At 63.7% G+C, this 110098-nt stretch carries 118 protein-coding genes, 3 pseudogenes and 1 riboswitch (2 of these 122 running past the window's edge); of the genes and pseudogenes, 50 read left to right on the top strand and 71 right to left on the bottom strand.

Translation table 11 applies throughout. The features are described 5' to 3' along the window. From BMW89_RS17465 to BMW89_RS17445, 5 genes are all read right to left on the bottom strand, one after another. On the bottom strand, positions 1–442 hold the beginning of the coding sequence (locus BMW89_RS17465) for a serine/threonine protein kinase (RefSeq protein WP_092028229.1). The gene continues 992 nt to the left of window position 1, outside the view; the window shows 442 of its 1434 coding nt (coding positions 1–442); its start codon is at positions 440–442; the stop codon falls past the left edge of the window. A gap of 6 nt (positions 443–448) precedes the next feature. Next, positions 449–1189, bottom strand: coding sequence for a metallophosphoesterase family protein (locus BMW89_RS17460; protein WP_092028228.1), 741 nt, complete (start codon positions 1187–1189; stop codon positions 449–451). 117 nt (positions 1190–1306) lie between these two features. After that, positions 1307–1915: a hypothetical protein gene (locus tag BMW89_RS17455; RefSeq protein ID WP_092028227.1), complete on the bottom strand. Its 609-nt coding sequence runs from the start codon at positions 1913–1915 to the stop codon at positions 1307–1309. Continuing rightward, positions 1908–2594: a DUF2135 domain-containing protein gene (locus BMW89_RS17450; RefSeq protein ID WP_092028226.1), complete on the bottom strand. Its 687-nt coding sequence runs from the start codon at positions 2592–2594 to the stop codon at positions 1908–1910. The genes BMW89_RS17455 and BMW89_RS17450 overlap by 8 nt, the downstream gene beginning before the upstream one ends. After that, on the bottom strand, positions 2591–3361 hold the full coding sequence (locus tag BMW89_RS17445) for a MotA/TolQ/ExbB proton channel family protein (RefSeq protein WP_092028225.1): 771 nt from the start codon (positions 3359–3361) through the stop codon (positions 2591–2593). Before BMW89_RS17445 ends, BMW89_RS17450 begins: the two co-directional genes overlap by 4 nt. A gap of 212 nt (positions 3362–3573) precedes the next feature. On the opposite strand from BMW89_RS17445, the gene BMW89_RS17440 reads away from it, so the two are divergent. Beyond that, a complete protein-coding gene (locus tag BMW89_RS17440) occupies positions 3574–4944 on the top strand; it encodes a sensor histidine kinase (RefSeq protein ID WP_092028224.1) in 1371 nt (456 codons plus the stop codon). A gap of 7 nt (positions 4945–4951) precedes the next feature. Then, positions 4952–5602 carry a response regulator gene (locus tag BMW89_RS17435; RefSeq protein ID WP_092028223.1) on the top strand — a complete coding sequence of 217 codons (651 nt, stop codon included), beginning with the start codon at positions 4952–4954 and terminating at the stop codon, positions 5600–5602. A 146-nt stretch (positions 5603–5748) separates the two neighbouring features. Here BMW89_RS17435 and BMW89_RS17430 read toward each other — a convergent pair whose 3' ends face one another. After that, positions 5749–6336 (bottom strand): TetR/AcrR family transcriptional regulator, encoded by a 588-nt coding sequence (locus BMW89_RS17430; RefSeq protein WP_177196118.1) that lies wholly within the window; start codon positions 6334–6336, stop codon positions 5749–5751. Positions 6337–6810: 474 nt separating this feature from the next. On the opposite strand from BMW89_RS17430, the gene BMW89_RS17425 reads away from it, so the two are divergent. After that, entirely contained in the window at positions 6811–7983 is a 1173-nt protein-coding gene (locus BMW89_RS17425; RefSeq protein ID WP_092028221.1) for a M20 aminoacylase family protein, read from the top strand. 114 nt (positions 7984–8097) lie between these two features. On the opposite strand, the gene BMW89_RS17420 is transcribed toward BMW89_RS17425, so the two are convergent. The 5 genes from BMW89_RS17420 to BMW89_RS17400 all read right to left on the bottom strand — a co-directional run bounded on the left by BMW89_RS17420 (position 8098) and on the right by BMW89_RS17400 (position 14738). Continuing rightward, on the bottom strand, positions 8098–9423 hold the full coding sequence (locus BMW89_RS17420; RefSeq protein ID WP_092028220.1) for an LVIVD repeat-containing protein: 1326 nt from the start codon (positions 9421–9423) through the stop codon (positions 8098–8100). A 71-nt stretch (positions 9424–9494) separates the two neighbouring features. After that, positions 9495–11300 carry a caspase family protein gene (locus tag BMW89_RS17415; protein ID WP_092028219.1) on the bottom strand — a complete coding sequence of 602 codons (1806 nt, stop codon included), beginning with the start codon at positions 11298–11300 and terminating at the stop codon, positions 9495–9497. 207 nt (positions 11301–11507) lie between these two features. Next, the gene (locus BMW89_RS17410; RefSeq protein ID WP_092028218.1) at positions 11508–13415 is read right to left on the bottom strand and encodes an acyl-CoA synthetase; all 1908 of its coding nucleotides are present in this window, start codon (positions 13413–13415) and stop codon (positions 11508–11510) included. A gap of 155 nt (positions 13416–13570) precedes the next feature. Then, complete coding sequence (locus BMW89_RS17405; RefSeq protein ID WP_092028217.1) at positions 13571–14392, bottom strand: hypothetical protein; 822 nt, start codon at positions 14390–14392, stop codon at positions 13571–13573. Between the two features lies 1 nt (position 14393). Then, positions 14394–14738 carry a hypothetical protein gene (locus BMW89_RS17400; protein ID WP_244547615.1) on the bottom strand — a complete coding sequence of 115 codons (345 nt, stop codon included), beginning with the start codon at positions 14736–14738 and terminating at the stop codon, positions 14394–14396. A 204-nt stretch (positions 14739–14942) separates the two neighbouring features. Between BMW89_RS17400 and BMW89_RS17395 the strand changes: the two genes are divergently transcribed. Both BMW89_RS17395 and BMW89_RS17390 read left to right on the top strand, forming a co-directional pair. Continuing rightward, positions 14943–16025: a SecDF P1 head subdomain-containing protein gene (locus tag BMW89_RS17395; RefSeq protein ID WP_092028503.1), complete on the top strand. Its 1083-nt coding sequence runs from the start codon at positions 14943–14945 to the stop codon at positions 16023–16025. Positions 16026–16302: 277 nt separating this feature from the next. After that, positions 16303–17109, top strand: coding sequence for a Crp/Fnr family transcriptional regulator (locus tag BMW89_RS17390; RefSeq protein ID WP_092028216.1), 807 nt, complete (start codon positions 16303–16305; stop codon positions 17107–17109). A 51-nt stretch (positions 17110–17160) separates the two neighbouring features. On the opposite strand, the gene BMW89_RS17385 is transcribed toward BMW89_RS17390, so the two are convergent. Continuing rightward, on the bottom strand, positions 17161–17904 hold the full coding sequence (locus BMW89_RS17385) for an SDR family NAD(P)-dependent oxidoreductase (RefSeq protein WP_092028215.1): 744 nt from the start codon (positions 17902–17904) through the stop codon (positions 17161–17163). A gap of 42 nt (positions 17905–17946) precedes the next feature. Beyond that, the gene (locus BMW89_RS17380; RefSeq protein ID WP_092028214.1) at positions 17947–18693 is read right to left on the bottom strand and encodes an SDR family oxidoreductase; all 747 of its coding nucleotides are present in this window, start codon (positions 18691–18693) and stop codon (positions 17947–17949) included. A 153-nt stretch (positions 18694–18846) separates the two neighbouring features. Between BMW89_RS17380 and BMW89_RS17375 the strand changes: the two genes are divergently transcribed. Continuing rightward, complete coding sequence (locus BMW89_RS17375; RefSeq protein ID WP_092028213.1) at positions 18847–19752, top strand: LysR family transcriptional regulator; 906 nt, start codon at positions 18847–18849, stop codon at positions 19750–19752. An 11-nt stretch (positions 19753–19763) separates the two neighbouring features. Here BMW89_RS17375 and BMW89_RS17370 read toward each other — a convergent pair whose 3' ends face one another. Continuing rightward, positions 19764–20405 (bottom strand): glutathione S-transferase family protein, encoded by a 642-nt coding sequence (locus BMW89_RS17370; RefSeq protein ID WP_092028212.1) that lies wholly within the window; start codon positions 20403–20405, stop codon positions 19764–19766. A 231-nt stretch (positions 20406–20636) separates the two neighbouring features. Beyond that, positions 20637–21188 carry a cytochrome b gene (locus BMW89_RS17365; protein ID WP_092028211.1) on the bottom strand — a complete coding sequence of 184 codons (552 nt, stop codon included), beginning with the start codon at positions 21186–21188 and terminating at the stop codon, positions 20637–20639. Between the two features lie 173 nt (positions 21189–21361). Between BMW89_RS17365 and murI the strand changes: the two genes are divergently transcribed. From murI to BMW89_RS17330, 7 genes are all read left to right on the top strand, one after another. Then, on the top strand, positions 21362–22159 hold the full coding sequence (murI, locus tag BMW89_RS17360) for a glutamate racemase (RefSeq protein ID WP_092028210.1): 798 nt from the start codon (positions 21362–21364) through the stop codon (positions 22157–22159). Positions 22160–22220: 61 nt separating this feature from the next. After that, positions 22221–22994, top strand: coding sequence for an HpcH/HpaI aldolase family protein (locus tag BMW89_RS17355; protein WP_092028209.1), 774 nt, complete (start codon positions 22221–22223; stop codon positions 22992–22994). Positions 22995–23063: 69 nt separating this feature from the next. Next, positions 23064–23447, top strand: coding sequence for a cupin domain-containing protein (locus tag BMW89_RS17350; RefSeq protein ID WP_092028208.1), 384 nt, complete (start codon positions 23064–23066; stop codon positions 23445–23447). A gap of 106 nt (positions 23448–23553) precedes the next feature. Then, a complete protein-coding gene (locus BMW89_RS17345) occupies positions 23554–24321 on the top strand; it encodes an acyltransferase (protein WP_092028207.1) in 768 nt (255 codons plus the stop codon). 197 nt (positions 24322–24518) lie between these two features. After that, the gene (gene rpsD, locus BMW89_RS17340; protein ID WP_092028206.1) at positions 24519–25136 is read left to right on the top strand and encodes a 30S ribosomal protein S4; all 618 of its coding nucleotides are present in this window, start codon (positions 24519–24521) and stop codon (positions 25134–25136) included. Positions 25137–25213: 77 nt separating this feature from the next. Then, positions 25214–25420, top strand: coding sequence for a hypothetical protein (locus tag BMW89_RS17335; RefSeq protein WP_244547614.1), 207 nt, complete (start codon positions 25214–25216; stop codon positions 25418–25420). A 62-nt stretch (positions 25421–25482) separates the two neighbouring features. Further along, a complete protein-coding gene (locus tag BMW89_RS17330; protein WP_177196117.1) occupies positions 25483–26550 on the top strand; it encodes a threonine aldolase family protein in 1068 nt (355 codons plus the stop codon). Here BMW89_RS17330 and BMW89_RS17325 read toward each other — a convergent pair whose 3' ends face one another. The 4 genes from BMW89_RS17325 to grxD are packed head-to-tail and all read right to left on the bottom strand — an operon-like array spanning position 26551 to position 30029. Further along, entirely contained in the window at positions 26551–27813 is a 1263-nt protein-coding gene (locus BMW89_RS17325; RefSeq protein WP_177196116.1) for a serine hydrolase domain-containing protein, read from the bottom strand. Position 27814: 1 nt separating this feature from the next. Further along, a complete protein-coding gene (locus BMW89_RS17320) occupies positions 27815–29101 on the bottom strand; it encodes a serine hydrolase domain-containing protein (RefSeq protein WP_177196115.1) in 1287 nt (428 codons plus the stop codon). A gap of 46 nt (positions 29102–29147) precedes the next feature. Next, positions 29148–29699 carry an O-acetyl-ADP-ribose deacetylase gene (locus BMW89_RS17315; protein WP_092028203.1) on the bottom strand — a complete coding sequence of 184 codons (552 nt, stop codon included), beginning with the start codon at positions 29697–29699 and terminating at the stop codon, positions 29148–29150. Between the two features lie 3 nt (positions 29700–29702). After that, the gene (gene grxD / locus BMW89_RS17310) at positions 29703–30029 is read right to left on the bottom strand and encodes a Grx4 family monothiol glutaredoxin (RefSeq protein WP_092028202.1); all 327 of its coding nucleotides are present in this window, start codon (positions 30027–30029) and stop codon (positions 29703–29705) included. A 252-nt stretch (positions 30030–30281) separates the two neighbouring features. Between grxD and egtB the strand changes: the two genes are divergently transcribed. Together egtB and egtD are read left to right on the top strand one after the other, a co-directional pair. Next, the gene (gene egtB / locus BMW89_RS17305; protein ID WP_177196114.1) at positions 30282–31580 is read left to right on the top strand and encodes an ergothioneine biosynthesis protein EgtB; all 1299 of its coding nucleotides are present in this window, start codon (positions 30282–30284) and stop codon (positions 31578–31580) included. Between the two features lie 50 nt (positions 31581–31630). Continuing rightward, on the top strand, positions 31631–32602 hold the full coding sequence (egtD, locus tag BMW89_RS17300; protein ID WP_177196113.1) for an L-histidine N(alpha)-methyltransferase: 972 nt from the start codon (positions 31631–31633) through the stop codon (positions 32600–32602). A gap of 16 nt (positions 32603–32618) precedes the next feature. On the opposite strand, the gene BMW89_RS17295 is transcribed toward egtD, so the two are convergent. Genes BMW89_RS17295 through BMW89_RS17285 form a run of 3 tightly spaced genes read right to left on the bottom strand, consistent with a single transcriptional unit; the run spans position 32619 to position 34442 of the window. Continuing rightward, a complete protein-coding gene (locus tag BMW89_RS17295) occupies positions 32619–32990 on the bottom strand; it encodes a hypothetical protein (protein WP_092028200.1) in 372 nt (123 codons plus the stop codon). Positions 32991–32997: 7 nt separating this feature from the next. After that, on the bottom strand, positions 32998–34179 hold the full coding sequence (locus BMW89_RS17290; RefSeq protein ID WP_177196112.1) for a low temperature requirement protein A: 1182 nt from the start codon (positions 34177–34179) through the stop codon (positions 32998–33000). A gap of 26 nt (positions 34180–34205) precedes the next feature. Next, on the bottom strand, positions 34206–34442 hold the full coding sequence (locus BMW89_RS17285) for a BolA/IbaG family iron-sulfur metabolism protein (protein ID WP_092028198.1): 237 nt from the start codon (positions 34440–34442) through the stop codon (positions 34206–34208). Between the two features lie 228 nt (positions 34443–34670). Between BMW89_RS17285 and BMW89_RS17280 the strand changes: the two genes are divergently transcribed. After that, on the top strand, positions 34671–35030 hold the full coding sequence (locus tag BMW89_RS17280) for a DUF427 domain-containing protein (protein WP_092028197.1): 360 nt from the start codon (positions 34671–34673) through the stop codon (positions 35028–35030). 171 nt (positions 35031–35201) lie between these two features. On the opposite strand, the gene BMW89_RS17275 is transcribed toward BMW89_RS17280, so the two are convergent. Then, the gene (locus BMW89_RS17275) at positions 35202–35375 is read right to left on the bottom strand and encodes a DUF1328 domain-containing protein (protein ID WP_092028196.1); all 174 of its coding nucleotides are present in this window, start codon (positions 35373–35375) and stop codon (positions 35202–35204) included. A 177-nt stretch (positions 35376–35552) separates the two neighbouring features. On the opposite strand from BMW89_RS17275, the gene BMW89_RS17270 reads away from it, so the two are divergent. After that, complete coding sequence (locus BMW89_RS17270) at positions 35553–36740, top strand: acyltransferase family protein (protein ID WP_092028195.1); 1188 nt, start codon at positions 35553–35555, stop codon at positions 36738–36740. 120 nt (positions 36741–36860) lie between these two features. On the opposite strand, the gene purL is transcribed toward BMW89_RS17270, so the two are convergent. Further along, entirely contained in the window at positions 36861–39071 is a 2211-nt protein-coding gene (purL, locus tag BMW89_RS17265) for a phosphoribosylformylglycinamidine synthase subunit PurL (protein WP_092028194.1), read from the bottom strand. Positions 39072–39254: 183 nt separating this feature from the next. Between purL and BMW89_RS17260 the strand changes: the two genes are divergently transcribed. Next, entirely contained in the window at positions 39255–39734 is a 480-nt protein-coding gene (locus BMW89_RS17260) for a PaaI family thioesterase (protein WP_177196111.1), read from the top strand. Positions 39735–39808: 74 nt separating this feature from the next. Next, positions 39809–40774 carry a DMT family transporter gene (locus tag BMW89_RS17255; RefSeq protein ID WP_092028193.1) on the top strand — a complete coding sequence of 322 codons (966 nt, stop codon included), beginning with the start codon at positions 39809–39811 and terminating at the stop codon, positions 40772–40774. A 58-nt stretch (positions 40775–40832) separates the two neighbouring features. Here the strand turns inward: BMW89_RS17255 and BMW89_RS17250 are convergent, their stop codons facing one another. Both BMW89_RS17250 and BMW89_RS17245 read right to left on the bottom strand, forming a co-directional pair. Further along, a complete protein-coding gene (locus BMW89_RS17250; RefSeq protein ID WP_092028192.1) occupies positions 40833–42188 on the bottom strand; it encodes an NAD(P)H-dependent oxidoreductase in 1356 nt (451 codons plus the stop codon). A 138-nt stretch (positions 42189–42326) separates the two neighbouring features. Beyond that, complete coding sequence (locus tag BMW89_RS17245) at positions 42327–43232, bottom strand: LysR substrate-binding domain-containing protein (RefSeq protein ID WP_092028191.1); 906 nt, start codon at positions 43230–43232, stop codon at positions 42327–42329. Between the two features lie 283 nt (positions 43233–43515). Here BMW89_RS17245 and BMW89_RS17240 point away from each other — a divergent pair, with 283 nt between their 5' ends. Both BMW89_RS17240 and BMW89_RS17235 read left to right on the top strand, forming a co-directional pair. Next, the gene (locus BMW89_RS17240) at positions 43516–44538 is read left to right on the top strand and encodes a TRAP transporter substrate-binding protein (protein WP_092028190.1); all 1023 of its coding nucleotides are present in this window, start codon (positions 43516–43518) and stop codon (positions 44536–44538) included. Next, on the top strand, positions 44535–46415 hold the full coding sequence (locus BMW89_RS17235; protein ID WP_092028189.1) for a TRAP transporter large permease: 1881 nt from the start codon (positions 44535–44537) through the stop codon (positions 46413–46415). The genes BMW89_RS17240 and BMW89_RS17235 overlap by 4 nt, the downstream gene beginning before the upstream one ends. Before the next feature lie 39 nt (positions 46416–46454). Here BMW89_RS17235 and BMW89_RS17230 read toward each other — a convergent pair whose 3' ends face one another. The 3 genes from BMW89_RS17230 to purQ form a co-directional block, all read right to left on the bottom strand. After that, a complete protein-coding gene (locus tag BMW89_RS17230; RefSeq protein WP_092028188.1) occupies positions 46455–47192 on the bottom strand; it encodes a tetratricopeptide repeat protein in 738 nt (245 codons plus the stop codon). Positions 47193–47377: 185 nt separating this feature from the next. Next, entirely contained in the window at positions 47378–48349 is a 972-nt protein-coding gene (locus BMW89_RS17225; RefSeq protein ID WP_092028187.1) for a tripartite tricarboxylate transporter substrate binding protein BugD, read from the bottom strand. After that, positions 48346–49047: a phosphoribosylformylglycinamidine synthase subunit PurQ gene (purQ, locus tag BMW89_RS17220; protein ID WP_092028186.1), complete on the bottom strand. Its 702-nt coding sequence runs from the start codon at positions 49045–49047 to the stop codon at positions 48346–48348. Before purQ ends, BMW89_RS17225 begins: the two co-directional genes overlap by 4 nt. A gap of 168 nt (positions 49048–49215) precedes the next feature. On the opposite strand from purQ, the gene BMW89_RS17215 reads away from it, so the two are divergent. Beyond that, positions 49216–50232, top strand: a complete 1017-nt coding sequence (locus tag BMW89_RS17215; RefSeq protein ID WP_092028498.1) for a magnesium and cobalt transport protein CorA — start codon at positions 49216–49218, stop codon at positions 50230–50232. Between the two features lie 7 nt (positions 50233–50239). On the opposite strand, the gene BMW89_RS17210 is transcribed toward BMW89_RS17215, so the two are convergent. The 3 genes from BMW89_RS17210 to purC are packed head-to-tail and all read right to left on the bottom strand — an operon-like array spanning position 50240 to position 51506. Continuing rightward, complete coding sequence (locus BMW89_RS17210; protein ID WP_092028185.1) at positions 50240–50473, bottom strand: hypothetical protein; 234 nt, start codon at positions 50471–50473, stop codon at positions 50240–50242. Positions 50474–50482: 9 nt separating this feature from the next. Beyond that, a complete protein-coding gene (purS, locus tag BMW89_RS17205) occupies positions 50483–50725 on the bottom strand; it encodes a phosphoribosylformylglycinamidine synthase subunit PurS (protein WP_092028184.1) in 243 nt (80 codons plus the stop codon). 13 nt (positions 50726–50738) lie between these two features. Next, a complete protein-coding gene (purC, locus tag BMW89_RS17200) occupies positions 50739–51506 on the bottom strand; it encodes a phosphoribosylaminoimidazolesuccinocarboxamide synthase (RefSeq protein WP_177196110.1) in 768 nt (255 codons plus the stop codon). 331 nt (positions 51507–51837) lie between these two features. On the opposite strand from purC, the gene BMW89_RS17195 reads away from it, so the two are divergent. Continuing rightward, positions 51838–52161 (top strand): DUF1476 domain-containing protein, encoded by a 324-nt coding sequence (locus BMW89_RS17195; protein ID WP_092028182.1) that lies wholly within the window; start codon positions 51838–51840, stop codon positions 52159–52161. Positions 52162–52246: 85 nt separating this feature from the next. Beyond that, positions 52247–53686: an adenylosuccinate lyase gene (gene purB / locus BMW89_RS17190; protein ID WP_244547613.1), complete on the top strand. Its 1440-nt coding sequence runs from the start codon at positions 52247–52249 to the stop codon at positions 53684–53686. A 105-nt stretch (positions 53687–53791) separates the two neighbouring features. On the opposite strand, the pseudogene BMW89_RS17180 reads toward purB, so the two are convergent. Next, positions 53792–53953 (bottom strand): annotated as a pseudogene (locus BMW89_RS17180) (cyanase); the annotation flags it as partial. Between the two features lie 118 nt (positions 53954–54071). Here BMW89_RS17180 and BMW89_RS17175 point away from each other — a divergent pair. Next, positions 54072–54419, top strand: a complete 348-nt coding sequence (locus tag BMW89_RS17175; protein ID WP_092028180.1) for a hypothetical protein — start codon at positions 54072–54074, stop codon at positions 54417–54419. 140 nt (positions 54420–54559) lie between these two features. On the opposite strand, the gene cynS is transcribed toward BMW89_RS17175, so the two are convergent. The 4 genes from cynS to BMW89_RS17155 form a co-directional block, all read right to left on the bottom strand. Next, positions 54560–55042: a cyanase gene (cynS, locus tag BMW89_RS17170; RefSeq protein WP_092028179.1), complete on the bottom strand. Its 483-nt coding sequence runs from the start codon at positions 55040–55042 to the stop codon at positions 54560–54562. A gap of 16 nt (positions 55043–55058) precedes the next feature. Next, complete coding sequence (locus BMW89_RS17165; protein ID WP_092028178.1) at positions 55059–55982, bottom strand: ABC transporter ATP-binding protein; 924 nt, start codon at positions 55980–55982, stop codon at positions 55059–55061. 5 nt (positions 55983–55987) lie between these two features. After that, on the bottom strand, positions 55988–56830 hold the full coding sequence (gene ntrB, locus BMW89_RS17160; protein ID WP_092028177.1) for a nitrate ABC transporter permease: 843 nt from the start codon (positions 56828–56830) through the stop codon (positions 55988–55990). Positions 56831–56987: 157 nt separating this feature from the next. Beyond that, positions 56988–58367 carry a CmpA/NrtA family ABC transporter substrate-binding protein gene (locus BMW89_RS17155; protein ID WP_092028176.1) on the bottom strand — a complete coding sequence of 460 codons (1380 nt, stop codon included), beginning with the start codon at positions 58365–58367 and terminating at the stop codon, positions 56988–56990. Between the two features lie 160 nt (positions 58368–58527). Here BMW89_RS17155 and BMW89_RS17150 point away from each other — a divergent pair, with 160 nt between their 5' ends. Next, the gene (locus BMW89_RS17150) at positions 58528–60456 is read left to right on the top strand and encodes a sigma 54-interacting transcriptional regulator (RefSeq protein ID WP_092028175.1); all 1929 of its coding nucleotides are present in this window, start codon (positions 58528–58530) and stop codon (positions 60454–60456) included. Between the two features lie 6 nt (positions 60457–60462). Here BMW89_RS17150 and BMW89_RS17145 read toward each other — a convergent pair whose 3' ends face one another. From BMW89_RS17145 to BMW89_RS17135, 3 genes are all read right to left on the bottom strand, one after another. Beyond that, positions 60463–61341, bottom strand: a complete 879-nt coding sequence (locus BMW89_RS17145) for a sulfurtransferase (protein WP_092028174.1) — start codon at positions 61339–61341, stop codon at positions 60463–60465. 71 nt (positions 61342–61412) lie between these two features. Continuing rightward, entirely contained in the window at positions 61413–62525 is a 1113-nt protein-coding gene (locus tag BMW89_RS17140; RefSeq protein WP_177196109.1) for an acyl-CoA dehydrogenase family protein, read from the bottom strand. A gap of 35 nt (positions 62526–62560) precedes the next feature. After that, positions 62561–63103 carry an OsmC family protein gene (locus tag BMW89_RS17135; protein ID WP_092028496.1) on the bottom strand — a complete coding sequence of 181 codons (543 nt, stop codon included), beginning with the start codon at positions 63101–63103 and terminating at the stop codon, positions 62561–62563. Between the two features lie 246 nt (positions 63104–63349). Here BMW89_RS17135 and BMW89_RS17130 point away from each other — a divergent pair, with 246 nt between their 5' ends. Further along, the gene (locus BMW89_RS17130) at positions 63350–64000 is read left to right on the top strand and encodes a TetR/AcrR family transcriptional regulator (RefSeq protein ID WP_092028172.1); all 651 of its coding nucleotides are present in this window, start codon (positions 63350–63352) and stop codon (positions 63998–64000) included. Between the two features lie 76 nt (positions 64001–64076). On the opposite strand, the gene BMW89_RS17125 is transcribed toward BMW89_RS17130, so the two are convergent. Then, positions 64077–65645 carry a bifunctional AfsR/SARP family transcriptional regulator/alpha/beta hydrolase gene (locus BMW89_RS17125; RefSeq protein ID WP_092028171.1) on the bottom strand — a complete coding sequence of 523 codons (1569 nt, stop codon included), beginning with the start codon at positions 65643–65645 and terminating at the stop codon, positions 64077–64079. A 148-nt stretch (positions 65646–65793) separates the two neighbouring features. Here BMW89_RS17125 and mddA point away from each other — a divergent pair, with 148 nt between their 5' ends. The 4 genes from mddA to BMW89_RS17105 are packed head-to-tail and all read left to right on the top strand — an operon-like array spanning position 65794 to position 69008. Next, positions 65794–66573 (top strand): methanethiol S-methyltransferase, encoded by a 780-nt coding sequence (mddA, locus tag BMW89_RS17120; RefSeq protein ID WP_092028170.1) that lies wholly within the window; start codon positions 65794–65796, stop codon positions 66571–66573. Continuing rightward, complete coding sequence (locus tag BMW89_RS17115) at positions 66570–67244, top strand: helix-turn-helix transcriptional regulator (protein WP_092028169.1); 675 nt, start codon at positions 66570–66572, stop codon at positions 67242–67244. The genes mddA and BMW89_RS17115 overlap by 4 nt, the downstream gene beginning before the upstream one ends. Next, positions 67241–68218 carry an NADPH:quinone oxidoreductase family protein gene (locus BMW89_RS17110; protein ID WP_092028168.1) on the top strand — a complete coding sequence of 326 codons (978 nt, stop codon included), beginning with the start codon at positions 67241–67243 and terminating at the stop codon, positions 68216–68218. Before BMW89_RS17115 ends, BMW89_RS17110 begins: the two co-directional genes overlap by 4 nt. A gap of 34 nt (positions 68219–68252) precedes the next feature. Continuing rightward, entirely contained in the window at positions 68253–69008 is a 756-nt protein-coding gene (locus tag BMW89_RS17105) for a PaaI family thioesterase (protein ID WP_092028495.1), read from the top strand. A gap of 128 nt (positions 69009–69136) precedes the next feature. Here BMW89_RS17105 and BMW89_RS17100 read toward each other — a convergent pair whose 3' ends face one another. The 3 genes from BMW89_RS17100 to BMW89_RS17090 form a co-directional block, all read right to left on the bottom strand. Further along, positions 69137–69427 carry a DUF7684 family protein gene (locus tag BMW89_RS17100; RefSeq protein ID WP_092028167.1) on the bottom strand — a complete coding sequence of 97 codons (291 nt, stop codon included), beginning with the start codon at positions 69425–69427 and terminating at the stop codon, positions 69137–69139. 164 nt (positions 69428–69591) lie between these two features. After that, a complete protein-coding gene (locus BMW89_RS17095; protein ID WP_244547612.1) occupies positions 69592–71274 on the bottom strand; it encodes a tetratricopeptide repeat protein in 1683 nt (560 codons plus the stop codon). Positions 71275–71364: 90 nt separating this feature from the next. Beyond that, entirely contained in the window at positions 71365–72564 is a 1200-nt protein-coding gene (locus BMW89_RS17090) for a TrmJ/YjtD family RNA methyltransferase (RefSeq protein ID WP_092028166.1), read from the bottom strand. A gap of 376 nt (positions 72565–72940) precedes the next feature. On the opposite strand from BMW89_RS17090, the gene BMW89_RS17085 reads away from it, so the two are divergent. Continuing rightward, positions 72941–74155, top strand: a complete 1215-nt coding sequence (locus tag BMW89_RS17085) for an NADP-dependent isocitrate dehydrogenase (protein ID WP_092028165.1) — start codon at positions 72941–72943, stop codon at positions 74153–74155. A 98-nt stretch (positions 74156–74253) separates the two neighbouring features. Next, positions 74254–74754, top strand: coding sequence for a DUF3455 domain-containing protein (locus BMW89_RS17080; RefSeq protein WP_092028164.1), 501 nt, complete (start codon positions 74254–74256; stop codon positions 74752–74754). Between the two features lie 4 nt (positions 74755–74758). Here BMW89_RS17080 and BMW89_RS17075 read toward each other — a convergent pair whose 3' ends face one another. Both BMW89_RS17075 and alaS read right to left on the bottom strand, forming a co-directional pair. After that, positions 74759–75985 (bottom strand): cyclic nucleotide-gated ion channel, encoded by a 1227-nt coding sequence (locus BMW89_RS17075; protein WP_092028163.1) that lies wholly within the window; start codon positions 75983–75985, stop codon positions 74759–74761. 4 nt (positions 75986–75989) lie between these two features. Then, positions 75990–78668 carry an alanine--tRNA ligase gene (gene alaS / locus BMW89_RS17070; protein WP_177196108.1) on the bottom strand — a complete coding sequence of 893 codons (2679 nt, stop codon included), beginning with the start codon at positions 78666–78668 and terminating at the stop codon, positions 75990–75992. A 222-nt stretch (positions 78669–78890) separates the two neighbouring features. Continuing rightward, a riboswitch (glycine riboswitch) is annotated at positions 78891–78979 on the top strand. A 143-nt stretch (positions 78980–79122) separates the two neighbouring features. Here alaS and gcvT point away from each other — a divergent pair. The 3 genes from gcvT (at position 79123) to gcvP (ending at position 83678) form a co-directional block, all read left to right on the top strand. Further along, a complete protein-coding gene (gcvT, locus tag BMW89_RS17065) occupies positions 79123–80271 on the top strand; it encodes a glycine cleavage system aminomethyltransferase GcvT (RefSeq protein ID WP_092028161.1) in 1149 nt (382 codons plus the stop codon). Positions 80272–80281: 10 nt separating this feature from the next. Next, positions 80282–80650, top strand: coding sequence for a glycine cleavage system protein GcvH (gcvH, locus tag BMW89_RS17060; protein ID WP_092028160.1), 369 nt, complete (start codon positions 80282–80284; stop codon positions 80648–80650). A gap of 163 nt (positions 80651–80813) precedes the next feature. Further along, positions 80814–83678, top strand: a complete 2865-nt coding sequence (gene gcvP / locus BMW89_RS17055) for an aminomethyl-transferring glycine dehydrogenase (RefSeq protein ID WP_177196153.1) — start codon at positions 80814–80816, stop codon at positions 83676–83678. Between the two features lie 137 nt (positions 83679–83815). On the opposite strand, the gene BMW89_RS17050 is transcribed toward gcvP, so the two are convergent. The 4 genes from BMW89_RS17050 to BMW89_RS17035 all read right to left on the bottom strand — a co-directional run bounded on the left by BMW89_RS17050 (position 83816) and on the right by BMW89_RS17035 (position 88243). Then, positions 83816–84811, bottom strand: a complete 996-nt coding sequence (locus BMW89_RS17050; RefSeq protein WP_092028158.1) for a hypothetical protein — start codon at positions 84809–84811, stop codon at positions 83816–83818. 10 nt (positions 84812–84821) lie between these two features. Beyond that, the gene (locus BMW89_RS17045) at positions 84822–85802 is read right to left on the bottom strand and encodes a hypothetical protein (RefSeq protein WP_092028157.1); all 981 of its coding nucleotides are present in this window, start codon (positions 85800–85802) and stop codon (positions 84822–84824) included. 106 nt (positions 85803–85908) lie between these two features. After that, a complete protein-coding gene (recA, locus tag BMW89_RS17040; RefSeq protein WP_092028156.1) occupies positions 85909–86997 on the bottom strand; it encodes a recombinase RecA in 1089 nt (362 codons plus the stop codon). A 421-nt stretch (positions 86998–87418) separates the two neighbouring features. Continuing rightward, positions 87419–88243 (bottom strand): hypothetical protein, encoded by an 825-nt coding sequence (locus tag BMW89_RS17035; RefSeq protein ID WP_092028155.1) that lies wholly within the window; start codon positions 88241–88243, stop codon positions 87419–87421. A gap of 484 nt (positions 88244–88727) precedes the next feature. On the opposite strand from BMW89_RS17035, the pseudogene BMW89_RS38705 reads away from it, so the two are divergent. Continuing rightward, positions 88728–89629: pseudogene (locus tag BMW89_RS38705) on the top strand (IS1 family transposase). 18 nt (positions 89630–89647) lie between these two features. On the opposite strand, the gene BMW89_RS37350 reads toward BMW89_RS38705, so the two are convergent. Together BMW89_RS37350 and BMW89_RS37345 are read right to left on the bottom strand one after the other, a co-directional pair. Continuing rightward, positions 89648–90343 (bottom strand): DUF2339 domain-containing protein, encoded by a 696-nt coding sequence (locus BMW89_RS37350; protein WP_143062777.1) that lies wholly within the window; start codon positions 90341–90343, stop codon positions 89648–89650. Between the two features lie 97 nt (positions 90344–90440). After that, the gene (locus tag BMW89_RS37345) at positions 90441–90725 is read right to left on the bottom strand and encodes a hypothetical protein (RefSeq protein ID WP_143062776.1); all 285 of its coding nucleotides are present in this window, start codon (positions 90723–90725) and stop codon (positions 90441–90443) included. A 396-nt stretch (positions 90726–91121) separates the two neighbouring features. Here BMW89_RS37345 and BMW89_RS37910 point away from each other — a divergent pair, with 396 nt between their 5' ends. Next, the gene (locus BMW89_RS37910; protein WP_177196107.1) at positions 91122–91298 is read left to right on the top strand and encodes a hypothetical protein; all 177 of its coding nucleotides are present in this window, start codon (positions 91122–91124) and stop codon (positions 91296–91298) included. Between the two features lie 398 nt (positions 91299–91696). Here BMW89_RS37910 and BMW89_RS17025 read toward each other — a convergent pair whose 3' ends face one another. Continuing rightward, positions 91697–91876 carry a hypothetical protein gene (locus BMW89_RS17025; RefSeq protein WP_092028154.1) on the bottom strand — a complete coding sequence of 60 codons (180 nt, stop codon included), beginning with the start codon at positions 91874–91876 and terminating at the stop codon, positions 91697–91699. 230 nt (positions 91877–92106) lie between these two features. Here BMW89_RS17025 and BMW89_RS17020 point away from each other — a divergent pair, with 230 nt between their 5' ends. Both BMW89_RS17020 and BMW89_RS17015 read left to right on the top strand, forming a co-directional pair. Next, on the top strand, positions 92107–92307 hold the full coding sequence (locus tag BMW89_RS17020; protein ID WP_092028493.1) for a hypothetical protein: 201 nt from the start codon (positions 92107–92109) through the stop codon (positions 92305–92307). 162 nt (positions 92308–92469) lie between these two features. Continuing rightward, complete coding sequence (locus BMW89_RS17015; protein ID WP_177196106.1) at positions 92470–92637, top strand: hypothetical protein; 168 nt, start codon at positions 92470–92472, stop codon at positions 92635–92637. Positions 92638–93191: 554 nt separating this feature from the next. On the opposite strand, the gene BMW89_RS17010 is transcribed toward BMW89_RS17015, so the two are convergent. Further along, positions 93192–93437: a DUF2798 domain-containing protein gene (locus BMW89_RS17010; protein ID WP_092028492.1), complete on the bottom strand. Its 246-nt coding sequence runs from the start codon at positions 93435–93437 to the stop codon at positions 93192–93194. Between the two features lie 96 nt (positions 93438–93533). After that, positions 93534–93785: a hypothetical protein gene (locus tag BMW89_RS17005; RefSeq protein ID WP_177196105.1), complete on the bottom strand. Its 252-nt coding sequence runs from the start codon at positions 93783–93785 to the stop codon at positions 93534–93536. A 452-nt stretch (positions 93786–94237) separates the two neighbouring features. Here BMW89_RS17005 and BMW89_RS17000 point away from each other — a divergent pair, with 452 nt between their 5' ends. Then, the gene (locus BMW89_RS17000) at positions 94238–94426 is read left to right on the top strand and encodes a hypothetical protein (RefSeq protein WP_092028491.1); all 189 of its coding nucleotides are present in this window, start codon (positions 94238–94240) and stop codon (positions 94424–94426) included. 50 nt (positions 94427–94476) lie between these two features. Here BMW89_RS17000 and BMW89_RS16995 read toward each other — a convergent pair whose 3' ends face one another. Together BMW89_RS16995 and BMW89_RS16990 are read right to left on the bottom strand one after the other, a co-directional pair. After that, positions 94477–94731, bottom strand: coding sequence for a hypothetical protein (locus BMW89_RS16995; RefSeq protein WP_092028152.1), 255 nt, complete (start codon positions 94729–94731; stop codon positions 94477–94479). Positions 94732–94835: 104 nt separating this feature from the next. Then, on the bottom strand, positions 94836–95132 hold the full coding sequence (locus tag BMW89_RS16990) for a hypothetical protein (RefSeq protein ID WP_092028490.1): 297 nt from the start codon (positions 95130–95132) through the stop codon (positions 94836–94838). Between the two features lie 379 nt (positions 95133–95511). On the opposite strand from BMW89_RS16990, the gene BMW89_RS16980 reads away from it, so the two are divergent. Next, positions 95512–95976 (top strand): PaaI family thioesterase, encoded by a 465-nt coding sequence (locus BMW89_RS16980; RefSeq protein ID WP_092028150.1) that lies wholly within the window; start codon positions 95512–95514, stop codon positions 95974–95976. Positions 95977–96095: 119 nt separating this feature from the next. On the opposite strand, the gene BMW89_RS16975 is transcribed toward BMW89_RS16980, so the two are convergent. Then, positions 96096–96389: an HdeA/HdeB family chaperone gene (locus BMW89_RS16975; protein WP_177196104.1), complete on the bottom strand. Its 294-nt coding sequence runs from the start codon at positions 96387–96389 to the stop codon at positions 96096–96098. 176 nt (positions 96390–96565) lie between these two features. Between BMW89_RS16975 and BMW89_RS16970 the strand changes: the two genes are divergently transcribed. Beyond that, on the top strand, positions 96566–96814 hold the full coding sequence (locus tag BMW89_RS16970; protein ID WP_244547609.1) for a PilZ domain-containing protein: 249 nt from the start codon (positions 96566–96568) through the stop codon (positions 96812–96814). Positions 96815–96860: 46 nt separating this feature from the next. Here the strand turns inward: BMW89_RS16970 and BMW89_RS38700 are convergent. Together BMW89_RS38700 and BMW89_RS16960 are read right to left on the bottom strand one after the other, a co-directional pair. Then, a pseudogene (locus BMW89_RS38700) lies at positions 96861–97425 on the bottom strand (outer membrane protein assembly factor BamB family protein); the annotation flags it as partial. A 65-nt stretch (positions 97426–97490) separates the two neighbouring features. Beyond that, positions 97491–97721 (bottom strand): hypothetical protein, encoded by a 231-nt coding sequence (locus tag BMW89_RS16960; protein WP_092028146.1) that lies wholly within the window; start codon positions 97719–97721, stop codon positions 97491–97493. 152 nt (positions 97722–97873) lie between these two features. Here BMW89_RS16960 and BMW89_RS16955 point away from each other — a divergent pair, with 152 nt between their 5' ends. Continuing rightward, on the top strand, positions 97874–98278 hold the full coding sequence (locus BMW89_RS16955; protein WP_092028145.1) for a hypothetical protein: 405 nt from the start codon (positions 97874–97876) through the stop codon (positions 98276–98278). Positions 98279–98430: 152 nt separating this feature from the next. Here BMW89_RS16955 and BMW89_RS16950 read toward each other — a convergent pair. Continuing rightward, positions 98431–99605, bottom strand: a protein-coding gene (locus tag BMW89_RS16950) for an IS3 family transposase (protein WP_092028144.1) whose coding sequence is annotated in 2 segments (ribosomal slippage) — positions 98431–99296 and positions 99296–99605 — 1176 coding nt in all. Because the reading frame shifts where the segments join, the coding sequence is not laid out codon by codon here. A gap of 57 nt (positions 99606–99662) precedes the next feature. Between BMW89_RS16950 and BMW89_RS16945 the strand changes: the two genes are divergently transcribed. The 3 genes from BMW89_RS16945 to BMW89_RS16935 all read left to right on the top strand — a co-directional run bounded on the left by BMW89_RS16945 (position 99663) and on the right by BMW89_RS16935 (position 101118). Next, entirely contained in the window at positions 99663–100193 is a 531-nt protein-coding gene (locus tag BMW89_RS16945) for a bifunctional transcriptional activator/DNA repair enzyme AdaA (protein ID WP_092028143.1), read from the top strand. Positions 100194–100211: 18 nt separating this feature from the next. Further along, complete coding sequence (locus tag BMW89_RS16940; RefSeq protein ID WP_092028142.1) at positions 100212–100682, top strand: PaaI family thioesterase; 471 nt, start codon at positions 100212–100214, stop codon at positions 100680–100682. A 112-nt stretch (positions 100683–100794) separates the two neighbouring features. Beyond that, positions 100795–101118: a hypothetical protein gene (locus BMW89_RS16935; RefSeq protein WP_092028141.1), complete on the top strand. Its 324-nt coding sequence runs from the start codon at positions 100795–100797 to the stop codon at positions 101116–101118. Positions 101119–101196: 78 nt separating this feature from the next. Here BMW89_RS16935 and BMW89_RS16930 read toward each other — a convergent pair whose 3' ends face one another. From BMW89_RS16930 to BMW89_RS16920, 3 genes are read right to left on the bottom strand one after another with little or no spacing between them, the layout of a single operon-like run. Beyond that, entirely contained in the window at positions 101197–101553 is a 357-nt protein-coding gene (locus tag BMW89_RS16930) for a carboxymuconolactone decarboxylase family protein (protein WP_092028140.1), read from the bottom strand. Between the two features lie 21 nt (positions 101554–101574). Further along, positions 101575–102042 carry a DUF6691 family protein gene (locus tag BMW89_RS16925; protein WP_092028139.1) on the bottom strand — a complete coding sequence of 156 codons (468 nt, stop codon included), beginning with the start codon at positions 102040–102042 and terminating at the stop codon, positions 101575–101577. Positions 102043–102047: 5 nt separating this feature from the next. After that, positions 102048–102476, bottom strand: coding sequence for a YeeE/YedE family protein (locus BMW89_RS16920; protein WP_092028138.1), 429 nt, complete (start codon positions 102474–102476; stop codon positions 102048–102050). A 97-nt stretch (positions 102477–102573) separates the two neighbouring features. Here BMW89_RS16920 and BMW89_RS16915 point away from each other — a divergent pair, with 97 nt between their 5' ends. From BMW89_RS16915 to BMW89_RS16905, 3 genes are all read left to right on the top strand, one after another. Further along, positions 102574–102894: an ArsR/SmtB family transcription factor gene (locus tag BMW89_RS16915; protein ID WP_092028489.1), complete on the top strand. Its 321-nt coding sequence runs from the start codon at positions 102574–102576 to the stop codon at positions 102892–102894. A gap of 32 nt (positions 102895–102926) precedes the next feature. Next, the gene (gene ccoG, locus BMW89_RS16910) at positions 102927–104366 is read left to right on the top strand and encodes a cytochrome c oxidase accessory protein CcoG (protein ID WP_092028137.1); all 1440 of its coding nucleotides are present in this window, start codon (positions 102927–102929) and stop codon (positions 104364–104366) included. Between the two features lie 163 nt (positions 104367–104529). Continuing rightward, a complete protein-coding gene (locus BMW89_RS16905) occupies positions 104530–105741 on the top strand; it encodes a GNAT family N-acetyltransferase (RefSeq protein WP_092028136.1) in 1212 nt (403 codons plus the stop codon). Here BMW89_RS16905 and BMW89_RS16900 read toward each other — a convergent pair. The 7 genes from BMW89_RS16900 to BMW89_RS16870 form a co-directional block, all read right to left on the bottom strand. Further along, positions 105704–105910: a type II toxin-antitoxin system HicA family toxin gene (locus BMW89_RS16900; protein WP_092028135.1), complete on the bottom strand. Its 207-nt coding sequence runs from the start codon at positions 105908–105910 to the stop codon at positions 105704–105706. The genes BMW89_RS16905 and BMW89_RS16900 overlap by 38 nt on opposite strands. After that, positions 105907–106110: a type II toxin-antitoxin system HicB family antitoxin gene (locus BMW89_RS16895; RefSeq protein WP_092028134.1), complete on the bottom strand. Its 204-nt coding sequence runs from the start codon at positions 106108–106110 to the stop codon at positions 105907–105909. The genes BMW89_RS16900 and BMW89_RS16895 overlap by 4 nt, the downstream gene beginning before the upstream one ends. 57 nt (positions 106111–106167) lie before the next feature. Beyond that, a complete protein-coding gene (locus BMW89_RS16890; RefSeq protein ID WP_092028133.1) occupies positions 106168–106833 on the bottom strand; it encodes a DsbA family oxidoreductase in 666 nt (221 codons plus the stop codon). An 88-nt stretch (positions 106834–106921) separates the two neighbouring features. After that, positions 106922–107371, bottom strand: a complete 450-nt coding sequence (locus tag BMW89_RS16885; protein ID WP_244547608.1) for a hypothetical protein — start codon at positions 107369–107371, stop codon at positions 106922–106924. A 190-nt stretch (positions 107372–107561) separates the two neighbouring features. Beyond that, entirely contained in the window at positions 107562–108383 is an 822-nt protein-coding gene (locus tag BMW89_RS16880) for a helix-turn-helix domain-containing protein (RefSeq protein ID WP_092028131.1), read from the bottom strand. 106 nt (positions 108384–108489) lie between these two features. Continuing rightward, on the bottom strand, positions 108490–109437 hold the full coding sequence (locus BMW89_RS16875) for an ABC transporter substrate-binding protein (protein WP_092028130.1): 948 nt from the start codon (positions 109435–109437) through the stop codon (positions 108490–108492). Between the two features lie 100 nt (positions 109438–109537). After that, positions 109538–110098: the 3' portion of an ABC transporter permease subunit gene (locus BMW89_RS16870; RefSeq protein ID WP_092028129.1), read on the bottom strand. 480 nt of this gene lie beyond the right edge of the window; only the last 561 of its 1041 coding nucleotides appear in the window; its start codon lies off the right edge, out of view; its stop codon occupies positions 109538–109540.

Here is a 110098-nt window from a genome sequence, read left to right as displayed (position 1 = left end):
TGTCGCGGAACATGATGCTGCTCGGCTTGATGTCGTGATGGATCACGTTCTGCCGGTGCAGGTCGGCAAGCGCGGTCGCGATCTTCGCGACCTGCTGCCGCGCCTCCTCGTAAGGTAGCGGCAGATCAGGCAACCGCTTGTAGAGCGTGGTGCCAGGAATGCGCTCGATCACGGCATAGGCCTGGTGCGCGAAATCGCCGGTGCCGAAGCAGGTTGGAACGTGCGGCCCGGCAAGCCGCGGCAAAATCATCATCTCCATCTCGAAGGAGACGATCGCGGCGGGGTCCTCGCCCTCCGACACCCGCGGAATTTTCATCAGCAGCGGCACGTCGATGCCGGGATGGGTGACCGTCCACAGCGTCGCCATGCCGCCGGCATGGACGCATTCGCCGATGGTGTAGCCGTCGATCTCCGCGCCTGATTTGACCAGGGGTTTCGGCATCGGCCTCTAACGCCCCTGCGACAGGCGGTCGGCCAGCCAGGGCGGCAGGCCGTTCTCGCGAATCCGGCTCGCGGCCGTCTCGATGTCATAGGGCGCACGGCAATAGGTGATCTCGCACGACACCGTATCGAACAGCACGAAGGCCGCGGACGGATCGCCGTCGCGGGGCTGGCCGACCGAGCCGAGCACCGCCAGCCATTGCCGTCCGCGCAGGAGCGGCACGGACACGTCGGTCTTGGGCACGAGGCCGGTCATTTTCGCCGTCACCGACATCGAATACAGCGCCGGGCGGTGGATGTGGCCGCAAAAGGTGACATGGGCGGGCGTCGAGATCAGGCTCTTGGCCGCATCCGCGGTCGTGCGGACGTAGTGCCAGCGCTGGGGGCTGGAGGCCTCCGAGTGGACGTAAAGGCGCTCCGTCTCATCCACGAGCATCGGCAGTTCGGCGAGGAACCGCCGCTGCGCCACGTCGAGCCGCCCGCGGGTCCATTCGATCGCGATCTGCGCCTCGTTGTTCATGGTCTCGGTGGTGGAGTTGACCGCCTCGTCATGATTGCCGCGCACGGCCACGGCCCCCTGGGCCACCAGCTCCATCGCGGTATCCACGACCCATTCCGGATCGGCGCCATAGCCGACGAAGTCACCGAGCAGGACGAACCGCTCCGCGCCCTTCGCCCGGGCAAGCTTCAGGCAGGCCTCGAACGCCTGCCGGTTGCCATGGATATCCGAGAAAACCGCGAGAAGCACGCACCCTCCACCCTCAGATTCTTATTGGAAGCCGATAAGGCCAAATTGAGGGACGTCAAGAACATGCGCCAGCGCGGGGCTGTTTTCCAGCGTGAGGCTTCCGGGATAGTGAAGAGCCTATTGCTCGTCCTTCGGCGGCATCCGGGGCGGTGGAATCGGGGTGAACAAGGCCGCGCCTTGCGCGCCGGCCGGCGGTGCCATGAATTCGCCGGTCGAGGAATCGCCGCCACTGGTCTCCATGATGGTCTTGGGCGTCACATATTCCCGGACCATGTCGATGAGGCTGCCATCGCCGCCGCCGAAATCGGCGGCCCGGCCGCCCTGCGGATGTCCCAGCGCGATCTCGTTCTCCGCTGCATGGGTCTTGTCGGCCAGTCTGTCATTGTAGGGCACGCGAAAGGCGCGCGGGATGCCGCTCGGGCGATTGTCCTCATCGAGCTGCTCGACCCAGAGATAGATCGAGCCGGGATCGCCCTCCAGCGAATGCGGCTCGACGATGCGGGCCTTCAGCAGCTTGAAGGAGGCCGGGAGCCGGTCGGCGGTGGCCCAGCCAAGCAGCCCGCGCATCTCCGTGAAGCTGACGACATAGAAGGCGCTGGTCACGACCACCGCCACCGCCTTCAGCGACCAGTGCAGCCGTGCGTAGACCAGCACGACCAAGAGCAGCGCGCCGATGACGGCGTAGGCGACCGACAGCGTGAGGATGACCGTTTGCAGACTAGTCACGGCGTACCCTCACAGCGTTCTTGCTCACACCGGTCTTCGGGTCGAGATCGCCGCCGTTGCGCCAGCTACTGCGGAACGTCTCCAGCAGCGATTTCGGCCGCTGGTCCACATTGACGACCTTGCCCTCGGCATCGAGCCGGAACCGCACCGCGGTCTTCTCGTCGCCGGTGTGGTCGAGCGTGAACTTGTTGTCGAAGACCACCTGCGCGGTCGGATTGAGTTTTTGCACCTTGACATTGGCCGTAACGGGCTCGCCGGTCGTGGCGACAAAATGCGAGACGTTGACGGTGTATTCGCCGGCGATGATGCCGCGCACCGAGACGATCTCCTCGCGAATGGGCGAGGCGATCTTCTTGCCGTTGACCATGATGAAGTCGTTGGCCCCACCGCGGTCGTCGCGGTCGAGCGTCAGGAAGCCGGCCTCGCGGTGGCGATACCAGGCGATGTTGCCGGCGGGATCCTGCACGAACAGGTCGAGATCGTCGGGGTGGCTGTCCGGCCAATCCAGCGTGATGATGAACTCCGCCTTGGAGTCGATCTTGCCGTCCTTGGCATCGGGGGAGACCGCGAGCAGTGCGAGGAAGAACAGGAACGCGATCACCTGGAGCGCCTTGAACAGCATCACGCCCAGCGGATCGAACGGCTCCTCGCGTGGATAGAGACCGAAATCATCCATCATGACGGGATTCCAGAACCTTTGCGCTCGAGAACCGGCGTCACATAGGTCTCGGTCAGAACCACCGCATCCGAGAACACCCGCTGGGTCGCCGCATCCAGCATGTAGTACTGGATGCGGACCAGGATCGAGCCGACGAGGCCGGCGAGCGTCGTGTACATCGCGACCGCCATGCCGTCGCTCATCAGCCCCATCGAGGAGCGCATCGCGACCTTGTCGGCGGCATCCAGCCCTGCGATCGGCGCCAGCATGATGATGAATCCGACGATGGTGCCGAGCAGGCCGAGCTTCATCAGCGTATCCGAGACAAAGGCGCCGAAACCGTTGGAGCCGCGCAGCCGGTCGGCCAGCGTCCGCAGCAAAAGCGTCTGGTCAACCGGCCGGTAGTCCTGCGCGGCGGCCTTGGTCACCAGGCTGTCGATATGATCGCGCACCAGCCCGCGCGGCAGGGCAGTCGTGCTGGCATCGAGTGCCTTGCCTCCGTCGGGCGCCGCGAGCGCCTCGCGGCAACGCCGCGCCGCCGCCCCCTCCCGCGCGATCGCCCGCGTGCGCAGGAAGCAGTGGCAGCAGGTCAGGATGTAGAGCCCCGCGATGACGCTGGAAATGTAGGTGCGGTCCGAGGCCAGCATCAGGCGGATCAGGCCGAACCGCCACAGCAGCACGACGGCGAAGATCGAAAGGCCGGTGAAGATCATCCAGAACAGCAGCGCGCTGCGCTCGGATGGGTCGGTCGCGGTCGGCGCGATCGGTCCAATCGTCATCGAACTCATGCTGCACTGCTCCTGGCCTGCAAGGACTGGCTTGCAACGATTAGCTTACAAGGATTCCTGCCAATTAGATCAAAGCCGCCGCGCCCGGTCCAAAGACCCATGCCCAATCCGGCTTGGGAAATTTGCCCGAGCTGCATTCCTGCCGTTCCCCGCAATTGGCAAGGCGCGGCGGCGTTGTTAGGCTGAGCTTACCAATCGTGGAGGGTGATCGCATGCGCCTCGTGCTTCAGCTTGTCGCCCGTCTGCTGCTCATCGTGGTGCTCTGCCTGGGCGCGGCGACCGTGTGGGCCACGTTCGATGCCTATCGCAGCGTCGACCGGGCGACTGCGGCGTCGGCCCAACGGGTCGCCCAGGCTCTTCAAGCGCTGTATTGGCACGAGTTCTTGTTGCGCAGCAGCAGAACGCGCGAGCAGCTTCTGCCGGTTCCGGAATGGCGCACGCTGGAGACGATGAAGCTGATCTCGCCCGGCGTCTGCGTCGAGTTCCAGCCGGCCATCGCATTCGAAAAGCCGCTCTGCGGCCAGAGCGAGGGGCTGGGCAAGGCGCCGCCGCGCTGGTTCGCCTCGATCGTGCCGATCTTCCTCGGCAGCCACGCCGAGGTGGTGCGGCCGGTCAGTCCGCGCGCCGCAACTGCCGGTACCGTCGTCGCGACGCCGGATGCCGCAGCGGCCATCTCGCTGGCCTGGGAGTACATCCTCAATGTGATCGACGTCGCGCTGCTGATGGCGGCGGCGATCGCGCTGTTGGCTTCGCTTGCGATCGCGCATGCGCTGGCGCCGGCGCGCACCATCGTCACCGCCTTGCAGCGCATGGCACGCGGCCAGTATCGCACAAAGCTGCCGCGCTTCCGCTCGATGGAGCTGGCGATGATCGGCAGCGCCGTCGGCGAGCTCGGCGGCCGGCTGGAGGAAGCAACCGAGCAGCGCGCGACGCTGACGCGGCGCCTGATCGAGATCCGCGACGACGAGCGCCGCGCGCTCGCCCGCGAGCTGCATGACGAGTTCGGGCAGAATCTCTCGGCCATCCTCGCCTTCGCCAACACCATCGAGACGGCGAGCGCAAAGGAGAGCAAGAAGAGCGGCATTGCGCAGGACGCGCGCATGATCTCGCAGGCCACACACCATCTGATGGCCTCGCTGCGCGATGCGCTGAAGCGGCTGCGCAATCCGCTGCCCGACGAACTCGGGCTGGAGGCCAGCCTCGTCAATCTCGTCGACAGCTGGCGCTCGCAGAGCGCGGTGCGGCCGACGATCCAGCTCGATCTCAGAGGCGATCTCACCGACATCAGCGGCCCGGCCGCCACCACCGCCTATCGTGTGGCGCAGGAATGCCTGACCAACGCGCTCCGCCACGGTGCGGCCCGCGAAATCTCGTTGCGCGTCGAGCGGCGCGCGGGCGAAGACGATGCGCTTCTGATCAGCGTCGAGGACGACGGCGGCGGCGATGCGGACCGCGTCGCGCGCTCGGCCGGCTTCGGCCTCACTGGCATCCGCGAGCGTATCGCGGCGGCCGGTGGATCGCTGTCGATCCTGCCTGCCAAGCGCGGCCTCAGCGTCGCCGCCACCATTCCCCTCGCCGCGTGAGGTCCAAATGAGCGATGTCGCAGCAAGAGGCATCTCGGTGCTTCTGGTCGACGATCATCCGATCGTCCGGCAAGGCTACCGGCGCGTGCTGGAAAGCCAGGGCGATCTGCATGTCCTCGCCGAAGCCGACAATGCCGCGGATGCCTACAGCGCCTTCAAGACGCACGACCCTGATGTCGTCGTGCTTGATATCTCGATGCCCGGCGCCAGCGGGCTGGAAGCGATCCGCAACATCCGCGCCCGCAATCCGCGGGCGCGGATTCTCGTCTTCACCATGCACAACGAAGCCGTGCTGGTAAAGGCAGCCTTCAGCGCCGGCGCCAGCGGCTTCGTCACCAAGAGCAGCGAGCCAACCGCTGTCGTCACTGCGATCCGCAGCGTCGCCCGCGGCGAACGCGCCATGAGCGACGACATCGCGCATATTCTGGCCGAGGACAGCCTGTCGGCGGGCTCGGCGCTGGATCAGCTGGGCGAGCGTGAGATCGAGATTTTGCGCCAATTCGCCGGCGGCGCCACCACCGAAGAGATCGCGTCGCATCTCAATCTCAGTGTGAAGACGGTGCAGAACTATCACTACCTCATCAAGACCAAGACCGGCGCACGCACGGATGCGCAGCTCGTGCGGCTTGCGGCGACATGCGGGCTGGCGCGGATCTAGATCGGGATGTTGTGAGAGATACGCGCCGTCTTCCTTCTCCCCTTGCGGGAGAAGGTGGCGCAAAGCGCCGGATGAGGGGTTCTATCCGCGTAGTGACTTGCGAGTTCGAGGAGAGAAACCCCAGCGTTGCTCGCGGCTCCAGGCCATCAACAGGCCTTCAACCCACGCAGCAGCAGCGCCAGCGTCGCATCGACGCGCGCGGGCAAATCGGCGTCCTTCCACTCCTCGGCATGCGCCGGATGGTGGAAGCGGACGGTCGCATCGAACAGCGCGCGCGCGGTGACCTTGGCGTCGTCCACAGCGAACGCGCCCTGCTTCACGCCGTCGGTCAGGATCCCCGCGATCTGGTCGATCATGGTGTCCTTGTGGCACCTGACGGCGGCGCAGGCCTCGCGCGCCAGAGTCAGATAGGTGTCGAACATCTCGGGGTCGTCGAGCACGCGCGAACGTTTGGCCGCGAACAGCGTGCGCAGCCAGCGGTCGAGCCTGTCAGCCGCGGGCCCCTGCTCCTTGGCGATCGCCAGCAGCGGCGCGTCGATGCGGTCCAGCCAGCGTTTGGCGACGGCCTCGCGCAGCGAAGCCTTGCTCGGGAAATGGCGATAGACGCTGCCGTGGCTCACATCGAGCGCACGGGCAACGTCAACCACGGTGGCCTTGGCAAGTCCGTAGCGCCGCAAGACGTCCTCGGTGACTTCGAGGATCCGCTCCGGCGTCAGGATAACGGCTTCATTCATGCCAGCACCTTGTTCCCGTTCAGGGTTCACCCGGCGATGGAGCTGCTTCCGAAGCGCCCCAACCGGTCGTTTCGGAAAGCTCTCGCCTTAATGAGGCAGTTTTGCAGCCTGCGCCGCGATCTGGCGCGCTACCAGTAAATTGAGCCAATGCCCAAAGGTCCCGGTGAGATTGATGATTTCGGTCGTCATTGTCGTAAGTCTCCATTCGGCCGCGGTCCCCACTCCGGTGGGGTGACCACGTGACGCCCAATCGGAGCGTCCGAGAACGGATATACACGTCCCGCTGACAGATTTCAATATCTGTCAGTCAATGATCCGTGATTGACAGTTAATTTTTGTGACCCCGGCCGCAGGCCCCCCCGGTCACCCTCGACTTCGCGCGCCGGCCTGATCGACAAGCTCTCCTGTGACACGGCGGTGGGTTACGCTACGCTGACCCACCCACCGAATTCATCATAAGAAACGGACCCTCCCATGCCCATCGTCAACCGTATCGCCGCCCTCTCCGACGAAATGGCGGCCTGGCGCCATGACTTCCACGAGAACCCGGAGCTGCTCTACGAGGTCCACCGCACCGCCGGCATCGTTGCAGACCGCTTGCGCGAATTCGGCTGCGACGAGGTGGTGACGGGCATCGGCCGCACCGGCGTGGTCGGCGTGATCCGCGGCCGCAAATCGGCCTCCGGCAAGACCGTTGGACTCCGCGCCGACATGGACGCGCTGCCGATCATGGAGACGTCGGGCGTCGCCTACGCCTCAAAAGTCCCCGGCAAGATGCACGCCTGCGGCCATGACGGCCACACGGCCATGCTGCTCGGCGCCGCCAAATATCTCGCCGAGACGCGCAACTTCGACGGCACTGCGGTCGTGATCTTCCAGCCCGCAGAGGAAGGCGGCGGCGGTGGCAAGGCCATGGTCGAGGACGGCCTGATGACGCGCTGGAACATCCAGGAGGTCTACGGCATGCACAACATGCCCGGCCTGCCCGAAGGCCATTTCGCAACCACGCCCGGCGCGATGCTCGCCTCCTCCGACAACATCCAGATCATCGTTCACGGCAAGGGCGGCCACGCCGGTGCGGGTCCGCACAAATCCGTCGACAGCGTGCTGATCGGCTCGCAGATCGTCAACGCGCTGCAATCGATCGTCGCGCGCAACGTCGATCCGCTGAAATCGGCGGTCATCTCGATCACGCAGTTCCACTCCGGCACCGCCTTCAACATCATCCCCGAGATCGCCGAGCTCGGCGGCACCGTACGCACGCTCGATCCTGAAGTGCGTGATCTGGTCGAGCGCCGCATCACTGAGGTCGCCGACAGCATCGCCCGCGCCTATGGCGGCTCGGCGGAGACGAAATACACACGGATGTATCCGGTGACGATGAACCATGCGCGCGAAGCCGGCCTTGCCGCCGACATCGCCCGCGACATCGTCGGCACCGAGCGCGTCAACGACAAGTTCATCCCCATGATGGGCGCCGAGGATTTTTCGTTCATGCTGGAAGCCCGCCCCGGCGCGATGATCCTGGTTGGCATGGGCGACGGCAACGAGTGCCACCACCCGGCCTATATCTTCAACGACAACATTCTGGGCCACGGCGCGTCGTTCTGGGCGCGGCTGGTCGAGACGCGGATGCCGGCGGGGTAGGATCGCGCACGCAGCTGCCGTAGCCCGGGTGAGCGTAGCGACACCCGGGACCGCTCTATGCCCGATCCCGACACTGTCCCGGATATCGCTGCGCTCATCCGGGCTACGGCACCGTCATCCCTGATATTGCAGCACGTGCATGCCGGCGTTCCAGTCGGACACAAACATCAGCCCGTCAGGCCGAACATAGGCGTCACAGGTTTTTGCCGCGAGCGCGACGTTCGGACGGGGATCGATCAGCTTCTTTGGTATCGGCGGCACCCAGTACGCGATCTCCTTCGGCGCAAAAGCGTCCTTGATGTCGAACACCCTGACGCCGGCATTGTTGTAGGTCGCGAAAATCGTGTCCTCGCTCTGGAACGCGCCCGGGCGGTTCTCGTGCAGATTATGCGGACCGAAGGTGCCGTTGGTGCAGAAGTCACGATCGCGCGGCGTCGGCAGGGTTGCGATCGGCACCGGATTTTGCGGCGCGCGCACATCGAGCACGAAGGTATGGAACAGGCCCTTGGCGCATTGGTCCGCGTTCGCTTCATCCGCGACGATTGCGAGCTGACGCTTCGGCAGCGGCAATGGCGTATGCGTGCCACCGGCGAAGGGTGGCGACCAGTTGATGTGGGACAGCAGTTTTGGATTGGTGGGATCGCTGATGTCGTGGATGGTGAAGCCGCCGTCACGCCAGGCGGCATAGCCGCGATCGCCCGCCGTGATCATGTGATGCAGCGCGAAGCGCTTGCCCTTCGGCGTCGCCGGCTCGCCGGCCGCGCGGTTCATGCCCGGCAGCCACCATTTCGCGACGATCTCCGGCTTGGTGATGGTCTTGAGATCGACCACGCAAAGGATGTGGTCGGTGAATCCGTCGAGATGGGCCGACACATAGGCATAGCGGCCACCCGGCCACCACAGACGGTTGATGCCGAAGCCGGGCATTTCGAGGAACGCGATCTCGCGCATCTCACCGGGTTTCGAGATGTCGTGGATCGAAAGGCCGGAGCGGAATTTCTTGGCCTTGGTAATGCTGTCGACCAGCGTGTTCTCGAAATAGCCGCGCATGTTGTCGTAGGACTGCATCGCGACGATGTTGGCGCCGTTCGCAAGCAGCAGCATATCTTCCGCCACCTGCAAATGGTGGGTGCGGGTGTATTGCCCCGCGGTGAAGAAATTGACCGGCTTCAGCGCACGCGGATCGGACGCATCCAGGATCGTCACGCCGTCGCTGAACATGTGCCCGACATAGATATGCTGCCGGTTGAACATCACCTGCACGCTGTCGGGCCGGCCGCCGATGTCGCTGTAGGAGATGTGCTTGATGCCCTTGCCGATGCCCTCGGGCGGAATGTCCGCCTCCGAAGCGGATGCCGGCCTCGACCATGCGGACAGCGCGGCGGCCCCGAGCGCGCCCGACAATTGCTGAAGGTGACGGCGGCGAGAGAGTTGACGCATCGATTTTCCCCCCATTTTTTGGGGGATGATGCTCGCTTGTGGCGAGGCGCGCAAGCCTCGCGTCGTCCGCGTCAGTTGCATATTTCGGCTGGCAACTTGAAGGCGGGATTCGAAGGATGATTGGTCGTGCCGAGTCGGCATCCCTTGGCAATCGGCCTGCAACCCGCGTTGTTGCAGATCATTTGCCCAGATGACTGCGCTTTGGGTGCCGTCGATTCCGCGTCTTTGCGATCCTGGTCCCGCCTCCTTGAATCCTCACGCGTCGCGACTGGCTTCTTCTCCTGAGCCTTCTCGCACTCGTTGTCGTCACCGACGCGATAGCCGGCGCGGCAGGCGATCTTCGCGCATTGATCGCCGTCGGCCTTGAAGCCGAAATTGCAGACGAGCGGGCAGACCCGTCCCGGTTTCGCCTTCAGCGCATCGAGCGCGTCGACGCTCGCGAGCTTCACGTCGAACTGGGTGCCTGCGTATTTGTTGAACAGCGTCAGCGAGCGCTGCGACGCGGCGCTCCAGTCGCCATCGGCAGCAGCGGACAGGCAGCCGACGCGCCGCAATTCGCCCTGCACAGATTTTGCCAGATCGGCCGCGGATAATGTGGACGTCGGCGCAGGCGAAAGGGCGGCGACTTTCTGGTTCTCGGCCTCAGGTATCTGCCGATCGGCGGCCGGCTTTGCGGCCTGCTCCGCCTTCTCCGCGGCTTGCTTGGCGGCAAGCTCAGCCTTGGCCTTCTCCGCCGCCTGCTTTTCGGCGAGCGCTTTCGCAGCCGCAGCCTCCGCCACCTTGCGCTGCTGCTCGGCCGCCTCAGTCCTCGCCTGCTCGATCTGCTTTTGCTTCTCGGCCGCAATCCGCGCTTCTTCGGCGGACTTGGCAGCCGCTGCAGCCTTGTCCTGCTCAGCCTTCTGGGCGCGCTCGGAGATGAGCCTTGCCTTCTCCTGCTCGGCCGCTTTGGCCTTTTGCTCGGCCGCCGCGCGCGTCTCTTCGGCGGCGATCTTGTTCAGCTGACCTTTGGCCAGGTTGGCGTAGAAGCCCTCCGAATATTGCGCCAGAAATGCCTCCCACCCGTCGCGCGTGGCAAGCTGCAGTGCCAGCTCATAGTCACGCCGGACGCTGTCCTGAGGATTGGCCTGGGGACCGGACACGACGGGCTTGGCAGGGACCAGCGCCACGTCGTCGCCGCCGAGCGAACCGTAGACGAAGGGCTCCTGCTTGTTGTTTGTGCTCTTGAGCACGTCGTCGCGCACGAAGCCGAAGGCCTTGCGCAGATCGAGTCCAGGCTTCGGCAGGTGCTCGACCAGAGCGACCGCGAACGGGCTGTTTTTGGAATCGCCGTCGGATGCGGTCGAGCCCGCCTTCGCCGCGAAGGCGATCATGGTGTTGGGGCTGGTCGGCTCGACCTTGGCGAGGCCTCGCCCGATCGCGCGCGAAGCCAGCGTGCGCTTCATCGTCTTCGAGAAGGGGTTGTCGCGGCAGGCGTCCAGAATGATCAGGCGCAGCTGCTTGGCCGGCTCGACCGCGAACAGCGCCCGCTCGACCGGGATGGTCTCGTCGAGAACGTCGCCGTCCGTCTCCAGCGTGGCGTCGGTCGGAATCAGATAATTGGTGCCGTCGAGCTCGATGCCGTGGCCGGCGTAATAGATCACCGCCATGTCCGCGTCGCGCGTTCTGCCGGCAAACTCGCGCAGCATGCGCCGCATCTCGCTGGCACTGAGATCCAGCCTGACGTCGACACTATCGAAGCCGGCCTTCTTGAACATCCCGCCGACCAGCGTGGCATCGTTGACGGGATTGCCGAGCTTGGGCGCGCTCTTGTAGGCGGAGTTGCCGATCACGAGCGCGACCCGCCGGTCCGCATGCGCCGGTCCGCAGGCAAAACCCATCGCAAATATCAACAAAGCAAATAGCCGAAGCGGAATCACGTGCGTCCCCCCGGATGCAATTCCATGAGACTATTCGGTAGCATACCCGATTGCCAACTTTTCCCTGTGTGACATCAGTCACACAGGCGTTTGAATGGGCTTCCTGATCGTGCGGCGAAGCGTCGCTCTCCTGACGATATGAGGCCGACACCCGCTGCTGCTTTGCCGTTACGCCTGCACCACCTCATGCCGCATCACGAACGGCGCGAGCAGCGTGTGCACCTCGCCGGCAACGACCTCGCGCTGGTCCGCCGGCAGGCCCGCAAGCGTCACCGTGGCGATCGAGCCGTGGCTGCCGTGGGCGCCGACCTTGACCTTGCAGTCGATGCCGCGATCGACGAGCGGTGCGAGCACTTTCATGAACACGCGCTGCGCGGCATCCCAACGCAATTGCGGCTTGAACACTTTGCCGACGCCGGTCACCGGCATTGGGTCGATCGGAATGACCTGCACCGGAACGGCAGCGCGCTCCGGCGTGCGCTCGCGCACCCATGACTCGAGCTCGCCCGGCTCGACGGTCGCGCCGGGCTTGAGTTGCACATAGCCCACCGGCAATTCGCCCGCATAGGCGTCGGGCTGGCCGACCACCGCAGCAAAGCCGACGGCCGGATGCTGGAACATGATCTCCTCGATCGGCGCCGGGTCGATGTTGTGGCCGCCGCGGATCACGAGGTCCTTGGCGCGGCCGGTGATCCAGAGATAGCCGTCGGCATCGAGCCGCCCGAGGTCGCCGGAATTGACCCAGACCTCGTCGACGAAGGCGCCCTTGTTGTGGGCGTCGTTGAGATAGCCGCCGAACACGCCGGGGCCCGCCATGATGACGACGCCGATCTCGTCCGGCTTGCAGTCGCGGATCAGGCGGCCGTCGGCATCGAGCTGCACGATGCGCACGCGCGCATAAGGCATGGGCAGACCGACCGAGCCGAGCCGGATCGGCCGTGACGGATAGGCCAGCGTGTGCACGCTCGAGGTCTCGGTCATGCCGTAGACCTCGACCACCGGCAGCTTGAGCTTCTCCTGGATCGCCGAGCCCACCGCGACCGGGATCGCTGAGCCGCCACCTGCCGCATATTTCAGGCTGGAGATATCGGCATTGCCCGTGGGCACGCCGAGCGTGGCGGCCAGCACGGTCGGCACACTCGACAGCGCTTCGGGCTTGAAGCGCTCGACCAGCGTCCAGATGTTCTTCACCGCATTCGGATTGCGCCAGCCGCTCGGCGACAGCACGACCAGCGAACCGCCGGCCGACAACGTCAGCAGCACCTGGGTCAGCGATCCCCCAACATGAAACAGCGGCATGCCGAACAGCATGTTGGCGCCGGGCTTCGACTTCAGCAGCAGATTGAGCGCCCAGGCCTGATAGACCTGATTGGTGTGAGTATGCCGCACCAGCTTTGGCGTGCCGGTGGTGCCGCCGGTGTGGAAATAGGCGGCGATGTCGCTCCCCGAAATCTTCCGCCCGCTGATGAGCCGGTCGGAGGGCTGCTGCTTGATCAGGTCGTTGAAGGCATAGATGCCGTTGGCGGGGTCGCCGCCGCCGAACACCTGCACAATTGCCTTGAGATGCTTCAGCTGCGGGCGGATCTGCTCGACCTTCTGCCAGATGTCGGTGCCGGGCATCGGCCCGAGCGCCACCAGGATCTTCGTGTTCGCGGCTTCCAGGATCTCGGCGATCTGGTGCGGCTCCAGCAGCGGATTGACGGGATTGGCGATGCCGGCGGTCTCGGCCCCGAACAGCGTCACGAAGGCATCGGGCACCAGCGGCAGCATGAAGCTGATGACGTCGCCCTTCTCGACGCCGAGGGCGTGAAACATGTTGGCAGCCTGCGTGACGCGCGCGATGAAATCGCGGTGCGTCACCACCAGCGGCGCGTCGGCGGGATCGGCATTTTGCAGGAACTGGATCGCGGCCCCGTCGGGATTGCGCGCAGCACCGAGCCTGATGGCATCATAGGTGCTCTCGGCCGCGACGCGGTCGGCGTAAGGGACCTGCTCGAAGGCCTGAACCTCCGCGTCCGTCGAAAGCTCCGGATAGTCGCTGCCGATGAACCGATCGAGCGCGTGGATGCCCGCCATGGAATTCCGTCCTCCCTCAGATGCATGTCCCCGCCCCCTGTCTTTTGACATTTTGGTTTGGCGGGGCCTCGACCGATCGCCGGTCGAACGGGAACACAATGATGGATGATTTGGCGTTCGTCCATGGCCTAACGGTTACGGTGGTAGCACTCGAATTATGGACGATCCGATGTCCAGCCAACCGCGTTGAAATCGACTGGCACAGGCATCACCTCGGGCTCCGCGGTTGCCTTTCGCAGGATTACATCCGCGCGATTTGAGTCCGACATCTCGATCGGCACGCCCTCCTTGTCGACGGCGAGTATTCCCGTCAATTCGGGCGGCGCACTCATCACGTAGCGATCCGCGGCTTCGATCAGACGAAGCACCTCGTCGCGAATGAAGGCCGCCGACCATTCGAACGGCAGGCCTTTCACCGCGGCGAACTCCTCGGCCGGAATCGACAGGGCATGACGGCGAATTTCATCGATGGTTCGGCCTGGAGAGAAATTCGGCGGCTTGCCGGCCGCTGCGAGCACGAGCGGTCCGAGCGGACAATAATCGCGACCGATGGCGACGAGGTCGGCAACGTCGCGTGCCTTCGAGCGGCCCGCGCCGGCCAGCACCTTGTTGATGGCCAGGTCTGCCTGATGCAGCCGCGCGCCCCATTGCTCGTCCTTCACGAGCGGAAAGAACCGAAGCCGCGTCTCCGCAAACCACTGGATGATCGTCGTTTCGGAAGCGCGCGAGATTGTCGCATCGACGCAGCCATAGATGATGTAGTCGCGATGCGTCTTGAAGCCGGCGGCATCGAGGACGGCGAGATCAGCCATTGCGCTCTCGGTCACCTCTTCGTCGGTGTCGTGGAAGATGTCGATGTCGTCGGATCGTCGCTCCCAGTCCTTGTTGAGCATCAGGCCGCCGGCAAGATAGCTGCTGTCCGAGCGATTTCCCGCGAGAAGTCTCAGAATGTCGCTCTGCAATTTGCTGAGGGCCATCTCAGTCCTCCGTCGTGCTGACGCGGTCAAGCATCTTCCTGCCCATCGCAAAAGCCCTCGCATCGCCACGCTCGATCATGGCGCGTGCGGCGACCGCAGTTCGAGACCGCAGATCTGGAAGCCGATCGAGATCGACATTGTCGAGAATGCGCGGTCCGTAGAGACGGAGTGCACTGTCGAGCAGCGATTGCAGTTCTTTGGTCAGCCGGTGCTCCGCGCGCATGCGCGAGGCGAGCGCCAAAACCTCATCGCGTGCAGCCGGCGGAATCAGGACTTCGACGCGCACGAGGTCGGCCGCGCCACCCTGGCTGCGATATTTCCTGACGCGCTTGTTCGCAGGGATCATCGATTATCTTGCTCCACGAACCACCAAATTACCACGTGTGTCCCGGTTACGCAAATTCGTATCCCGGTTACGATTTTAAGCCATTGATGCAGCTTATTTTTCCGAGACTATGTCGAACACAATGAACCTCGCCGCGCGATGCGCGGACCAAGGACTGGCAGCGGCCTCGCCGAACGGCACCGCGCCACGACACGCGAGGACACCATGACCAAGGCGCAGCGGGATCGAACCAGGCGGCTCACTGTCGCGCTTTCGATCGCCATCGCGATCGCGCTGCCCCGTGCGGCGCTCGCCACGGACAGTCAGATCGACAAGATGCGCGCCAAGATCGCGGCCTTCATCAGTGACAAGATGGAGAAGCTGGGCGGCTCGCGCATCGTCTACAAGGTGGACACCGACGGTTTGCGCGAGAGCGTCGTGACCGATTTGCGCGACGACGTCTACAAGACCTTGCGCGAAGGCAAGATCGCCTTTTCCGGCCTTGCCATCCGCGATGCCGGCGTCGAGTTGAAGATCCCGGACGCCAAGGGCCGCGAAGAGCTGAAGCGCAAGCTAGCGTCAAACGCGGAGGGATTGCCATCGCATGCGCTCGCCATGACCGATAGCGGCGACGGACTGGTCAGGCTCGCGCCGACCGATGCCGCATCCGCGGCACGGCTGCACGATCTCGTCGAAGATTCCATCGCCATGATCGAGCAGCGCCTGAAGGACGCCGATATCAAGCTTGCCAGCGCCCAGCCTGACGGCACGGACCGCATCCGCATTTTCATCCCGGGCATGATGGAGCCCGAGCGCGTCACCGCAATCTTCGCCACGAAGGTCAAAGTCAGCTTGCGGCTGGTCGACCTTTCGATGCCGGCCGAGCAGGCGCAATCCGGCGCGCCGCCTGCGGGCACCGAAGTCCTGCTCGGCTTCAAGGACAAGCGCCCCTATCTGGTCGCCAAGGACAGCGCGCTCGACGGCGACGACATCAGCTATGCCGGCCCGGGATTTGCGGCCGGCACGAAAGAGCCGATCGCCTCGTTCCGCTTCAACGGCCGCGGCACGCGGCGTTTCGCCCACGTCACGGAAGAGAACGTCGGAAAGCCCTTCGCCATCGTGCTCGACGACAAGGTGATCTCCGCCCCGGTGATCCGCGAGCCCATCACCGGCGGCTCGGGCCAGATCTCCGGCAATTTCACCCTGGAGGAAGCGAGCAGCGTCGCCATGCTGCTGCGTGCCGGCGCGCTGCCGGGGCACCTCACCCTCGTCGAGCAGCAGGTCGTGCAACCCGCCGCCAAGCCGTAAGCCGGAGACCATCGGCGCCCCGCCTCGCCGGGGCACCGAGGTTCGTCCAAGAGGTCCGTCTACGGCGCCGAAGCCCGCCCCCAAGGGCCCCGAATCACGCGCGCACCGCAGCCATACGCACAACCAACGGGCAATTGCCGAAACGCCCGATCAGGCTAAAATTTGCCTCTTGCGGCATGACGGCCAAAGGCTTCATTTCAAGCGGTCGTCATTCGATTTCGGCTATACGTGCCACCAATACCGACCAGGACTGAAGGCCTTACGCGGGGTTAGTACCATGCCGTCCGGCAGCGCAGATATTTCGTCGATCCTCGACCGCATTCTCGATGCGGCGACGGACAATCTCAGGATCGCGAAGATCCTGGTCCAGATGGGCCTCGATCCCAACAACGTCACCTATGACGCGATCTTCAACCGGATGTTGGAGATCGTCGTCCACAACATCACGCTGGCCAATATGTTCGCCGCGGTCGGCGCCGGCTTCTTCGTCGCCACGCTTCTGATGCGGACGATGGTGCCCCTGCGTGTTGCCAACATGATCGGCTGCGCCTTCTTTGCCGTTTTCGGCGCGCTCTCCGCCAACGTCTCGACTTTCCTGCTGTATCTGCTGCTGCTTCCGATCAACGCCCTGCGCCTGCGGCAAATGCTCAAACTGGTCAAAAAGGCGCGCCATGCGGCCGAAGGCGACATGTCCATCGAGTGGCTCAAGCCGTTCATGACCGAGCGCAAATATCGCAGCGGCGACACGCTCTTCAAGCTGGGCGACCCGGCCAAGGAGATGCTGCTCACGGTCACCGGCAAGTTCCTGGTCAAGGAAATCGGCGTCGAGATCGGACCAGGCGCCCTGATGGGAGAGCTCGGCTTCCTGACGCCGGACAACCGGCGCACCGGCACGATCGAATGCATCGAAGACGGACAGGTGCTGACCATCACCTATGACCGGCTGCTCGAAATCTACTTCCAGGACCCGCAGTTCGGCTACTATTTCCTGGTGCTGACCAGCCAGCGCCTGCTGCAAAACATCGATCGCTTGCAGAAACAGCTCAACGCGGCGCGCGCGCCGACCACGAACCGCATCGCGTGAACCGGGCAGCCGAATGCGCTTCGGCCACCCGGCTGCCGGGCCAGCCCGCGATCAGGCGTTGGTGCCGCCGTCGACCGTGAGATTTGCGCCCGTGATGTAGGACGCCTCGGGGCTGGCGACGAACGCGACCAGTGCAGCAACCTCCTCCACCTTGCCATAGCGATTGAGCGCCGTGGCGGCCTTCTGCGGTGTGGCCCAGTCTCCAGCCGCCGGATTCAGATCGGTGTCGATCGGTCCGGGCTGCACGTTGTTGACGGTGATCCCGCGCCCCCCAACCTCGCGCGACAGGCCTTGCGTGAACATCCGGATCGCGGCCTTCGTTGCCGAGTAAGGCACCAGTCCCGGCGTCATCATGCGCTCGCCGACGCATGAGCCGATCGAGATGATCCGGCCGCCGTCGTTCATCTGCTTCAGTGCGGCCTGCGTGGCAATGAAGACACCGCGGATGTTGAGGTTGATCACCTGGTCCAATTCCTCCAGCGTGGTCTCCTCGAACTTCTTGGGGATCGCCGTGCCCGCATTGTTCACGAGCACGTCGAGCTTGCCGAACGCATTGACGGTCTTGTCGACCGCAGCCTGCACGGCCTTTGGATCGGTAGCATCCGCCTGGATCGCAATCGCCTTGCCGCCTGCGGCTTCAATGGTCTTGACGACGGAGGTCGCAGCGTCCGCACCCCGGCTATAGGTGATTGCGACCCTGGCGCCATCGGCGGCAAGCCGTTTGGCGATGGCAGCGCCGATACCACGGGAGCCGCCGGTAACGAGTGCAGTTTTGCCTTCGAGTTTCTTTGACATGGTGACGTTCCAGTTTGGGAGTTGAGAGAAAGCGACGGCGGCTCAGAGCTTCGAGCCACCATCGACGTGAATGGTGTCGCCCGTGATCCAGCGCGCGTCGGGAGAGGCGAGGAAGGCAACCGCGTCCGCGATGTCGTCGGGCTCGGCGATCCGCTTCAGCGTCTGCATGCCGAGCGTGTAGTCGCGACCCGCATCGGTCTTGGCGAAGGACGACATTTCGGTCGCCACGACGCCGGGCGCCACCGCGTTGACCCGCACGCCGCGGGCACCGAGCGCCACGGCAAAATGCTTCACCAGCGTATCGATCGCGCCCTTGGTCGCGGCATAGGCCGGCAGCGTACCAACCACCGCACGCGCGGCGAGTGAGGAGACGAGCACAACGCTGCTGCCCTCGTGCAGGATCGGCAGCAATTGCTGCACCAGGAAGAACGGTGCGCGGACGTTGACGGCGAACAGCCGGTCGAAATCCGCGACCGTCGTCTCCTCGATCACAGCCGACTTGGCGACGCCGGCGTTGGCGACGAGAATATCAAGCCGGTCGCCGACGATGCCGCGCACGCGTGTCGCCAGTTGATGCGGCCCGTCCGGCGCGCCGAGATCGGCGCCGATAGCATCGGCACGCCCGCCGTTCTGGCGGATTTCGGCGACAACGGCCTCTGCCTCTCTCGCGGCCTGGCCGTAATGCACCAGCACCTGCGCGCCGCGCGCCGCGAGGGCTAGCGCCGAGGCACGGCCGATGCCGCGTGAGGCGCCGGTGACGAGAGCAGTCTTTCCCTTGAGGTCGGTCATAATCATTCTCCTTCGCCGGGCGCCCGCACCCCAACCCCTGCCAATCAGGTATGGTGTCGGTGCAGCTCCCTTTGTTGGAGTGATATTTGGTGCAGACTGGCGGCTTTGAAAAAGACTTTGTAAGCTGCGGGGCATACCCAGGAGGTATGCTTCATGGAGCTACGCCATCTCCGCTATTTCATCGCTGTTGCTGAGGAAGGCAGCCTGACCTTGGCTGCGGAGAAGCGGCTGCACACCGCGCAGCCTTCGCTCAGTCGCCAGATCCGCGACCTCGAATACGAGGTCGGCGTGCCTCTGCTGGTGCGCAGCGTGCACGGCGTCGAGCTGACGCCCGCGGGAAGGGTGTTTCTTGATCACGCGCGGCTCGCCCTGACGCAGGCTGATGCGGCGATCGAAGCGGCGCGGCGCGCAGCGCGCCCCGAGAAGTCGCGCTTTGCCCTCGGATTTCTGACCGGTCAGGAGATCGACTGGCTACCGGAAGCCATGCGGGTCCTGCGCGACGAACTGCCGACGATCGACGTGAATGTGACAAGCGACTTTTCGCCAGTGCTCGCGGAGGGTCTGATGCGCGGCAATCTCGACCTCGCTTTCATGCGGCGCGAACCCGGCACCGACGACCTCGCCTACAGGACCGTGGTCGAGGAAGCGCTGGTCGCCGTGCTGCCGAGCGACCATCGTCTGGCGAAGCTCGACCGCATCGACCTGGCGAAACTGGAAGGGACGCCCTTCATCAACGTGTCCAACACCGCGCCCGCGCTCCGCAAGGTCATCGACCACTACCTCGCCACAAGTGGCCGGCAGATCGCGGCCGCGCACGAGGCCGACAACCTCGCCATGGCAGTATCGATGGTCGCCTCCACGCGCGGATTCGCCCTGATACCGGGCTATATCAAGAACTTCCTGCCCTGGTCTGTCGTCAGCCGCCCGCTCAAGGGCAAGCCGCCAACGATCGACCTCGTCGTCGGTTATCACAAGACCAACAACTCGCCGATCCTGGCAAAATTCATCTCGAGACTTGACGACCTTATCGAGCGCGCGACCAAGCACATGCCGCTCTGATCGCTGTCTGCTCAGCTCAGCAGCAACGCCATGCCGGGATCGCCCTTCTCCATCGCGCGCCGATAGGCCGGTCGCGCACTGACCCGGCCGAGATATTTGACCACGTTCGGACAGCGCTGGAGATCATAGGGCTGGAAGTAGCGCATCGTGGTGAGCGAAAAGCCCATCATGATGTCGGCGGTGGTGAAGGCGTTGCCGGCCAGATATTCGGCGTCGCGAACGCGCGCGTCGACCAGATCGAAGGCGCGGTCGGTGCGCCCTCTGCTCGCGGCCAACATCGGATTGTCCTCGGCGAGCTTGAGCCGGTTGAGGATCATCAGCCGGCCCATACCGGCTTGCAGCGTGCCGTTGGCGAAGTGAAACCAGTACAGAAACTGCGCGAAATCAGGATCGTCGAGACGGAGCACGAGGCGCCCCTTGCCGTATCTGGCCATGATGTAATCGACGATGGCGCCGGACTCGGCGAGCACGAGATCACCGTCGGTGATCACAGGCGCGGCCCCGATCGGGTGCAGCGCCTTGTAGTCAGGCGGCGCCAGCATGGTGACGGAATCGCGCGTGTAGCGCTTCAGCTCGTAGGGAATCTCAAGCTCCTCGCAGAGCCAGACGATGCGCTCGGACTGCGACTTGCCGAGATGATGGATGGTGAGCATGGCGTCTCCTGCAAGCGTGAGTTGGGTCAGTCGCGATGTTGCATCATACCCCGTCAATGCGAGTGTCGCATCTCGCTCTCGCGCCCCGGACGCAGCGCAGCGTCTCTTCGACGGTGCGCTGCAAAGCCGGGGCGCATGTCTCAGAGCAATCCGTACGGCGTGGGTCCCGGCTCTGCGCAGCAGCGTTGCACGCTGCAGCGCGTCCGGGACACGAGAGCCGAGCGTGCCGCCCTACCCCGCCTCGTCCGTCACCATCCGCGCCACGACGCGGTCGCGGCGGATGAAGTGGTGCCAGAGGGCCGCGACGACGTGAACCGCGATCAAAGCGAGCAGCACATAGGCAAACAGGATGTGGCGGTCCTCATAGGCGTTCGCCGCCGCTTTGTCCGGAGAGGTGAATTGCGGGACGTGAAACAGGCCGAAGAAATCCGAATAGTCGGGCGTATGTGCGCCGGAATGCGCCCAGCCGAGCATGATCACCACGATCACGGCGAGATAGAGCGCGCCATGGCTGATGCGGGCGGCGAGCTTCTGCCAGCGCAGGCTGTCGGTCGGCAGCGCCGGCGTCGGGTTGATGACGCGCCAGACCAGGCGCAGCACGGTGAGCAGCAGGATCATGTAGCCGATATCGGCATGGATCGAGCGGTAGAAGAAACGGTCGGGCCGCGCCGGGATGTGGTTCATCCACCAGCCGAAGCCGATCATGCCGACGATCGCCAGCGCCAAGATCCAGTGCAGCCCCCGGGACACGCTGCCCCAGCCGTTACTGGTGTTTCTGATCATGTCAGCCCCCGGAATTTTGCGGAGTTGTCCCCATCCGCAGTGCAATATCCTTGCTGATAGCGGGAACATGCGGCAATCGTGAAATTGAATCGTTCCAAACAGGCCTCATACGACCCTTGCCGCAAAACCGCCCCAAAAACCGAATGGTAACCATGGCGGCTTAGGGTAGCGACGTGACCAATTCCCCGACGATCCTGGTGTTCGATTCCGGCCTTGGCGGGCTCACGGTGCTGCGTGAGGTCGTGGCCGCACGCCCCGACGCACATTACGTCTACGTCGCCGACGACGCCTTCTTCCCCTACGGCCACCACAGCGAGGACGAGATCATCGCCCGCGTGGTGCCCCTGATGGGGGAATTGATCGGCACCCATGATCCTGACCTCGTCGTCATCGCCTGCAATACGGCGTCTACCCTGGTCCTATCTCACTTGCGCGCCGCTTATTCCCTGCCCTTCGTCGGCACCGTGCCGGCGATCAAGCCGGCCTGCGCGCAGTCGAAGACCCGCCGCGTCTCGGTGCTCGGCACCAAGGGCACGGTGAAGCGCGAATACACCAAGGCGTTGATCCGCGATTACGCGCAGGGCTGCGAGGTAACGCTGGTCGGCTCGCCCGAACTCGCCTCGCTGGCTGAAACTGAACTCGGCGGCCACGAGATCAGCGACGGTGACATTCTCGCCGAGCTCGCCCCCTGCTTCGTCGGCGATGCCGCAGACGCTGGCGCACGCACCGACATCATCGTGCTCGCCTGCACGCATTATCCGCTGCTGCTCGACCGGATGAAAAAGCTCGCGCCATGGCCGGTCGCGTGGATCGATCCGGCCCCCGCCATCGCCCGCCGCGTCTCGGACCTGCTTGGCGCGCATAGCGGTGGCATCGCGCAATCCGGCGCCAAGATGATATTTACATCGAACCGCGTGCATGGCCTCAGCGCCACGCTGACGCCGTTCTTCGGCGGCCGCGCACTGGCTTGACCTTGCGCCACGACGGCACGCTGCTAGGCTTCGCCGTCGTCATCTGTCCGCAGGTCCTCTAATGTCGGTCCCCGCAACGCCGCTCAATCGCCTCCGCCAATTGTGGAGCGAGGGGCGCCCCGCCTTCGGCGCGATCGCGACGATCCCGAGCGTGCAGATGGTGCAGATCATGGCGCGCTCGCTCGACTGGATCATCGTCGATCTCGAGCATGGCCCGATCGGCTTGACCGAAGCGCATGCGATGATCGCCGCGACAACAGGCACGCCATGCACACCCTTGGTGCGGATCGCGGCGAACGAGCCATGGCTTGCGAAAGCGCCGATGGACATCGGCGCCTTCGGCATCAACTTCCCGATGATCACCAATCGCGCCGAGGCCGAAAAGGCGGTGCGCAGCGTGCGCTATCCGCCGCGTGGCGATCGTCTCTGGGGCCCCTTCCACGCGCCGTTCCGCTGGGGCCAGTCGATGCCGGACTACATGGCGTCAGCCGATGACGAGATGCTCTGCATGATCACCATCGAGCATGTCGATGCCGTCAACCGCATCGACGAGATCATGGCCACGCCCGGCATCGACGTCGCGGTGATCGGCCCCGGCGATCTCGCGACCTCCATCAACAAGCGCGGGCAGATGGACGATCCGGAATTGCTGGATCTGGTCGCCCGCGCCGAGGCCGGCATCCTCAAAAGCGGCGTGCCGATCGGCGGCGTCGCCCGCACTGCTGACCAGGCCAACCAGCTGGTCGACCGCGGCTACCGCGCCATCGCGCTCGGCTTCGACTGGTCGCTGTTCCAGCGCGGCATCATGGCGGCGTTCGACGGCGTCAGGCGCTGAACAGGCCGATTGCTGCCTTGCCGGGAGCTGCTGCGCTGCTAGGCTCAGTCGTTCCAGGGAGGAAAAACCATGCTCAAAAAGACTTTGCTCGCGCTTGCCTTCACCGGCCTTGCCGTTGCCGCCTTCGCCCAGCAGCCCGGCATCAAACGCACCCCACTCCAGAAGGTCGAATTTCCGGACGGCTACAACACCATCACCGCCATCGCGGAAGTCCCTGCGGGCGGCGCGGCGGGACGCCATACCCATCCGGGAATCGAGACCGGCTACGTGCTCGAAGGCGAGCTGAATCTTCTCATCGACGGCCAGCCGGAGAAAGCCCTGAAACCTGGTGATTCCTACCAGATCCCGGCAGGGGTCGTGCACGACGCCAAGGCTCACGGCGACAAGGCCATGAAAGTGCTTGGCGTTTACGTCGTCGACAAGACCAAACCGCTGGCCTCGCCGGCGCCCTGATAAGGCCGAACCGACCGGCCCCAAGCGGGTTGGTTCGTGCTACAGCAAGCGGCGAGCGGGGAACCCGCTCGCTGCACAGATTTTAATCCTCGGGAACCGAAGCGCGATGCGCGGGAAAGCCAAGACCATTTCGCTGCCGCGCCGCCTGATTATCGATCTCATGCGCGCGTCGATGGACGTGCCGTTCGTCTCACTCTCCCGTTCGCTCAATATCCGCCCCCTGCTGGAGGCCCGCGCGGGCGCGATGGCGCCCGCCGGCTGGGCCGCGATGTTCGTCAAGGCCTTCGCCCTGGTCGCCAGGGACGAGCCGGTCCTGCGCACCGTCTATGCCAAATGGCCCTGGCCGTCGCTCTACGAGCTGCCGAAGAGCGTAGCCTCGGTCGCCATCGCCCGGGTCGAGGACGGTGAGGAATGCGTGCTGCTGCAGCGAATCGCAGGCCCCGAGGCCATGGTGCTGGCCGCGATCGATGCCGAGATCCGGCACGCCAAGACGGCACCGATCGATGAAATCCCGATGTTCCGCAAGATCATGCGGGCGACCCGCCTGCCGCTGCCGCTGCGGCGCCTGTCCTGGGCGATCGGGCTGAATTTCGGCCGCCAGCGCGGCAATTGGTTCGGCAGTTTTGCGGTGAGTTCGGTAGCTGCCTATGGCGGTGGCGAGCTCCACCCGATCACCCCCGGCCCCTACATCGTCAGCTATGGGGTGGTCGAGCCGGACCAGACCATCCATGTCGTGATCCGCTGGGACCACCGGGTTACCGATGCTGCCCCCATCGCCCGGGTCCTGACCCGGCTGGAACAGATCCTGAATACTGAAATCGCTGCCGAATTACGGGCAGCGGGGTCAAAGCCGATCCGGGCGGTCGGGACCTGATTCCGGGGCCATTCGCATTGACAGCGAACCCCAAACTCCCCTAAAAGCCGCTTGCTCGCGGGCCGATTTCGGCCCGCGAAGCGTTTCGCGACCCGTGGTCCACTCCCTTAAGCTTTGGGATCGGACCTGTCAGTGCCGGGCTTGCCCGTCACACAGGAGGGCGCGTTTCCTCAAACCATGAACCTCTCGAGGACGCGATGACTAAGCGCAGTGAAGCCAAGTACAAACTCGACCGCCGTATGGGCCAGAACATCTGGGGCCGCCCGAAGAGCCCCGTCAACCGCCGCGAATACGGCCCCGGCCAGCACGGTCAGCGCCGCAAGGGCAAGCTCTCCGACTTCGGCGTGCAGCTGCGCGCCAAGCAGAAGCTGAAGGGCTACTACGCCAACATCAGCGAGCGCCAGTTCCACAGCATCTATGTCGAGGCCAGCCGCCTCAAGGGTGACACCGGCGAGAACCTGATCGGCCTGCTCGAGCGCCGTCTCGACGCGGTCGTGTACCGCGCCAAGTTCGTCTCGACGATCTTCGCCGCGCGCCAGTTCATCAACCACGGCCACGTCAAGGTGAACGGCCGCAAGGTCAACATCTCGAGCTATCTGGTCAAGATCGGCGACGTGATCGAGGTCAAGGAAGCCTCCAAGCAGCTCGCCCACGTCCTCGAAGCCAGCCAGCTCCCCGAGCGTGACACCCCCGATTATCTCGAAGTCGACCACGGCAAGATGACCGCGAAATACGTGCGCATCCCCCACCTCTCCGACGTGCCGTTCCCGGTGCAGATGGAGCCGCATCTGGTCGTCGAATTCTATTCGCGCTGATATCTCCGCGTTCCATTGCTCAAAGGCCCCAGTTTTCTGGGGCCTTTTTGTTTGGTAGCGTGTCATCGATGTCTCGCATGGACGACCAGTTCGCCAACACTCTGCCTTCGGCAGCGCCGACCGAAGCAGCGCTTCGAACGTGGGAGACCCCCTCCCGCGATGAGCAGCTCTGCCGATATCAGGGGCTGTTCGCCCAGCCAGATTGCAATATCTTCACGGCGGACACCCCAGACGAAATCCTCCTCGCCGCGCGACTGCGCGTCGCTCAACGTTCTCGTGGCTAGTACAGGTCATCAGGACACGCACGCAATACGTCGCATTGTTCGACCAGATGACGAGATCAGCCATGCTCTACACCCCTCCTCCGATCGATCCCAAGACGCCGCCGGTGCGCATCAATCTGCTCTCGGACACGCAGACCAAGCCAACGGCTGCGATGCGCGAGGCGATGGCGCGGGCGGAGGTCGGCGACGAGCAGGTCGGCGACGACCCGACCGTGAATACGCTGTGCGAGCGCGTGGCGGATTTGCTCGGCAAGGAAGCCGCCGTCTACATGCCCTCGGGCACGATGTGCAACGTCACCGCGACGCTGGTGCATTGCCGTCCCGGCGACGAGATCCTGGCGCATGAGAGCGCACACATCATCGCCCGCGAAGGCGGCGCGCATGCCGCGATCGGCGGTTTTCAGGTGACACAGCTCAAGGGCGCCGACGGCCAGTTCACGCCGGAGACCTTTCGCAAGGCACTACATCCGCGCACGCGCTACCAAGCGGCGCAGACGGTCGTCAGCGTCGAGCAGACCGCCAATATCGGCGGTGGCACGATCTGGAAGAAGGCCGCGCTCGACGAGATCGTCGCGATCGCCAAACAACATGGTCTCGTCACCCACATGGACGGCGCGCGCCTTCTGAACGCGACCGTCGCGAGCGGCATCTCCCCGCGCGACATGACCGCGGGCTGGGATTCGGCCTGGATCGATTTCTCCAAGGGCCTGGGCGCGCCAATCGGCGGCGTGCTTGCGGGCTCGCGCGCCTTCATCGATGCGGTGTGGCAGTGGAAGCAGCGTCTCGGCGGCTCGATGCGGCAGGCCGGGATCTGCGCGGCCGCCTGCATCTACGCGCTCGATCATCACGTCGATCGCCTCGCCGACGATCACGCCAATGCGCGCGCGCTCGCCCGCGGGCTGTCGCAGATCGCAGGTGTCGAGGTGCAGGAACCCGAGACCAACCTCGTGTTCTTCAAACCCGATGGCGCCGGAATTGCCGGCGACAAGATGGTCGCAGCGTTGCGCCAGCGCGGCGTCACGCTCGCGATGATGGACGGCCGCATCCGCGCCTGCACCCATCTCGACGTCAATGCGGGCCAAGTCGAGGAGATGATCGGCTACGTGCGCGAGATCGTGCGCGGGGCGTAGTCACCGCCCCATCGCCTGATAGATCAGCGTCTTCAGCGCCAGTTGTATCCGGCCGCGCTGCGACGGCGTCTGCACCATGAAGACCCCGAACAGATCGTCTTCGGGATCGATGAAGAAGAACGTGCCCCCGACGCCGTCCCAGCGATACTCGCCGAGCGGCCAGGAGGTCGCCGGCGGCACGGAGGTGCGCACGGCAAAACCGAGACCGAAGCCGCTGGTTGCGCCCGGATAATAGTTCTGGTCGCGTGCGATCTTGGTCTCGGGCCCGATATGGTCCGATGCCATCAGCGCGATGGTCTCGGGCTTGAGGTAACGCCGGCCGTCATAGCTGCCGCCGTTCAGCAGCATCTGCGCGAACCGGGCGTAATCGCCGACAGTACCGACCATGCCGCCGCCGCCCGACTCCCACTTCACCGGCCGCCTGATATCGCGAACCTGCGTCGTCGGATTGATGTTGCGGTCCCCCGGCATCGGCTCGGCAATGCGTGGGAATTTGGCGGGATCGGCGACGAAGAACGCGGTCTCGGTCATGCCGAGTGGATCGAGCAGCCGCTCCTTCTCGAACTGGAGCAGCGTCTTTCCCGAGATCACCTCGACGATGCGGCCGAGCACATCGGTGGCGTGGCCGTAATCCCACTTCGTGCCGGGCTGTTCGGCGAGCGGCAACGCAGTGATCTTCGCGACGAACTCGGCATTGGTCGAATCGCCGTTGTTGAAGAGACCCGCGTCGGCATAAAGCTTGTTCACCAACTCTCCGCCGTAATAGCCGTACGGCAGCCCTGCGGTATGGCGGAGCAGATCCTTGATTGTGATAGAATGCTCGAGCGCTTCGAGCGCAAGCGCGATCTTACCGTCCTCGGCCTTCTTTTCGACGCCGACCTTCATGCCGGCGAAGGCGGGAATGTATCTGGAGACGGGATCGTCGAGCGAGAGCTTGCCCTCCTCGACCAGCATCATCGCCATGACTGATGTGATCGGCTTCGACATTGAATAGAGCCGGAAGATGGTATCTGCGCTCATCGATATCTCGGTCGCGACGTCGCGGACACCGAAATTCTCGTAATAGACCGGCTTGCCGTGCTGCTGGAGCAACAGAATGGCCCCCGGAATCTTCCCGGTCGCGACCTCGTTCCGGATGTAGTCGGAAACCTTTGCCAGGCCTTCTTGCGAAATATTGTGGGCGCGCTGCTCGGAGCCCGCTTGCACACCGACGACGCCGAACAGAAGAACGAGCGCCGCGATCAGCACGCGGCGCCCGTTCATGTCACTTCTCCATGGCTTCATAGACCAACTGCTTCAATGTCCGCTGCACGCGCTGGCGCTCGGTCGGGGTCTGCTCCAGCAGGACAAAGAACATGTCCTGCTTGGGGTCGATCACGAAATAGCAGCCGGAGGCGCCGTCCCATTTCAATTCCCCGAGATCCCCTGGCGGCGGCGGTTTTGCGTTGCCGGGGTCAGTGCGGACCGCGAGGCCGAGGCCGAAGCCGAAGCCGTCGCCCGGGAAGTAGAAATAATCGCGATCGACGCCGGAGCCCGGACCAATCTGGTCGGTCGTCATCAGCTTGAACGTCTCGGGCTTTAGGATCGTCTTGCCGTCGAGGGTACCGCCGTTGAGCAGCATCTGCGTGAAGCGCTCATAGTCAGCCATGGTCGTAACCATGCCGCCGCTTGCGAACTGGATCTTCTTGACGACGGTCGGATCGTTGATCCGGCCGACCCGGAAATCGCTGTCGTTCGGCACCGGCTGCGCCAGCAGCTTCTGCTTCTCGGGAGCGGTGACGAAAAAGCCGGTGTCGACCATGCCGAGGGGATCGAGCAGTTTCTCCCGCTCGATGTCGATCAGCGGCTTGCCGGCCGCGATCTCCATGACGCGCGCCAAAATGTCGGTGGAATGGCCGTATTGCCACAATGCGCCAGGCTGATTGTGCAGCGGCAATTTTGCGATGCGCTCGGCGAACTCGGCGAGGTCGAAATCGCCGGCATAGATATTGGCATCGCGATAAGCCTTGCGGACCAGGCTATCGCCATAGAAGCCATAGGTGACGCCTGACGTGTGCGTCATCAAATCGTGCACCGTCATCGGGCGATCAGGCGGCACGAGCTCGAGCGACTTGGTGCCGTCATCGGCCTTCTTCTCGACGCCGACTTTCACATTGGCAAACGAAGGAATGTATTTCGAGACGGGATCGTCGAGCTTGATCTTGCCGTCCTCGATCAATTGCACCGCGACCACCGAGGTGATCGCCTTGCTCATCGAGAACAGGCGGAAGATCGTCTTGTCGGTGATCGGCGCCTTGCTGGCGACGTCCTGCACGCCGAAGGCTTCGCGGAAGACCGGCTTGCCACCCTGCTTGATCAGCACGGTTGCGCCGGCGATCTTGCCGGTGGCGACCTCGTTCTTGAAGAACTCGCTGATCTTGGCGAGCTTCTCCTGATTGAAATGCGCGCCGGCTGGAATCTCGTAGGTTCCCTCGGCGCGCACGAATGACATCGCGCCGAGCGATACAAGCGCTCCGCAGGCGAACGAGCGCAGTCCAGAACGTAAAATCATATCCCCTCCCCGGAACATGGGCGGGCGGAGTGTACTGACGCCGTTATCAGGCACAAGGGCTGCCGTAGCGCGCCAAAACGTCCGTGTGGAGAGCGGCGCTTGCCTCGGAGAAGCAACAAAATATGACATGGCCGACCGAAGGCGCAGCCGGCAGAGCGTCAATGGTCGTATGGATCGCAATCTTCGCGGCCCGGTCGGCGGGAAAGCGGAAAATGCCGGTCGAAATAGCCGGAAATGCCACCGATGTCAGTCCGTGCTTGCCGCACAGCTCCATCGAACGGCGATAGCAGGAGGCGAGCAGGTCGTCCTCGCCGATTGTGCCGCCGTTCCAGACCGGACCGACGGTATGGATGACATGCGCGGCCTTGAGCCGGTAACCTTTGGTGATCTTGGCATCGCCCGTCTTGCAACCGTGGAGCATACGGCATTCGGCCACCAGGTCTGGCCCGGCCGCCCGATGGATCGCACCATCCACGCCGCCCCCGCCAAGGAGCGACGTGTTGGCCGCGTTGACGATGGCGTCAACGCTCAGTGTCGTGATGTCAGCAACAATGACCTCCAGCTCCGCACCGCCAATGCGGCGCGACAGCGAGGTCATTTATCAGGCCGCGACTGCAACGCCCTTCTCGGACAACAGCTGCTGCAATTCGCCGGCCTGGAACATCTCGCGGATGATGTCGCAGCCGCCGACAAACTCGCCCTTGACATAGAGCTGGGGGATCGTCGGCCAGTTCGAAAAAGTCTTGATGCCGTCGCGCAGTTCGCCGGATTCGAGGACGTTGAGGCCCTTATAGCCGACGCCGATGTGGTCGAGGATCTGGACGACCTGGCCGGAGAAACCGCACTGCGGAAATTGCGGCGTGCCCTTCATGAACAGAACCACGTCGTTCGACTTGACTTCGTTGGCGATGAATTCCGCGATGCTCATATCCGTGTCCTTCTGGGGCGGAGCCCCCAACAATTGCTTCGGGCCGGCTCAGCCGATTTAACCCGATCCTTCCCTATATATGTAGCCCAAACCGTTGTGCATCCAAAGTAAAATGGCGGCGAACAGCCCAAGGATGGCTGGTCCGGCGAGCGGTCCTGAGGGCGCCGGGCCCATTACATGATGGCACGAATATCATCACCGGGGAGGACTTTCATACCGTAACGGAGCCCCTATCTAGGACGAACCCCGGTTTTGGAACCTGGCAACGCCAACAACGTTCTCTTGTCCTGTCTGGAGAAAAACGTGACGAAACAAGCCTCCGCTACGGCCAGTCCGCCGCTTTCGTCACCGTCTTTTGAACCGGGCAGCCTCGCCCGGCGGCTGGATGCCGCGTTTCTCGCCGTCCGCAACGAGACCGAGCGCCGGGCCGCCCCGCTCTCGCCGGAGGACCAGCAGATCCAGTCCATGCCGGACGCGAGCCCCACTAAATGGCACCGGGCCCACACCACCTGGTTCTGGGAGCAATTTTTGCTCGGCGAGCACGCCCCCGGCTACCGGCCCTTCCATCCCGATTTCGCATTCCTGTTCAATTCCTATTACGTCAGCGCCGGCCCCCGTCATGCCCGCAATCATCGTGGTGACATCACCCGTCCCAGCGCCAACGAGGTCGGGGCCTATCGCATCCATGTCGATGCGGCGGTCGTCAAATTCTTCCGCGAAACCAGCGAAGACAAGCTCCAGGCCCTGGCACCGCTGGTCGAGGTCGGGCTCAATCACGAGCAGCAGCATCAGGAATTGATGTTCACCGACATCCTGCACGCCTTCGCACAGAACCCGGTCTATCCGGCTTACAACCCGGACTGGCGCTTCCCGTCCGCGACGCGCACCGGTGACGACTGGCTGACGCTCAACGAAGGCATCCATACCGTCGGTCATGTCGACGACAGTTTTCATTTCGACAACGAGAAGCCGGCGCACCGTGCCCTCGTCGGCCCCGTCAAGGTCGCCCGCAATCTCGTCACCAACGCCGAGTGGCTCGCCTTCATGCGCGACGGCGGCTACGCGAAGGCAACGCTCTGGTTGATGGACGGCTTCGCCGCGGCCAGCAAGGAAGACTGGCAGGCGCCGGGCCATTGGCGCGAGGTCGATGGCGCATGGGAGGTAATGACGCTCGCCGGCCTCAAGCCGGTCGATCCCGCCGCGCCTGTCTGCCACATCAGCTATTACGAAGCCGACGCGTTCGCGCGCTGGGCCGGAAAGCATCTGCCGACCGAGATGGAATGGGAGGTCGCCGTGCGCGCCGGCCAGCTCAACGATGCCTTCGGCATCGTCTGGCAGTGGACCCGCAGCTCATACTCACCCTACCCCGGCTATCGCGCCATCGAAGGCGCGCTCGGCGAGTACAACGGCAAGTTCATGATCAACCAGCTGGTGCTGCGTGGCTCCTCGCTGGCAACTCCCGAAGACCACAGCCGTATTACTTATCGCAACTTTTTCTATCCGCACCATCGCTGGCAGTTCACCGGACTGCGGCTCGCCGATTACGTCTAGTTCTCATCCGACGATCAATGCGCGCCGGACAGCGCGTTCAGGAGAGTATCATGAATGTGCACGCCAGCGCTTTGGCCGAAGCCCATCTTCCCGACGAGCAGACCACCGCCTTCGCCCGCGAGGCCATCGAGGACCTCTCGCAGCAGCCCAAAAAACTGTCGCCGAAATATTTCTATGACGCGACCGGATCGGAGCTGTTCGAGGCGATCACGCGGCTGCCTGAATATTACCCGACACGCACGGAGCTTGCGATCCTGAAGGAACGCGGCCGCGAGATCGCAAAGATCATTCCGGAGCATGCGGCACTGGTCGAGTTCGGCGCGGGTGCAACCACAAAGGTCCGCCTGCTGCTCAACCAATGCAGATTCGCGGCCTATGTCCCCGTCGACATCTCCGGCGACTTCCTGAAGGCGCAGGCCAACGGCCTGAAGCGGGATTTTCCCTCGCTCGGCATCTATCCGGTGGCCGCCGACTTCACCACGCCGTTCGAGCTGCCCAAGGCGGTCGCATCGATGCCGAAGGTCGGCTTCTTCCCGGGTTCGACCATCGGCAATTTCGAGCCGCATGAAGCCCAGGCCTTCCTGAGGAGCGCTCGCGCAATTCTGGGCCGAGGCGCGCAGATGATCATCGGCGCCGACCTCGAAAAGGAAGAGCGCGTGCTCCACGACGCCTACAACGATGCCGCCGGCGTCACCGCGCGCTTCAACCTCAATGTTCTCGTGCGCATCAACCGCGAGCTCGGCGGCAATTTCGATCTGTCCGCCTTCACCCATGGCGCGATCTACAATCGCGAGCGACACCGGATCGAGATGCACCTGATCAGCAAGAAGAGCCAGACAGTGCGCCTGCTCGGCACCAATTTCTCGTTCCGGCCGGGCGAAAGCATTCATACCGAGAACAGCTACAAATACAGCCTCGACCGCTTCGCCGCACTGGCGCAAGGCGCTGGCTGGCGTGTCCGCGAGAGCTGGACGGATGCGGCGACGATGTTCTCGGTGCACGCGCTGGAGGTGGCGGAGTAAACGCTCTCCGCAGCCTTCATTCAGGCTTGCATGGCTCCAGCATCACCAGCCGTTCATCCCGGATGACGGCGCGGAAGGTATGGCTGTTCGGCTTCCCGCAAGACCAGGAAAAATACTCACCGTCGCGCTGGAGCGGATCGCCGAGCCAGAAAACAACCTTTGAGATCGGGTCTCCCGGCTTGAGGCGATCGAGCCACTGCGTCGGGTTCGCCCACTGTCCGCAATCGCCTTGCCAGTAGCAGGCGGGCGTTACGCAGCGCCCGATCGCAGGCTTGCCCCCGATAGCCCGGCAAGCCGACGGGCCTTGGCCAAGCACCGATCCCTGCGTGGCCTCCTCGATGATCAATATTGCCGCCACCGCGACGCCGAAAATGATGAGGCCCCGCATGCCTCGCCTATCCCTCGGTTTTGGTCCCCAACGACACCGATTCCCACACCGCCACCACGATCATGATCACGCTCGTGGCCACCGACAGCCATAACGGCGACAGATCCGAGGCGAAGTAGCTCAGCGCCAGAAGCAGGACGATGCCGATGCCGTGCGAGAGCTGGAGGAAGCCGCGGATCGCGTGCTTGAACAGGGTGGTGCCGACCAAAAACACCAGGGGACCACCGATCGTGCTGACGATGGTGCGGACGTCGGAATGGCCGGTCGGATGCTTCAGCACCAGTTCGTCCGAGACCGCGGTCAGGATGATGCCGGCGACGATCGGCATGTGCAGATAGGTGTAGGCAAGCCGCGCCAGCCGGCCGGATTCGGCGGACTTCGAGAGCTGCTCTGAGCCAGCCTCCGCGCCCTTGTGGAAATAAACCCACCACATCGCAATGGCGCCGACCAGGCACGAGAGGAAAGCCAAAATGTTGTCCGCGGTCCAGTCCAGCTCGGCGAAGGTTGCGCCGTTGACGACGACGGCTTCGCCGAGCGCGATGATGATGAAGCCGGCGCAGCGCTCGGCCATGTGGCCGCCCTCGACGGCCCAGGCCTCGACCGACGAGAAGCCGAGCTTCGGGACCCAGAAGCGGACCGCCGGCGAGACGTATTCGATCGTCAGCGCCACGATCCAGAACCACAGCCTCTCCTCTCCGTGCGCGAGGCCGCCGAGGATCCAGAAGATCGCGGAGCCGGACAGCCAGACCAGGATGCGGATCGCATTGTGCCGCACAGGCGTCCGGTGGCGCGGGGTTGCGAACAGCCAGAACGCGGTGCGTCCGACCTGCATGGTCGCATAGGCGATTGCAAACCAGAGGCCTCGGCCGTCGAAGGCGGTCGGGATCGTCGTGGACAGCACGAGGCCGCCCAGCATCATCAGGAAGATCAGGATGCGGACAGGCGTCAGCTCGGGATTGAGCCAGTTGGTGACCCAGGCGGTGTAGACCCACACCCACCACACCGCCAGAAACAGCAGCGTGACCTCGACAGCGCCGAGCGGCGTGAAATGGTGCAGCAGCGTGTGCGACACCTGCGTGACGGCGAAGACGAAGACCAGGTCGAAGAACAGCTCGGCATTGGTGACGCGGCTGGGCTGGTTCGGCAGGATGACGCGAAACATCGCGCCGCGCGCATTATCCGCAGCCATCATCGCCCCCTGTCGCGCTGGTCAGCTCAGGTGCCGGGTATGCCGGTTTGCAGCGCCAGCGCGTGCAGCACGCCGCCCATCTGGCCTTGCAGGGACTGATAGACGATCTGGTGCTGCTGGACGCGGGACTTGCCGCGGAAGGATTCCGAGATCACGGTCGCGGCATAGTGGTCGCCGTCACCGGCGAGGTCACGGATGGTCACCTCGGCATCGGGGATCGCTGCCTTGATCATCGCCTCGATATCGTGGGCGTCCATGGGCATTCGGGTCGTGCTCCTTCATCTCGGCTGCAAGATCTCGGCCGCAAGCCAGCCTCGTCGTCGAATCGCTTGCCGGGGTCCGGATCTGCTAAGCCAAACTTGCCGGCAGGGCCAAACTTAGCGTGAATGGCCTTCTACGTCACGCCTTCAGGCACTATATCCCTGATCCGATCCGGATAAAGGCACGACAAAGTGCCGCGCGCGGTAGATTGATCGAAAAGGCGTGAAGTCATGAAGCTCCCAGGGCCCGACCACCCCATCACCATCACCCAGAACCCGAGGCGCGTCCGGGTCACGGCCGGCGACGTCGTGATCGCCGAGACCAGCAAGGCGCTGATCTTGAAGGAGGCTAAATATCCGGCGGTGCAATATGTGCCGCGGGAGGACGCCAACATGGCCCTGCTGGAGCGCACCGAACGCGTCACCCATTGCCCTTATAAGGGCGATGCGAGCTATTACAGCGTCAAGGCCGACGGCAAGACGCTCGACAACGCGATCTGGACCTATGAGACCCCCTTCCCCGCGATGACGGAGATTTCCGGCCATCTCGCCTTCTATCCGGACAAGGTGAAGATCGAGGAAGTAGGCTAGCGCACGTAGCCGTACGCCGCCGTCATGGCCGGGCCTCGTCCCGGCCATCCACGTTCTTGGCTACCGGAAGAAAGATCGTGGATGCCCGGGCCTTCGCCGCGCCGAAGCGGCTTCGGCCGCGCAGGCGGGACAAGCCCGGGCGTGACGGCCGACTGTCTATGCGAAGCTCGGCTACGCCCTGAAGATCGTGAGCCCCAGCACCAGCAGCACCAGGAAGATCACGACGAAGACGTAGAACAGGAAACGGGCGATATCGGCGGAGGCGGCCGAGAGGCCGGTGAAGCCGAGCACGCCGGCCACGATCGAGATCAGTAAAAAGATCAGCGCCCATTTCAGGATCGTCATTGCCCAGCTCCAGACCGGCGGTCGTTGAATTATCCGTGCCTTCTTCAACTTCCCAACCGAGCGGCCGGTTCCAATTTCTACTGCACTGCCGTAAGGATGCGCCCGCGACTTCAAGGGCCTTGCTGAATCGAGGGCCCGGCGGCAACATTCCCAGGGGCAGGACACGACCGGGCGACCATGATCACGATCTCACATTCAGCGACTGTGGGCGCTGAGGCTCATGCGGCGCCGAAGAGCAAGGCGCGCAACCTGTCGCTGGACCGCGCCCGCACCTTCCTGACGCTGGTGGTGCTGCTGCATCACGCCGTCATTCCCTACACCTATTTCGGTCACACCGATCCCGCCTCCTGGATCGGCTTCGACGTCGTCGTGCTCGCCACCGACAGCTTCTTCATGGCGATGTTCTTCTTCCTGTCGGGACTGTTCACCTGGCCCGGCATCGCGCGCAAGGCGCCGTCAGTCTTCCTGCGCGATCGCCTGCTGCGGCTCGGGCTGCCGTTCGCGATCGCGGCGTTCACCGTTATTCCGCTCGCCTATTACGCGATCGCGCTGCGGGCCGATCCCGAGCTGACCTTCGCAGCGTTCTGGTGGAAGACCATCACCGTGGGCCCATGGCCGAGCGGCCCGATCTGGTTCGTGTGGGTGCTGCTGGCCTTCGACCTGACCGCGAGCCTGCTCTACCGGGTCTCTGCGCATCTGGTCGATCCCGGTAACCGCGTCTCGCTGCGCGGATTTGACCAGCCGTTCGTATTCTGGCTGACGCTCGCTGTCGTTTCGATCATCGCCTACGTACCGGCGCTGATTTATTTCGGCGGCAGCAGATGGTTCGAGTTCGGGCCGTTCTCGGTGCAGGCGAGCCGCGTCCTGCTTTACTTCGCCTATTTCTTCATCGGCGTCAGCGTCGGTGCTGCGAATTTCGATCGCGGTATCCTCAGCGCCGACGGCCAGCTGCCGAAAAGCCGCTGGCTATGGGTGATCGCCACGCTGATCCCTTACTGCCTGATGTGGGTGATGATCTACATCAAGCGCGATGTTTTGGGGAATCCAGACCCTCAGCCGCACTGGTATCAGGCGCTCTACGGCACGTTCTTCGTGCTGTTCTCTGCCGGAATCCTGCTCGCGATCCTCGCCTTCTTCCTGCATTCGAAGGCGCCGGGCCCGAACCTGCTCGACCGCATGCAGGGGGATGCCTACGGCATGTTCCTGGTGCACTATCCGATCGCGCTGTGGATCCAATATGCGCTGTACGACACCAGCCTGCCGGCGATCGTGAAAGCAGCGATTGGATTCGTGCTCACGGTGATGCTGAGCTGGAGCCTGACGGCGGCGCTGCGCAAAATTCCGGGCGCCTCGCACGTGTTGTGAGGCCAAGGTCTCTTAACGCGTCATTGCGAGGAGCCCTTGCGACGAAGCAATCCAGATTTCCTCCGCGGAAAGACTGGATTGCTTCGCTGCGCTCGCAATGACGGAGTGTTTGGCAGCAGCTCAGGCCGCCTTCCCGCCCATATACTCCGGCAACCAGCGCTCAAACGATGTCCTGAGCGTATCGATCGCAACCGGCGCTTCGCCCGCGATCGCGATCGCATCGCCACCCGTCGTACCGATCCGCACGCACGGCACCTCGCAGCCGCGCATTTTTGCGAGCACGCGGCCGGCCTCCGTTTCCGGCACGGTGACGAGATAGCGGGCCTGGTCCTCGCCGAACCAATAGGCCTGCGGGACGAGCGAGGTCGGTGCCGCCAGCAGCTTCGCACCGATGCCGCTCGCCATCGCCATCTCCGCGAGCGCGATCAGGAGGCCGCCATCCGAGAGATCATGCACGGCGGTCGCGGTGCCCGCATGAATCATGCCGCGCACGCAATCACCGTTGCGCTTCTCGGCGGCGAGATCGACCGGCGGCGGTGCGCCCTCTTCGCGACCGCAGATATCGCGCAGATAGACGGACTGGCCGAGCCAGCCATGGGTGTCGCCGATCAGCAGGATCGCCTCGCCCTCGGCCTTAAAGGCCAGCGACGCCGACTTGGTGAAATCGTCGAGCAGGCCGACACCGCCGATCGAGGGCGTCGGCAGGATCGCGCGGCCGTTGGTCTCGTTGTAGAGCGAGACGTTGCCGGAGACGACCGGGAAGTCGAGCGTGCGGCACGCTTCCGAGATTCCCTTCAAGCAGCCGACGAACTGGCCCATGATCTCGGGCCGCTCAGGATTGCCGAAATTGAGATTGTCGGTGATCGCCAGCGGCTTGCCGCCAACGGCCGTGATGTTGCGCCAGGCTTCCGCCACCGCCTGCATGCCACCCTGATAAGGATCGGCCTCGCAATAGCGCGGCGTGACGTCGACGGTCAGCGCCAGCCCCTTCGGCCCATCCTGCACGCGCACCACAGCAGCATCGCCGCCGGGGCGCTGCATGGTGTTGCCGAGGATGACGTGGTCATACTGCTCCCAGACCCAGCGCTTGCTGCACATGTCGGGCGTGCCGATCAGCTTCTCCAGCGCGGCACCGAGGCCCATCGGCGCCGGCACCTCGCGCGCGTGCACAACCGGCAGCGCGGCGGAGGGGACATGCGGACGGTCATAGAGCGGTGCCTCGTCGCCGAGCTCCTTGATCGGCAGATCGGCCATGACGTCGCCGCCATGCTTGACCACGAAACGCTTGGTCGGCGTGGTGTAGCCGACGACGGCAAAGTCGAGGCCCCATTTCTTGAAGATCGCTTCGGCTTCCTTTTCCTTCTCGGGCTTGAGCACCATGAGCATGCGCTCCTGGCTTTCCGAGAGCATCATCTCGTAGGCGCTCATGCCGGTCTCGCGGGTCGGCACCGCGTCGAGATCGAGGTCGACGCCGAGGTCGCCCTTGGCGCCCATCTCGACCGCCGAACAGGTCAGCCCCGCCGCGCCCATGTCCTGGATCGCGATGACGCAATCGGCTTCCATGATCTCGAGGCAGGCCTCGAGCAAAAGCTTCTCGGCGAAGGGATCGCCGACCTGCACGGTCGGGCGCTTCTCCTCGGACTTGTCGTCGAACTCGGCCGAGGCCATCGAGGCGCCGTGGATGCCGTCCCGGCCCGTCTTGGAGCCGAGATAGACGATCGGCATGTTCACGCCCGAGGCCGCCGCATAGAAGATCTTGTCGGTGTCGGCGAGGCCAACCGCCATTGCGTTGACGAGGATGTTGCCGTCATAGCGGGTGTGGAATCGCACCTGGCCGCCGACCGTCGGCACGCCGAAGGAATTGCCGTAGCCGCCGACACCGGCAACGACGCCGGAAACGAGATGCCGCGTCCTGGCATGCTCGGGCGCGCCAAAACTCAGCGCATTGAGGCAGGCGATGGGGCGCGCACCCATGGTGAAGACGTCGCGCAAGATGCCGCCGACGCCGGTGGTCGCGCCCTGGTAGGGCTCGATGTAGCTCGGGTGGTTGTGGCTCTCCATCTTGAAGACCACGGCCTGGCCGTCGCCGATGTCGATCACGCCGGCGTTCTCGCCCGGGCCCTGGATCACCCAGGGCGCTTTCGTCGGCAGCCCCTTCAGATGCAGACGCGAGGATTTGTACGAGCAGTGCTCGTTCCACATCGCCGAGAAGATGCCGAGCTCGGTGAAGGTCGGTTCCCGCCCGATCAGCTTCAGGATGCGCTCATACTCGTCGGGCTTGAGCCCGTGGGCGGCGATCAGCTCGGGGGTGATCTTGGGTTCGTTCTTCATGGATTCGGAGCTTTCGGCGGCGGTTGGCCGTTCTTAGGAACATCGAGGGCTCACGAAAAGCCCTTTATGGCGCATTTTCCCGCTGTCCCACGTTTTGCGGCAGGTCGGTGCGGGAACAGGAATTGCAACGCGCTGACAGATCGGATTTAAGGGCTAAAGACCCGTAATTGAAGGCCCATTTCCTTGCACGAATTGACCAAAACCGCCCCATCTCCCCGCCCCGAGCTGCATGTCGCAACCGAGGGGGAATTCGAGGGCTGGCAGACCTGGATCCGCGACAGCTTTGAGAACCATATCGGCCCCTTTTGGCACCGCCTGGAGGCCGATGGCAGCGTCCGCTGCGCTTTCCGGGTCGAGAAAAAGCACCTCAACGGCTCCCAGAACGTCCATGGCGGCTGCTTCATGGCCTTTGCCGATTATTGCCTGTTCGCGATCGGCCGCCATGCGCTGCAGGGCCGCGGCGTAACGGTCAATTTTGGCTGCGAATTCCTCGATGCCGGACACGAGGGCGAGCTGATCGAATGCACCGGCGAGGTCACCCGCGCCGGCGGTTCGCTGATCTTCCTGCGCGGGCAGATGGCCGCAGGCGAGCGCCTTCTGTTCACCTTCTCCGGAACGATCAAGCGGGCGAAGCGGAAGCCACTCCCTCAGCCAAACGCATAGCTCGCCGCCTTCCCTTTTGCCGCCCCCTCGCCCAGACTTGGCCAAGCGCGTTCGCGCCGGGGAGCAGAAACAAGGTGCCGCAGAGCACATCGCCGACGGGCCGCGCGGCGGCCTCCGTGTCAGCGCCGTTGCCATCCATGGCCGCCACCGGCGCGCGCAACTGGCGCGACTATGCGCTGCTGGTCGCGCTCGCCTGCTGCTGGAGCTCGACCTATCCGCTTGCGAAGCTCGCGCTCCCAACGATCCCGCCGATCACCTTCATTTCCACGCGCTCGCTGATCGCGGCCGCCTTCCTGTTCGCGATCCTGTGGATGCGCGGCATCAAGCTCCCGACCGACGCAAAGGCCTGGAAGCTGTTCGCCACGCAGCAATTGATCAACTCGACCTTCCCGTTCCTGATCATCACCTGGTCGCAGCAATATGTCCCGGCCTCCAACACCGTGGTGCTGGCCTCGACGACGCCGATCTTCGCGTTCCTGATTACCTCGCTGATCACGCGGCACGAGCCGGCAACACTGCTGAAGCTTGCCGGCGCGATGCTGGGCCTCGCGGGCACCATCGCCATCGTCGGTCTCGACGCGCTGCGCGGCCTCAGTGGCGAGATCATCGCGGAGATCGCGATCCTGCTCGCCACCATTTCCTTTGCCTGCGCGACGATCTTCGGCCTCAGGCTCTCCGAATACGACCCCATGGTGGTGGCCGCCGGCTCGCTCTTGTTCGGCGGCCTCATCCTGCTGCCGCCCGCGCTGATCATCGACCAGCCCTGGACGCTGCACCCGACGCCGACGGCGATCACAGCCACAATCGTCATGGGCATCGTCTCCAGCGCGCTCGGATTGATGCTGTTCTATATCTGCCTTGGCCGGCTCGGCACGCTGACCACTAACGCGCAAGGCTATCTGCGCATCCCGATCGGCGTCGGCCTCTCCGTGCTGCTGCTCGGCGAGAGCGTGCCGTCGAATTTGGCGCTGGGGCTGCTGCTGGTCATGGCGGGCGTCGCCGCGATGACGGTGCCGGCGGAGAAGTTCAAGCTGCGCTAGCGGACGCTATTGGCGTCGTCCGCCAGCAATCTCGGTTGTCTTCGCTTTTTTGCGCCAATCAAGCAGCAATGTTTGGTTGCCGGAAGGCCGCCTCCATCTCGCGGCGCACCCGCACGGCGAGACTGTCCGGATCGTACTCGACGTCCGACCACCTCACGCGCTGGCCCAGCTCGATGTCGGCCTTGAGCTTGACGTTGTGAGCGAGACCAAGCGGCAGATAACCTTCCTTGAGCGACGCCTCGGCAGGAGTCTGCTTGCCCCAGACACAAAAGCCACCCTCGCCGTCGAGCATCTCGCCTGCCTTGAGCTTGCGCTTGGCGGTCGCGACCACGTCCGAATTGAACATGATCGGCGCACCGGTCGGCTCCTTGCGGAGTGCCGCGGAAGCCACGGAGATGCCGAGCTCGAGCCCGATCATGTGGATCGGACGGTACAGCGAGGCATATTTTCCGGTCTTGTCCTGCAGCATGCTGTATTCACGGAAGCATTCCTCGGAATAGGCGCTGTCGGTCTCGAACACCACATAGGTACCCATCACGAGGCTCTGCGGGACGTCGGTGCCATCACGATAGACCGATGAAGTGACCTCGGTGACGCCTGACTTCTCCAGCATGCCGCCGTCGGATTTCGGCTTGCAGATTTCGGCGTGTTCGAAACGCGTCGCTGGCGGGAACGACAAGCCCTCGCTCTGCGCATGCAGCCCGGTCGCATTACATACCGCCGTCATCTCGATGCCCGACTTGGTACCGTCGACGAAGGAGTTGAACATCTTTGGGTTGATCGAGTTGCGATCCTTGATCTTCATGTATTTGTCGAGAATGTCCCAGACCGTATCCGGCGTCGACTGGTGATAGGTCGGGTGGTAGCGCGTACCCTTGCCGGCGGCGACGACCTTGAAGCCGGCCGCGCGCGCCCAGTCGACGTGATCGGCGATCAGCGCCGGCTGGTCGCCCCAGGCCAGCGAATAGACGACGCCGGCCTGCCTCGCCTTGCGCGCCAGGATGGGACCAGCCACCGCGTCCGCCTCGACATTGACCATCACGATATGCTTGCCGTTCTCAATCGCCTTCATCGCGAAACGAATGCCGGCGCCGGGATCACCGGTCGCCTCGATGATCACCTCGATCGCCGGATGGGTGATCAACGCGTCAGCATTGTCGGTGACGATGGTGCGGCCGTGCTTGAGAGCATCGTCGATCGACGTTGCCGCATATTGTTCCTCGGGCCAACAGCCGAGCTTGAGCTGGGCCCGGGCGCGGGCGGTATTCAGGTCGGCAACGCCGACGAGATGCATGCCGTCGGTCTGGCGCACCTGCGACAGGAACATCAGGCCGAATTTTCCTGCTCCGATCAGGCCAATGGTAACAGGCTTGCCGGCCGCCTTGCGCTCCAGCAGCATGCGATGGAGATTCATCTGGATTTCCTTAAGCGTTCCTCGGGTGACGGCGTTGTTGCAGCCGTGAAGTCCGGCCGCGTTCGCCTTGCACCGAAACGTTAGGCAGCGGCGAATCCGAGGGCAATTCAGATTATCTGCCGCGACGATGTAGGCGCGCTAAACAATCGGCGCGCCTTGCCGCGCGCTCCAGGCGTCGCGCTCCCCGCGCAGCCAGTCGAGAAAGGTGCGGGTCTTGCGGTGGCGCAGATGGCCATGCGGGCAGACGATCCACTGCGTGGTCAGCGTAACCTCCGGCGGGTCCTTCACCGGACAGACCAGGCGGCCGTCGCGCAATTCGCGCCAGGCCAGCAGCTCGCTTTCAAGCCCAATGCCGAGACCGTCGACGGCAGCGTCGATCGCCATGTGGCTGCGGTCGAACAGCACGCGCTTCCAGCGTTCGGCAGGCTCGATGCCGGCCTCCGTGAACCAGCGCGGCCATTGCATTTGTGATTTCACCGAATGGATCAGCCGGTGCCTGAGCAGGTCCTGAGCGGAAAGACTGCCCGCCGCAAAGGACGAGGGCGCACACAGCGGAAGGAACCGCTCCTTGCCGAGGCTTTCGACGAACAGACCGGCCCAGCCGCCTTCGCCGTGGCGGATCTCCAGGTCGACATTTTCCTTGCGGAAATCGGTCGGTTCATTGGTGCCGTCGAGCCGCAATTCGATGTCGGGATTGGCATCGACGAAGCTCGCAAGCCGGGGCAGCAGCCATTTGCTCGATACGCTCGGCGCGGCGCGCACCGTCAACGTGGTGGCGGAGCGGATGCCGCGGACATGCTGCGTCACGTCGGTGACGTGCTCGATCTCGCGGCTGATCATCTCGAAATAGCGCTCGCCGGCCTCGGTCAGCGTGATGTTACGCCCGACTCGCGAGGTCAGCGCCGTGCCGAGATGCAGCTCCAGCGCCTGGATCTGCTGGCTGACGGCCGACGGCGTCACCCGCAATTCGTCCGCTGCGCGGGAAATGCTGCCCGCGCGCGCCACCGCGTGGAAGACAATGATGGCGCGGAACGGTATCTGCATCAGGAAACCTTTTAGGCCAGCTAAAGTGACGGCGAATATAATTCAATTGTCGTGCATGACCAGCGATCTAGGCTTCGAGCTCAAGGCAGCCCGCGACAGACGGGCTCCGACGAGGAAACAGGACGGCGCAAGGCGCCGATCCGCCCGGGGGAAGGAACGCAAGGCCAGGCCCTTTCACCAGCTACAGCGATTTAGACGACACCGGCGCGGAAAAGCCTGCGCGCGGCAATGAGCACGTGCGCCGACAAAGGCGCCGCACAAGATCATCAAGGGAGGACCAACGATGTCGGGCAAGGGCCACAGGATTTCACGGCGCAACTTCATGGTGGCGGCCGCGGCCGTTCCGCTGGTCGCGATTCGCACCAGATCGGCGCAGGCGGCGGAGTTCGAATACAAGCTCGCTACCGGCCAGTCGCTGACGCAGCCGATCAACACCCGCCTCGATCAGGCCGTGAAGCGGGTCAAGGAAGCGAGCGGCGGCCGGCTGGAGATCAAGTTCTTTCCTGCCTCACAGCTCGGCTCGGACACCGATCTCTTGACCCAGATCCGCAGCGGCGGCGTCGATTTCCTCAACATCGCCGGCTCGGTGCTGTCGACGGTGGCGCCGATCGCCGGCATCGCCAATGTCGGCTTCGCGTTCTCGGACTACGGCCAGGTCTGGAATGCGATGGATGGCGATCTAGGCAAGCTGATCGCGACCCAGATCGAAAAGACTGGCGCGCTGGTGATCGCCAAGCCCGCCGACAACACGTTCCGGCAGATTTCGTCGTTCACCAAGCCGATTAGGACGCCGGCCGATCTCGCCGGTTACCGCATCCGCGTGCCGGTGTCGCCGATCTTCACCTCGCTGTTCAAGTCGCTCGGCGCCAACCCGACCTCGATCAACTTCAACGAATTGTATACTGCGTTGCAAACCCATCTTGTCGACGGTCAGGAGAACGGACTTGTCACCATCGAGGCCGGCAAGATCTACGAGGTGCAGAAATACATCTCCGAGACCAACCACATCTGGGATCCGTTCTTCATCCTCGGCAACCGCCGCTCTGTGAAGGCGCTGCCCGACGAGTTGCAGGCGATCGTGCGGCGCGAATTCGACCTGGCCGCGATGGAGCAGCGCGCGGACACCGCAAAGCTCAATCTGACGCTGAAGGACCAGCTGATCGCCAAAGGCATCACCTTCGAGGTCTCCGACAAGGAGGCCTTCCGCAAGGAGCTGTCGGCCGCCGGCTTTTACAAGGAATGGCGCGGTAAGTTCGGCGAGGACAATTGGAAGACGCTGGAGGCCGCGGCCGGAGCGCTGGCATGAGCGCGGCGATCGGCATGCCGGAAACGGTAACGCTCGGCGAGGCGCGACCGTTGCGCGGACGCTGGCTGGAGCAGTCGCTGCGCTGGCTGGTGGAGATCCCCGCGGCGATCGCTGTTGTCGCCGAGGTCGTCATCCTGTTTGCCGGCATCGTCGCGCGCGGACTCTTCCACCGGCCGATCATCTGGACGGACGAGCTGGCGTCGATCCTGTTCCTGTGGCTGGCGATGCTCGGCAGCGCGATTGCCGTGCAGCGCTCGGCGCATATGCGCCTGACCTTCTTCACGTCGTATCTCTCGCCGCGCGCCGAGGCCTGGGCATCGACGCTCGCCGCCGGCGGCGTCGCGCTGTTCCTCGCGATCATCCTGCATCCGGCGCTGGATTATGTGGAGGACCAGGCCTTCGTCGAGACGCCGGCGCTCGGCTGGTCCGGCATGGTCCGTGCCGCGGCGATTCCGGTTGGCTGCATTATCGCGCTCGTCAGCATCTGCCTGACGCTCGTCAAGCGATCGGCGAAAGACCTGCTTGCCGTCGCCGTCCTGTTCGCGGCGATTGCCTGCGTACTCTATCTCGCAGGTCCCTCGCTGAAGTCGCTCGGCAACTGGAACCTGCTGATCTTCTTCGTTGGTCTGCTCGGCTGCGCCGTGATGGCGGGCGTGCCGATCGCGTTTTCCTTCTGTCTGGCGACCGTCGCTTTCCTGCTGACCACGACGCGGACGCCGCTGCTGGTCGTGGTCGGGCGGATCGACGAGGGCATGAGCTCGCTGATCCTGCTCGCGGTGCCGTTGTTCGTGCTGCTGGGACAACTGGTCGAGCAGACCGGCATGGCGCGCGTCATGGTCGCGTTCCTGGCGTCGGTGCTCGGCCATGTCCGCGGCGGGATGTCCTACGTGATGTTGGGCGCCATGCTGCTGGTCTCGGGCATCTCCGGTTCCAAGACCGCCGACATGGCGGCGATTGCCCCGGTGTTGTTTCCCGAGATGCGTAAGCGCGGCATGAAGGATGGCGAGCTGGTGTCGCTGCTCGCGGCCTCAGGTGCGATGAGCGAGACCATTCCGCCGTCGATCGTGCTGATTGCGATCGCCTCCGTCACTGGCGTGTCGATTGCGGCACTGTTCACCGCCGGCATCCTGCCGGGGATCGTGCTGGCGATCGTGCTTGCCTTCGTCGCGCGCTATCGGGCGGGCGCGGAGGAGAATGCCGCGATCAAGGTCGCGCGCGCGCCGATGTCGGTGGTGGCAAGGACATTCTGGGCCGCGCTCCCGGCCCTGGCCTTGCCGTTCCTGATCCGCAGCGCGGTGGTCGAGGGCTTTGCGACCGCGACCGAAGTCTCGACCATCGGCATCGCCTACTGCCTTGTGCTCGGCCTGATCATCTATCGCGGCAGCCTGGTCTGGAAGAACGTGCTGCCGATGCTGGTGCAGACCGCCTCGCTGTCCGGCTCGATCCTGTTCATCGTGGGGGCTGCGAGCGCGATGGCCTGGGCGCTGGCGCAATCCGGTTTCTCGCATGATCTGGCGGCGCGCATGGCCGGCGTGCCCGGCGGCACTTACGGCTTCCTGCTGATCTCGGTGGTCGCCTTCATCGTGCTCGGCAGCGTGCTGGAGGGCATCCCGGCCATCGTGCTGTTCGGCCCGCTGCTGTTCCCGGTGGCAGCAACGTTCGGCATCAACGAGGTGCACTATGCGATGGTGGTGATCCTCGCCATGGGCCTCGGCCTGTTCGCCCCACCGTTCGGCCTCTGCTACTACGCCGCCTGCATCATCGGCGGTGTTCCGCCGGATGCCGGCATGCGCAGGATCTGGATCTATCTCGCCTGGCTGTTCCTGGGCCTGCTGCTGATTACCTTCGTGCCCTGGATATCGCTGGTGTTTCTATGAGGCTCCCAACCTGAAGCGATTCTGCTTGGCACATCCCGCTCAGGCCGAGATCTGCTTTTCCGCGATCGACAGCCACTCGGCCTGCGCGTCACGCAGATATTTTGGGGCGCGGCGCATCTGGATCAGCAGCTCGTTGAAGACCATTCGCGCCTCGGCGCTGCGGCCGACCATTTGCAGCAGCATGCCGTAGCGCACCCGCGCTTCGGCGCCCGGGAAATAGCCGGCGACGGCGTGATATTCCTCCAGCGCCTCATCCAGCCGGCCGACTTCGGCGAGTGCGCGGGCATAGAGCAGATGCGCGTCGGCGGAGTCGAAATCCGGCCATTGCTTCTGAAGGTTGTCGAGCGTCGCCAGTGCATCGGCCGGGCGCTTGGCGGAAAATTCGGCTTGCGCCTTGCCGAGTGCATAGGCGGGATCGTGGCCCATCGGAAGCTTGAGGATGTGGTCATAGTGCTGCTCGGCTTCGCCATAGCGGCCGACCTTCGCGCACTCCTCGGCCAGCGCCGCGCGGTTGGCGATGGTGTCGGTGCCGGCCAGCCGGTCGCACAGCTCGCGATAGCGCTTCTCGGGATCGAGGCGGTTGGCAACGCGCTGGCGCGCCTGCCGCGCGCCGGGGCTGGAAAACCATTCCGGCGCGAGCTCGACCGCGATATATGCGAGCGCGCCGATCAACGGCACCATCAGGATGATGAAGGCCCAGGGCTGCAACCGCCCGGTTCGCGACGCGTGATAGATCAGCGAGATATCGAGCAGCAGAACGACCAAAGCGACGGGCATGTGACATCCAGGAGCACAACGGCAGCGCAGGCTTCCTGATATCGCAACTGTCGCGATGAAACAACTTTGAGTTGCTCACCTCCGCAGAAATCTGCGACCCCGGACGCGCACGCCTTGATGGCGACGAGGAGTCAGTCGTCTCGAACGCGATCGAGGTTCACGAGATCGCAGCCGAAAGACAGCAATTACTTGGCGTCGTCCGCCAGCATTTTCCGGTACTTCTCGACGTCGCGCGTCACGAGCTTCTGAAGCAGCTCCGGCGTGTGCTCGTCGGGATCGGGCGCAACGGTCGAGAGCTCGCCAAAACGCTTCTTCACCGCGTCGGTCTCGACCGCGGTACGCGCTGCTGCATTCAGCTTGGCGATGATGGCCGGCGGCGTGCCCTTCGGCGCAAACAGCCCATTCCAGCCCTGCGCCTCGAATTCGGGGAGGCCCGCTTCAGCTGACGTCTGCAGATCGGGAAGTGTCGCAAGCCGCACGGTCGAGCCGACCACGAGCCCCCGCACCAGCTTCTCGTTGACCGATTGCGACACCGAGGCCGCCGCATCGCAGACGCCGTCGATCTGGCCGCCGATCGCATCGGTGAGCGCGGGCGCAGCACCGCGATAGCCCACCAGCGTCGCATCGATGCCGGCGGCGGTGACGAAGCTCTTGCAGATCAAATAGTTCGACGAGCCGACGCCGGCATGGCCGAGATTGATCTTGCCCGGATTGGCCTTGGCGTAGGCGATGAACTCCTTGAGGTCCTTCGCCGGAAAGTCCTTGCGGATCGCAATGATGCCGAACGTCTTCGCCACCATCGCGATCGGCACGAAGGAGTCGGGCGTGAACGGCAGCTTTGGGTAGATCGTGTAGGTCGCAGCATTGGTGCCGGCATTGCCGATCGCGATGGTGTAGCCATCAGGTTCGGCGCGGGACGCACGTGCCAGCGCCGTCGAACCGCCGGCCCCCGCAACGTTCTCGATCACGATGGTCTGGCCGAGCGCGATGCCCATCTGCTCGGCGACCGTGCGCGCGATCACGTCCGAGGTGCCGCCGGCCGCGAACGGCACGATCATGGTCACAGGACGTTTTGGGAAATCCTGCGCGAACGCGGCCGTTGCAAACGCAAGCGCAGCGATGGCGGCCGACAGCCGCTTCAGCACAAACGAGATCACGCGGCCTTTTCCAGATGAGCAGTGAGGCCGGCGAACAGGCCGCGGCCGTCGGTGCAGCCCATGATGTCTTCGACGTGGTTTTCGGGATGCGGCATCATGCCGAGCACATTACCCTTGTCGTTGACGAGGCCGGCGATGGAATGCGCAGCACCATTGATGTTGTGGCTCTCGTCGACCGCGCCGTCGGCCGAGCAATAGCGATAGAGCACCCGCCCCTCGCCTTCGATGCGCTTGATGGTCTCTTCATCCGCCTCGTAATTGCCCTCGCCATGCGCAACCGGCACGCGGATCACCTGGCCGGCATTGTAGCCGCGGGTGAACGGGGTGTCGGAACGCTCGACCCGCAGATGCACATCCTTGCAGATGAACTTCAGCCGCGCATTGCGCATCAGGACGCCCGGCAGCAGGCCGGACTCGCAGAGGATCTGAAAACCGTTGCAGACGCCGAGCACGAGGCCACCCTTGGCCGCATAGTCGCGCACCGCATCCATCACCGGCGCACGCGCGGCGATTGCGCCACAGCGCAGATAGTCGCCATAGGAGAAGCCGCCGGGCACGACCACGAGATCGGTGCCTGCGGGGAGCGAGGTTTCGGCGTGCCAGACCATCGCGGGCTCGTTGCCGGAGATCAGCCTCAATGCGCGCGCCATGTCGCGCTCGCGATTGATTCCGGGAAAGACGAGGATGGCGGCTTTCATGGTTCGGGTTCCGGCGATGACGGGAATCGGGCTGGCCCAAAGGGCCAATTCGTCAAGAGACATAGCCATTTGACGGGGATTTTACCAGTGCTAGCCTTGCCGGGCGCCCTTGTACACAGGCCATAGCCACGGCTCGTCTGCCCAACGATTTTGCCCGGGATGGAAGCCATGAATGTCCCGTCGTTGCCCACATCTCCTTCAGAACCGGTGCCCGCCGAGGGCGTCGTCGCTGCCGGTGCCTATGTCGACGGCCGGCGCGTTGCCAATATCGCCATCAGCGAGGCCTCGGGCTGGCGGGCCAAGCCCGGCCACGTCGTGTGGATCGGGCTGCACGAGCCCGACATGGCGCTGCTCGGCGCCGTGCAGAAGCAGTTCGACCTGCACGATCTCGCCATCGAGGACGCCAACAACGCCCATCAGCGGCCGAAGATCGAGCAATATGGCGAGGCCCTGTTCATCGTGGCGCGCACCGCGCAGCTGATCGAGGGCCGCATCGCCTTCGGGGAGACGCACATCTTCGTCGGCGAAGGCTATCTGGTCTCGGTGCGCCATGGCGCCTCGACGTCCTACACGCCGGTGCGCGAACGCTGCGAAAGCTGCCCGCGGGCGCTGGCGCGCGGCGAGGATTACATCCTCTACGCCATCCTCGATTTCATCGTCGACAATTACTCCCCGGTGCTGGAGAGCATCCACGAGGAGGTCGAGGGTATCGAGGACGACGTGCTCTCCAAGCCGATCAGCAAGGCGCAGATCGAGCGGCTCTATATGCTGCGCCGCGACCTGTTGCGGCTTAGAACCGCGATCGGCCCGCTCGTGGAAGTGTGCCGCCGGCTGGAGCATGACGAACTGGCGATGGTGCGCGCGACCATGCAGCCGCTGTTCCGCGACGTCACCGACCACGTCCGCAACATCCAGGAGCGCATCGATTCCATGCGCGAGGTGCTGGCCTTTGCGTTCGAAGCAAGTCTGCTGGTCGGCCAGGCGCAGGAGACGGCGGTGTCGAAGAAGCTCGCCTCATGGCTTGCGATCCTCGCCGTGCCGACCGCGGTCGCCGGCATCTACGGGATGAACTTCAAATACATCCCCGAGCTGCAATGGGAATACAGCTACTTCGTCGTGATGGGGATGATGGCGCTCACCTGCGCCGGCCTGTACTGGCGCTTCCGCCGCGTGGGGTGGCTGTGAAGCCGATTTATTGCGCGGGAACTTCGTTTAACTCGAGTCTGCGCTCGATATGATCAAACCTCATGTCAGAACGTCCGAGTATCCCGTAAACGTTCTGGAGGTCCTGCTGCATTGAAATCTGATGGCCTCGGAGCGCGTTCAGTTCGGACTTGATCTCGTCGATCTTGTGATCAACGCGATCGAGCCTCTGCCGCACTTGCTTAAGACCCTCAAAGATCAACTCGTTGCTGACCTCGGCCATTGCAAGCTCTCAGCCTTTCATCTCGATCGCATAGTTCTCGATCACGGTATTCGCCAGCAGCTTGTCGGCGGCGTCCTTCAACGCCGCCTCCACCTTGGCCTTGTCCGCGCCGGCGAGCTCGATGTCGAACACCTTGCCCTGGCGGACGCTGGCGACGCCGTCGACGCCGAGCGACTTCAGCGCGCCTTCGATGGCCTTGCCCTGCGGATCGAGGATGCCCGTCTTCAAGGTAACGGTGACACGTGCCTTCACGTCAAGTTCCTCTTCAGCTCTTCACAAGCACCGGGCCGGAGCCCTGCGGACGCTCGTTCTCCATGAGGATGCCGAGACGCTTGGCGACTTCCGTGTAGGCCTCGAGCAGGCCACCGAGGTCACGGCGGAAACGGTCCTTGTCGAGCTTCTCGTTCGACTTGATGTCCCACAGACGGCAGCTGTCCGGCGAGATCTCGTCGGCGACGATGATCCGCATCATGTCGTTCTCGAACAGCCGGCCGCACTCCATCTTGAAGTCGACGAGGCGGATGCCGATACCGAGGAAGAGGCCGGTGAGGAAGTCGTTGACACGGATGGCGAGCGCCATGATGTCGTCGATCTCCTGCGGCGTCGCCCAGCCGAACGCGGTGATGTGCTCTTCCGACACCATGGGGTCGTTGAGCTGGTCGTTCTTGTAGTAGAATTCGATGATCGAACGGGGCAGCTGCGTGCCCTCTTCGATGCCGAGGCGCTGCGACAGCGAGCCGGCGGCGACGTTCCGCACCACCACTTCCAGCGGCACGATCTCGACCTCGCGAATCAACTGCTCGCGCATGTTGAGGCGGCGGATGAAGTGGGTCGGCACCCCGATGTCGTTGAGGTGCTGAAACAGGTACTCCGAGATCCGGTTGTTGAGGACACCCTTGCCCTCGATCACCTGATGCTTCTTCGCATTGAACGCGGTCGCGTCATCCTTGAAGTGCTGGATCAGGGTACCGGGCTCGGGACCTTCATACAGAACCTTTGCCTTGCCTTCATAAATGCGACGCCGACGGCTCATGGGGATGTACCGTGTTTTGTTGAAATCCATGTCTTTGGTGTGCTCCGGTTGACTAGAACGACGACACACAGCGGAGCTGCCGTGAACGGCCTGGAGCCCGTCTGGAACCCAAGGAAAGACCAAGGAAACAGAACAGGAACCGAGCCTCAGGCAACCTATCTGATTGGCCGTCCCAGTACAATCGATCCGGCTCATCCGATGCCAACTTATACCGCCTTGCCTGCGGCTTAACGGCTCGTTGTTTTGCCGATTCGTGCCCCCTATCTAGGCATGCGCCGGGGCCCTCGCAACGAGGGCCTCCCGGTCCGGCCAGCAGGGAATTGGACAAGGCATGAGCAATTTCGACAAGCGCGAGGAAGGCTTCGAGAAGAAGTTCGCCCTCGACGAGGAGCAGAAGTTCAAGGCGGAAGCCCGCCGCAACCGTCTGCTCGGCCTGTGGGCAGCCGAAAAGCTCGGAATCACCGGCGAAGCCGCCACCGCCTATGCCAAGGAGGTCGTCGCGGCTGATTTCGAGGAAGCCGGCGATGCAGACGTCCTGCGCAAGGTCATGGGTGATTTCGCCGCCAAGAGCGTGGCGATCACCGAGCAGGCGATTCGCGCCAAAATGAGCGAATTGATCGCGGTCGCGGCTGCCGAGGTGAAGGCCGGGAAATAAGCCGACGGGGAGCGGCGAATGGCGGGGCAACCCCCGTTCGCCGCTCGCTCCATAACAGCTTGCAGACAGCCCCGGGCGATGCCAAATGAGCGGCATGTCCCAGGATCATATCTCAAACGTCCTCGCCGAACGCTATGCCTCGCCCGCCATGCGCGCCATCTGGAGCGGTGAAGGCAAGGTCCGCCTCGAACGTGACTACTGGATCGCCGTCCTGAAAGGTCAGCGCGATCTCGGCATCCCGGTGCCGGATGGCGTGATCGAGGCTTACGAGCGCGTGAAGGACCAGGTTAACCTTGAGTCCATCATGCGCCGCGAGCGCATCACCCGCCACGACGTCAAGGCGCGCATCGAGGAGTTTTGTGAACTCGCCGGTCACGAGCACCTGCACAAGGGCATGACCAGCCGCGACCTCACCGAGAACGTCGAGCAGCTCCAGGTCTACCGCGGACTGCAGCTGATCGAGACCAAGACCATCGCCGCGCTGATCCGTTTTGCGAAACACGCAAAACAGCTCCGCGACATGCCGTTCACGGCCCGCACCCACAACGTGGCCGCGCAGGTCACGACGCTCGGCAAGCGCATCGCCATGTTCGGCGAGGAGTTGCTGCTGGCGCATCAGAGCCTCGTCAATGTGCTCGACACCTATCCCGCGCGCGGCCTGAAGGGCGCGGTCGGCACGCGGCTCGACCAGATCACCCTGTTCAACGGCGATGCCGGCAAGGCCCGCGCGCTCGAGCAGCAAATCCTCAAGCACCTCGGCCTGCCCAAGAGCTTCGATGCCGTCGGCCAGGTCTATCCGCGCAGCCTCGACTTCCGTGCGGTGAGCGTGCTGGTCGATCTCGCCAGCGGTCCGGGCAGCTTCGCCAAGACCTTGCGCCTGATGGCCGGCTATGAACTCGCCAGCGAAGGTTTTGCCAAGGGCCAGGTCGGCTCGTCCGCGATGCCGCACAAGATGAACAGCCGCTCCTGCGAGCGCATCAACGGCCTGCATGTGGTGCTGAAGGGCTATCTCGCGATGGCCGCCGGCCTCGCCGGCGATCAGTGGAACGAGGGCGACGTCTCCTGCTCCGTCGTCCGCCGCGTCATGCTGCCCGATACCTTCCTCGCCATGGACGGCCTGCTCGAGACCCTGCTCTCGGTGCTCGACCAGATGGAGATTTTCGACGCCGTCGTCGCGACCGAGCTGAACCGTTATTTGCCCTTCCTGCTGACCACCACGGTCATGATGGAAGCGGTGAAGAAGGGTGCCGGCCGTGAAGGCGCGCACGAAGCCATCAAGGAGCACGCGGTCGCCGCCATTCGCGACCTGCGCACCGGCAAGATCGTGCAGAACGACCTCTTGCAGCGTCTCGCCGCCGATCAGCGTCTCGGCCTCGGCGAAGCCGAACTCCAGCGCGTGCTCGATCACGGCCGCGCCAATTCAGGCGATGCCGGCGCTCAGGTCGATCACTTCGCCGAGCAGGTCGATGCGTTGGCTAAGGCCAAGCCTGAAGCCGCCCGCTACACGCCGGGCGCGATCCTCTGACACATCTCGTCGTCATTGCGAGGAGCTCTTGCGACGAAGCAATCCAGACTGCCGCTGTGGAAAGACTCTGGATTGCTTCGCTTCGCTCGCAATGACGAAAGGGCCTCAGCCTTCCTTGAAGCCATACTCCGGCACGTTGCCGCTGGCGCCGTAATATTTGTACGGCAGGAATTTTCCTGACATCGTGATCTTGACGCGGTCGCCCTTCGGATTGGCGACCCGCTCGATCGCTATGCCGAAGTCGGTCGCCAACATGATGCCGCCGCCCGGCCTGGCTCCAAAAATTTCCAGCCTTGGCAACACCACCTTGTGATCGACCTTTGGTTGCAAATCCAGCAACTAAAATCTAAAATATTATCAACAACAGCATTGAGGGGAGGCGATAATGAACGAAATGGTTGCGAGGCAAATCACCGACCAGGCCCAAGCGGTCCAAACCAAGTCCGCCACCTATACGTGGTACCTCAACGCGTATCAGCTGCACGGCAATCTTTGGCTGTCTTGGCAGACCACCGCGCCGTTCAGGGCCCAGCAGGGACAAATCATGGTCTATTCGGGCCAGTTTTTTCCGCCCAATCCCCAAGACAACGTCAAGCACTGGCAGTGGGATAATATCAGCTCGAGTGGATGGGATACCGGTCTGCCCTATGGCAGCGGCTGGTACTGCGCATGGAATGCGCAACGCAGTCCGAACGGACCTTACGCCTACGCTGTGCAACTCGTTACAAGTTAGCACAGCCGGCGCCGGACTGTTCGTCAAGGAGCCGATGGCTTCGGAGCGCCATACCGGCGCGGATCACTTTCAAGAAGTCGCGACGCCGCTCTCGAAAGCGCGCGTCGCGTCATCGCGACGAAGTTGTGTCGCGCGCCGCCTCAATCCTCTTTGAAGCCATACTCCGGCACATTGCCGCTGGCGCCGTAGTATTTGTAGGGCAGGAATTTACCTGACATCGTAATCTTGACGCGATCGCCCTTCGGGTTCGGCAGGCGTTCCATCACCATGTCGAAATCGATCGCCGACATGATGCCGTCGCCGTACTCCTCCTCGATCAGTGCCTTCCAGGCCGGACCGTTGACCATCACGAGCTCATAGAAGCGATAGATCAGGGGATCGGTCGGCGGCATCGGCATGCCGCGCATCGGCGTTTCGTTGAGCATGGTGGTCTCGGCCTTCGTCAGGCCGAACAGCTCTGCGGCGTTCGCGGCTTGCGGCTTGGTCAGCTTCATCTGGCCGAGGATCGCGCCTGTTATCAGCACCTCGGAATAGCCGCCGATCTGCTCGCAGATGTGCTTCCAGGTCCAGCCCTTCTCGCGCTTGATGTCGAGCAGCTTTTCGGTGAGGTCTTCGCGTTTCATGTCAGGGTCTCCCTTTTTAAGCACTTAATCCGGGATTGGTCCCGGGTATCCAGGCCTGTCGTGGCTCGTCGCCGCTTGATGCGATCGTCAATCCGGGCTTGCCGATGTGGATCACGGGCACGCTGCGCGGATCGTGGTCGGGCGTCTCGGCGACGAATGTCTTGCTGCGCGTCACCAGGAAATCGATGATGTGGTTGCGCAGTGCGTAATAGAGCGGATGGCGGTGCAGGTCGGTGCGGCCGCGATCCCTGGGCAGCGGGTTCTCGACGACCTCGGCCAGCACCGCACCGGGGCCGTTGGTCATCAGAAAGATCTTGTCGGCGAGGTAGATCGCCTCGTCCACATCATGGGTGATCATGAACGCGGTCTGCCCTGTCTCCAGACAAATCCGGCGCACCTCGTCCTGCAGCGTGCCGCGCGTCAGCGCATCCAGCGCCGAGAACGGCTCATCCATCAGCATCATTTTCGGCGTGATCGACAGCGCGCGTGCGATACCGACGCGCTGCTTCATGCCGCCGGACAGCTCGGACGGTCGCTTGTGCTCCGAACCCGTCAGGCCCACGAGATCGATAAAAGTCTGCGCATGCGCCTTAACCTTGGCGCGATCCCACTTCCGCCATTTCGAGCTCACGGCGTACGCGACATTACCGAGCACGGTGCGCCACGGCAGCAGCGCGTGGCTCTGGAAGATCACGGCGCGATCGAGACTCGTGCCCGAGATCGCCTGCCCGTCAACGATGACGACGCCCTCGCTCGGCGCATCGAGGCCGGCGAGGATGTTGAGCACCGTGGTCTTGCCGCAGCCGGAATGACCGATCACGCAGCAAAACTCGCCGCGCGCCATCGACAGCCAGAGATTTTCGAAGACGGTGGTCGTGGCACCGCTCGCGCCGGGATAGCGCTTTGAGATGCCTTCGATGGAGATGAATTTGTCGGTCATGGTCCCTACTCCGGAAACGTGACCATGCGCGTGAAGCGCGCGAGGATCTGATCGAGCAGCATGCCGACGACCCCGATCAGCAGGATCGCGATGATGACGTTGGTGATCGAGAGGTTGTTCCACTCGTTCCAGACGAAGTAGCCGATGCCGGTGCCGCCGACGAGCATCTCGGCCGCGACGATCACGAGCCAGGCGATGCCGATCGAGATGCGCATGCCGGTCAAAATCGTCGGCGCCGCTGCGGGGAGGATCACCGTGAAGGCTCGCCTGAGCGTGCCGACCTCCAGCGTGCGCGCGACGTTGATCCATTCCTTGCGCACGCTCGCCACGCCGAACACGGTGTTGAGCAGCATCGGCCAGATCGAGCAGATGAAGATGACGAAGATCGCCGAGATCGAAGAATCCTTGATGGTGTAGAGCGCGAGCGGCATCCATGCCAGCGGCGAGATCGGCTTCAACACCTGGATGAAGGGATCGAGCGCCTTGCTCAGCAGCGGCGACATGCCGATCAGGAAGCCGAGCGGGATGGCGACGAGCACCGCGAGCAGATAGCCCATGCCGACGCGCGCGATCGAGTAGCCGAGCTGGATGCCGAGCCCCTTGTCGTTCGGCCCGTTGTCGTAGAACGGCCGCCGCAAATGCTCCCAGAGCTTTGCGCCGACGTCGAGTGGGCCGGGCATCGCGGATTTGCCCTGCGTGGCGGTGAGGCCCATCAGCTTGGCGTATTCCGGGCTCATGGCCGTCGTGGGGCCGGCCGAGCGCGTGGCGAGATGCCAGATGCCGAGGAACGCAGCGAGCAGCACGATTGAAACAAGGCCGGCGCGGAGGCGGAGGGACGTAGTGGTCATCTCCCTCTCCCCGTTCTTACGGGGAGAGGGTTGGGGTGAAGGGCTTCTCTCCACATGTGAGATCGTCGAGAGACCTGTACCCCCTCACCCGGATCGCAAGAGCGATCCGACCTCTCCCCGCAAGCGGGGCGAGGTAAAGAGAGCGCGCGCGTTATCATCACGACGCCTTCTTGATCTTGAAGCTGGCGACATAGTCCTCCGGCTTCGCCGGATCGAACGTCTTGCCCATCACCGCGAACGATTTGTAGGCGCTCGTGGGCGGCGTGAGGCCCATCTCGGTCATCAGCTTCCTGGTGTCGGTCGCGAGATAAACCTGCTCGGCGACGGCCTTGTAGTCGACATCGCCCTTGATCTGGCCCCAGCGCTTCATCTGCGTCAGCATCCAGACCGCAAAGGACTGCCAGGGGAACGGATCGAAATCGACGCGCTTGGCGTCGGTCTTCACGCCGCCGAGGCCGTCGGCATAGGTGCCTGTCAAGACCTGCTCCAGCACGGTGACCGGCGCGTTGATGTAGTTGGCGGGCGCGATCGCCTCCGCGATCTGCTTGCGGTTCTCCGCCTTCGACGCATAAGCGGTGGCATCGACGATGGCGCGCGTCAGTGCGGCAAAGCTGTTCGGCGCGGTCGTGATGAATTCGCGGCTGGCGGCGAAGCTGCAGCAGGGATGGCCGTCCCAGATCTCCTTGGACAACAGATGCATGAAGCCGACGCCGTCGTAGATCGCGCGCTGGCAGATGTTGTCGGGCGCGAGGAAGCCGTCGATGTTGTCGGCGCGCAAATTCGCGACCATTTCCGGCGGCGGCACCGAGCGCAGCTGCACATCGGTATCAGGATCGATGCCGTGCTCGGCGAGATAATAGCGCAGCAGATAATTGTGCATGGAATAGTCGAAGGGGATCGCGAACTTCATCCCCTTCCAGTCCTTCGGATCGCGCTTGTCCTTGTGCTTCATGGCAAGCGTGATGCCCTGCCCGTTGATGTTCTCGATCGCGGGCACCGCGAACGGAACTGGATTCGACCCCAAGCCCAACGAGATTGCGAGCGGCATCGGCGCCAGCATGTGCGCGGCGTCGTATTCCTTGTTGATGGTCTTGTCGCGAACCACGGCCCAGCCGGCGGTCTTGACCACGTCGACGTTGAGGCCGTGCTTGGAATAGAAGCCGAGCGGCGCCGCCATGATGATCGGCGTGGCGCAAGTGATCGGGATGAAGCCGACCTTGAGGTCCTTCTTCTCAGGCGTGCCGGCCTGCGCAAAAACTTCGGTCGCGGTCTGAAGCGGGAAAAACTGCGACAGCGCGGCAAGCGCCGTGGACGCCCCGACCGATTTCAGGAAGGCGCGCCGCGCCAAATCCTGCGGAAACATCGCGCGCATCACGGCGGAGGCGACGACGCCCTCGTAGCGCTTCTCCTCGCTCTCGACGGGGTCACAGCGCAGTGCCGTGGCCTGCTCATGCTCCGCCGCAGATTGATGCTGGCCACAGGCACAGCCGGCGCGAAGGCTGCGATCGGGATCAAACGGATTGTCGAAAATGGACATCGAACCTCCTGCGCGTCATTGCAGGAAGGATTACGCAAAGAGCATGCCACCCCCCTTTCGGCCGGCCAGCGCCTTGATGACGCAGCATTTTCGGTCACGCTTGGCGACTACGAAAACTCGTGATATACGAGATTTCGTAGCTCAATTACGAGATTTCGCAATGGCACAGACGCGAATGCTCGTCCACGACGCTGTGGCCCAGGCCATCGACCCGCGGGTCGCGGCATTCGAATCCTCGGTCGAAGCCACACTCCTGGTCGACCCCTTCAGTGACCAGATCGTCGATGCCAATCCGGCCGCATGCACCCTGCTCGGCTACGACCGCGCCCTGTTGCGGCAGACCAAAGCGAGCACGCTACACGCCGGCGAGCTCGCGGCCCTCACCGTCTTCACCCAGGCCGTGCTGCACAAGGGCGCCTACTGGACCACGGCGCTCAATCCCCGCCATGCCACCGGGCAAAATCTCCGGCTGGAATATGCCGGCTGCGTCCTGCCCCATGACGGGCGCACGCTGGTTCAGCTCACCCTCACCGATCTCGAAGCGCGCCGCCGCCGCAATGTCGATGCCGCCGCCGAAGACCATATGCGCAGCGGCATCTCGACCTGGCAGCGGGTCGAGCGCGTCTTCCAGGACATCGAGCGCGAGAACCAGTTGATCCTGCGCGCAGCCGGTGAAGGCATCTATGGCGTCAACGCGGAAGGAAAGACCACCTTCGTCAACCCCGCGGCCGAGCGCATGCTGGGCTGGACCGCCGAAGAGCTGGTCGGCAAGGAAATCCACCCGATCATGCATCACACCCATCATGATGGCCGGCACTATCACAACCATGACTGCCCGATCTATGCGGCGTTCCGCGACGGCGCCGTGCACCAGGTCGACGGCGAAGTGTTCTGGCGCAAGGACGGCTCGCCGGCCTGGGTCGAATATACCTCGACCCCGATCCGCGACCGCGGCGTGGTGGTCGGCGCGGTGGTCGTGTTTCGCGACGTCAGCCAGCGCCGCGAGGCCGACGAGAAGCTGCATGCCGCGCTCACCGAGGTCGACCGCCTGCGCGAACGGCTCGAGCTCGAAAACGCCTATCTCCAGGAAGAAATCCGAATCGAGACCAATCCCCGCGGCATCATCGGCGGGAGCGAGGCGGTCCAGCAGACGCTGCGCCAGGTCAAGCTGGTGGCGCCGACCACTGCGGCGGTGATGATCACCGGCGAGTCCGGCACCGGCAAGGAGTTGATCGCGCGCGCCATCCACGAGGATTCCACCCGCAGCGACCGGCCGCTGATCCGCGTCAATTGCGCCGCAATCCCGCGCGAATTGTTCGAGAGCGAATTCTTCGGCCATGTCCGCGGCGCCTTCACCGGCGCGACGCGCGACCGCATCGGCCGGTTCGAGCTCGCCGATGGCGGCACGCTGTTCCTCGACGAGGTCGGCGAGATCCCGCTCGAATTGCAAGGCAAGCTGCTGCGCGTGTTGCAGGAAGGCAATTTCGAGCGCGTCGGCCAGGAGCGGACCCGCGCGGTCGACGTCCGAGTCATCGCCGCGACCAATCGCGACCTCAAGCAGGAGGTGCAGCGCGGCCGCTTTCGCGAGGACCTCTATTTCCGCCTCAACGTATTCCCGATCGAGACGGTGCCCTTGCGCGAGCGCCGCGAGGACATTCCCCTGCTCGCCCAGCATTTTTTGATACGCGAGGGCAAGGCGTTGAAATCGAATTTGCGCCTCTCGGAAGGCGATGCACGCCGGCTGACGCGCTACGACTGGCCCGGCAATGTTCGCGAATTGCAGAACGTGATCGAGCGCGCCGCGATCCTGTCGCAGAACGGCCGCTTGCGCATCGACCTGCCCGATTCCTCCGGCGCGCAAGCTCCGACCGGCGCGGCGCGGCAAAAGGCCGATGCGCGCCCGGCCGTGATGACGTCGGCGGAGATGCGCGACCACGAGCGCACCAACATTCTCGCCGCGCTAGAGGCCTGCGCAGGAAAAGTCTTCGGCCCCGGCGGCGCGGCCGAATTGCTGGATATCAAGCCGACCACGCTGGCCTCGCGGATCAAGGCGCTGGGGATCGCGCCCCGTCCGCGGGCCCTCGGTTAGCGGCGATCACGCCGCCTTGGTCGTGACCTCGGACGCAATCGGCAGCCCCTGCTCGATCGGCAGCGACGGATCGCGCGACCATTCGTTCCAGGAGCCGAAATACATCCGCACGTCCTTCACGCCGGCGTTCTTCAGCGCGAGGAACGTGTTCGAGGCGCGCGCGCCCTTGAAGCAGTAGAGATAGACCGGCGTGGTGGTCGAGATGCCGACCGTGGCGCACTCCGCAAGAATCTCGTCCTTGGACTTGAAGCGCGGACCTTCGCCGGTCGGCTTCATCATGCGGTACCATTCCAGCCACACCGCGCCAGGGATGCGGCCCTTGCGCGGGCAATAATCCTTGCCATAGGGCGAGGAGCTGTCGCCGATCCATTCGTCGACATCGCGCACGTCGAGGATGGCGATGCCGGGCTTGCCGACGGCGCCGAGCATGGTCTTGGCGTCGATCAGGATCTCGCCCGCTTCAGGCACGATTCCGAAGGAGGCCTTTGCCGGCGCCGGCACGTCCTTCGTCACCGGGAAGCCCGCGCCCGACCACGCGTCAAAACCGCCATGCAGCACCTTGATCTTGGGATAGCCGAGCATGGTGAGCAGGTAGTAGCCGCGGCAGGACTGGCCGAAGCCCGAGTTCATCGACTGTTCGTAGATCACAGCCGTTTCCTTGCCGGAGAGACCGGCGCCGCCGAACGCGTCGGCGAACTTGGTCTTCAGCTCGGCCATGCCTTCCGGCGTCGAGGTCGCAAGGAACGTAAAAATCTCATGCACGTTGACGGCGTTCGGAAGGTGGCCGGCGGCGTAGGCATCGGGATTGCGGGTGTCGATGACGACACACGGTTCGCTCTTCAAGAGATCGGCGAGTTCGACGGCAGTGATCAGGACGTCAGTCATGGCAGCCTCTCCGTTGAGGTTGGGGGTCTCGGGGTCGCGTCTCAGGTTCGTCTTGGGTGGACTCGGTCAACTCAGGAATCGGCGAGCATCTTGCGCAGCTGCTTGGTGGCCGGCGTGACGATCGCGACGAAATAGGCCTCGCGCAGGCGCCGCTGCGCGCGGTGGCTTTTGAGATAGCCGCGCGCGCCACAATGCAGCATCGCCGCATGCGCCGCCGCGACACTGGCCTCGCCGGCGCGAAGCCTGAGCGCAATCACCTTGCGCCAGTAGGTCTCCTCCTCGTTGTAGGGATCGCGCGCCAGCGCCATCGTCTCCGTCTCGAGCTCGGCGGCGAGATCGCGGAAATGCACCGGCTGCTGCGGCAGATAGCGGTTGATGTGGCCGAGGGGATTGTCGACCTCGTCCATGATGTTGATGCAGTCCCGGATGACGCCGAGCGCCATGCCGGCCTGGAGCAGGATGAAGCCGGCGCGGATCTTCTTGACGAAGGGACCGGCGGGATCGGCCAGGATCAGCTCGTCCGGTACGAAGACATCGCGGAACTGCACGCCATAAGTGCCGGTGCCGTCCATCGCGAGGAACGGCTTGCACGGCGTCAGCGTGATCGAAGGGTCCGAGCAGTCGGCGAGAAACATGACGGTGCCCGGCTCGTCCTCCCTTTCGAAGATGGTGCCAAAGTAATGGCCGGGCCCGAGATTGGAGACCCAGGGCAGCGCACCGCGCACGACATAGCCGCCCTCGACCTTGCGCCCTTTCAGCTTCAGCTTCTCGATGCCGAAAAAGCTCTTCATGGGATTGGAGAGCCCGGTGCCGCCGAGCACGCGACCAGTCGAGAAGGCATCGCCGAAGCGCTTTGCGAGTTTCATGTTGGTGGAGTTGGCGGCGTACCAGACCAGCGTGTTCTGGCACCACGCCATGAAGGCTGTCGCCCCGCAGACCTCGCCGATCGCCGCCATCGCCTGGATGGCGCAGCGCAGATCGGCCGGCCCTTCGTGGGGCACGTGACTGCCCCACGCCCCGACCGTGCCGAACGCGCGCAACACCTCGACCGGATAGACCGATCCCTCGTCGATGCCGGCGGCGAGCGGCGCGAGCTGCTCCTTCGCAATCCGCGCCACCTCGCCGGCAATGGACGGTGCGGGCTGATCCAAAATGTCGGCCCGTGATAAAGCCAGTGAACCCATGATCGTCTCCCGCACCTTGTCCTGGTTGTCGTCTACTAGATGCCGACCTCGAGATTGACCGGGCGGGTAAACGTGTTGGCGACCGGCGACCATTGCTTCACATGGGTGACCAGCGCGTTGATCTCGTCCTGCGAGATGCCCTCGCATTCCATGTCGACCTTGACGCGGACGTCGGTAAATCCAACGGGCTTGTCGGAGACATCGCCAGTGCCCCAGACCGCGGTGATGTTGAGGTCGCCTTCGAGCTCGAGCTCGAGCTTGTTGACGATCCAGCCGCGATGCACGGCATTGGCGTGCAGGCCGACCGCAAGGCACGAGCCGAGCGCGGCCAGCGAGGCTTCCGACGGGTTTGGCGCAGTGTCGTCGCCCAGCAGGCCCGGCGGCTCGTCGACGATGTAGGGCTGCAAATTGCGGATGTAGTTGGCGTGGCGGAATTTCCCTTCCGCGACCGTCTTGCATTTCAAGGTCTTGATGACCTTCGGATTGGCCTTGCCGTTGGCGATCAGTTGCTCGAGGCCATTCTTGTCGATGGGCGCGAGGCAACCCGTCAGCACTATCTTTTGAACGACGGCAGTCATCATTTTCTCCCTGGCAGCCGTGGAATCCGGCAGGATACCGAACGGTCTGTTTCCTTGCACGGAGCGTGCCAGAGGAGACGAAAAACAAAAGGCGAGGCATTGGAGCCGCTTAGCCGGCGCTGCCTGCGGATTGATCAGCCGCCGCTTGCTCAAAGGCGATGCAGATGCGTTGTCCCTTGCGAATCTTTTCGGCGCGGAACAGATGCGGCTTGCTGATGCGGCGCGGCTGCGGGTAAGTTCACCACCATGACAAAGACGTCGAAGAAAAAATCCAATTCGCCCCACGCCGGCGCGGGCGAAGACGAGTCCGCGCGCGGGCGCCTCTTGAGCGCCGCGACGCATCTGTTCTGCAAGAACGGCATCAACGCCACCGGCATCGATGCGATCATCGAGGAAGCCGGCACCGCGAAGACCACGCTCTACAAGCTGTTCGGCTCCAAGACCAATCTGGTCAACGCGGTGCTGGAGAGCGAGGGCAAGCAATGGCGCGAATGGTTCATCGGCGCCATGGAGGAAGGCGGCGGCGACGCACAGGCAAAGCTGACGCGCATCTTTCCCGCGCTGAAGAGCTGGTTTGCGGAAGAGCGCTTCTACGGCTGCCCCTTCATCAACGCGGTCGGCGAGCACGACAAGGACGCCAAGCAATTCCGCAACATCGCACTGAAGCACAAGAAGATCGTGCTCGGCCATATCGAGAAGCTTGCCGGCGAGCTCGGATCGAGCGAGCCTGTCGTGCTTGCGCACCAGCTCGGGCTGTTGATCGACGGCGCGATCGTCGCGGCGATGATCTCGCGCGACCCTGGTGTAGCGGATACGGCAGCGCTGACGGCCGGCCCCCTGCTCGGCCAATCGAAGGCGAAGAAGAAGCGCGCGGCGGATCAGCTGGAGGCGGTGTGAGCTCTCTTATCTTGTAGCCCGCATGAGCGAAGCGATATGCGGGACCGTTCCCCGGATATCGCTTCGCTCATCCGGGCTACGGCACTGACCGCTTCGCTTGCGGCAACCCCTTCATGAATTGCTTGATCGCCTCCAGCACCGGCTGCTGATCGCCGGCAAAGAACCAGTGATCACTGCCGTCGAGCTCGACGAACTCCGCACCGGTGATCCGGCTCGCGATATCGCGCCCGGCCGCGATCCGCACGGCCTTGTCGTCCCGCCGGTGCAAGACCAAAGTCGGCACGGTCACCTGCGGCAGGAGATCCCGCACATCGGCATCGCGGAACGCCTCCAGAACCGCCGAGATGCCGCCGGGACTGGAGGCCGCGCGCAACAGCCCTGCCCACCACGCGCGCGCCTGGGGATCATTGGCCAGGCTTGGCGCAAAAGCTTCGATCCCGACCGGGCCGCCCCATTGCGCGATGAGGTGCTTGCTCCACGCGTCATACTGGCTGGCGCGCAACGCGTGCGGATAGTCCTCTGACCAGCAGCCTTTTGCCAGCGCGCCAAACAGAATCAGCCCGGCCACGCGGCGCGGTTCATCGACTGCAAACTTGACGCAGGCCGGCCCGCATTCGGATGCACCAAACAGCACGACGCGCCGCGAGTCCACCGCGCGCAGCACGGTGCCGATATCCTCAGCGGTGACGTCGATGCCTGGCGCCGATCCGACGCGGTCCGACAGGCCGATGCCGCGGCGATCGAAAACGATGAGACGTCCGAGCTTCATCAACGACGCCAGAAACGTCCGGCTCGCGGGATGCTCCCAGCCGCGTTCCACATGCGAGACGAAGCCGGGCATTACCAAAATATCGAGCGGCCCGCTGCCATAGGTCTGGTAGGCCAGATGCACGCCGGCGCCTTTGACATAGCGTGTCACCGGGGCGGCATCACGTAGCGGCGCTGCCGCGGCGTCCATCAGCGCGTCGGTCTCGGCCTCCGGCGCGACCCCAAGCTCATCGCGCAGCCGCTGCGTCAGGGCCGCATGATGCCGCTCCGCAGCACTGCGGTCGCCTGATAGCAGCAGGCTGCGGATCAGATGCCGGCCGTACACTTCGCTCAGTGGATCGAGCTCGACCAGACGTCCCGCATGCGCGCTCGCCGCAAAATGGTCGCCGGCGGCATTCCGGTCCTGCACCAGACGCTCCAGCGCATGCATCAGCCGTCCCCGCAGCGCCTCCCGGCGGAAGAACGCCCAGTCGTCGAATTCGCGACACTCGTCCAGAGCGAAGCCTGCAAGGTAGTCATCCCTGTAGATCCGGCAGGCCTCTTCAAACTCGCCGCGATCGCAGGCGCTCTCGAACAGATGCGTGTCGATCCGCAATTCGACGTCCGGCGACCATCGCAAGCTGGTGCGGTCGGTCTCGAAAACCGGCTGGCCGAGTGTGAGCTCGATACGGTGAAGCAGCCGCCGCAATCGCGCGAGGCCGGTCTCCCGGGGCGTTTCGGGCCACAGCAGCGTGGCCATGATTTCGCGCGCGACGGCGCCCTTGGCCTCGGCGAGATAGACCAGCAGCGCAAGGCCCTTGCGTAAGGCCAGCTTGATCTGGCGACCGTCGGCGTGGACCTCCGGGAACCCGAACGTCCCCAGCGAGAAAGCCGTCATAAAAGTCCTTCCTCCCCGGCAGGCCGCCCCGGGGGACGCGCAGGGGACGGTCCAGCGGGTACGATCGGGCCAGATCGAGCCCGCTCGCTAGCCGGCGGCTCAGGCACCTGCATGCGGCACCGCTGTATCAGGCACAATAGGAAAAACCATGTTCGCGCGCCTCGCAATCCTGCTCTACGCCATCATGAGCTATGGCGTCTTCACGGTTTCATTTCTCTATGCACTCGGTTTCGTCGGCAATTATGTCGTGCCGAAGTCGATCGACGTCGGCGCTCCCACCAATTTGGGTGAGGCCATCGTCGTCAACCTGCTGCTGATGAGCCTATTCGCCGTCCAGCACAGCGTCATGGCGCGGCCATCCTTCAAACGAAGGATGACAAAACTCCTTCCCGCGCCCTGCCAGCGCAGCACCTATGTGCTGCTCTCCAGCCTGATCCTCCTGCTGCTGTTCTGGCAGTGGCGGCCGATCCCGGCGCCAATCTGGCAGGCGAGCGGCATCGCGGCCTCGTTGCTGACCGCCGTCCATTGGCTCGGCTGGGTGATCGCGCTCACCTCGACCTACATGATCGACCATTTCGATCTGTTCGGCCTGCGCCAAGCATTCTTCGCGCTGCGCGGCGCCGAGATATCTGGTCAATCCTTCAGGACGCCGCTGTTCTACAAGATCGTGCGGCATCCGCTGATGCTGGGCTTTCTACTCGCGTTCTGGGCTACGCCCGAGATGACCGCCGGCCATCTGCTGTTCGCGCTCGCCAACACGGCCTACATCCTGGTCGCATTGCAGTTCGAGGAGCGGGATCTGATCGGCGAGTTCGGCGCGACCTATCAGGAGTATCGCCGGCGCGTTCCCATGCTGGTGCCGCGGCTTTTCACGCGCCGCCCTGCGGACGAGCGCCAACCCCCTCGCCCCGCTGGTGCGCCGCAATGAACGTTGTTCCATGCCGCGCGCTCGCTGTCGCCCAAACGCTCGAACCGGAGGCCGCGAACGCCGCCGCGTTCGCCGACATCCTCGATGGGCTCGACGCCAGCCTCTACCTTGTCGACGCAGGAGGGCGGCTCCTTCACGCCAACACCGCCGGACAGGCCATGCTCGATACGTGCAACGTCCTGCTCGAGATCCGTGGCCACCTGATGGCCTGCGATCCCGCGGTCAGCCAGACATTGCGGCAGGTTTTTGCAGCGAGCCGACACGGTGTCGCGGCCCCTGGCACCGGCGGAATCCCGATGATCGGCTTGGACGGCCAGCGCTACGTCGCCCACGTCCTGCCGCTGACATCAGGCCCGCGCCGGCGCGCGGGTGCCGACTACGGCGCCGTGGCCGCCTTGTTCGTTCGCAAGGCGGCGCTGACGATACCGTCTCGTTCGGAAGCACTGCGTAGCGCGTTCAAATTGACGCCTATGGAGTTGCGCGTCCTGCTCGCGATCGTCGAGCTCGGCGGCGTCCCCGAAGTGGCCGCAGCGCTTGGTGTTGCCGGCACGACCATCAGGACGCATGTCCGCCGCCTGTTTGAAAAGACCGGAACCGCGCGACAGGCCGATTTCGTCAAGCTCGTCGCGGGATATGCGACGCCGTTGAGAGAAATTGGAGGGGTACGATGAGAGCCGTTCTATGCAGTTCGTTCACCGGGCCGAAAGATCTGCGCCTCAGTGAGATCGCCGAGCCAAAACCGGCCGGCGACGAGATCCTCATCGACGTCCATGCGGCCTCCGTGAGCTTCATGGACCAGTTGGTGGTCTCCGGCCTCTACCAGATGCGACCACCGACGCCCTTCGTGCCCGGCACGGAAGCATCCGGTGTCGTCGCCTCTGTCGGCGACAAGGTCACGAAATTTCGGCCCGGCGATCGCGTGGCGTGCAGCAGCTGGACCGGCGGCTACGCCGAACGGATGACAGCGAAGGAATCGAAGAGCGTGCGTCTGCCTGACGGCGTCGCGTTCGAGGCCGCGGCGACGGTGCTGCACAATTACGGCACCGCCTATTATGCGCTGGTCGAGCGAGCCCGGGCGCAGCGTGGCGAAACCGTTTTCATCACGGGGGCAGCCGGCGGGGTTGGCCTTGCCGCCGTCGACCTCGGCCGCCATCTCGGCCTGCGCGTCGTCGCCGGTGTCGGCTCCGGCGACAAGGCTGCGCTGGTGCGCGATTACGGCGCCGGCGATGTCGTCAACTATCGCAGCGAAGATCTGCGCGACCGGATCAAGTCGATCACCTCTGGAGACGGCATCGATATCGGCTTCGACAATGTCGGCGGCGCGATCTTCGAGCAGATGGCACGGCTGATGAAGTGGGGCGGACGGCTGATGCCGATCGGCTTCACCAGCGGCGAGATTCCGCAGATCCCGATGAACCTGCCGCTCCTGAAGAACTATTCCATCCTGGGTGTCTTCGCCGGCGCCTGGGCGGAGAAGTTCCCGGAAGAGGCCGCGCGGGGAAATGACAATTTGATGCAGTTGCTGGCCGGCGGACAAATCCGTCCGCATATCGATAGCGTCCTCCCTTTGGAGGAGGTCGGGGACGCCATGCGCGCCGTGGCCAACCGCACGGTTCAAGGAAGAATTGTCCTCAAGATCCGATAAAGTGCACGGGGAGCGGCAGGAGAGGAAGCAACCGTTGAATCAGATCATCATCGATAAGCGCTATTGCGGCCCTCCGAACTCCGGCAATGGCGGCTATGTCTGCGGCCGGCTCGCCCGCCACATTCCCGGGGCTGCGGAGGTGACGCTGCGCGCGCCACCCCCTCTCGACAAGCCGCTCGATGCCGCCGCGACCGCCGACGGAACGTGGGAGCTTCGCGATGGTGCATCGGTTGTCGCGACCGCGCGCGCGACGAGCGTCGAGCTCGCGCGACTAGAGACCGCCAGTTTCGAGGAAGCCTGCGCCGCCGAATTGCTGACGCCGGTCAAGCCGCACGAGCACCCGCTGCCGACGTGCTTTGTCTGTGGCCCCGCGAGAGCGAAAGGCGACGGCCTGCGCATCTTTGCTGGACAGCTCGGACGTCATTCGCAAAACGCCGTTCTCGCAGCGAGCTGGACGCCGGACCCGACTCTGGCCGCCGAGGACGGCTTGGTCGCCGATGAATTTCTCTGGTCCGCGCTCGACTGCCCGACCGGCTATGCCTGCAACTACAATCAGGAGAGCGACAGCTTCGACAAGGCCCCGCTCCTGCTCGGACGGATGTCGGCCCGGATCGAAGCCCGCCCGCGCCCCGGCGACCGCTGCGTCATCACGGCCTGGCCAACCGGCCGCGACGGCCGCAAACGCACCGCCGAGGCCGCCGCGCATGACGAAGCCGGGAAATTGCTGGCCGTTGCGAGGGCGACATGGATTGCGGTCGAGCGCGACGTGCAGCTCGGCCGCGGTTCGTAGGGTGGATTAGCTCGCGGCTGCGCGCAGCGCAGTCCGCTAGCGTAATCCACCACTTTGGTCGCCGCACGAGAAGAGGTGGGTTACGCCTCGCGGACCGCGCTTCGCGCAGCCGCATGGCTCACTCAGCGCTATAGAGATACGATCTGGACGGGCTGATTTCGCTCGTCGTTCCACAAACCGGCAAACTCCAAAACCTCTTCCATCGTCTCGTTCGAGTGCGAGGTGGTCACGACAAAGCGTGTGTCATCCATCCCGTCGCCTACGACGAGTTCGTCGATGATGTCCTCTATCCGTGCGGCGCCTTCTCCAACGACTGCAATGAGAGCAACGCGATCACGAAGGCACTGCTCGACAAAGGCAGCCAACAGACCTTCGCTCGATAGCGGCAGACGAAGAACGACCCTTGACGCATAGCTCATCCAGTTCTCCGCGGCGTGGCGAAACAGATCCCCCCTGATTTCGCGCCATTTTCGTGGGATGCGACTTGTCCGCCGTAGCTTGAAGAGCAAAGGCGGAAGCGTGCCCACCGTCGCGCTCGGAGACAAAAATTGGTGGGCACGGCGCTACGCGCGTCTGATCGAGATCAGCGGCTCGCTCGCAGTGCGCCAAGCTCAACGTCGGCAGCCGGCTTCTCGATAAACGTCTTCGGGCAATCGGCTGCAGCTTGGTCGAACTGCTTCATCGCCTCGTCCCTGGAACCGTTCTGCAGGGCGCGCTCACCGATATAGAAATTCGCCTCGCAGACCTGCCCCTTTTGCTTCGCCGGGTCGGGGTCCGCGGCAGCGCTGAGCACCTGCTCAGGCGTCGTCGTACCGAGAAAGAGATTGACGATCGGCGCGGGCCATTTCGTCGCGTCCAACTGCTTGGCCGCCTCGCTCAGCCGGCTCGGCTCATCACTGCGCTTTGCGACAATTTCTCGCCATAAGACCGGATAGGGACTCTTTGGATCAAGCTGGATCGCATGGTCCAGCTCGGTCAACGACTTGCCGAACGCACCACTCTGCCAATAGACCCTCGCACGATGAAAGTACGCGCGCGCATCCTTGGGATCAAGCTGCACGAGGTGATCGTAGTCTGCAAGCGAGCGGCCGAAGTCTCCCTTGGCCTTGTACGCATTGGCGCGGAGCCCGAAGGCATCCTTGTCCTTGGGATTGAGGCGGATCGCCTCATCATAGTCTGCGATAGCGCGGTCGAGCTCCCCTTTCCATTGGTAGGCCGCTCCCCGAGCGCGGAGCAAGGGTTCCTCCCCTGAAGCGAGTACGATTGATTCAGTCGCGTCGGACGCGGGAACGGGGTCACCGTCCTGACCTTGAACCTGAGTCTGCCGATCGCCGCGGTTGCCTTGATCCTGATGTGCCAGCTGGATCGCTTGGTTGTAATCGGCAATGGCGCGATCATAGTCGCCTTTTCGAGCATAGGCGACGCCGCGGCAGGCATAGGCATTTCGACTTCGTGGATTCAGCTCGATAACTCGATCGTAATCGGCGATAGCGCGGCCGAACTCACCCAGTTGCTGGAAAGAGTCGGCGCGGAAGTAGTAGAAGTTTTCGCCTTTGGGTTTGATCTGGATGGTCTGGTCGAGTGCGGCCAACGCCAGCGCTCGGTTACCCATGGCGAAGTAGACCCGGCCGCGGCACAATTGGCCGCCGCCGGTTTGCGGGCCGATCTCGACCGCACGATCGCAGTCGGCCATGGCCCGATCGAGATCTCCCTTGCGGATGTAAGTAAGGCCTCGCTCGACATGCGCGATGACATTGTCAGGGTGGATCAGGAGGGCCTGGTCGTAATCGGCGATGGCACGGACGAAGTCACGTCTCGCCGAATAGACGTGAGCACGTCCGATATATGCGTAGGTATTCTTCGGATCGAGCTCGATCACCTGGGTATAGTCAGGCAGCGCGGCCGCGGGCTCTCGCTTTTGAATGAACGCAGAAGCCCTCGCGATGCGGGCGTTCAGATTACTTGGGTCGCGCTCGATAATCTGATTGTAGTCCGCAATCGCAAGGTCGAGTTCACCCTTCTGGCGGTAGAACATGGCACGGCGGAAGTGCGCCATGATTACGCCTTGCTGCATGCCCGTCGTCGCCTGAATGATGGCGCCGCAACCCGCGATGCGGTCATCGACACTGAAATTCCCGACCGCGTTGCACTTGGAGGTCAAGGGCATTTCCGCGCGGGCGCCTGATATTTCGAGCAAGGCCGTCAGCGCCAAAACGCCGGTGCCTGCTGCCGCGCAAATGAGTGCGCGGCCCGTCATTCCAAACATGCAGTCCCCATTTCAATTCCGGGGACTTCATAGCAACCGATTGCGCATCTGCACAGCCCTTGGTTGCCGGCGGACAATCACAAACGCGACCTACGCGCCTTGCTCCACCATCCCCTGCAACCGCACCAGCTCCGCCTCGATATCCCGTTCCACATCCGCAGCCCGCATCTCGATCACCCGATAATCCCGCGCCTCGAGCCAGCTCCGCCGCGACGCGCGATCCGCCGCAATCATCTCGCCCTCGGCCGGGTTGACCAGCTCGATCGCGATCCGGTGCGGGAACGAGACGAAGTCGGGGATGTGTCGGCCGACCGGGGTCTGGCGCTTGAACCCTCCAGCAAAACGGCGGTCGCGGGTCAGGGCCTGCCAGAGCAGGCGCTCGGCGTCGGTCGGGTTGCGGCGGAGCAAGCGGGCGAGGCCGCGCACCGTCGAGCCGCTGTCGGGCACGCCGCCGCCCTGCCCGTGTTCGGCGAGCAGCGCGCGCAGGCGCGTGGCCTGTTCGCCGTCGAGCACGCCGCCCTTGGCCGGGCCCTTGCGTCCCTCGGCGATCGCCATCACCACGCCGTGCAGGGTGTGCATGTCCTGCTTGGTCGGCTCCATCCGGCTAAAAATGTTGCGCAGGTTGACCAGCATGGTGTCGCGCTTCTCGGCCGGGCGCAGGAATTCAACCCTGTCGAGCTCGCGGATGAGGTTGTCGAAGAAGGCCTGCATCTGGTGCTGCGAGGCGCGCTCGGAACGCTCCGGCATGCTGTGCGGCAGCTCGCCTGCCGTCGCCCGCTTGAACCATTCGTAGCCGACCAGCAGTACGGCCTGGGCGAGGTTGAGCGAGGCAAAGCCCGGATTGACCGGGAAGGTGATGATGCGGTTGGCGAGGCCGACCTCCTCATTGGTCAGGCCCCAGCGTTCCCGGCCGAACAGGATACCGGCCTTGCCGCCCGTGGCGACGTGCCCCGCGATCTCGGCCGCGGCGGCTTCCGGCCCGACCACCGGCTTGGCCTGGTCATGCGGCCGGGCGCTGGTGGCGAACAGCAAATCGAGATCGGCGACGGCCTCGCCGACCGTGGCGAACAATTCGACCTTTTCCAGAATGTGGTCGGCACCGGCGGCAGCCCGCTGGGCCGCGACGTTGGGCCAGCCGTCGCGGGGGTTGACGATGCGCAAGGCGCCGAGCGCAAAATTGCCCATGGCGCGTGCGGCCATGCCGATGTTCTCGCCGAGCTGCGGCTCGACCAGGATCACGATGGGACCGTCGAGGGAAAGGCCCGCCTTGCTCTTGTCAGTCCCCGACATCTCGTTTCGCTTTCACACTGGTTCTCAAGGCCTTGCCAAGACACTGCTAAGCAAGGCGCTCTTCAGGAATTGATTCAAAGCCGGCCTTGGCTCAGTCTTGCCCCGATCTTGGGGCCGGCCGGCCGTTCACCTGTCGTTTGCCTGTCCTGACAAAATTCTCAAGGGAAATAACGGGTTGGATTCGACTTTTGAATCTCGCCTGAAACTTCAACCCCCGCCCCTGCGGTTAGGCGCCAGCCGGCCCCTCATCTACGGAAGCTGGATGAGCTAAAAGTGCATAATCACTTGGCTTTCGCCCGCTGCTATCAGGTGCTATGACGCCGCTTATATTCCCGTTTGCGCCCCCGGGCGCCGTTCCCAAGAGGCTTCTCCGACCATGGCAAAAATCAAGGTGTCCCAACCCGTCGTCGAACTCGATGGCGACGAGATGACCCGGATCATCTGGCAGTACATCAAGGACAAGCTGATCAACCCCTACCTCGATGTCGAGCTGCTCTATTTCGACCTGGGCATGGAATACCGCGACCAAACCAACGATCAGGTGACGATCGACGCCGCCGAAGCGATCAAGAAGGTCGGCGTCGGCGTCAAGTGCGCCACCATCACCCCGGACGAAGCCCGGGTGAAGGAGTTCAACCTCAAGCAGATGTGGAAGTCGCCGAACGGCACCATCCGCAACATCCTCGGCGGCTGCATCTTCCGCGAGCCGATCATCTGCAAGAACGTGCCGCGCCTGGTTCCCGGCTGGACCAAGCCGATCATCATCGGCCGCCACGCCTATGGCGACCAGTACCGCGCCACCGATTTCAAGTTCCCGGGCAAGGGCACCCTGTCGATGAAGTTCGTCGGCGAGGACGGCACCGTCATCGAAAAGGAAGTGTTCAAGGCCCCCGATGCCGGCGTCGCGATGGGAATGTACAATCTCGACGATTCCATCATCGACTTCGCCCGCGCCTCGCTGAACTACGGCCTGTTGCGCGGCTATCCGGTCTATCTCTCGACCAAGAACACCATCCTCAAGGTCTATGACGGCCGCTTCAAGGATATCTTCCAGGACGTCTACGAGCGCGAGTTCAAGAAGGACTTCGACGCCAAGGGCCTGACCTACGAGCATCGCCTGATCGACGACATGGTGGCCTCGGCGCTGAAATGGTCCGGCGGCTACGTCTGGGCCTGCAAGAACTACGACGGCGACGTGCAGTCCGACACGGTCGCGCAGGGCTACGGCTCGCTCGGCCTGATGACCTCGGTGCTGCTGACCCCCGACGGCAAGACCGTGGAAGCCGAAGCCGCCCACGGCACCGTGACCCGCCATTACCGCGAGCACCAGAAGGGCAAGGAGACCTCGACCAACTCGATCGCGTCGATCTTCGCCTGGACCCGCGGCCTGTCGCACCGCGCCAAGCTCGACAACAATGCCGAGCTCGCCAAGTTCGCGAACACCCTGGAGAAGGTCTGCGTCGACACCGTCGAGGAAGGCTACATGACCAAGGACCTCGCGCTGCTGGTCGGCGCCGACCAGCGCTGGCTCTCGACCACCGGCTTCCTCGACAAGGTCTCCGAGAATCTCACGAAGGCGTTGGCGGCGTAAGCCGTCCGCAATTTCGCCCGACTGGGTCGGACATCATCACGGGCCGCGCCAAAGCGCGGCCCGTTCGTTTTTCAGAGACCCTTTTCGCGGAGACCACCATGTTCATTAAGCTTGCTGCCCCCGCCCTGCTGCTCGCAGCCCTGATCGGACCGGCCGCGGCTGCGGACCCGCTTCCCGAGGCCATCGCCGCCCTCGGCGAGACCGTCGTCCTCAGCGTCCACGCCGAGGGCGCGCAGGTCTATGAGTGCAAGGCGGCTGCCGACGGCAAGCTCGCCTGGGCTTTTCGCGAGCCGATCGCGACGCTGCTCTCCGAGGGCAAGACGGTCGGGCGCCACTATGCCGGCCCGAACTGGGAGCTCGCCGACGGCAGCGCAGTGGTCGGCAAGGCCATCGGCAACGCGCCGGGCGCAACCGCTGCCGATATCCCCTGGCTGAAGCTCGAGGTCGCCTCCCGCCGCGGCAGCGGCGTGCTGACGCCTGCTACCACCGTCCAGCGCATCAACACCCATGGCGGCAAGCTCGATGGCGCATGCGACAAGGCCGGCGAGTTCAAGAGCGCGCCCTATTCGGCCGAGTATGTTTTCCTGAAGAAAGGCTGATCGCTCAGCGGTCGGTGCCCTCACGCCCCGCCTGCGCCAGCTCCGCCGCGGCGAGATCGCCGGTCTCCTCCAGCCGCGCTTTCGCGGTTTCGTGGACATGCGCCGCGAGCGTCGGCATGCGTTCGATCAGGGCGTGAAAGTCGTGGGCATCGAGCAGCAACAGCCGCGTCTTGCGCATCGCCGTCACCGTGCCGCTGCGTTTTGTTTTGTGCAGCAGCGCGATCTCGCCGAAGAAAGTGCCGTCGGTGAGCCGCACCTGCTGGCTCGGCAGCGCGATCTCGACCTCGCCGGCGGTGATGAAATACATCGACGAGGCCGCATCGCCGCGGCGGACCAAAATCTCGCCCTGCTCGATGGTGCGCGCCCGCAGCAGCCGCATGATATCGGCGATCTCGGCTGCTGACAGATGCGAGAACAGCGGCACCCGCGCCAGCATGCCCCAGGTCACCACGAAGTCGCGGCGCTTCAATTCATCCGCGAACGCGGTGGAGATGATCGCGACCGGCAGCGCGATCATGGCGAAGCCCGCGATGATGGTGAAAACCGAGATGATCTTGCCGAGCGCCGTCACCGGCACGACGTCGCCATAGCCGACGGTGCCGAGCGTCACGATCGCCCACCACATCGCCTGCGGAATGGTGCCGAGCTTGTCCGGCTGCACCTCGCGCTCGATGGCGTAGAGCAGCGAGGCGAACGTCAAGACCGCGCCGGTCAGGATGACGACACAGCCGATCAGCGCCCGCCGCTCGGCATGCACGACGGCAAGCAGCGAGCGCATCGCCGGCGAATAACGAATGAGCTTGAAGAACGGCAGCACGCCGAGCGCCGCCAGCGTCGCATGGCGGCCGGTGGCGAGCACGATTGCCGCGGGCAGGAAGGCCAGGAGGTCGATGATCCCCAGTGCGGAGAAGGCATAGCCGAGCCGGTCGGCGAGCGCGGAGCCCTTTCGCGGCGTGTGGCCCGCGACAGTCCAGAGACGCGCAGCATATTCCAGCGCGAACACGATCACGGACAGGATGGTCATCGCGGCGAACAACGCGCCGTACTGATCGTCCAGTTCCGGCACCGAGGCGAGGATCATCGCGACCACGTCGAGCACGATGACGCCGATGATCAGCTTGATGAAGCGCGATCCGGCCGAATAGGCCAAGGGATCGTGCTCCAGCAATTCGAAGAGGCGATCCCGCAAATCGGGATCGCGCAGCCCAATTCCTCGCGGAACGAGGCCCACGGCCTCAGGCGCCCGTCATCGCTTTTTCGATCGCCGCGAGCGCCTCAGCCGCCTTGGCACCGTCAGGGCCGCCGGCCTGCGCCATGTCGGGCCGGCCGCCGCCGCCCTTGCCGCCGAGCGCCTCGGAAGCCACCTTCACCAGATTGACCGCATTGAAGCGCGCGGTCAGATCGGCGGTGACGCCGACCACGACACCGGCTTTGCCGTCCTCGGTGACGCCGACGATGGCGACCACGCCGGAGCCGATCTGCTTCTTGCCGTCGTCGGCGAGGCTCTTGAGATCCTTCATCTCGATGCCTTCGACCGCACGCGCCATCAGCTTGACGTCGCCGATTTCGCGCACGCCGGTGGCCGCGCCATTGCTGGCCGCAGCGCCGCCGCCCATCGCCAGCTTCTTGCGGGCGTCGGAGAGCTCACGCTCGAGCTTCTTGCGCTCGTCCATCAGCGCGGTGATGCGCGCGGGCACGTCGTCGATCGAAGTGCGCAGCTCAGCCGCCGCGGTCTTCGCCAGCGCCATGGTCTCGTTGGCGTGCCTGCGCGCGTAGTTACCTGTCAGCGCCTCGATACGGCGGACGCCCGAGGCGACCGCGCTCTCGCCGGTCAGCGTGATCAAGCCGATATCGCCGGTGCGCCTGACATGCGTACCGCCGCAGAGCTCGACCGACCAGCCCATCGCATTGGCGCCGCGCTCGCGCGCGGTCCGGCCCATCGAGACGACGCGGACCTCGTCGCCATATTTCTCGCCGAACAGGGCGCGTGCCCCGGCCTCACGCGCTTCATCGACGCCCATGACGCGGGTGGTGACTTCGTCGTTCTCCAGCACCACGTTGTTGGCGATGTCCTCGACCCTGGCAAGCTCTTCCGGCGTGATCGGCTTCTGATGCACGAAGTCGAAGCGCAGCCGATCCGGCGCGACCATCGAACCGCGCTGGGCAATGTGATCGCCGAGCACCTGGCGCAGCGCCTCATGGATGAGATGCGTCGCCGAATGATGCGCGCGGATCGAAGAGCGCCGCGAATGATCCACTTCGAGCTGCAGCGCGGTGCCGACTTTCAGCTCGCCGCCCTCGACAGTGCCGACATGCACGAAGAAATCGCCGAGCTTCTTCTGCGTCTCGGTGACGCGGAACTTGATGCCGCCCTCGCCGACCAGCACGCCGGTATCGCCGACCTGGCCGCCGGACTCCGCATAGAACGGCGTCTGGTTCAGCACCAGCGCGCCGGTCTCGCCGGCCTTGAGGCTGGCGATTTCCTTGCCGTCCTTCACCAGCGCGGTCACCACGCCTTCGGCGCTCTCGGTCTCGTAGCCCAAAAATTCGGTCGCCCCGAGCTTTTCGCGCAGCGGGAACCAGATCGCCTCGGAGGCCGCTTCGCCAGACCCCTTCCAGGACTCGCGCGCCTTGGCCTTCTGGCGTTCCATCGCATCCGTGAACGAGGCCTGGTCGACGCTGATGCCGCGCGACTTCAGCGCGTCCTGCGTCAGGTCGAGCGGGAAGCCGTAGGTGTCATACAGCGTGAAGGCGACGTCGCCGTCGAACATGTCGCCCTTCTTCAAGGACGCGCTCTTCTCGTCGAGGATCGAGAGGCCGCGCACCAGCGTCTTGCGAAAACGTGTCTCTTCCAGCCGCAGCGTTTCCTCGATCAAATTCTCCGCGCGCATCAAATCCGGATAGGCCTGGCCCATCTCGCGCACCAGCGCCCACACCAGGCGATGCATCAGCGGCTCTTTCGCACCCAGCAGCTGCGCATGGCGCATCGCGCGGCGCATGATCCGGCGCAGCACGTAACCGCGGCCCTCGTTCGAGGGCAGCACGCCATCCGCGACCAGGAAGGCGGAGGAGCGCAGATGATCGGCGATGACGCGGAACGAGGCCACGGTCTGCTCGTCCGGCCCGCTGCCGAGCGCGGACGAGGTCGCATCGATCAGGTGACGGAACAGGTCGGTCTCGAAGATGCTGTCGACGCCCTGCATGATGCTGGCCATGCGCTCGAGGCCCATGCCGGTGTCGATCGAGGGACGCGGCAGATCCACGCGCTCCTCCTTCGTCACCTGCTCGTACTGCATGAACACGAGATTCCAGAATTCAAGGAAGCGGTCGCCGTCCTCTTCCGGCGAGCCGGGAGGCCCGCCCCAGATGTGCTCGCCGCGATCGATGAAAATCTCCGAGCACGGGCCGCACGGGCCGGTGTCGCCCATCGCCCAAAAGTTGTCCGAGGTCGGGATGCGGATGATGCGGTCTTCGGAGAAGCCGGCGATCTTCTTCCAGAGGGAGGCCGCCTCGTCGTCGGTGTGATAGACGGTGACGAGCAGCTTGTCTTTCTTGAGCCCGTACTCTTTGGTGATCAGCTTCCAGGCCAGCTCGATCGCGCGCTCCTTGAAATAGTCGCCGAACGAGAAGTTGCCGAGCATCTCGAAGAAGGTGAGATGGCGCGCGGTGTAGCCGACATTGTCGAGGTCGTTGTGCTTGCCGCCGGCGCGCACGCATTTCTGCGACGTGGTGGCGCGCTGATAGGACCGCTTCTCGACGCCGGTGAAGACGTTCTTGAACTGCACCATGCCGGCATTGGTGAACATCAATGTCGGGTCGTTGCGCGGCACCAATGGCGAGGACGACACGATCTCGTGGCCGTTCTCGGCAAAGAAGTTCAGAAAGGTCGACCTGATCTCGTTGACGCCGCTCATGTTCATCCAATCGGGTGTGCTTGGACCCGCTATACGCCATCCAAACCGCTGAGTTTGGGCTGATATCTGCGGGCCAATGCGCTTTTAGACAAGGCCAGCTTCGCTGTCCAGAAACTGTGCAAGGAGATCAAAGCGTTGCCGCAGGCGCGCAATCCCGTTGAAAGCCGATTGAGCCGCGTTGACAGGCTTGGCCGCCCTGTGGTCTGTACCCATCTGTATCGTACGGCCACGTCGGGAGAGACCGGCTTTGGTGCCGGCGCCGAAGGAGCAACCGCCCCGGAAACTCTCAGGCAAAAGGACCGCGTGGCTTTGACAGCATCTGGAAAGAGGCGCCGGCGGACTTAGGGTCCGGATTGCGTCCGCCGACGGGATAATACTCTCAGGCACAGCGACAGATGGGGCTTCGACTGGTGTCCACGGGAATCGTTCCCGGGGAACCGCCGAGGACCCTGTGATGCCAGTGCGCGACGACCAAGATTCCCTGAAAAAGACCCCGCTCCACGCGCTGCACGTCTCCCTCGGCGGCAAGATGGTGCCGTTCGCGGGCTATGACATGCCCGTGCAATACCCCGCGGGCGTGCTGAAGGAGCACCTTCATACCCGCAACGCCGCCGGCCTGTTCGACGTCTCCCACATGGGGCAGATCCGCTTGCTGCCGAAGTCGGGCAAGGTCGAGGACGCCGCCCGCGCGCTGGAGCGGCTGGTGCCGCAGGATATTTTGGCGATTGCACCGGGCCGGCAACGCTACGCCCAGTTCACCAATGAAGATGGCGGCATTCTCGACGATCTCATGGTCGCCAATTTCGGCGATCACCTGTTCCTGGTCGTCAACGCCGCCTGCAAGGACGAGGACGAGGCGCATCTGCGCGCGAATCTCTCCGACAACTGCGTGATCGATTCGCTTGCCGACCGCGCGCTGATCGCGCTGCAGGGCCCGAAGGCGGAATCGGCGCTGGCGAAATTATGTGCAGAGGCGCCGTCCATGAAGTTCATGGATGCCGGCCCGCACAAAGTCGCCGGCCTCGCCTGCTTCGTCTCGCGCTCGGGCTACACCGGCGAGGACGGCTTTGAGATTTCGGTCCCCGCGGCCGATGCCGAACGGCTCGCGAAGACGCTGCTCGAAAACCCTGACGTGATGCCGATCGGCTTAGGGGCCCGCGACAGTCTGCGGCTGGAAGCCGGGCTCTGCCTCTACGGCCACGACATCGATACGGAGAGCACGCCGGTCGAGGCCGCGCTGGAATGGTCGGTGCAGAAGAGCCGCCGCACCGGCGGCGCGCGCGCCGGCGGTTTTCCGGGCGCCTCGAATATCCTCGCTCATTTCGATCACGGCGCGAGCCGCCGTCGCGTCGGCCTGCTTGCCCAGGGCCGCGCGCCGGTGCGCGAGGGCGCGCTGCTGTTTGCGGACGCGACCGCAAGCGAGCCGATCGGAAAGGTCACCTCGGGCGGTTTCGGCCCGAGCCTGAATGCGCCGGTGGCGATGGGCTATGTGCCAACAGCGCTGAGCGCGCTCGATGCGAAAATCTTCGCCGAGGTGCGCGGCCAACGACTGCCGCTCACCGTCGCCGCCATGCCTTTCCTGAAAAACACCTACAAACGCTGAGGACAAGACAATGACCACGACGCTGTACACCTCCGACCATGAATGGCTGGCCATCGACGGCGACGTCGCCACCGTCGGCATCACCGACTACGCGCAGTCGCAGCTCGGCGACGTCGTGTTCGTCGAACTGCCCAAGATCGGCCGCACGTTGAAGAAGACCGAAGCCGCCGCCGTCGTGGAATCGGTGAAGGCCGCCTCCGACATCTACGCACCGGTGTCCGGCGAAGTGACCGAAATCAACGACGCGCTCGCCGCCGAGCCGGCGCTGGTGAATTCGGACGCGCAAGGCAAGGCCTGGTTCTTCAAGATCAAGATTGCCGACAAGAGCGAGCTCGGCGGCCTCATGGATGAAGCCGCCTACAAGGCGCATACGGCGTGAAGATATGAGCCGAGTCGCTGCCCCATACTCGCTGTCATCATCCGCGAAGGCGGATGATCCAGTACGCCGCGGCCCATCGGCTCAATCACGAATACCTGCGTTTACTGGATGCCCCGCCTTCGCGGGGCATGACGGCGACAGCGAAATCTAGCGAGGACCCATGATGACCGCGCACCGCAAATCTAACGGCGACACCGCCACGTTCGTTCGCCGCCACATCGGCCCCTCCGCGCGCGATGTCACCGCCATGCTCGAGGCAGTCGGCGCCAAGAGTGTCGACGCGCTGATGGCGGAGACGCTGCCGGCCTCGATCCGGCAGGCAGCCCCGCTCGATCTCGGCAAACCGCTGAGCGAGACCGAGGCGATCGCGCATATGGCCGAGCTCGCGCGCGAGAACCAGGTCTTCACCTCGCTGATCGGCCAAGGCTATTCCGGCACGATTTTGCCCGCGGTGATCCAGCGCAACATCCTTGAGAATCCGGCCTGGTACACGGCGTACACGCCCTATCAGCCCGAGATCAGCCAGGGTCGGCTGGAGGCGCTGCTCAACTTCCAGACCATGATCTGCGACCTCACCGGGCTCGACGTCGCCAACGCCTCGCTGCTCGATGAAGCGACGGCTGCTGCCGAAGCGATGGCGCTGGCAGAGCGGCACTCGCGGGTCGAAGCAAAGGCCTTCTTCGTCGACAAGGACGTGCATCCGCAGACGCTCGCTGTGATGCGCACCCGTGCCGAGCCGCTCGGCTGGACCCTGATCGTCGGCGATCCCCTCACCGATCTCGACAACACCGACGTGCTCGGCGCGCTGCTGCAATATCCGGGCTCTTCGGGCGCGGTGCGCGACCTCAGACCGGCAATCGCGGCGCTGAAGGCCAAGGGCGCGCTCGCGATCGTCGCCGCCGACCTGCTCGCGTTGACGCTGCTCGCCTCGCCCGGCGAGCTCGGCGCCGACATCGCGATCGGCACGGCACAACGTTTCGGCGTGCCGATGGGCTATGGCGGACCGCACGCGGCCTACATGGCGGTGCGCGATGCGCTGAAACGCTCGCTGCCCGGCCGTATCGTCGGCCTCTCCGTGGACTCACGCGGCGCACCCGCCTATCGCCTCGCGCTGCAGACCCGCGAACAGCACATCCGCCGCGAGAAGGCGACCTCCAACATCTGCACCGCGCAGGTGCTGCTCGCCGTGATCGCCTCGATGTATGCGGTCTATCACGGCCCCGAAGGGTTGGCGCAGATCGCGCGCAATGTGCATCGCCGCGCCGCCGTGCTGGCAGCGGGCCTGCGCAAGCTCGGCTTTGCGCCTGACAGCGAGACCTTCTTCGACACGCTCAGCGTCGATGCCGGTGCCAAACGCGCCGAGATCGTCGCGCGCGCCGCCGCCGAGACCATCAATCTCGGTGTCGGTGAGACGGCATTGCGCATTGCGCTCGACGAGACCACGACGCCGGCAACGGTCGAGGCGGTCTGGCGCGCCTTCGGCGGCCAGCTTGCCTATGCCGAGATCGACGCGACCACGCGCGAGGCGCTGCCGGAAGCGCTGAAGCGCACCACCGCATTCCTGACGCATCCGGTGTTCCACGCGCATCGCTCGGAGACCGAGATGCTGCGCTACATGCGCAAGCTCAGCGACCGCGACCTCGCGCTCGACCGCGCCATGATCCCGCTCGGCTCCTGCACCATGAAGCTGAACGCGACCACCGAGATGATGCCGCTGACCTGGCCCGAGTTCGGCTCCCTGCATCCGTTTGCCCCGCGCGAGCAGGCGAAGGGTTACCACGCTTTGTTCGCGCGGCTGGAAAAATGGCTGTGCGACATCACCGGCTATGACGCGATCTCGCTGCAGCCGAATTCGGGCGCGCAAGGCGAATATGCCGGGCTCTTGGCCATCCGCGGCTATCATGCCGCGCGCGGAGAGACGCACCGGAAAATCTGCCTGATCCCCTCCTCCGCCCACGGCACCAACCCGGCCTCGGCCGCGATGGTCGGCATGGACGTGGTCGTGGTCGCCTGCGAGGCCAACGGCGACGTCGACGTCAATGATCTCCGCGCCAAGGCGGAAAAGCACTCCGCCAATCTCGCCGCGGTCATGATCACCTATCCCTCGACGCATGGCGTGTTCGAGGAACACATTCGCGAGATCTGCGACATCGTGCACGGCCATGGCGGCCAGGTGTATCTCGACGGCGCCAACCTCAACGCGCAGGTCGGCCTTAGCAGGCCCGGCGATTACGGCGCCGATGTCAGCCATCTCAATCTGCACAAGACCTTCTGCATCCCGCATGGCGGCGGCGGCCCCGGCATGGGCCCGATCGGCGTCAAGGCGCATCTCGCGCCGTTCCTCCCCGGTCATCCGGCGACGCAAGGTGACGCACCGGTCGGCCCGGTCTCGGCCGCGCCGTTCGGCTCGGCCTCGATCCTGACCATCTCCTACATCTACATTCTGATGATGGGCGGCGAAGGATTGAAGCGTGCGACCGAGATCGCGATTCTCAACGCCAACTACGTCGCAGCAAGGCTCGATGCGCACTTCCCGGTGCTCTACAAGAACGCGAAGGGCCGCGTCGCGCATGAGTGCATCGTCGACCCCAGGCCGCTGAAGACCACGTCCGGCGTCACCGTCGATGACATCGCAAAACGCCTGATCGACTACGGCTTCCATGCGCCCACCATGAGTTTTCCGGTGCCGGGCACGCTGATGATCGAGCCGACCGAATCGGAGTCGAAAGCGGAGCTCGATCGCTTCTGCGACGCGATGATCGCAATCCGGAAAGAGATCGCCGAGGTCGAGGCCTGCCGCTTTGAGATCGCAGCGTCGCCCCTGCGCCACGCCCCGCACACCGTGCACGACATCGCGGATGACGATTGGAATCGTGCCTACAGCCGCGCCGAGGGCTGCTTCCCCGCGGGCACCTCGCGCACCGACAAATACTGGTGCCCGGTGGGGCGCGTCGACAACGTCTATGGCGACCGCAATCTGGTGTGCTCGTGTCCGCCGGTGAGCGATTACGCGGAAGCCGCGGAGTAGCGGATTCGTAGGGTGGGTTAGCGGGCGGCTGCGCGAAGCGCAGTCCGACGGCGTAACCCACCACTTCTGCTTCCGCAGAGACGAACAGTGGTGGGTTACGCCTTCGGCTAACCCACCCTACGATCCTGAACGCGTATCTAAGGTGCCACCAACGAGCGGCTCTTTGGATCCCAGCGCCAGAGCCGATCGTTGGTCAGTTCAGTCCCGCCCCACCAGCGGTGGATCGGATTATGGCGGCGGAAATCATCTTCGCCGGCCAGCACGGCTTTCCCGAGATCGGTGAGCAACAAGCGCGATTGCTTGTACTGTGCATGCCAGTCGGGGAAGATATGCATCTCCAGCGTGAACGGCCCCTCCTTAAGTCCTGATATCGCCGGCGACGGACACCTCGCGAGTTCGTCGAGAAGAGCGCCGATTTCCCAGTAGTAGAAAACACGCCGCTGGTTGGGCTTCTGGTCGCCCGGAAAAACGTCAAAAGGCCGCACCTCGCCCGCCGCAACCAACTCCAGCATCCGCGTTTCAGTGGCTCCGAGACCTGTGTTGACGTTCGGAAGCTCCTCAAGCAGGTCCACGACAGCCCGGCCGAGCTGCGGCAGCAGGCCGAGATCCACCTTCAGGAGCTCGAACCATTTTTGCGGCATCGGCGCGCGATAGGCTTCCCACGCACGACCGGCCAGTTCGAGGTGATCTTGCGTCAGTCTCACAGCCGGCGGGTCGAGCTTCGCAAGTCGCTGCGAATCCATGTTACCGATGGCGATGTCCAGGTGACGCATCACCAATCCCGAGGCCGCTGCGCCTTTGCTGCGACAATGATTGAGCAGCCAGAGCAGAACCAATTGCGCATTTGGCTCTGGCCCCATCCACACCTCGACCGATTCACACTCCGCGAAAAGCTCGATTAATCCACGATTCTTCACCCCCGATTTTTCGAGGCACCATTGCGGCGTATCGTCCAGCCAATGAAGGTCGTAGGGTTGAGTCGTACGCGGCGCGAAGAACGCTTCAAGCTCTGCGCCGGATGGCAGCCGCGCCCAGACAAGCCGACGATTGATCGCGAGCACGAGATCACCCAGGCCGGCCTGTTCGAGGGCGCCAGCTGCGGAGGAGTTTGTCGTCAGAATGAGCCGCGTCATGCTCGCGGCCTCAGGGCTTCGTTAGAACATGGCCGTAACGCCACAGCAGATCGTTGGTCAGCCGCGTGCCGCCCCACCAGCGGTCGATGGGATTGTGGCGACTGAAGTCTTCTTGATGAGCCAAGACAGCCCTGCCGAATTCGGTCAGCGACAAGCGGCTGCGGAGATAGACCTTGTGCCGGGCTCGGAGATTGCCAAGGTCGATGGTGCGTAATTCGTCGCCCAGCCCGGACACAGCTGGCTTGGGGCCGAGGGCCAGGCCTTCGAGCAAATATCCCAGTTCGACCTCACCGAACACGTAAGTGCCCCGCAGCGACCACAAATGGAACAACGGATTGGTGTTCGCATACCAGACAAGCATCTCCAGAAATCGCATCTCGGTCGCACCGAGCCCCGTCAATGGAGACGGAAGTTCTGCCAAAAGCTCGAGCAACGCCGGCCGCAGCATCAGCAAGGCACTCAGATCGCGGTGAAGCAGATCGATGCAGGCTTCGGGGGTCGGCGCGCGGTAGGCCGACCACACCAGTTTGGCAATCTCGAACTCCTCCGCGCCGACTTTCGCGACGGGAATATGCGGCTCGGCTTTAGCGAAATCATAATCAGGAGTGAACATCAGATCGGAGTCCAGCAATCGCAGCCCAAGCCTCGGCGCCAGCGAAGGACAGTTGCTGAGGTGATCGAGCAACCAGACGAGTTGCAGTTGGTCTCGGACAGTCGCGGCGAACCAGAGTTCGATCGTGTCATACTCCTCGCAGTACTCCGCCAGCGACAATTTGCGCCCCTTGGCGCCCCGCGGCCAGCGGACCCAATCCGACCAGTGATCGGCCGGTCCTAGATCCGTGGTGTAGGCAGCGAAATAAGCCGAGAGCTTCTCTGCCGGCGGGAGCGGTCCCCACGCAAATTGAAAATGGAACGGTACGACGATCTCGGCCAAACCCGATCGAGCAAGCTCACTCCCGCAGCCCCAGCCAGTCAAGATCAGACGCTTCATCACACCACCCGATCACGACAACGCAAAACGAAACGGGCCCCGAAGACGTCGGCAACTCAACGTCCTCAGCGCCCGCTCCTCGCGAAAAACTTTTGCCGGTTAAGTCTTACTCGTCTCCCGGCTCCTCGCCGTCGGCGTCGCGCTCGGGGCTGCCGGCGAGAATCTGCTCGGCGATCAGGCCGGAGTTCTGACGGATCGAGGTTTCGATCTTGGCGGTGATATCAGGGTTGGCCTTCAGGAACGCTTTCGAATTCTCGCGGCCCTGGCCGAGACGCTGGCTGTCATAGGAGAACCAGGCGCCGGATTTCTCGACGATGCCGGCCTTGACGCCGAGGTCGAGGATCTCGCCCATCTTGGAGACGCCCTCGCCGTACATGATGTCGAACTCGACCTGCTTGAACGGCGGCGCCAGCTTGTTCTTGACCACCTTCACGCGCGTGGTGTTGCCGACCACCTCGTCACGCTCCTTGATCGCGCCGATGCGGCGGATGTCGAGACGAATGGAGGCGTAGAATTTCAGCGCATTGCCGCCGGTGGTGGTTTCCGGCGAGCCGTACATCACGCCGATCTTCATGCGGATCTGGTTGATGAAGATGACCATGGTGTTGGACTTGTTGATCGACGCCGTCAGCTTGCGCAGCGCCTGGCTCATCAGGCGGGCCTGGAGGCCCGGCAGCGCATCGCCCATCTCGCCCTCGAGCTCGGCCTTCGGCACCAGTGCCGCAACCGAATCGATCACCAGCACGTCGACCGCGCCCGAGCGCACCAGCGTGTCGCAGATTTCCAGCGCCTGCTCGCCGGTATCCGGCTGGGAGATCAAGAGTTCGTCGATGTTGACGCCGAGCTTGCGCGCATAGACCGGGTCGAGCGCGTGCTCGGCATCGATGAAGGCGCAGATGCCGCCCTTCTTCTGCCCTTCCGCCACCGTGTGCAGCGCCAGCGTGGTCTTGCCCGAGGATTCCGGCCCGTAGATCTCGACGACGCGCCCCTTCGGCAGGCCACCGATCCCGAGCGCGATATCAAGCCCCAGCGAGCCCGAGGAGATCGCCTCGACATCCATCGAACGATCGTTCTTGCCGAGCTTCATCACCGAGCCCTTGCCGAACTGGCGCTCGATCTGGGAGAGCGCGGCGGCCAGAGCTTTACTCTTGTCCATGGAGGATCCTTCGACGATACGCAGGGCAGTGGTGGACATCGGGTCGTGCTCCTTATGGCGAGGATTCGGGTGCGGGACAAACGATTGGCGCGGCGGGTCGTCGATAAAAGCAATGTACCCTATTTGTTCTAGGTTCGCAATATGTTCTTTTGGGGATTTCGGGGGCTGGCCTGTTTCCGAGCGCGGTGGCCTGATTTGAAAATCACAGTGGCCGGTTTTAAATTCTGCCCCGGAATTGCCTTACGTTAACGTTCTAATGAAACTGTAGGCTTAGCGGCCTGCAATCAGCCGCAATGCATGGCGGCGGAATGGAGGTCTCGGATCGCATGCTGATAAGCATCAAAATCGTCGTCACGATAAATAAGTGACGGCTCGGGGCCCGCAATTTCGCTGGCCCCACTTAGATCATTATTCGAATTGACCGATACTTAGAAAAGGCCGCCTCAGTGGGCGGCCTCTTTCATTTGAAAACGTCGTCGTCTTTGACGATACCAATGCCCTTCTCGGCATCCTCTTTCATCATCTTGAAAAGATCAGATCGGCGCTTTAGGCCGCGCAAGAAGATCGCAAGCCGATCTGCCACGTCCTGATAGCTCTCAGGTGAGAGCATCGACGGCGCGCTCAAGGTCACTGGCCCCTCATCCAGATAGAATACCTCTTGAAGAGTATCCGCACGGGGTAGCGTGGGAGGAATGGCAAGGGCGCGACCCAGTGCCCGCTCAAGTGGGCTGGGAGCTTGTGCCTGTTCCATTTCCGGCTCCTCTGGTTCTGATCCGACAAGGTTCACCTTATCACCAGCCTTGAGATCAGCAAAGGCAAGATTTTCCTTATAGATCGCCAAGAGTGTTCGCGCCCCTTGGTCGTTTAGTCCCCGCTCCGCCTTCAAATGACTCCGCGCTACTGGATCGGCAGGTGGCGAGGCTTGCCATTGGTCCCAGAGCGCAGCGATCAGCTTTGGAGCGAGCGCAAATTCCCTCGCCAACTTCTGCTTTTCGTGATCGCGCTCATCGCGAAAATACCAGAGCGCAGAATCCGTTAGCCCGACTTTGCGGCTATCCCCACCACTTGAATCCTTGAGCAAGCCATACATTTTCAGCGCGGCGATCGTTTGAAATCCGCCGCTGCTTTTTTCAGAATACCCCCACACGGCGAAGGCTGCGCCGATGGTCATCTCGCGTCCCTTTTGATCCGCGCTGAATAGCTCTTGGGCCCGGGTAAGCGCCTTTTCCAAATTGATGAACGGAAAACGTGTCGTGGCGGGGTGTGGTTTTATTTCCAAAGCCATCGCTTCCTCCTTCGCTGGCGAATGGTATGGCACATTCCTTTGAAATACTCAAACTGAAATTCAGAACTACTTCTTGCACCCATGCCTGAAATATGGTTGATTGATTCCTAGCAAGGAGCGACGCCATGTTTAGGAGGGTTTGAGCCTTTCGAAGCGCTAGCCGAGCATCGAAGGGCGAGGACAAAGGGAAGGGCCGCTGCGCCAAACCTCGGGGGAGGAACGCAACGGCCCTGCAATCGGCTTCAAGTTCTCAGGGGTCGTCTAGAGGTAGGACCGCCCGCCCCTACAAGTAGGAAACGTCGGTCCGAATCCGGCACCCCGAACCTTCAATCGAGTGGGACCGACCGCGTTGGCGCGCTGCCGATCCCTAGCTACCCACCCCGGGATTGAGCCCCGAAGCGATAACCATCCGGAATATACGCCTTGGCGGGCGGATTTTCTAGAGTCGCGGACGGGCCATCCCTAACGAGGATTGAGCCCTCTCATGAACGTCCTTTCCCGCGAAAAACAGATTGAAGTCATCGCCGCCCTTTGCGAAGGCGTCGGTATCCGCACCGCTTCCCGCCTCACTGGCGTCAACCGTGGCACCGTTGCGAACCTGGCCCTGCGCGTCGGCATGGGCTGCATGGAATTGCACGACCGCATCATGGTCGGCGTCCGCACGGAGCGCCTTGAGCTTGACGAGCTTTGGAGCTTCGTCGGCAAGAAGCAAAAGAACGTCCAGCGCCATGAGATCAACGCCAAGGGCGATCAGCACGTTTTCATCGGCATGGCCGGGACGCAGAAGGCAATCATTAGCTGGGGCGTCGGCAAGCGGAATGCCGAAAGCACCATGGACTTTCTGCACGACCTCCGTAGCCGCGTCATCGGCCAGCCCGAGATTTCAGCCGACGGCTTCCACCCTACCGCGTAGCGATCCGCGATGCCTTCGGCCCGAACGCTTCCCATGGCGCCATCGTAAAGACGTACAGCGTAACGCATTTGGTAAAGGAAGCGCAGGGCCGCTACTCGCCCGCAGCCGTAGTAGCGGTAAGCCGTGACGTAGTATCGGGCGATCCCAAGCAGTACGTTTCAACCAGCTACGTCGAGCGCCAGAACCTTTCGCTGCGGATGGCCTTGCGTCGGTTCACCCGGTTGACGAACGGCTTTAGCAAGAAGCTAGATAATCACGTTGCGGCCGTCGCGCTGTACGTTGCGCACTACAATCTCTGCCGCGCCCATGAAGCCCTGCGCACGACGCCAGCGAAGGCGCTGGGCGTGGCTGACAAGGCTTGGAGCATTGCGCAGCTTGTGGGCGCCGCGCGCTCTGTGGCCCCTGCGCTGCCCACGGAGACGCCGCCAGATCGGCGGCGGAAATTCACGGTAATTGAGGGCGGGCGCCCATAACGCCTGCCTAGAATGGCCCTATGAACGAGTATTAACGCCAACCTTGATCAAGATGACGTTGGGCTCAGTGAATTGGTCGATAACAACTCCCATTGGGGTGCCGCCCGGAGATAAAAAGTAGACTCTCGGCTTAACTTTGTAGCCGTCCGATTTCAGAAATTCCTCAATTTGAGAAGCAAAGTTTGAGCGTTCTGGTTCATCGTCGCCAGTTAGCACCATTGGTGCCATCTCTTTCGACTTGTCCGGAAAGTTGGCTCGAATGAAATTTCGAAAATCCTCGTCTATGGAGCGAGGGGGCGGCTTGGGGACAACGACGTTCGTCCCACCTATTTGTCCTTGAGTAATAATACCTTGGTTGTTGTGTATTGTGCCTATGGAATTGGAATTTGGCACCGCGATTCCTCCACCGGTAGGCGTCTGTGCTTGAACTATGTTGACTGGCCTGAGTATTTCGCCAGCAGCGAGTAGAGCGCAGCCGCCGATGGCAGCTCCGACAATAAAAAGGATCACCCTCTGCGGCATGATCGGTTGTTCTCCCATCGACGCCCATATAAGGCAAATACTCGCGAGGGGCACGAGCCCACCGGAATACCATAAGAGTTCCGCGAAAGGACGTTTGTCATCCCTCATTTTCAATCCCCGGTTGGCGGCGAAAATTGAAAATGCGGACGAAACGGTTCCTGCCAAAACGAGGATTTCGGTTCCCGAAGCCATGGTGATGCATTCTCGCGATGCGGCCGAAAGAGTCGAGTGGCCTGTTTTGCATCTGCGAGTGGCCTATTTCGGCCAGTACCCGACTGTCGGCAGTGGCCTAGTTTGAAAAAGGCGCAAGGAATGCGGATGCCGTGAATAGAGCGGCGGTTGAAATCAACGCCACCCCTATCGCCCGAAATGCCTTGCCTCTGTACTTCAGGCCTTCCGATAACAGTTCGTCTTCAAAAAGCACCGCATTAAGCGGGTTCGTGTGGACAAACCAACGCCGCGACGGGCGACGACGATTGAAACTGGCGCGAATCCAGAAGTAAGACCCGACAACCATCGAAACTATGGCGAGCACCATTAGGCAGGCTGCGGAGATAGCTACTACTGTCGTCATGTCGCTCTCAAGTAAGGCCGCCTCAACTCGCGGCCTCTCTCACTTTCCCCGATCCACCGCATTTCGGGCAGGGACGAAAATCGTTCTTCTCGCCCAGGCGAACCGGCTTCATGTTCCGATCCTGGCCTGTCGCGTCGCACTCGGGGCAGTCGCGTTCTACTTCCTTCTGATCAGTCATGCGCATCTCATCGGCGGATTTAGCGGACGAAGCCTAACGATCAAATCTGCTTTTGCGGGTGCCCTTATTATGGCGCGACCAGGAGTTGGGTGTCGGCCTTCGACCTCCACGCCCAGAACGCGCGTCAGATCAGCGCTTGTATTTTAATGCTACACAATGTAGCGTTTATATTCGTAGCGCTACAAGACGGGCCCATTTGAACAACCTCTGGAGGAGACATGAAGTCGGTTCTCAAATTTGCTCTGGCCCTCGCCATCTTCGCCGGCTCGCTGGCGCAGGCATCGGCGGCTCCGATCACGGAGTGTGCTCCGAAGCTCAAGATCACCAAGCGGTGGCAACTGCACGACGGCTGCCATAGCCGGTACGCGCAGATGCGCGGCAGGCCCTGCCACTAAAGCATGATCCGGACCCGAACGGCCGCGTCGGCGCAAAGTGCGACGCGGTTTTCCCTCGCGACAAACGCGGAACGTGTTTGCGCGGAGATCATGCGCCAACAACAATTCGAAGCGCGATGACGATTGATCCCGATCGCATCGCGCTTTGGTCCGAAGCCATTCAAGGACGATGAGAGGCCGCCTCGTTACGAATTTGTGAGTGTCGTCATTGGCTGGAGGCGCCCATATTTTGCAGATGATCATGAACGCCCTCAAGCTGGCTGCGACGGCCGGGCTCATATTCGTAGCTGGCGGGGCATGGCCCTCTCCCCGCTACGGAGCAGCTATCGCCATCGGCATGTGCGTCATGGCCGCTGTCGTCCTTCACTTCGTCGCGCCTTGAATTCGGACGAGCCGCCTCAACTGGCGGACGACGGGATCTTCGCGTCCCCGAGAATCAGCAATGCCAGCGGTGCCAGGGGGCCGACGGCCACGGCGGCCCAGAGCCATGTCTTCGACGACCTGCTGCGCTCACGCGCCATCGCGCCGGCGAGCGGGATCGATCCAGTCGCGATGATGACGAAAAGCCAATAGCCCATGGCCATCTCCGATGCGCGCGGAACGATAGCATGGCGGCAGCGCACGCTGCTGCCCTTCCGCAAAAAGTGAGGTCGTCTGGCCGGCCCGCATTCGTGCTGTGTGCACAAATGGACAGACCGGATCCGTCAGTCGGGAGCCTAATGGGCCATCACCGCACGGACCGCGGCTGCTATCGGTGATGAGAACGCCGATCGCGCTCCGGCCTTCCTCGGATGGAAAGGAGCACACCATGTTCAAACGGCGTCGTTTCAAGCAAAAGCTGACCCTTCAGGATCGGCTCTCGGCATGGGTGGAGCAGGTCCAGCGGCAGGCTTCAAAGCTTCCCCCCGGTCCTGAAAGGGAGGCCCTACTCAAGAAGGCCCGCCAGGCCGACGTGGCCAATCATCTGCACGACTGGGCCAAGTCTCCCGGGCTTCAATCGCCGAAATAGTCGCGCGGCTTGCGCGCCGCAGCGCGCTTGTTCGCCTGAAGCTGACGTGTATCAAGGACGCTCGGCCAGGACGCCGCCATAATTCCGCAATCCTGCGGCATTGAACCTTCCGCGGTCTGCGGACTTCTTTCGGGTTCGACCGCAACAATGGGGATCCCGGCCATGACGGAAAGCACGCAGCATGATGCCACCAGGCGCAATCATCTGCTCGAGGCGGCGCGCGAGGAGATGATCAAGTTCGAGCGGAAGGAGAACGAGTTCCGCAAGAAGGATCGCCAGGAGCGTGCCGCCGAGCTCCATTTGCCGCTGGACGCGCTCAAGGTTCATTAGATCGGGATCGGGCGGGTCGAGGGCTCCGGCGGACAGCGCCTCTGTCCGTCGTTACGCGCCTTCAAGGTATCTAAATACCGTATCTAAGCCATTGATCCCGCAGCGAAATAGCGCCGCGGCCTACTGTGCATGGGGTTGTTTTGCCGTTTTTGAGGCGCGCGCGGCCCTACAGCAGCGCCAGCAGCGCTATTCCAATCACCAGAACCACGAAGCCAGCCGCCGTCGCGGCGGCGAATGACCGCTCGACCTTATCCATGATGCCACCCCGCTGTCGGCGCACCACGTTTCCCCCATGGCTGCACCTGACGGAGTGGAATCTCGCCGAGGGGTGTGGCTCCAATTGTGCGATCGGATGGCCAAATTGGGACGGGTGCGGGGCCAGTCTGCGGCCTGTTTTGCGGGCATCGGCGCGCGCCGGCTGAACCGGATCTGCCGGCTTTGTCAGGCTGTCGTAAGGTCGGGCCGCTAGGGTCGTCTGGCTATGGTGTTGCAGCCCAGCACCTCAGCCTCCAATAACCTTCTCCCCCGCTTGGCTCTCCCCAAGCGGGGTTTTTTCATGCCGGCCGGCTTCCCTCGTCCCGCGTCAGCCGCAGCGAGAAGGCGCGAATCGCGGGCGCCGCCAGCAGCACCACGGGCAGCATTGCAGCCCATGCGATCAGCCACGACACCATCCAGTGCCGCACGAACAGCATCGCGCCATCAGCGGGCAAGCTGGCGATCCCCGCAGCGATCAGCGAGGTCAGTCCGGACTGGATCACGCCGAAGACGAAATGACTGTAGTGGCGGGGAATGCCGAGCATGATGGTTTCCGTGTTGATTGCCGTGGTCGGGGCAAGCAAGGCATATGCCGCCATGTGCATCAAGATGGAGTTGAGCCGGGACCCGCGGGCGCTCGATCAGTGCCGCGCGTTCGGCACCGGCGCACGCCGCACCGCGTCATTGCGATCGGCGCGGCACGACAAGCCTTCGAAGCGCCAGAAGGTGACGACACTGGTCTCGCCGCACTCTTCGCAGACGAGCTTCTCGTCACCGAGCATGTAGCGTCCGCGCCTGAACATCGGCGACGACGCGGGATGTCGGCAACGCGGACAGACCAGCGAGAAATTCCGTGCGCCCCAGCGCAGCGCAAGGTGTCTCAGCCAGATCACGCCTTCCTCATCCGCGACGTCGCGCTCATGTGCTTCGACGTGACCAGAGCATAGATGGCGCGCACGCAAAAGTGGAAAAGGGTACAACTCGCCTCTTCGTTTTTGAATGCCGGCGAGCCACATGGAAGCGCGAGAGGTTCTCGCGAGGACAGCTGCGCCGGAGTCCTGCGGAACCCGTCAGGCAACACGGGACGATCAAACGTCCGTGGTTCTCCGACCATGAACAGAGTTCCTCAACGGCGCCCGATCGCATCCGCGCACAGGGCCTGATGGTTCCGCGGCGCCTCGTGGAAGCCGCATCTTTCGGAATCCGATTTCGTTTGTTTCGGAGCGCGCGCGGTTTCGAGATTTCAGTGAACGATCCAAGGCTTACCAGCAGATTTTGCTTGTCCCGGGAATATTATGACGCCCAACATGTTTCTGTGATCGAGGGTGAATCGTGGGAGGTGACCATGAATCACAGGGGCGTTGAGTTCACCGTCGCCAAGACGGCAATTTCTGGAATCTGGCAGTGGCAGTTCCGCATCGGCGAGCAGCTCAAGAGCGGCAAGACCGAGACCAAGATCGATCTCCTGGCGATCCGGCGGGTGCAGCTGCGCATTGATCGGGAACTGAAGGCCGTCGGGCGCAAGACGGCCTGAGAGCGGTCGTGTTCCGCATCGTCGCCGAGACGCTGACCGGCTGCGGGCCGCTAATCCGCGCTGGGCAGCCGCCGCATCGTGAATTCGATGTCGCCGCCCGGCAGCTCGCGCCAAGTCTCGACCGCGCTCATATAGCCGGCCTTGGGATAGCGGGTGAAGAAGGCCTCCGCCCTCGCCCGCGCCGCCACGCGCGGCAGGGTGAAGGTCTCGCGCAGATAGCCATCGCCGGTGCGCATCGCCGGCTTGCCGCCGATCTTGCGCCGGCGCGCCATCCGCTCGGCAAGATCCCGCGGACGATCGGCCATGACCCGCCTCCTCTGCGCAACGACTGCCGACAATGTAGGGCGCGGGCTGGACGAAGAGGAGTCCCCCGCCGGAGGCATCAGCCGCCTCCGATCGGGCGATACGATCAATTCGCGGTCGCGCCGGACTTCTTCTTCGGCGCGCTGGAGGCAGTCGATGCCTTCGGCGCGGCCTGCTTCGGCGGCGGATCGGCGCGCATGCCGCCCCAGGGGTCGTTGGACGCCTTGGCGTCGGGGATCTTCTTCATCGTTTCCTTGTAGGCCTTTTCGCGCTCGACATCAGCGGCCTTCTCCTCGGGGGTCTTGCCCGGGCCTTCCTGCAGCAAATTGATATTGGGCATTTGCGCGTAGGCCGGTCCTGCCAGCACGGCCAGCAGCACCGCCGCCATACGGAAAAGCTTCATCATTCACTCCTCGATCATCCACTAGGGGCGGATCAACCGCGCCCTGTCATTCCTGTCAACGGCTCGCCTGCCGACGGCCCGTACAGGGCCGAATGCCGCGCTAGAGCCGGTCCGATCTGCACGATTTCGGGGCGTGCAGCCAATCGTCCCAGATCGGGCCACATCGGGTGCACCCGTTCAGCGCGAGGCCGAGCGCCACCAGCCAAAACATCAGGACATACCGACGCAACATCGTCCACCCGCTCCCAAGCATGGCATCATATCGGGCCAAGTCAGGCATTTTCAAGCCGACCGGAGCGGCTCCAGGCCGGATGACTTTGCCGCGCCGATCCGCGCAGAATGGCCGAAATATCCGGTAACAAGGGAGGACACGCCAGCAATGCCATCGCAGCCAGAAGTGGAGTTCGGCATCACCGAGGCCAGACGCATCCTCGGCGAGGTCTTTGCGCCCTGGGTCCAGGATCTCAACCTCGCGGTCGAGCGCATCGAGCACGTACAGCCAGCGGATGCGCCGGACTGGCAGCCTGGCGCGCTGCTGCGCATGCCGTTCTCGGAGCGGCTGTGCCGCAACGGCGGCGTGGTCTGCGGCCAGGCGCTGATGGCGCTCGCCGACACCGCGATGGTGATCGCGAACCTCGCCGCCAACCGCGGCTACCGTCCGATGACCACGGTCGACCAGACCACCCATTTCATGCGCGCGGTGTCCTCCTCGGATGTGCTTGCGGATGCCCGCGTGGTTCGGCTCGGGCGCACCATGAGCTTCGGCCGCGTCACGCTGCTCTCGGCGTCCGACAACAAGCAGGTGGCGATGGTGTCGAGCGCATTCGCGATGCTGCCGGGGTGAGCATCGCCCGAAAAGCAGAGAGCCGCGTAAGCGCAAGGCGCATCGCGGCTCTCGATGACGATCGCATCAAGGCAACACGCTGAAGCGCGATTGCTATCGCGCGTCAGAGGTTGCGCAGATTACTTGCCGAGAACTTCGTCGGCTGCGGTGACGATGCTGACGTTCGGATTGGTGCCGCAATAAGTGCCGAACTTCTTGGCGTTGTCGACGAACACGTCGGTGTCGATGATCGCGTTGTCCTCGTCGCCCTTGTACCAGCCGTCCATCCAGGTCAGCACCATCTTGATGGTGTCGTCGCCGCTCTCGAGGAACTGCTTGCAGCTCATGGTCGCGAGATCAAGCTTGGTGGCGTTGGCGGGCATCGACGACAGCGAGAGAGCTGCGGCGAACAGGATCGAAAGCGTGGTCTTCATCGGAATCTCCATCGGCGCGTAACGCCATAAAGGAAAGGCTTGCTGGGTAAACTCGGCGGGTGACTCACCGCTCCAACGTCGTAAACGAAGTCTGAAGCGCTGTGCAAGTAGCGCCAGTATTGAGTTTATTTCAACGCAATTTCTATGCACTACTTCACAATCATCGTTATGGATTAATGCCGATGATCGAGAAACGTGCAGCGCAGCGTCACCGTGTTTTCAAGGGTGGAACGCTCACCTTTGAAAATAGCGGAATCGCCTGCACGGTACGAAACATATCGGAAAGCGGCGCTGCAATCGACCTCGATGCTCCCGTCACATTGCCGCAATCATTCACGCTCTCGATCGCGCGCGACAATTTTGCGCGGAATTGCCGCGCCGTTTGGCGTAGCGACAGGCGCATCGGCCTCGCTTTCGTACAGTAGTACATACGATGTGAATGTACGTTCGTATCGCGCGTACAATGCCGCGTCATGCTCGCGTGATACGACGTCGACGACGCCAGCGCAGGCCCGCGATCACGAGCGCGATGATCGCGAGTGCGATCGCCGAGGATGCCGCAAAAAAATCGTCCACCCGGACGATCGATCGTGCGTGACTATAGAGAGGGCCCCTCGCCGGGCCGCGCCAGGCGAAACGCAACGACACTGTCGCCGATCGAGGTGCCGACCTCGGAGTGACCGCCGGCGCCGATCGCGACATATTACTCGCCCTTCCAGAGATAGGTCATGGGATTGGCGACGCCTGGCACTGGCAGCCGGCCCTGCCACAGCTCTCTTCCACTGCGCGCATCGAAGGCGATCAGGCGGACGTCGTTGGTGCCCATGAAGATCCGCGACCGGCAGACGGCATTCGCGGGCGCGGCATCATCAACCCACCAGGTGACACCGCGACAGACATAGCGGTTGGCGGGACGCTGATTGGTCGCGATCTCTGGATCGTAGCGCCATTTCTGCGCGCCCGTGTCGGGATCGAGTGCGATCGCCTCGTTGAACGGCGAGCAGAAGATCAGGCTGTCCTCGACGAACAGCGGCGTCGCCTAGCAGGAGCGCAAGGAGCGCGGCCGAAATACGCAGGCGGGTCCGCAACGCCCGCCTCACTTCATTTGGGCTTTTTAGCGGGCTCGTTCGGACGCGCCCCGCTCCACGGATCGTACTTCTCCTTGGGCTCGGGGATACGCTCGAGCGCGGCCTTGTAAGCCTTTTCGTCGATCTTGGGCGTGTTGTCGGTCTTCGGCGCATTGCCCTGGCGCTTGCTGCCGGCGCCCATCTGCGCCTGGGCCGATCCGCCCGCCAGCGCCAGCACCGCGGCTGCTATGACCAAAATCCTCATTGGTGCAATCCCCCTCGTCTGGAGTACAAACTAGCCTGCAATCCCCTAATAGCAAATGCCGCGGGTTCCAGACGCTCAGCAAATCTTGATCGGGGCGGACTTCGTCGGATCGCATTCGTTCCTATCTGTTGGCCCGCAGGGGACCTTCACGGATGTTGCGGATTATTGCCCATGTGGCGCTGCTGGCCGGCGCGCTCGCGCTCGGGGCCTGCGGTTTCGCTGACAGCCGCGCGCCGGTGCCCGAGTTCATGCGCATCAGGGAAACCGAGCAGCAACCACCTGAGCCGCCCCCCGACGTCAAGCGCGTGGTGCGCGAGCAGATCGATATCGTCTTCCTCAACACGTCCTATCCACGCGAGGTGCATGTCGCCGCGCCGCATCGCGAGGTGCGCGGACCGGGCTGGACCGCCTGCGTCCGCGCGCAGCTCACTTCGGCAACCGGCTCTTCGCTCGGCCCCCAGACCTATGTCGTGACCATCAATGGCGGAAAGGTCGTCGATCGCCGCCGCGCGGAAGCTGATGACATCTGCGGGACGGAGGCTTACGAACCTATCTAGCTTCGGTCGTTTTCAGACGTGATCATCGCATCGGACTCGCGCCGCGAAGGTTCGGCCACTATAGCGAGGCCATGCCAAAGTTCGACGCAAGCTACCAAGCCCTTCGCCGCCGTGATGCGGCAATGATCTTCCCCCAAGAAAGTGGACAGGGTTCAAGCCGATTTTAGCTCCATCTCGACGGGGCTGATATAGCCGATGGCCGAGTGTCTACGGTGATTGTTGTAGAAGCCTTCGACGTAGGTGAAGATGTCGCGCACGGCTTCATCGCGGGTTGCATACTGGCGGTGATGGACCAACTCGGTCTTGAGCGTGTGGAAGAAGCTTTCCATCGGGGCATTGTCGTAGCAATCGGCTCTGCGGCTCATCGAAGGCCGGAAGCCGGCGGCTTGCAGCGCGTGGCGGTACTCGGTTGAAGCATATTGGACGCCGCGATCGGAATGATGGATCAGGCCGGCGCCGGGCCTCTGCCCCTTGATCGCCATCCGTAACGCGGCAAGCGGCAGTTCGGCGCGCAGATGGTCGTCCATCGACCAGCCCACGATACGACGACTGTAAAGATCCATGATGGCCGCCAGGTACAACCATCCCTGGCCGGTCCAGACATAGGTGATGTCGGCGAGCCAGACCTGATTGCGCATGGCGGCCGAGAAGTTCCGGCCGAGCAGGTTCGGCGCGATCGGGAAACCATGCCCGCTGTCGGTGGTGCGGCATCGTCTCGGCCCGGCCGAGATGGCCCGAATGCCATGGTGGCGCATCTGCCGTTCGATCCGGCCACGGCTTGCACCATGGCCCTGGGCTTTGAGTTCGGCATGGATGCGCGGGCTGCCGTAGCGGCCATGGCTGTCGCGATGAACCTGCTTGATATCCTCCAGCAGCTCTCGATTGGCCGCGGCTCGGGGGCTTTCCGGGCGCGACCGCCAAGCATAGTAGCCCGCGGGCGAGACGCCGAGCACACGGCACATGATCTCGACCGGATAGTCCGCGCGGCGATCTTCGATGAAGCAGAATCTCATGTCCGGGGTCCAGCAAAGATCGCGATCGACTTTTTTAAAATGTCGCGCTCCATGCGCAGCTGTTCGTTTTCCCGCTGCAACCGCGCAATCATGTCAGCTTGGTCCGCCGACGGCAGCACCGCCTGCGATGTCGGCGCCACGGCGCTGCCGCCGGCTTCCACCGTGCCCCGCTCCGACACCCATCGGCTCAGCACGGAACCGTCAAGCCCGAGCTCCTTCGAAACTGACTTCGCCGAGCGGCCGCTCGATAAAACCAGATCAACTGCCTGCCGCTTGTACTCGTCCGAATAGGTCCGTCGCTGCCGTTTCGTCATCTCACACCTCTCGCTGCCTAAGCTATAGGTGTCCACCGATTTAGGGGAGGCTCAGCAATGGATGGCGTCGTCTTCGTCGCGGTCAAGACGACGGGGATTTACTGCCGCCCTGTCTGTCCAGCAAAAACGCCCCTCGCGCGCAACGTTGCATTCTATCGAAGCGCCGCCGCTGCCGAGCAGGCCGGATTCCGCCCGTGTCTCAGATGTCGTCCAGAAACCGCCCCGTTCTGTCCCGCGTGGAAGGGCACACGGACAACGGTCGAACGTGCGCTCGCCTTGATCGAAGCGGGAGAGCTGGATCGCAGCAGCGTGGATCGACTGGCCGAACGGCTGGGAGTCGGGACGCGTCATCTGACACGCTTGTTCGCCCGGCATCTCGACGCATCCCCGCTGCAGATGGCCCTCTCGCTCCGCGTGCAGCGCGCCAAGCGCCTGCTCGATGCCAGCGATCTTCCGATCGCGGCCGTGGCGGAACGTTCCGGCTTTTCAAGCGTGCGACGTATGAGCACGGCGTTCACGCAACTCTACGGTCGTCCGCCTTCGGCATTCCGAAAAAGGAGCAGCGAGCGCAGGCTCGCGGCCGGCTGAGCAACAACGGGGACATCGATGGCCACCAGGATCTACGGAACAGTTGACGCCGAACGTCAGAACCAGATGAGTGGGCTCGAATTCGTTCAGGGTCTCGCTGCAGGAACACTCCCCCTCAACACGATCGCGCAGACCCTCGACTATGATGTCGTGGAGGCGGAGAATGGCCGCGTCGTCGTCGCGCTCGTGCCCACCGGCGCTCACCTCAACCCGGCAGGCACCATGCACGGTGGTCTCACGGCCACCTTGCTCGACAGTTGCATGGGGCTGGCGATCCAATCGACGCTCGAGAAAGGAATCGGCCAGACCACGCTCGAGTTCAAGATCTCGCTGCTGCGGCCGATCACTCCGGAGACAGGCGCGATCACGGCTGAGGGCAAGGTCCTGAATTGCGGCCGTCGCATTGGAACGGCCGACGGACGCGTGACAGATGCGAGGGGCCGATTGCTTGCCCATGGCACGACGACGTGCCTCATCTTCCCGACCTGACGAGGAACAAGCCGCGGCAAGCGACGGTTTCGGGAAAAACCTGCACAACGGCCGGAACGATCCCCGCCTCCCCTTCTTGTTACCGCAGAGGGCAGTTTCGGAGGAGGACAGGATGAGGAATTTTACGATTGCAATGCTGGCTGGCGTCGGGGCCCTCGCTGCGGCGAGCGGCGCAAAGGCCGCCGACATCTACACGACCAGCGAATACACCAACCCAGAACTCATTCAGCAAGTCCGGCTCGTCTGCGATGATTCCGGCAATTGCTATCGCACCCGAGGAGGCGCGCGCGTCATCGTGCGCGACTCCTACGCGACCATGCCGCGCGACCGCTACTATGAGCGCCGCACCTATCGCGACTGGGACGATGGTCCGCGCGCCGGCGTCGGCATTCGCGCGCCCGGCGTCAGCGTGGGCGTCGGTGTCGACCGCTGGTAATCGATAAAGCCACCGACGGAAAGGCCCGGGCCTCGATGCTCGCCCGGTCCTTTCACGTGTTGCTTTGCGCGATAACGTTCAGGCGGCCACCGTCTGTTGCTGGAACTGCTCGTAGGCCGCAATCGCGTCCGCAGCGTACATCAGCGACGGTCCGCCGCCCATGTACACGGCCATGCCGAGCGTCTCCTCGACCTCCTGGCGCGTCGCGCCGAGCTTGACGAGGGCTTCGGTGTGAAAGCCGATACAGCCGTCGCAATGCGCAGCGACACCTAGCGCCAGCGCCATCAGCTCCTTGGTCTTCTTGTCCAGCGCGCCGTCACGCGTCGCGGCTTGGGCAAGCATCGCAAATCCCTTCATAGTGTCGGGAATGTCGCTCCGCAGCTTGCGCAGATTGGCGGAGATATGCTGAGTGATCTCGGGATAATTCTTGTCCATGACTTACTCTCTGCGGTTACCTTAGGTTTCGAGCGGATCGGCCGGCGCGACGAAGCGCGTCAGCAGCGGCAGGTGGGCGACGAAGCGGGCGAGCACCATGCCGACACACATCGCAGCGACGAAGATGACGGCGGACGCCGAGCCAAATCCGAGCGCAGTCAGCGCCGGCCCCGGGCAGAAACCCGCCAATCCCCAGCCGACGCCGAAGATCGCGGGACCTGCGACGATCCTGGGATCGATGTCCCGTCGCGTTGGAAGATAGAATCGTTCGGCGAAGAACGGACGCGCGAGCTTCAGGACGCGGGTGAAGCCGACGAAAGTCACGGCCACCGCTCCGGCCATCACGAAGGCAAGGCTCGCATCCCAAGTCCCTGCCGGAATTCCGCCGATGTCGAGGAAGTTCAGAACCTTCGCGGGGTTCGACATGCCGGAGACGATGAGGCCGAGTCCGAAGATCAGGCCGATCACGAATTGAACGAGGATAGCCATCGCCGTCAGCTCCAGTGCCGCATCACGAAGACGGTGGCGATGCCCGCCGCCATGAAGGTGATCGTCGCCGCCAACGATCGCAGCGAGAGGCGCGACAGCCCGCAGACGCCATGGCCGGAGGTGCAGCCACTGCCCCACACCGCGCCGAAGCCCGTCAGCAATCCGGCGACAATCAGAAGCGGCGTTCCCGCCTCGATGGTCTGGGCCGGCAGGCTACCCGTGGCGAGACGCACCAGCACGGGTGCGACAACCAGGCCGGCGACGAAGGCGAGCCGGCCGGCGAATTCGCGGTCCTCATAGGGCGGAAACAATCGCGCCGCGATGCCGCTGACACCGGCGATCCGTCCCGTCGCCCACATCAGGAGCACCGCGGACAGCCCGATCAGCGCCCCGCCCAGGAGCGAGGCAATCGGCGTGAAAGGCGTGGCGACCATTTTGACCCTCCGGATCGAGAGTAACCCAGGCGCGAGCACCGGATACATATATTTCAGTTGTTTCTTATATTCGAATATACTAATATATTGGACAGTCATGAAGCGCAAGCCCCGGAATCAGGAATTGCTCGCTCTGGAGGAGAAGGCCGAAGAGGCCTCCCGCCTCCTGACCGCCATGGGCAATCCCAAGCGACTCCTGGTTCTCTGCAACATGCTGGACGGCGAAAAATCCGTCGGCGAACTCGCCGACATCGCGGGCCTGTCGTCGGCTGCATTATCCCAGCATCTCGGAAAGATGCGCGCCTTGAGCCTGATCAAACCCAGGCGGGAGGGCCAGACGATATACTACAGCCTCGCGAGCCGTGAAGCGCACGCGGTGCTGGAGACCTTGTACCGCCTCTTCTGTGCACCGGAATAGGGCTTCACTGGCTCAAACGCGGGAAGCGCGACATGACCGACGACACCTTCATCGAAGGGCCTCTCTATCAGAAGCGAAAGAAGGTCTATCCGCAGTCGGTCCACGGGCCTTTCCGCCGCATCAAATGGGCGATCCTCTGCGTCACGCTCGGGACCTACTATCTGCTGCCGTTCATGCGCTGGAACCGCGGGCCCGGCCTGCCGGGCCAGGCGGTGCTGATCGACCTTCCCCATCGCCGCTTCTACTTCTTCTTCATCGAGCTGTGGCCGCAGGAGGTCTACTATTTCACCGGTCTCCTGATCATCGCGGCGATGACGCTGTTCCTGATGAATGCGGTCGCCGGCCGGCTGTGGTGCGGCTACATGTGCCCGCAGACGGTTTGGACCGACCTGTTCTACGCGGTGGAGCGCTGGGTCGAGGGCGACCGGCGCGAGCGCATGCAGGGCGACAAGCGCTACTGGACGTTCGAACACGTCCGAAAGGTCGCGCTGAAACACTTTCTCTGGATCATGATCGCCTGGTGGACCGGCGGCGCCTGGGTGCTGTATTTCGCCGACGCGCCGACCTTAATGAAGGATCTCGCCACCCTCCAGGCTCCGATCACCTCCTATCTCTGGATCGGCATCCTGACCGCGACGACCTACCTCTTCGCCGGTCACGCCCGTGAGCAGGTCTGTATCTACATGTGCCCGTGGCCGCGTATCCAGGCGGCGTTGACCGACGAGTGGGCGCTCAACGTCACCTATCGCCCCGACCGCGGCGAGCCGCGGATGTCGGTGAAGAAGGCGGAGGCAGCCCGCGCCCATGGCGGTCTCGCCGGCGACTGCGTCGACTGCCACCAGTGCATCAATGTCTGCCCGACCGGCGTCGATATCCGGGAGGGAATCCAGCTCGGCTGCATCCAATGCGGCCTGTGCATCGACGCCTGCGACACCGTCATGCGCGAGATCGGCCGCCCCGCAAGCCTGATCGGCTACGACACCGACATCAACATGCAGCGCCGGCGCGAGGGCAAGACGCCGATCTACCGCATCATCCGCGCGCGCACGCTGATCTATGTCGCCGCCATCGCCATCGTCGGCAGCATCATGCTCTATGCCCTCGCCACGCGTGCGACGATGGACGTCAACGTGCTGCACGAGCGCAATCCGCTCTTCGTTCAGCTCTCGGATGGCGGCGTGCGCAACGACTATACTGTCCGCATCCTCAACAAGGGCGCGCAGCGCTCGTTTGCGCTCGAGGTCTCCGGACTTCCCGGCGCAACCGTTCGCATCGCCGGCATCGAGGCCAGCCCCAACGCCAAGCCCGTTGTCGAGGTCGGACTGGATCAGACCCGCGAGGTCAGGATGTCGGTTCAGGTCGGCCCTGCCGACTTGCCGAAGACCTCGCGCGACATAGACATCGCCATCACCGACACCGCCAGCGGTGGACGCGCGAGCGCCCGTGACCATTTCGTGCCGGGTGACCAGTAGCACCCACGTTCCATCGAGGCATCCGGCCGCCTGCCGCCCGCATGCTCAATGAGACGTTAATAATACCACTCGAATTGAAGCCGCGTCCCAACGGTATTTTCCAATCTTTGCGCTAAGCATGACCATCTAACACGGGCTCAGCCCGCGTGAACGGGGACGGGACGTGGTCGACATCGCGCATCAGGCAGCGATCAATCCGGCATCTGCAAAAGATGCTGCGATGGCGCGCGCGCTCGTCCCGCTCAGATCCATCGACCCCGGCCAATGGCGCGCGCTCGCGCAGCGGGCGGTCGAGCCGAACGGATATTACCTGCCCGGCTGGGAGCTCGCCGTCAGCGCCACCGCGCGCGGCCGCACCGACGCCTCGGCCCTGCCCGCATTCGACCGATCGTCGAAGCGCTTGATCGGGCTGATGCCGGTAATCTCGCTCTGGCGCGCCCTAAAGATTCCCCTGCCCGCGCTGGTCAGCGCGCATCCCTATGGCACGCTGTGCAGCCCGCTGATCGACCGCGGCGCCCCGATCGAGGCGGCCACGCGCCTGTTGCAGCAGGCGCGCGAGGCCGGCGCGCATGCGCTGGTGCTGAACGACGTCGCGCTCGACGGCGCGGCGATGAATGCGCTCAAAGAAGTTCTCAATCGCGACGGCCTGAAACCGCGCGTGCTTTCTTCCTACATTCGCGCCAGCCTCGATGCGACGCAGGATGGCGAGACGATGCTGCGCGATGCGCTCGGCACCAAGAAGCTCAAGGAGTTGCGCCGCCAGCGCCATCGCCTCGAAGAGCACGGCGCCGTCGTGTTCGACGTCGCGCGCAAGCCGGACGACATCAGGCCGGCGCTCGAAACATTCTTGCAGCTCGAAGCCAGCGGCTGGAAGGGCAAGCGCGGCACCGCGCTGATCCAGCATGCGGGCGACGCCACCTTCATCCGCCGCGCCGTTCCGGCTCTGGCAGACACGGCGCAATGCGAGATCATCACGCTTCGCGCCGGCACGACACCGGTCGCGGCCGGCATCGTGCTGCGCCATCAGGACCGTGCCTTCTTCTTCAAGCTCGGCATCGACGAACGTTTTGCGAAATATTCGCCGGGCGCGCAGCTTACGCTCGACCTCACCCGTCACCTCTGCGCCGACCCCGCCATCGCCAGTGCGGATTCCACGGCGAGCGCCGATCACCCCATGATCAACCCGATCTGGCGCGGGCGTTTCGCCATCGGCGACGTGCTGATCCCGCTGCGGCGGAACGATCCGGTCGTGGCGCTGATTCACGCAGCGCTGTTGACCCAGGGCCTCGTGCACGAGACGGCGCGACTTATCGTTCACTCGATCCGGAAGCTGCGGGCTACAGGTCTGCGTCCGAAAGCTCTGCCATCTTCATGAGATGATGCAGCAGCCCGGCCTTCATCGGCTTGTTGCCGTGGATCGGTATGGAAAGACGAACGATGCTGCCCGCCTTTCCATAGATGTGATGACTTCCGCTGACGCGAAGTAGGTTCCAACCGTGGCGTTCGACAATTCTTGCGAACTCCCGGCCGGAGACAGACTTCATGCGGGCAATTCCAATATTCGCTCGGTACCACCCGGCTCCGGCGGTGCTACTTCGACGGACAGGCATCCCTCGATCGCGTCGCGAAGGTTGGCCATGAGCTCATCCATGGTATCGCCTTCAGTGGCACAGCCGGGGATGGCCGGGACTTCGGCCCAGAAGCCTCCCTCGTCAGCATCGTGCACGACAATCTTGATCTTCATGACGACCTCTCAACCCGAATAGTCGCCCAAGCTGTCGACATATTCAACCTCTGGATCCTACTCCGCGGCCTGTGCGTTGATCTCCGCCGAGACCTCACGAATGGCGCGAGCGAGCATGTTGGGATCCTGTGCGCCGGAGACGGCGTACTTTTGCGCGAAGACGTAAGTCGGCACGCCGGAGATGCCCTTCTCGGCGGCCTCCTGCGCGTCGGCCGAAACGCGCGCGACGTCCTCGTCGGTGGCAAGGCGTTTGCGTACATCGTCGGCATCGAGGCCGATGTCGGCTGCCGCCTGCACCAGTACGTTCGCATCGGTGAGATCGCCACCATCGCGGAAGTACAGCTCCATCAGGCGCTGCTTCATCTCGGGCGCCTTGCCGATCGCCTCGGCCCAGAGGATCAGGCGATGGCAGTCGGTGGTGTTGGGCTGGCGCGCGACCAGCTCCGGCTTGTAGACGAGGCCCTCCTCGCCCGCGGCGGCAACGACGCGCCCCGCAATGCCCTTATAGGCCTCGACCGAACCGAACTTCTGGGTGAGATAGGCCTCACGGCTGATGCCCTCGCGCGGCACCCAGGGATTGAGGAAGAACGGGCGGAAATTCAGCTTGACGGGAACGTCGGGCACCAGCGCCAGCGCGCTTTCGATGCGGTGCTTGCCGATATAGCACCACGGACACACCACGTCGGAGACGACGTCGATCTGGAGCGGTTTCAGCGTGCTCATGAGCGCCTCCTTCGGGCGATGCGGGTTTGACCCAAGATAAGCCCAACGGTTCGCAAAACAAGCCGCACCGCCGGGCTGGACAGGCCCGCTAGGGCGTCGACGCAATCGGGCCGGCCTGCATCAGATAGGCCTTGATGTCGGAGAGCTGCTCGAACGCAGGCGCCTGCTGCAAGGCCCGCTCCGGGCTGCACCAGGGATAAGGCAGCGTGGACAGCCAATCCATGCTGACCGGGACCGTATCTGGCGGAAGCACCTTCATCAGCTCGATCGTGATGACGAGCTTCTCAACGCGGCCTTGGCTGCCGAAGTGCCAGTCGTAACGACCGCAACCGACGCGCAACTGGCCATTGGCCTTGACGGACATCCCGACCAGCCAATGGCAGGAAAAATCCACGGATGCGGCAGGTGGGGCTTCTGCCAGGCAGAAGGTGAAGACATTCTCGTAGTCCGCACCGAACCGGCGCACCAATATGTCTTCGATCGCCCCGATGCCCTTTGCCGAACTTGGAAAGCTAATGGCATCGGTCTTGACGACCATGTCCAACTCGGCGTCTTCAGCGAACGCCCTCTTCATCAAGAACGGACGATTGCCATCCTTGGCGAGGATGTAGGTTGTCACGGCGTCGGAAGAATTTGGCATGGTTCGGGGAGCCTAGCCTCGGCTTCACCGGCGGGCCAGAGATTTGGGTGACTGCACACGGAGCGGCGGCGAGATACGCACAGGACGGCTACCCCAACTCCGCCGCCGTCTGCTTCAGCCATTCGGCTGTGCGCTCGTCGGCCGGAAAGAACGTCTCCAGCGCGAGCTCCGACAGGGTGATGTCCACCGGCGTGCCGAACACCATGGTGGTGGAGAAGAAACTAAGTATCTCTCCGCCATGGCGCAGCTTGAAGGGAATGGCGACATTGTCGCTCGACAGCGGCGCCGACCGCGCCGGAATGGGATAGCTATTGAGATCGTTGTAGAGCTTGATCAGCTCGGGATCGGCGGTCGCCTCGCATTGCCGGTGCAGCCGCTCCAAGAGATGCCCGCACCATTCCGCGAGATTGACCGTGCGCGGCGCCAACGCCTCGGGATGGAAAGCGAGCCTGAGCACGTTGAAGGGCTGGCCGAGCAACCGCTGCGGGATCCCGTCGAGCAGCGGCGCCACCATGCGGTTGGCGGAGACCAAATTCCAGTGCCGGTCATAGGCCAGCGCCGGATTAGGCTCATGCGCTTTGAGGACGAGGTCGATCGCCTGGCGGGCAGGCTTCAAGGCGGGATCCTCCAGCGGGCGCTGCGGAAAAGCCGGCGCGTAGCCGGCGGCGACCAGCAGCACGTTGCGTTCGCGCAAGGGCACATCGAGACGCTCGGCAAGCCGCAGCACCATGTCGCGCGAGGGCGCGGCGCGGCCGGTCTCGACGAAGCTCAGATGCCGCGCGGAAATCTCCGCATCGCCCGCGAGATCGAGCTGGCTCATGCGGCGGCGCTGCCGCCATTCGCGCAAATGGTCGCCGATGTGGACCGGCTGGCTGGGCTCTGTGCGTGCCGTGGATGCATATGCGTTCATGCTCGAAAACCTAGCACGCAGATTTCGGCCCATCCATTACCCCTGAGGTAATCGAATTGGCACCTCAGCGCCACCGACCGACCGAGCCGGCAAGGAAGCGGAGCGGCTACTGCGACCGGTCCGACGTCCACCCCTTATACTGGGCAACGTTGTCCCGGGTGACGAGCTTCGACGGCAACAGCTCGACGGTCGAGGCCGGCTTCTGTCCATTGAGGATGCCGACACCGACCTGCACGGCGCGCCGCGCCATGAAGAACGGGTCCTGCGAGGCCGATGCCTGGATCTGCGCCGCCGCGGGGTCCTTCAGCGCGGCCTCGATGTCGGGCGCGCCGTCCACCGCGGTGATCACGATACCGCTGCGGTTCTGCTGGCGTGCCGCGAGGTCGGAGCCGATCGCCTGGGGATCGTTGATGGCGAAGATGGCGTCGATCTTGGGGAAGCGGGTCAGATAGCCCTGCGCGATGGTGAGGCCGCCTTCGCGCGAGCCCTTGCCGTCCTGATCGCTGGATAGCACCTTGATGCCGGAATTCTTCGCAAAGACGTTCTTGCAGCCGGTGACGCGATCGATCACGGCGGAGACCTGCGGCCCGTTCTCGATGACGACGTCACCCTTGCCGCCCAATCTGTCGACAATGTACTGGCAGGAAATCTCGCCGGCCTGGACGTTGTTGGTGGTCACTGTGGCATCGGCGCCGTCCGCCGCGGTGTCGACCGCGACGACGACGATCCCCGCCGCCTGCGCCTTCTTGATCGCCGGCCCGATCGCCTTGGGATCGCCGGGATTCAACAGGATCAGGTCGACGCCGGCGGCGATGAAATTGTCGATCTGGGTGACCTGCTTGCCGAGGTCGTATTCGAAGCCGACCGCGGTGATCTTCACATTGGGATTGGTCTTCCTGGCCTCGAACTCGGCACCCTTCGATAGCGCGACGAAGAACGGGTTGCCCATCGATCCCAGCGAGACTCCGACCGACTTGAGCTCCTTGGCAAAGGACGGCGCGGTGCTAAGGGCAAGCGCCGTCGCGGCGCCGGCGAGCGTGATCGTCTTGAACATTGGCTTCCTCCCTGGTCTGTCTTCATCCCGGCACGGCAGACCAGTTGCCGTAGCGGAAGTTCACATCGCGCGAGCCAAACTCAGCTGCGCGCCGAGCTGTTCAGGTTCTGGCGGAGCCTTGCAGCCGGTAGCGGTCCAGCGCCACGGCACCGATGATCACCAGGCCTTTGATCACATATTGCCAGATATCGGAGACGCCGGTGAGAATGAGGCCGTTCGACAAGACCGCGATGATCAGCGCGCCGACCAGGGTGCCCCAGATCGAACCGATGCCGCCGACGAAGGAGGTGCCGCCGAGGATCACGGCGGTGATGGCGTCGAGTTCGTACGACTGGCCGAGCTGAAGACCGTTGGCCGCGTAAAGTCGCGCCGCCTGCATGGCGCCGCCGAGACCGGCCAAAAGACCGGATACGCCGTAGACGAAGATCAGCACGGCCCAGACCTTGATGCCGGCGAGCCGCGCCGCGCTCTCATTGCCGCCGACCGCGTAGATGTGCACGCCGAGCACGGTCCGGCGCAGCACCAGCCACGACACGAGGATGACGAGCAAGGCGATCACCGACAGCCAGGGAATCGACGCGACGCCGGGAATAAGCGTCAGCGAGCCGTTGCCGATGAAGGCGTAGGGAATAGACGGATTGAATACGGTGGTATCGGCGCC

The sequence above is a fragment of the Bradyrhizobium sp. OK095 genome (genome assembly GCF_900109945.1).
In the GTDB taxonomy this organism is placed as follows: domain Bacteria; phylum Pseudomonadota; class Alphaproteobacteria; order Rhizobiales; family Xanthobacteraceae; genus Bradyrhizobium.
The sequence above is the reverse complement of the archived record's forward strand: the minus strand, read 5'-3'. Positions and strand labels throughout refer to the sequence as shown.

Excerpts from the sequence above, each read along its gene's own strand:
- BMW89_RS17450 (WP_092028226.1), bottom strand. The coding sequence starts at position 2,594 with ATGATGGATGATTTCGGTCTCTATCCACGCGAGGAGCCGTTCGATCCG.
- BMW89_RS17445 (WP_092028225.1), bottom strand. The coding sequence starts at position 3,361 with ATGAGTTCGATGACGATTGGACCGATCGCGCCGACCGCGACCGACCCA.
- BMW89_RS17440 (WP_092028224.1), top strand. The coding sequence starts at position 3,574 with ATGCGCCTCGTGCTTCAGCTTGTCGCCCGTCTGCTGCTCATCGTGGTG.
- BMW89_RS17435 (WP_092028223.1), top strand. The coding sequence starts at position 4,952 with ATGAGCGATGTCGCAGCAAGAGGCATCTCGGTGCTTCTGGTCGACGAT.
- BMW89_RS17430 (WP_177196118.1), bottom strand. The coding sequence starts at position 6,336 with ATGAATGAAGCCGTTATCCTGACGCCGGAGCGGATCCTCGAAGTCACC.
- BMW89_RS17425 (WP_092028221.1), top strand. The coding sequence starts at position 6,811 with ATGCCCATCGTCAACCGTATCGCCGCCCTCTCCGACGAAATGGCGGCC.
- BMW89_RS17420 (WP_092028220.1), bottom strand. The coding sequence starts at position 9,423 with ATGCGTCAACTCTCTCGCCGCCGTCACCTTCAGCAATTGTCGGGCGCG.
- BMW89_RS17415 (WP_092028219.1), bottom strand. The coding sequence starts at position 11,300 with ATGGGTTTTGCCTGCGGACCGGCGCATGCGGACCGGCGGGTCGCGCTC.
- BMW89_RS17410 (WP_092028218.1), bottom strand. The coding sequence starts at position 13,415 with ATGGCGGGCATCCACGCGCTCGATCGGTTCATCGGCAGCGACTATCCG.
- BMW89_RS17405 (WP_092028217.1), bottom strand. The coding sequence starts at position 14,392 with ATGGCCCTCAGCAAATTGCAGAGCGACATTCTGAGACTTCTCGCGGGA.
- BMW89_RS17400 (WP_244547615.1), bottom strand. The coding sequence starts at position 14,738 with ATGATCCCTGCGAACAAGCGCGTCAGGAAATATCGCAGCCAGGGTGGC.
- BMW89_RS17395 (WP_092028503.1), top strand. The coding sequence starts at position 14,943 with ATGACCAAGGCGCAGCGGGATCGAACCAGGCGGCTCACTGTCGCGCTT.
- BMW89_RS17390 (WP_092028216.1), top strand. The coding sequence starts at position 16,303 with ATGCCGTCCGGCAGCGCAGATATTTCGTCGATCCTCGACCGCATTCTC.
- BMW89_RS17385 (WP_092028215.1), bottom strand. The coding sequence starts at position 17,904 with ATGTCAAAGAAACTCGAAGGCAAAACTGCACTCGTTACCGGCGGCTCC.
- BMW89_RS17380 (WP_092028214.1), bottom strand. The coding sequence starts at position 18,693 with ATGACCGACCTCAAGGGAAAGACTGCTCTCGTCACCGGCGCCTCACGC.
- BMW89_RS17375 (WP_092028213.1), top strand. The coding sequence starts at position 18,847 with ATGGAGCTACGCCATCTCCGCTATTTCATCGCTGTTGCTGAGGAAGGC.
- BMW89_RS17370 (WP_092028212.1), bottom strand. The coding sequence starts at position 20,405 with ATGCTCACCATCCATCATCTCGGCAAGTCGCAGTCCGAGCGCATCGTC.
- BMW89_RS17365 (WP_092028211.1), bottom strand. The coding sequence starts at position 21,188 with ATGATCAGAAACACCAGTAACGGCTGGGGCAGCGTGTCCCGGGGGCTG.
- BMW89_RS17355 (WP_092028209.1), top strand. The coding sequence starts at position 22,221 with ATGTCGGTCCCCGCAACGCCGCTCAATCGCCTCCGCCAATTGTGGAGC.
- BMW89_RS17350 (WP_092028208.1), top strand. The coding sequence starts at position 23,064 with ATGCTCAAAAAGACTTTGCTCGCGCTTGCCTTCACCGGCCTTGCCGTT.
- BMW89_RS17345 (WP_092028207.1), top strand. The coding sequence starts at position 23,554 with ATGCGCGGGAAAGCCAAGACCATTTCGCTGCCGCGCCGCCTGATTATC.
- rpsD (WP_092028206.1), top strand. The coding sequence starts at position 24,519 with ATGACTAAGCGCAGTGAAGCCAAGTACAAACTCGACCGCCGTATGGGC.
- BMW89_RS17335 (WP_244547614.1), top strand. The coding sequence starts at position 25,214 with ATGGACGACCAGTTCGCCAACACTCTGCCTTCGGCAGCGCCGACCGAA.
- BMW89_RS17330 (WP_177196117.1), top strand. The coding sequence starts at position 25,483 with ATGCTCTACACCCCTCCTCCGATCGATCCCAAGACGCCGCCGGTGCGC.
- BMW89_RS17325 (WP_177196116.1), bottom strand. The coding sequence starts at position 27,813 with ATGAACGGGCGCCGCGTGCTGATCGCGGCGCTCGTTCTTCTGTTCGGC.
- BMW89_RS17320 (WP_177196115.1), bottom strand. The coding sequence starts at position 29,101 with ATGATTTTACGTTCTGGACTGCGCTCGTTCGCCTGCGGAGCGCTTGTA.
- BMW89_RS17315 (WP_092028203.1), bottom strand. The coding sequence starts at position 29,699 with ATGACCTCGCTGTCGCGCCGCATTGGCGGTGCGGAGCTGGAGGTCATT.
- grxD (WP_092028202.1), bottom strand. The coding sequence starts at position 30,029 with ATGAGCATCGCGGAATTCATCGCCAACGAAGTCAAGTCGAACGACGTG.
- egtD (WP_177196113.1), top strand. The coding sequence starts at position 31,631 with ATGAATGTGCACGCCAGCGCTTTGGCCGAAGCCCATCTTCCCGACGAG.
- BMW89_RS17295 (WP_092028200.1), bottom strand. The coding sequence starts at position 32,990 with ATGCGGGGCCTCATCATTTTCGGCGTCGCGGTGGCGGCAATATTGATC.
- BMW89_RS17290 (WP_177196112.1), bottom strand. The coding sequence starts at position 34,179 with ATGGCTGCGGATAATGCGCGCGGCGCGATGTTTCGCGTCATCCTGCCG.
- BMW89_RS17285 (WP_092028198.1), bottom strand. The coding sequence starts at position 34,442 with ATGCCCATGGACGCCCACGATATCGAGGCGATGATCAAGGCAGCGATC.
- BMW89_RS17280 (WP_092028197.1), top strand. The coding sequence starts at position 34,671 with ATGAAGCTCCCAGGGCCCGACCACCCCATCACCATCACCCAGAACCCG.
- BMW89_RS17275 (WP_092028196.1), bottom strand. The coding sequence starts at position 35,375 with ATGACGATCCTGAAATGGGCGCTGATCTTTTTACTGATCTCGATCGTG.
- BMW89_RS17270 (WP_092028195.1), top strand. The coding sequence starts at position 35,553 with ATGATCACGATCTCACATTCAGCGACTGTGGGCGCTGAGGCTCATGCG.
- purL (WP_092028194.1), bottom strand. The coding sequence starts at position 39,071 with ATGAAGAACGAACCCAAGATCACCCCCGAGCTGATCGCCGCCCACGGG.
- BMW89_RS17250 (WP_092028192.1), bottom strand. The coding sequence starts at position 42,188 with ATGAATCTCCATCGCATGCTGCTGGAGCGCAAGGCGGCCGGCAAGCCT.
- BMW89_RS17245 (WP_092028191.1), bottom strand. The coding sequence starts at position 43,232 with ATGCAGATACCGTTCCGCGCCATCATTGTCTTCCACGCGGTGGCGCGC.
- BMW89_RS17240 (WP_092028190.1), top strand. The coding sequence starts at position 43,516 with ATGTCGGGCAAGGGCCACAGGATTTCACGGCGCAACTTCATGGTGGCG.
- BMW89_RS17235 (WP_092028189.1), top strand. The coding sequence starts at position 44,535 with ATGAGCGCGGCGATCGGCATGCCGGAAACGGTAACGCTCGGCGAGGCG.
- BMW89_RS17230 (WP_092028188.1), bottom strand. The coding sequence starts at position 47,192 with ATGCCCGTCGCTTTGGTCGTTCTGCTGCTCGATATCTCGCTGATCTAT.
- purQ (WP_092028186.1), bottom strand. The coding sequence starts at position 49,047 with ATGAAAGCCGCCATCCTCGTCTTTCCCGGAATCAATCGCGAGCGCGAC.
- BMW89_RS17215 (WP_092028498.1), top strand. The coding sequence starts at position 49,216 with ATGAATGTCCCGTCGTTGCCCACATCTCCTTCAGAACCGGTGCCCGCC.
- BMW89_RS17210 (WP_092028185.1), bottom strand. The coding sequence starts at position 50,473 with ATGGCCGAGGTCAGCAACGAGTTGATCTTTGAGGGTCTTAAGCAAGTG.
- purC (WP_177196110.1), bottom strand. The coding sequence starts at position 51,506 with ATGAGCCGTCGGCGTCGCATTTATGAAGGCAAGGCAAAGGTTCTGTAT.
- BMW89_RS17195 (WP_092028182.1), top strand. The coding sequence starts at position 51,838 with ATGAGCAATTTCGACAAGCGCGAGGAAGGCTTCGAGAAGAAGTTCGCC.
- purB (WP_244547613.1), top strand. The coding sequence starts at position 52,247 with ATGAGCGGCATGTCCCAGGATCATATCTCAAACGTCCTCGCCGAACGC.
- BMW89_RS17175 (WP_092028180.1), top strand. The coding sequence starts at position 54,072 with ATGAACGAAATGGTTGCGAGGCAAATCACCGACCAGGCCCAAGCGGTC.
- cynS (WP_092028179.1), bottom strand. The coding sequence starts at position 55,042 with ATGAAACGCGAAGACCTCACCGAAAAGCTGCTCGACATCAAGCGCGAG.
- BMW89_RS17165 (WP_092028178.1), bottom strand. The coding sequence starts at position 55,982 with ATGACCGACAAATTCATCTCCATCGAAGGCATCTCAAAGCGCTATCCC.
- ntrB (WP_092028177.1), bottom strand. The coding sequence starts at position 56,830 with ATGACCACTACGTCCCTCCGCCTCCGCGCCGGCCTTGTTTCAATCGTG.
- BMW89_RS17155 (WP_092028176.1), bottom strand. The coding sequence starts at position 58,367 with ATGTCCATTTTCGACAATCCGTTTGATCCCGATCGCAGCCTTCGCGCC.
- BMW89_RS17150 (WP_092028175.1), top strand. The coding sequence starts at position 58,528 with ATGGCACAGACGCGAATGCTCGTCCACGACGCTGTGGCCCAGGCCATC.
- BMW89_RS17145 (WP_092028174.1), bottom strand. The coding sequence starts at position 61,341 with ATGACTGACGTCCTGATCACTGCCGTCGAACTCGCCGATCTCTTGAAG.
- BMW89_RS17140 (WP_177196109.1), bottom strand. The coding sequence starts at position 62,525 with ATGGGTTCACTGGCTTTATCACGGGCCGACATTTTGGATCAGCCCGCA.
- BMW89_RS17135 (WP_092028496.1), bottom strand. The coding sequence starts at position 63,103 with ATGACTGCCGTCGTTCAAAAGATAGTGCTGACGGGTTGCCTCGCGCCC.
- BMW89_RS17130 (WP_092028172.1), top strand. The coding sequence starts at position 63,350 with ATGACAAAGACGTCGAAGAAAAAATCCAATTCGCCCCACGCCGGCGCG.
- BMW89_RS17125 (WP_092028171.1), bottom strand. The coding sequence starts at position 65,645 with ATGACGGCTTTCTCGCTGGGGACGTTCGGGTTCCCGGAGGTCCACGCC.
- mddA (WP_092028170.1), top strand. The coding sequence starts at position 65,794 with ATGTTCGCGCGCCTCGCAATCCTGCTCTACGCCATCATGAGCTATGGC.
- BMW89_RS17115 (WP_092028169.1), top strand. The coding sequence starts at position 66,570 with ATGAACGTTGTTCCATGCCGCGCGCTCGCTGTCGCCCAAACGCTCGAA.
- BMW89_RS17110 (WP_092028168.1), top strand. The coding sequence starts at position 67,241 with ATGAGAGCCGTTCTATGCAGTTCGTTCACCGGGCCGAAAGATCTGCGC.
- BMW89_RS17100 (WP_092028167.1), bottom strand. The coding sequence starts at position 69,427 with ATGAGCTATGCGTCAAGGGTCGTTCTTCGTCTGCCGCTATCGAGCGAA.
- BMW89_RS17095 (WP_244547612.1), bottom strand. The coding sequence starts at position 71,274 with ATGTTTGGAATGACGGGCCGCGCACTCATTTGCGCGGCAGCAGGCACC.
- BMW89_RS17090 (WP_092028166.1), bottom strand. The coding sequence starts at position 72,564 with ATGTCGGGGACTGACAAGAGCAAGGCGGGCCTTTCCCTCGACGGTCCC.
- BMW89_RS17085 (WP_092028165.1), top strand. The coding sequence starts at position 72,941 with ATGGCAAAAATCAAGGTGTCCCAACCCGTCGTCGAACTCGATGGCGAC.
- BMW89_RS17080 (WP_092028164.1), top strand. The coding sequence starts at position 74,254 with ATGTTCATTAAGCTTGCTGCCCCCGCCCTGCTGCTCGCAGCCCTGATC.
- alaS (WP_177196108.1), bottom strand. The coding sequence starts at position 78,668 with ATGAGCGGCGTCAACGAGATCAGGTCGACCTTTCTGAACTTCTTTGCC.
- gcvT (WP_092028161.1), top strand. The coding sequence starts at position 79,123 with ATGCCAGTGCGCGACGACCAAGATTCCCTGAAAAAGACCCCGCTCCAC.
- gcvH (WP_092028160.1), top strand. The coding sequence starts at position 80,282 with ATGACCACGACGCTGTACACCTCCGACCATGAATGGCTGGCCATCGAC.
- gcvP (WP_177196153.1), top strand. The coding sequence starts at position 80,814 with ATGACCGCGCACCGCAAATCTAACGGCGACACCGCCACGTTCGTTCGC.
- BMW89_RS17050 (WP_092028158.1), bottom strand. The coding sequence starts at position 84,811 with ATGACGCGGCTCATTCTGACGACAAACTCCTCCGCAGCTGGCGCCCTC.
- BMW89_RS17045 (WP_092028157.1), bottom strand. The coding sequence starts at position 85,802 with ATGAAGCGTCTGATCTTGACTGGCTGGGGCTGCGGGAGTGAGCTTGCT.
- recA (WP_092028156.1), bottom strand. The coding sequence starts at position 86,997 with ATGTCCACCACTGCCCTGCGTATCGTCGAAGGATCCTCCATGGACAAG.
- BMW89_RS17035 (WP_092028155.1), bottom strand. The coding sequence starts at position 88,243 with ATGGCTTTGGAAATAAAACCACACCCCGCCACGACACGTTTTCCGTTC.
- BMW89_RS37350 (WP_143062777.1), bottom strand. The coding sequence starts at position 90,343 with ATGGCTTCGGGAACCGAAATCCTCGTTTTGGCAGGAACCGTTTCGTCC.
- BMW89_RS37345 (WP_143062776.1), bottom strand. The coding sequence starts at position 90,725 with ATGACGACAGTAGTAGCTATCTCCGCAGCCTGCCTAATGGTGCTCGCC.
- BMW89_RS37910 (WP_177196107.1), top strand. The coding sequence starts at position 91,122 with ATGAAGTCGGTTCTCAAATTTGCTCTGGCCCTCGCCATCTTCGCCGGC.
- BMW89_RS17025 (WP_092028154.1), bottom strand. The coding sequence starts at position 91,876 with ATGGGCTATTGGCTTTTCGTCATCATCGCGACTGGATCGATCCCGCTC.
- BMW89_RS17020 (WP_092028493.1), top strand. The coding sequence starts at position 92,107 with ATGTTCAAACGGCGTCGTTTCAAGCAAAAGCTGACCCTTCAGGATCGG.
- BMW89_RS17015 (WP_177196106.1), top strand. The coding sequence starts at position 92,470 with ATGACGGAAAGCACGCAGCATGATGCCACCAGGCGCAATCATCTGCTC.
- BMW89_RS17010 (WP_092028492.1), bottom strand. The coding sequence starts at position 93,437 with ATGCTCGGCATTCCCCGCCACTACAGTCATTTCGTCTTCGGCGTGATC.
- BMW89_RS17000 (WP_092028491.1), top strand. The coding sequence starts at position 94,238 with ATGAATCACAGGGGCGTTGAGTTCACCGTCGCCAAGACGGCAATTTCT.
- BMW89_RS16995 (WP_092028152.1), bottom strand. The coding sequence starts at position 94,731 with ATGGCCGATCGTCCGCGGGATCTTGCCGAGCGGATGGCGCGCCGGCGC.
- BMW89_RS16990 (WP_092028490.1), bottom strand. The coding sequence starts at position 95,132 with ATGAAGCTTTTCCGTATGGCGGCGGTGCTGCTGGCCGTGCTGGCAGGA.
- BMW89_RS16980 (WP_092028150.1), top strand. The coding sequence starts at position 95,512 with ATGCCATCGCAGCCAGAAGTGGAGTTCGGCATCACCGAGGCCAGACGC.
- BMW89_RS16975 (WP_177196104.1), bottom strand. The coding sequence starts at position 96,389 with ATGAAGACCACGCTTTCGATCCTGTTCGCCGCAGCTCTCTCGCTGTCG.
- BMW89_RS16970 (WP_244547609.1), top strand. The coding sequence starts at position 96,566 with ATGCCGATGATCGAGAAACGTGCAGCGCAGCGTCACCGTGTTTTCAAG.
- BMW89_RS16960 (WP_092028146.1), bottom strand. The coding sequence starts at position 97,721 with ATGAGGATTTTGGTCATAGCAGCCGCGGTGCTGGCGCTGGCGGGCGGA.
- BMW89_RS16955 (WP_092028145.1), top strand. The coding sequence starts at position 97,874 with ATGTTGCGGATTATTGCCCATGTGGCGCTGCTGGCCGGCGCGCTCGCG.
- BMW89_RS16945 (WP_092028143.1), top strand. The coding sequence starts at position 99,663 with ATGGATGGCGTCGTCTTCGTCGCGGTCAAGACGACGGGGATTTACTGC.
- BMW89_RS16940 (WP_092028142.1), top strand. The coding sequence starts at position 100,212 with ATGGCCACCAGGATCTACGGAACAGTTGACGCCGAACGTCAGAACCAG.
- BMW89_RS16935 (WP_092028141.1), top strand. The coding sequence starts at position 100,795 with ATGAGGAATTTTACGATTGCAATGCTGGCTGGCGTCGGGGCCCTCGCT.
- BMW89_RS16930 (WP_092028140.1), bottom strand. The coding sequence starts at position 101,553 with ATGGACAAGAATTATCCCGAGATCACTCAGCATATCTCCGCCAATCTG.
- BMW89_RS16925 (WP_092028139.1), bottom strand. The coding sequence starts at position 102,042 with ATGGCTATCCTCGTTCAATTCGTGATCGGCCTGATCTTCGGACTCGGC.
- BMW89_RS16920 (WP_092028138.1), bottom strand. The coding sequence starts at position 102,476 with ATGGTCGCCACGCCTTTCACGCCGATTGCCTCGCTCCTGGGCGGGGCG.
- BMW89_RS16915 (WP_092028489.1), top strand. The coding sequence starts at position 102,574 with ATGAAGCGCAAGCCCCGGAATCAGGAATTGCTCGCTCTGGAGGAGAAG.
- ccoG (WP_092028137.1), top strand. The coding sequence starts at position 102,927 with ATGACCGACGACACCTTCATCGAAGGGCCTCTCTATCAGAAGCGAAAG.
- BMW89_RS16900 (WP_092028135.1), bottom strand. The coding sequence starts at position 105,910 with ATGAAGTCTGTCTCCGGCCGGGAGTTCGCAAGAATTGTCGAACGCCAC.
- BMW89_RS16895 (WP_092028134.1), bottom strand. The coding sequence starts at position 106,110 with ATGAAGATCAAGATTGTCGTGCACGATGCTGACGAGGGAGGCTTCTGG.
- BMW89_RS16890 (WP_092028133.1), bottom strand. The coding sequence starts at position 106,833 with ATGAGCACGCTGAAACCGCTCCAGATCGACGTCGTCTCCGACGTGGTG.
- BMW89_RS16885 (WP_244547608.1), bottom strand. The coding sequence starts at position 107,371 with ATGGTCGTCAAGACCGATGCCATTAGCTTTCCAAGTTCGGCAAAGGGC.
- BMW89_RS16880 (WP_092028131.1), bottom strand. The coding sequence starts at position 108,383 with ATGAACGCATATGCATCCACGGCACGCACAGAGCCCAGCCAGCCGGTC.
- BMW89_RS16875 (WP_092028130.1), bottom strand. The coding sequence starts at position 109,437 with ATGTTCAAGACGATCACGCTCGCCGGCGCCGCGACGGCGCTTGCCCTT.